Below are 85,097 nucleotides of genomic sequence, written 5' to 3'. Positions count from 1 at the left end.
CCGTGTACGACGGCGAAGACCTCGCCGAAGTCGGCCAGCTCACCGGCCTGGGAGCCGGGGGCGTGATCGCTGCCCATTCCGGCCAGGTCTGGACCGTGGCCTTCGCCGGCTTCGCGCCCGGTTTCGGGTACATGGTGGGGGAGAACCAGCAGCTGGAAGTGCCCCGCCGCGCCTCGCCGCGCACCGCCGTCCCCGCAGGCTCCGTGGCACTGGCCGGGAACTACTCGGCCGTATATCCGCGGCGTTCCCCCGGCGGCTGGCAGCTGATCGGGCGCACCAGCGCCAGGATGTGGGACCTGGAACGGGAGCAGCCCGCCCTGGCCGCGCCCGGCCACCGGGTGCAGTTCCGGCCGGTCCGGGACGCGGTCAYCCTCGGAACCGARTCCGCCGCGGAGCCGGTGGCASAGCCAGCCGCGCAGWCTGSCGCWGAACCTACGGTCCACAGCRCCGGCGCAGCGCCGGAACCGGCTGCCGGSCRGGACGTYGCCTGCGGACTCCGGATCGTTGCGCCGGGCCTGCAGAGCCTGATCCAGGACCTCGGCCGGCACGGCCACTCCGGCCTGGGCGTCTCCGCCGCCGGCGCGCTGGACCGGGCCTCGCTGCGCCGGGCCAACCGCCTCGTCGGCAACACCCCCGGCGCAGCCGCCATCGAAACAGTCGCCGGCGGGCTCACGGTCCGGGCGGTGGGGGACCAGGTCCTCGCGGTCACCGGGGCGCCGTCGGCRCTRAGCATCGAATCCGCGCCGGACRACGCCGGGGACACCTGGCAACGCGCCGCRYTGATGGCCACCCCGTTCGCGCTGCTCGACGGYGAAACGCTCAGCATTGGTGCGCCGCAGAGCGGCTTCCGCAGCTATCTCGCGGTCCGCGGCGGWGTYGATGCAGCCCCGGTGCTGGGCAGCCGCTCCACGGACACCATGTCCGGRATCGGTCCTGCACCCCTGGCCGCRGGACAGGTGCTGGCCGCSGGCGGRGAGGCCGAATCCGGCGTCGTCGGGGCTCCCGAACTGCAGCCGGACTACCCGGGAACCGGGGTGACCGTCCTCGACGTCGTTCCCGGCCCCCGCGCCGACTGGTTCGATCGGGCGGCGCTGGACTCCTTCGCCGCCCAGGAGTGGGAGGTGAAGGCCCAGTCCAACCGCGTYGGCATGCGGCTGGACGGKACACCGCTGCAGCGGACCCGCCARGGCGAACTGGCCAGCGAAGGCACCGTGGCAGGCGCCCTGCAGGTCCCRCCCGAAGGGCTGCCCGTGCTCTTCCTGGCCGACCACCCGATCACCGGCGGCTACCCGGTGATCGGTGTGGTGATCGACTCCCAGTTGGACCTCGCCGCGCAGGTCCCCATCGGCGGCAAGATCCGCTTCCGCTGGGCTGAACACGGCCCCACCGAACACACCGCCACTGAACACACCGTCACCGAAAAAGAAGCGAGTAACTGATGCGCAAGGTCCTGATCGCCAACCGTGGAGAAATCGCGGTCCGCATAGCCCGGGCCTGCGACGACGCGCAGCTGGCGTCCGTCGCCGTCTATGCCGACATCGACGCCGACGCCCTGCACGTTTCCGCCGCGGACGAAGCCTTCAGCCTGGACGGCAACTCTCCCGCCGACACCTACCTGAACATCCCTAAGCTCCTGGCCGCGGCGGCCGCGTCCGGCGCAGACGCCGTCCACCCCGGCTACGGCTTCCTCTCCGAGAACGCCGACTTCGCCCAGGCCGTCATCGACGCCGGACTGACCTGGATCGGACCGGCTCCTGACGCGATCCGGCTGCTCGGCAACAAGATCACGGCCCGCGACGCCGCCGTCCGGGCCGGCGCGCCGCTGGTCGCCGGCAGCGACGGACCCGTGGACACCGCGGCCGAGGCCCGGGCCTTCGCCGAACAGCACGGCCTGCCCATCGCCATCAAGGCCGCTTTTGGCGGCGGCGGCCGCGGCATGAAGGTGGTCCGCGTCCTTGACGAGGTCGAGGAAGCCTTCGACTCCGCCGTGCGCGAGGCAGTTGCCGCGTTCGGCCGGGGCGAGTGCTTTGTGGAGCGTTACCTGGACCGACCGCGCCACGTCGAGGCGCAGGTCCTTGCGGACGCCCACGGCAACGTCGTCGTCGTCGGAACCCGCGACTGCTCCCTGCAGCGGCGGCACCAGAAACTCCTAGAAGAGGCGCCCGCGCCGTTCCTGAGCGAAGAGCAGACCACGCTGATTTACGATGCCGCCAAGGCCGTCTGCCGGGAAGCAGGCTACTCCGGCGCCGGCACGGTGGAATTCCTGGTCGCTGCGGACGGCACCGTCGCCTTCCTCGAAGTGAACACCCGACTCCAGGTGGAGCACCCCATCACCGAGGAAACCACGGGGATCGATCTCGTCCAGGAGCAGTTCAGGATCGCCGCGGGTGAGCCGCTGCGCCACACCGAGGACCCGACGCCGCATGGACACGCCTTCGAGTTCCGGCTCAACGCCGAGGACGTGGGCCGCGGCTTCCTGCCGTCGCCCGGCACCATCGGCGAATTCGCCGGCCCCACCGGCCCGGGCATCCGCCTGGATACCGGGGTCCGCTCCGGCTCTTTCGTGGCGCCGCAGTTCGATTCCCTGCTCGCCAAGCTGATCGTCACAGGCGCGGACCGCCAGCAGGCCCTGCGCCGCGCCCGCCGTGCCCTCGCCGAAATGCGTATCACCGGGGTGGCCACCGTGCTGCCGTTCCACCGGGCCGTGCTCGAATCCCCGGATTTCACCTCCGAGGACGGGCTCGGTATCCACACCCGCTGGATAGAAACCGACTTCGCGGACAAGATCCCGGCCGATCCCGGCTACAGCACCACCGCGCCCGACGGCGAACGCCGCACCATCACCGTTGACGTGGACGGCCGCCGCCTGGCCGTCGGGCTCCCGGCAGACCTCCTGGACGGCTGGGCACTGTCTGGTCGGACGATGTCCGGTGGAGCACTGCCTGCCGGCGTGTCCGTGGACGGAGCCTCCGACGGCGGTGCTGGCGCTGCCGATCCGGGCGAACTGCGCGCCGACATGGCCGGGACCGTGGTGAAGTGGCTCGTCGATCCGGGTGCCGAGGTGTCGGCCGGGGACCCGGTGGTGGTCCTCGAAGCCATGAAGATGGAAACCCAGATCGCCGCGCACCGGGACGGCACTGTCACCGACGTCCGCACGGAAGCCGGCGGAGTGGTTGCGGCCGGTGCCGTGCTGGCCCTGATCGGCTAGCCGTTTTCGGGGATTGAACGGGCCGTTTCCGCTGCGCGGAAACGGCCCGTTGTCGTTCGTGCAGTCACGAAATTTATTGGTCATCCATTGACAGGCGCGCCCCATGACCCTAATTTGAGTTGTACACCTGACCGTACAACTTAAGGAGGTGGGTCATGACGCTGCTTTCCTCTGTAGCAGACAACGCGGCCCGCGTGAGTGTTGATGCTCTGCAGCATCGCAGTTACAGGATTGTCCGCCTAAAACACCCAGGTCGGTGGCTGGCCGGAGCCTTGGTGATAGTCTCACTGGCACTTCTGGCCAAGGCATTTGCAGAAGGCCAAATCCGATGGGACGTGGTGGGTAAATTCCTCACCGCAGACGTGATCCTCCGCGGATTCGCCAACACGCTGCTCATTTCATTCATTGCCATGATTTTGGGTGCTGGGCTGGGAACACTGTTCGCCATCATGCGCTTGTCGAACAACCCCGTAACTCATTTTGTTGCCTGGCTGTATGTCTGGATTTTCCGGGGAACGCCGGTCCTGTTGCAGTTGCTGATCTGGTTCAACATCGCGCTCGTCTTTCCCACCATCACCATTCCGGGTCTGTACGAGGCCAGGACAGTGGATGTGGTCACCCCCTTTGTTGCGGCACTCCTGGGTCTGGGCGTCAATGAAGGTGCCTACATGGCAGAGGTGGTCCGCGGTGGCATCAGCTCGGTTGACCATGGGCAGACCGAGGCCGCCCAAACCATCGGTATGTCCAGGTTCCAGACATTGCGTCGGATCATCCTGCCTCAAACGATGCGGTTGATTATCCCGCCCATGGGAAACTCCGCTATCGGCATGCTCAAGTTCTCCTCCCTGGCCACTGCCATCTCCTTTACAGAAATGCTGAATGCCGCCCAACAGGTTTACTTCGTCAATGGTGCCGTGATTGAGCTGCTGCTGGTTTGTGCCGTCTGGTATCTGCTTGGGACCACGGTCCTCAATATTGTCCAGTTCTACATTGAGCGCCACTACGGCCGCGGTGTCGCCCGTGGGGCAAGCCGGCCACCGTTCCGATTCACTTTTGGCGTATTCCGACTTGCGCCTAAAACAGCCGTTGGGGAGCAGCAATGAGAACAATGGTCAAGGCGATCAATGTCCACAAGAAGTTCAACGGGCAAGAGGTGCTCAAAGGCGTCGATCTGGATGTGCTCGACGGCGAAGTCTTGTGCATCCTCGGCCCCTCCGGTGGCGGCAAGAGCACACTGCTGCGTTGCCTCAACCACTTGGAAACTTTGGATGACGGTGTGGTCTGGATCGATGGCTCCATCATCGGCTATGAGCTGCACGGCGCCGTGCTGCGTGAGCTTCCACCGCGCAAGGTCCGCCAGCAGCAGCGGGAGATTGGCATGGTTTTCCAGAATTTCAACCTCTTTCCCCACATGACCGCACTGCAGAACGTGATCGAGGGCCCCACAACGGTGCGCAGGGAATCTCGGGCCTCGGCGTCGGCCAGGGGAACCGGACTCCTTGCTTCCGTCGGTTTGGGGGACCGCGGCGCGGCCTATCCGGCACAGCTTTCCGGCGGGCAAAAACAGCGGGTCGCCATCGCCCGCGCTTTGGCTATGAATCCCAAGGTCATGCTCTTTGACGAACCAACATCCGCCTTGGACCCGGAGCTGGTCGGCGAAGTCCTGGATGTGATGCGCGAACTCGCGGCATCTGGGACCACGATGGTCGTCGTCACCCACGAAATAGCGTTTGCCCGGGAAGTGGCGGACCGAGTGGCCATCATGATTGACGGCACCATCCGTGAGATCGGGCCACCCGCTGAGGTGCTCTCCAACCCCCAAGATCCGCGCGTACGCAGCTTCCTGAAGCGCGTCCTCAACTAACCCTTCATCGCTCCACCGATCACAAAGGAATCAACAATGACGATGTTTTCTTGGACCACAAAGTCAGCCAAATGCGGCGCCGGACCCGCTGTCCTTGCCTTGGCGGCAATCCTTGCGCTGAGCGCATGTGGCGGGCCGGTCAATGCCACAGCCCCCACCACGGCCGCGCCGGCCAGCCAGGAACTGCGCGCAATGCTTCCAGCAAAGGTCCGTGACACCGGGGTCCTGAACATTGCGATCAGCCTTGCCTATCCTCCGATGGAGTATTCGGATGCCGGTTCCACTGAGCTCAAGGGTGCGGACATTGACTTGGCCAAGGAAATAGCCTCACGGCTCGGATTGAAGCCGAACTTCCAGAATGTCGACTTTTCCCAGCTCATCGTGTCAGCCACCACCGGACGCGCGGACATCATTTTGACCGCATTTTCTGACTTGAAAAAGCGGCAGACAGAGCTTGATTTTGTGGATTATTTCCGAACTGGCAACCAGTTCTTTGCCCCGGTCCAAAACCAGAAGGACATCAAGACCCTGGCGGACCTGTGCGGGCGGACGGTGACGGTATCGACAGGAACAAGTTGGGTTGGATCGGTGGAAGACCTTTCCAAGAGCACCTGCCCGGCGGAAAAGCCCATCAAGATTCTGCAGATTCCTACTCAGGCGGAGGAAATCCTTCAGATGCAGCAGGACCGCGCACAGGCCTCGCTGATCGGCTTCGAAGGGATCCTTGATCTGCAGAAGCAACAGCCGGACAAGTTTTACACCATTGGCGATTTGCTGGAACCGGGAAACTACGGAATTGCCGTAGCCAAGGAATCCACCCAGCTAAGGGACGCCATCAAAGCCGCCATGGACGCCATGAACACTGACGGAACCTATGCCAAGATTCTGGACCAATATGGTTTGAAGCAAGCCGCATTGAAATCCATCACCGTCAACGACGGCAAATAGACACCGAAGCACACCAAGGGAGACAGACTCGCATGACAGCTGATTTTGCGCTCGATCCACAGGATTCGGCACCGCTGTACACGCAGCTCTACCGGGATCTGCGACAGAGAATCCTGGACGGCGAATACGCAGAAGGCGAGGCGATCCCGTCGGAGACGGTGCTGCGGGATTTGCACGGCATCACTCGCAGCACCGTCAGGCACGCGGTATCCCTGCTCGTTTCAGAGGGGCTAGTCCACCAAATACGGGGCAAAGGAACGATTGTCACGTACACACCCATCAACCACAGCATCTGGAACTTCGGCGGCTTCACCGACTTCTCGAGGGCACGGAATCAGAAGCCGGTCACAGTCGTCATTTCCCAAGAAGTAGAGGACGGGACCGCAGGGCTGCAACTGCGCCTGGTCCGGGCCAGAGGTGTTGCGACAGACCAGTCACCGACGTATCTCAACATAGACACATCCGTTCTGAGCCTGGGCCGGTTTCCCGGATTGGACGCGTTCAACTTCGAACGGCTCTCTCTCTATCAGGTCCTGCGCGAGCACTACGGCGTGGCCCCGGTCCGTTCAGAATTCACATTGTCTGTCGCTCTGCCCTCGAACCTGACGCGTCAGGTCTTTGGCGATTTGCCTGGTACGCCGGGGTTCATCTGTGCCAGCGGCGAAGTGTTCAGCAATGACGACGAATTGGTCGAACACACTTCGGTGATCTACTCACCAGCCCTCGAAATGCGTGTCGCCACTTCCTGGAACGGGACTACGCCGGGTTCACCCGCCTCCACTGCGGGCGCTCCAAGACAGCTCGGTTCAGATCCCAACCCGACCTCCCTTACCAGTTAGGAATCATCCCTTGAACAACGGTGACAGCCGGTTTAGCCAAACCTTCAAGACGTCCAAACCCATTCTCGGCATGCTTCACCTTTCCGGAGAGTCCGCGGCCGAAAGACTGGACATCGCTCGGTACGAAACGGATGTCCTCCGCGCCAATGGTGTGGACGGCATCGTCGTCGAAAACTATTTTGGCGATAAGCAGGACGTGCGCAATGTGTTGGAGTGGTTGGAGGGAAGATACCCCGACCTCCTGGTGGGCGTGAATGTCCTGCACGATCACCGTTTGGCTTTCGAACTGGCACGGCAGTTCCGCATCGATTTCATCCAAATGGATTCCGTCGCTGGGCACCTCGAACCGGAGGCAGACGCCGAATTTGCGCTAGAACTCCAGGCCCTTCGCAGCCAGGTGACATCGGTATTGTTCGGCGGGGTCCGCTTCAAGTACCAGCCGGTGAACTCCGGCCGGACAGAGGCAGAAGATTCGATGGTTGGCCTGGAACGGTGCGATGCCTTTGTCATCACCGGAGACGCCACTGGCCAAGAAACGGATTTGGCAAAGGTCCAGCGTTTCCGCTCAATTGTGGGTGATGACTTCCCACTTCTCATCGGCGCCGGCCTGACGACCGCGAACGTGCATGAACAATTGGCGGCGGCCGATGGTGCAATTGTGGGCAGCTTCCTAAAAGACACCCATGTCGACACCGGTCGGGTTCTGGCCGAACACGTAGAGGACCTGATGCGCGAAGTACGCAGTCTCCGCGGTTCTTCATCGGTCTACGAGGAGACGGTGCGATGAAGATTTTGGCAACGGAACTGCTGGCGGAGGATTTTGCACCGTTTGGGCGAGTGCATGTGATGGCATCCGCTCTTCCGGACGAGACCGGCGCTGGCTTGATTGCAGCGGAAGGCAATGGGTGGTCCGATGTGTACACGGCGAAACCGTTGATCAGTACCAATGGGAGTCTGGGCCTGACCCGGGGCGGTGGCACGCCATTTACGACGCATCGGATGGAACGGCACTTGGCCACGGAAGAAGCGCTCTTCACAGCCGGAGCCCCTCTAGTCCTGGCCGTTGCCGAACCAACCGATGCCGGGTATCCCAGCGCGGCAGATGTCCGGGCCTTCGTGATCAGCCCAGGCACCGTCGTTGTGCTGCACAATGGCACCTGGCACGACGCTTGTCATGGCGTTGAGGGGGCGGCCTACTACTACTGGATGGCGGCGACCGGCGGCGACGGCGGGCCTACCTGGACCGACATCAAGCACGGCCCGGTGCACGTTTCCGTCAGCAAGGCAAGGTCGGGATCGCATGACGGGTAGTGCTTCTGGGGAGAGGCCCACGACATTTTTCATTGGCGATGTTGCCATGGACAACTACTACGCTGCGGACCGGTGGCCAGGTCTGGCCGACAAGGCACCCATGAGGGCCACCAGCAGCTATGTGGGAGGAATGATCGCCAACGCAGCGGCCGTTCATGCCGGGCTGGGCGGGCCCACGGAATTTATCTCGTTGCTAAACCAGGGGCCGCTGTCCCGATGCCTGAGCGACGATCTTGGCCGTCACGGCATAGGAACCACGCACATGCTGTACGCGCCAGATGTCCCAGATCCTCTCAACATGATCTTCCTGGTTGGCAACGAACATGTTGTGTTGTACGCGGAGACTGGCGACAGCCCCATGATGCTGTCCGCGGCTGCTGTAGAGGCGCTTCGGTCACCCGGATATCTGTACACCACCCTCTCGCGGGTAAAACGCCTACGAGCCGGGACTGACAGCGGTGAACGGGTGCTGTCGGATCTTCGGCAACACGGACGTAAAGTCGTCTTTGACTTGGACGTCGAGGGATTCGGCATCGCGGACACAGGCTTCCTCCAGGGTGCGGACGTTGTCATTATGAACCAGGTCGGATTCGAGATTTCCTTTGGGGATCCTGACCTCTCTTCTGTCAACGCCTGGATGCACAAACACCGAGTCAACACCGTCATCCGCACCATGGCCGCGGACGGCGTGGAGATCTTTGACGGCACGACGGTGGACCACGTCCATGGCTATGTTGTCCCGGTGGTGGACGTTACCGGAGCCGGGGACACATTCGGTGGCGCGCTCGTCTTTGCCCTGTCCGATTCCATCGACCTGCGGTCATCGGTCGAGTTTGCTGTGGCCGCCGCCTCCCGTGCCGTCACCATTGAGGGGCCCCGCGGCGGAGTGGCCCAACTTGAGGACATCGAGAGGTTCCAAAGGGAGCAAAGAGTCGCGTCCTCATAGAGGTCGTCGCTGTCGCGGCCAAAATGGGAGCGGCCGGGCACGCTGCGGGGCGTGTCCGGCCGTTCTCCAAGCTGCCTAGGACCGTGATTCGGCGAGGGCCGGGGCGGTTTCGGTGCGGTGAGCCGGTGGTTGTGCGCGCCGGTTGAGCCACATTTCCCGTGTTACCCCGGGCGGGCGTTTCTCTCTCCGGCAGCGTGGCGCGGCTAGAACAGCCCTGTTCCAATGTCGTGTCCAATGTCCTTTCCAATCCGGCGGAGCAGCGCGGCGGACAGGACGGGGTCCTTGGACGAGTCCTGATCCGTGTAGTCGGCCAGCGTGTACACCCGGGTGAGGTCCATTTCGGCCCACCGTTCCTGGGGCAGGAGGGAACGGCCGGCGACAGCGATGATGGGACGGGACCCGGACCGGCGTGCGACGGCGGCGGGCAACTTCCCGGCGAGGGTTTGCTCGTCCAGGCTGCCTTCGCCGGTGATGACGATGTCGCAGTGGTCCTTGCGGGCATTGAAGTCCAGCAGGTCCAGGAAGTAGTCGGCGCCGGAGACCTGCTGTGCCCCCAGGAGCAGGCAGGCGAAGCCGAGCCCTCCGGCACTTCCGGCGCCCTCGTGTTCAGCCAGCTGCGCCGCGCCGGCCAATTCCGCTGCCGTCAGCCGGGCGACGAAATGCGCGAGGCCTTTGTCCAGGGCCGCGATTTCCTCGGGGCCGGCGCCCTTTTGGGGACCGAAGACCGCCGGTGCGCCCTGGGCGCCGAGCAGCGGGTTGTGGACGTCGCTGGCGACGACGAGCTCGATTCCGGCCAGTTCCGGCAGGGCGGTCCGGTGGATGCTGTGGATCTGGGCCAGCGCCCCGCCGCTGCCGTAGAGCTGGCGGCCGGCGGCGTCGCGGAAGCTGTAGCCGAGGGCTGTGAGCATTCCCATGCCGCCGTCGGTGCTGGCGCTGCCGCCGAGGGCCAGCACGATCCTGGCCGGCCGCAGGCTGAGGGCGAACAGGACAGCTTCGCCGAAGCCGCGGCTGGAGGCAGCCAGCGGTTCAAGGTTGCCGTCCGGCAGGAGCCCGAGGCCGCACGTGTTGGCCACTTCGACGACGGCGGTGGCGCCGTCGAACGCGATGCTGGCCTGGACGGGCTGGCCGGTGGGTCCAGCGACGGTGTAGTTGCGCCGGGTGAAACCGGAGGCGACGGCGGCATCGACGCTGCCGTCCCCTCCGTCCGCCAGGGGAAGCAGTTCACAGTCGATGGATCCGATTCCGGATCCGGCTGCCGAACGCAGTCCTGCTGCCAGGGCATAGGCCACTTCGCCGGCCGTGAGGCTGCCTTTGAATTTGTCCGGTGCGATCAGGGCCCGCACGCTCTGCGGGGCGGGTGCTGTGGCCATGTCAGTTGCTTTTCGAGTAGACAGGGTGGCGGTCCTCGCTCGATGCCAGATCCTTGTTGGCCGGTTCGTTGGCCGGTTCCGTGGGCTGGGGGCTGATCTCCTTGGGTGTGTGCGGGTCGTGGCCGGTCAGGTCGGCGGCGATGTCCGTGAATTCGTCGAGGGGTGTCGGGTCCTCGCTGGGCAGCGGCTCCACGGCTTCGCCGTTGAAGACGCGGCGGACACGGTCCGCGTCCAGCGTCCGGTCCCACCAGGCAATGAAGAGCGTGGCGACGGCGTTGCCGGTGAAGTTCACCAGGGCCCGGCATTCGGACATGAACTTCTCGATGCCGAAGATGAGCATGATGCCGGCGGCCGGGATGGTGCCGACGGTGGCCAGCGTGGCGGTCAGGGCGATGAAACCGCCGCCGGCGACGCCTGCCGCGCCCTTGGAGGTGAGCAGCATGACCGCAATCAGACCCAGCTGCTGGCCGATGGTCAGGGAGGTGTTGGTGGCCTGCGCGATGTAGACGGCGGCCAGCGAAAGGTAGATGGCGGCGCCGTCGAGGTTGAAGCTGTAGCCGGTGGGCACGACGAGTCCGACTGTTTCCTTCTTGACCCCGGCGTGTTCAAGCTTGCGCATCAGGCCCGGCAGCGCCGGTTCGGCGGTGGAGGTGCCCAGGATCAGCAGGTACTCCTCTTTGAGGTGGCGGATCATCTTGAAGATGTTCAGCTTCAGGAAGGCCATGACGGATCCGAGGACCACGACGACGAACAGGATTGAGGTGGCGTAGAAGAGGGCGATCAGCCCGCCCATGCTGGAGAGGGAGGAGACGCCGTACTTGCCGACAGCGAAGGCCATGGCGCCGAACGCACCCAGCGGAGCGGCCTTCATGATGAAGCCCAGGATCTTGAACATGACCCCGGTGAGGCGCTGGACACCGTCAAGGACGGGCGCGCCGACTTTGCCCATGGCGTTCAGGGCGATACCGAAGATCACGGCAATGAAGATGATCTGCAGGATGTCGCCTTCCACGAAGGGCGCGACGATGCTGGTGGGGATGATGTGGGTCAGGAACTGCCACCACTCCTGGTGGGCGCCGGCGTCGATGAGCTTGGCCGCGGAGTCCGATGTCTTGATCGCGCTGGCGTTGGCGTTGACCCCCTCGCCGAGGCGGAAGATGTTGATGGCGACCAGGCCGAATAGCAGGGCGAAGATGGTGCCGATCTGGAAATACGTCAGTGCCTTCAGGCCGGTCAAGCCGACCTTCTTCAGGTCCGCAACGCTGGCGATGCCCCCGACGATGGTCAGGAACACGATTGGCCCGATCAGCATTCTCATGGCGTTGACGAAGGTGGTGCCGATCGGTTCCAGGGCGATGCCGGCGGAGGGCGCGAGCCAGCCCACGAGAATGCCGAGGACGATGCCGGTCAATACCCAGAAGTACAGCTGGCGGTACCAGCGTGTCTTGGGGGTTTGATTCTTAGCTGCCGCGGCTGCGCCCGCAGTGGTGATTGGTCCCATGATTCCTACCTCATTGTGGAATGTGAATGGCGTGGTGCTTGAAGAATGAAGAGCTGGGTCGGGCGGGCAGCGGCGACGGCGCGCGGCGCCGCCCGCCCCGAAGGTGGTCCGGCTAGACGGCAGCCAGAGTGTGGGTGAGGGCCTGGATGATGGCCTCAGTGACGTCGTCGGTGTTGGCTTCGCCGCCGACGTCGCGCGTCAGGTAGCCAGCGGCCGTGGTCTGCTCGATCGCGGCCTCGACGCGGCGGGCTTCCTCGTGCAGGCCGAAGTGGTCAAGCATCAGGGCGGCGCTGGCGATCGCGCCGATGGGGTTGCTGATGCCCTTGCCGGCGATGTCCGGCGCGGAGCCGTGCACCGGTTCAAACATGGACGGGAAGCGGCGTTCCGGGTTCAGGTTCGCGCTGGCCGCCAGGCCGAGGCTTCCGGCCAAGGCGGAGCCGAGATCCGAGAGGATGTCCGCGTTCAGGTTCGAGGCGACAACGACGGAAAGTTCTTCGGGGTGCAGGATGAACTTGGCGCTCATGGCGTCGACCAGGACGCTTTCGGTGGCGACGTCCGGGTAGTCCAGGGCCACGCGCTGGAACGTTTCGTCCCAGAGGACCATGCCGTACTGCTGGGCGTTGGACTTGGTGACGGAGGAGACCTTCTTCACGGTACGGGTCCGGGCGAGGTCGAAGGCGAAGCGCATGATCCGCTCGCAGCCCTTTTCCGTGAAGAGGGCTGTCTGGAGGGCCACTTCGTTGCCGGGGCCGCGGCCGCTGAGGTTCCGTCCGCCCAGGCCGGCGTACTCGCCTTCGCTGTTTTCGCGGACAACGATCCAATCGAGCTCGGTGTGGTCGGCCTTGCGCAGCGGGGACTGGATGCCGGGGAGGAACTTCACCGGGCGGATGTTGGCCCACTGGTCGAAGTTCTGCGTGATGTTCAGGCGCAGGCCCCAGAGGCTGATGTGGTCCGGGACGTTTTCCCAGCCGACAGCGCCGAAGTAGATGGCGTCAAAGTTCTTCAGGGCCTCCAGGCCCTTCGGGTCCATCATCTGGCCGGTCATTTCGTAGTAGCCGCAACCCCACGGGAACTCGGTCCAGTCGAAGGCGAACCTGCCGCCTGAATTCTGTGCCAGGGCGTCCAGGACGCGGCGTCCGGCGGAGACAACTTCCTTGCCCACACCGTCGGCGGGAATCGAAGCGATGCTGAATTTCTGGGTGGCGCTCATGTGCCTACCTCCTCGTTGAGTGTGTTAGCAGCGTCACGCTGCCTGTCCTCTTCAAGTAGACGATCCGGCACCGTACGCCGTCCAAGACCAAGATTCGATACGGTAAATAGGCTTAGCCTATTGGTCGTTCGGCTGCGGGCCCTGGGCTACTGCCACATGCAGCTCTGCGACGGCCAGGAAGGCTCTGGCGGCAGGGGTCAGGTCTTCCTTGCGGCTCAGGATGGCGACGTCCAGGTGGGACACTGGCTCGATCAGCAGGGTCCGCAACCCTGACTTGTGCGCCAGCGGCGCCCAGGATGACGGCATGACGGCGTGGCCCACGCCCGCCAGGACCAGCGGCAGGATCGAGGTCCGGTGCGCTACCTCCACCACGATTTCCGTGTTGACGCCCCGGGCCAGCGCATCATCGACCAGCCATCGCATCAGGGATCCGCGCTGGCTTGCGATCAGCCGGTGGCCGCCAAGATCCTCGCGCTGAATGGCCGTCCCCGGGCCAAACGTGTCCGCCTGCGGGTTGACGATCAGGATCAGCGGCTGGCGTTCCAGCTCCAGGACCTGGACACCCGGGACCCGGATGGGGTTTGGGGATCCGGCCAGGCCGATTTCGGTGCTGCCGTTGCGGACGGATTCAATGACTTCCTCGGGCGTAAACGCTGCGCTGACGTTAAGCCGGACCGAGGGATGCGTGCGCGTGTACTCGGCGATCATCGACGTCAGCGGTTCGATGCCGGGGGAGGGCATGGTGATAATGTCCAGCCGCCCGCTCCGCACGCCGCGCAGCGCCTGCACCGCGGACTGCGCGGCATCAAGGTCCCGCATCACCAGCCGGGCCGGTCCGACGAGTTCCTTGCCCGCTTCGCTGAGGACCGCGCGGCGGCCGATGCGGTGGAAGAGCGGCACGCCCAGCTCCTTTTCCAGGCCCGCGATGGTCTGGGACAGGGACGGCTGGGCGATCAGCAGGTGTTCCGCGGCGCGGTTGAAGCCGTCGTGGTCGACGACGGCCAGAAAATACTTCAGCTTCCGGGTGTCCACGCCAGCTCCTTCACCGTTCCGGGGGCTTCCCGCCCCCCGGAATATATGCCCCTGGGGCGACACAGCGGGCGGCGGTGAAGCAAAGATAGCCTACGCCTATCAGGCCGCCGTGGCTCGGCGTGACCTGGCCGCCAAGTCTGGCCGGGCTGTTGCCAGCGGGCCTAGAATCGGGCTGGGCGAACGGGCCAAGGCACCGGCCGACTCGCCAGCGGGAGGATCAAGTCCATGTTCCAGCGGTGCCAGTTGAGGGGGCCTGCCATGGACAGCAACGGAAATATTGAAACGGAACAAAAGTACGACGCTGGGACGTCCACGCCCCTTCCGGAGCTGCTGGAAATCCACGGCGTGGACGATGTCGCGGAGCCGGTGACGGATCACCTTGAGGCGGTGTACTTCGACACGCCGTCCCTTGCTCTCGCCGCACGTCGCCTGACCCTGCGGCGCCGCACGGGCGGCACGGACGCCGGGTGGCACCTCAAGCTTCCCGCCGGCACGGACCAGCGGGAGGAAATCCATGCACCGCTGGGCCAGCCGGAGACCGTTCCGGACGAGCTGTCCGATCATCTGCAGGTATTCACCCGCGGGGAAGAGCTGGTGCCGGTGGCCCGGCTGAGTACGCGGCGCACCACCTACCGGCTTTACGGGCCTATCGGTGAGCATCTGGCCGACTTCGCCGACGACGTTGTCCACGCCGAGGCTTTGCAGCCCCCAGGGCCGGCCCTCGACTGGCGTGAATGGGAGCTCGAACTCGTCCACGGAAACCGGGAGTTCCTCGACGCCGCCACCGAAACCCTGACGTCCACGGGAGCGGCCCGCTCCGCCTATCCGTCCAAGCTTGCCCGTACTTTTGGAGCTGCGTGGCCGGCCGGGCTTAGCCCCCGGGCCGAAAAGACCCGGAAGAAGCTCCGGAAGAAAGGCCCGGCGGTCGACGTCGTGACGGCCTATCTGGACGCACGGATCGAAGACTTCATCACCAATGATCCGGGTGTCCGGCAGGGGACGCCGGATTCAGTCCACAAGATGCGGTCCGCGACCCGCCGGGCGCGCTCCGCCCTGGCCACCTATCGCAAACTCTTCAAGCGCTCAGCGGTCCGTGACCTGCAGGCCGAGTTGAAGTGGCTTGGCCGGGTCCTGGGCCCGGCACGCGACGCCGAAGTCATGCTTGAGCGCCTTCGCCGGCACATCCAGGAACTCCCCGAGGACCAGAGGTCCGGCTCGTTGGAGCAGATGATCGAACTGGAGCTGGTCGCCGTCCACGACGAAGGTTACAGAAACGTCCTCGACACCCTCCAGGCCGGCCGCTATTTCCGCCTCCTCGGCTCCCTTGAGGACTTTCGGGACCACCCGCCTGCCCGGCCCCTCGCCTTCCGCCCCGCGCACAACGTGACGGCCAAGCTGGTGAACAAGGCAGCAGAACGGGTGGAGCGTTCCCGGAAGGCCGTCAAACGCTCCAGCGGCAGGGCCGCCCGCGACACGGCCCTGCACGAAGTCCGAAAAGACGCCAAACGCCTGCGCCACGCCGGCGAATCGGTCAGGAAGATCCACGGCAAACGCGCCGCAAAGCTCACAAAATCCGCTGGACGACTCCAGAGGGTACTCGGCGACCACCAGGATAGCGTCATGGCCACGGCCCTGCTGCGCAGAGTCGCGGCCACCCCGGACCGGCCCGCCGATACCGATCTCGGCGTCAAGAGTTTGCTGAAGATGGAAAAACGTCTCGCCCGGAAGACGGAGAAGAAAGCCCGCAGGGCAGGGAAAAAGCTTCGCGGCCTGCGTCTGCGCTCCTGACCCGGGAAACCTGCTGTCCTGCAGCTTCTTCGGCTATTTGGCGCCGAGGAAGATCGGGTTGGTCAGGGCGGCCATCGGGCCCAGCAGCAGGGCGGTTCCCATGGCTGTCCCGTTGCTGGGCGTGCCGTCCGGCATGGGGTGGCGCACCTCAACGCGCACATAGGCGGCGAGTTGTGGCGTGGTCACCCAGGTGCTGGCTCCCTGGCCCGAGTCCGGCAGGGTAATTTGCTGGGTCTGGCCTTCATCGGTGATGAACCGGACTACTCCGTTCGGCACGCCGGAGATCTTCGCCGTGACACTGACACGGGCATCCGCGGCGGCGTCGAGGCGTTCCCCGACGCCGGCGCTCCGGCCGCCTGACGTGGCACTGAAGTCGACGGACACGTCCGCCGATTCGGCGATCCAGTTCCGGCCGCTGCGGATACCGGCCAGCACGGCGTCGCGGGAGAGCGCCGCGGCGTAGACAACGTTGTGCGGGAACCCGATGACCTGGGGTGCGCTGTGGGCGTCGCTGTTGCCCATCGCCGGGAGCCAGCGGCCGCCGGTGCGCGCGGAGCTGGCCAGCATGGAGTCCCACGTGTTGATGGCGTACTCGTCGTCGGCGGTCCACGGGCCGGTCCACACCTCGACGGCGTCGGCATTCTCGTACCCGAACTTCCAGCGGCAGGCCACGTACGGGCAGTATGGGTGGGCCGGGACCACGATCCCGCCGGAATCGTGGATTCGCTTGGCTTCCTGCTCGAAGCCCTTGTCCCGCGCCCGGTAGCGCCAGTCGATCCATTCGCCGGGTTCGAGCCCGAGTGCGAGGTAGTGCCCGTTCCGGGTGGTCACCTCCTCACCCGTGAGGATGAGCAGGTCGTTGCCGGCCAGCGGCCCCCACGCGCCGTGCGACGCCGGGGTGTTGTGGTCCGTGCTGATCATGAAGTCCAGGCGCGCAGCGCGGGCCCCGGCAGCGACGTCCTCGGGCGTGCGCTTGCCGTCGGAATACACGGTGTGGAGGTGGGCGTCGCCGCGGTACCAGCCGGCGCCGCGGCCCGCGACCTGCTGCGGCGGGTACTGCGGGCGGAAGGCCGCGCCGTCGGGCCCGTAGTCCAGGGTGACGGTGACGGTGTAATCCATGCCCTGCCCGGCCACCTGGTACGGGCCGAGCGCGATGTTCCAGGTGCCCTTGCCGACCGGGCCGGGCAGGTAGCCGGGCGTTGCTTCGGCGGCGCTGATGAAGAACTCCGTGCGGAAGCCGCCGGACCAGCCCCGGAAACCCTTGCCCGCGAGGTCGGTGCCCTTCTCGTCGAAGACGCCGATGTCGCACGCGTTGGCCAGGAGCCCGGAGGCGACGGTGGGCTTGCTGTAGCTGTAGGAGACGCTGATCCTGTTGACACCGGCGGGCACCTCAACGGGCAGGTAGACGAAATCCGCGGCGCCCGGCTCGAGGTGTCCGGTGATCGTCTTGGTTTTGCTGGTGCCGGTATCGGCGGCGGCGAAAGTGACAGGAGCCAGGGTCAGCGCCGCTCCGGTCAGCGCAGCAGCCAGAAAGCCGCGTCGGGAAGGGGAAAGCAGGTCATTGTTGCCCTCATGGGCTTTACAAGGTGAACTCACCCGCCCCATGTTCACCATGCGGACTTAACAGCTGGCGTCCGAAGCCAAGACGGGACATGAACACGAACCCTGGACGGGGATCCACGCGATCCCCGCCCAGGAGCGGCAACCGGGGGTGGCGTCCTCGGCGGAAGGGAGAGAGAATCCAGAGAGAAGGCTCAATCTGACCAGAAGGAGTGATCGGCCATGATCACTGCGGTGGCGCAGGCGCGCCCGGTGGTTAGCCGTGACGGGTACTTGCCCATTGAGGATCACGGCGCCGGGCTCGATGTAAGAAACGGCCTGCTGTTCCGCTACTTGCAGGCATAGATGGTGGCGCGATTAAGGGCCGCTGAGGGCAGCCCGGGACGGTGCAGCTCAGCCCCGGGCGCCGGCCATGACCGGCTCGCCGTTGAAGTATTCAAGCTCCCAGCCGTCAACGGCATGGTGGTGGGCCAGGTTGAGTGCGGCGTTGTCGATGCTTTGCAAGGTGTATCCGACGGCGCGGCTGAGGCTCAGCCGGATCAGCGTGGCGTGGGCAACCACCACGACGCGGCGGCCGCGGAAGCCACCCCGGATCCGCAGCGCGTCCAGTTCGGGTCCGGCCTGCAGGCCCTCAGCGGGTCCGAAGCTGCGCTCGGCAAGTTCCGGTACGCGCCGGGCCGGGCCGAGCCGCAGCCCGTCGGCAATCAGGTCGGCGGTTTCTGCGGCACGGCGCAGCGGCGAGGAAACGACCGCATCCCACTGGTAGCCGGACAGGACGGCGACGGCGTCCCGCGCCTGGCGGCGGCCGACGTCGTTGAGCGGAATGTCGGTGGAACCCTGAAGCCGGCGCTGCACGTTCCAGTCCGTCTGGCCATGGCGGACAAGGGCAAAGGTCGTCAGGGTTGTGTTTTCCATGTTGGCTACGATTCCTTCTGCCGGGTGCGGAATTGATGCAACACGATCCACTACCATCGTTGCCCGGCAGCGCTGAGAAATCTCTGAGGCAACGGCCACGGCGGGCAAAGCGGGCGGTCCACCCGGCCGGGGCCGGGGGCCGGCGTTCCGTAGCCCCCGGCCTGCAAGGGCTAAAGGAATCCCAAAGCCTTCGCGGGTACGCTACGAGGCGGGACCGACGCGGGCCATGGGCTGAACCCGGTTCGGGCCGCCGAGGGGAGGAAATAATGGCTGCCACATCCAGGAATCGCGCAGCCGTGGCCATTGCAATGATGGTTGCCGTGTGCCTGGGTCTGATGCTGGCCGGTTGCCAGTCCGGTCCGCGGGAGGCCAAACCATTCAGTGCTTCGGCGACGGCCCAGCCGACACACGCCCAACCCACAAACGCCCAGCCCAGCAGCGCCCAGCCCTCCACCCCTTCGGCGGTGCCGGCGCCCCCGGGGACTGTCCACTTCACCGCCCAGGGCGACATCGGCGTCAGCACCGGGGCCAAAAAAGTGCTGGACGTTATTGCCGGCCTCCAGCCGCAGTTCAATCTTGCCCTCGGGGACTTCGCGTACAAGGCCGGGATCGAGCAGCAGTTCTGCGACATGGTCAAGGGAAAAGTTGGCGAAAATTTCCCCTACCAACTAATCACCGGCAATCATGAGAGCGACGGCAGCGACGGTGACATCGCAAAGTTCGTCGAGTGCCTGCCCAACAGGCTCCCGGGGCTCCAAGGCGAGTACGGGATCCAGTGGTACGTCGATGTCCCCCAGGCGGATCCCCTGGTGCGGTTCATCATGGTATCGCCGGGCATCAACTTCAAGGACGGGCAACCCCTGGACTACTCGCGCGACAGCGAACGCTGGCGCTGGACAACGGACGCCATCGATGGGGCTGCCTCGGCGCAGATCCCGTGGACCGTGGTTGGCATGCACGCACCCTGCCTGAGCGTTGGAAAATACGGATGCCAGCCCGGCCAGGATTTCACGAACATGCTGATGGAGAAGAAGGTGGACCTTGTCCTGGCCGGCCATGACCACGACTACCAGCGCACCCACCAACTGGGCGTCGGCGGCTCGTGCCCGGGCTTGCAACCGGAGAGTTTTTCATCTGCCTGCCTCATGGATACCGACCAAACCATGGTGAAGGGCGCGGGAACCGTTTTCGCCACCGTGGGTACCGGCGGTGTCGGTCTCTACGATGTGAACGACAACGACGCCGAGGCCGGCTATTTCGCCGCATGGTCCGGCAGGAACCGCGATCCTTCCCTCGGGACCCTGGACCTGAGGGCGAGTGCGGACGAACTGTCCGCCCGGTTCGTTCCGGCAGAGGGCGACTCGTTCACGGACTCCTTTGCCATCGGACGCCGCTGACCGTCGCCCGGGAGAGGCCTTTCTCAGGGTTTGCTCAACCCTCTGCCACATACTGCCTGTATCAAGGAGGGGGGTTTCCGTGCGCATTTTGGTCGTCGATGATGAGAAAGGTTTGGCCGAAGCGGTCCGCCGCGGGCTGACGAATGAAGGTTTCGTCGTAGACGTCATGCACGACGGCGTCAGTGGCCTGTGGGCGTCGACAGAAAACTCATACGATGCAATCCTGCTCGATCTGATGCTGCCGCTAAAGAACGGCTACGACGTCCTGAAGGAGCTGCGGGAACACAAGGTCTGGACTCCGGTGCTGATGCTCACTGCCAAGGACGGCGAGTACGACCAGACCGATGCCTTTGATCTTGGGGCTGATGACTACCTGACCAAGCCTTTCAGCTTTCCGGTGCTGGTGGCGCGGATCCGGGCACTCATCCGCCGCGGTGCACCTGAGCGCCCTGTGGTGTTGACGGTGGGCACGCTGACGCTGGACCCCCTCAACCGCAAGGTCCGTCGGGGGGACAAGGCGATCAAGTTGACCCCCCGGGAATACGGGCTCCTGGAGTACCTCATCCGGCGCCACGACCAGATCGTGACGAAGGCGGAGATACTCGACAACGTGTGGGACCCCGCCTTTGAGGGCGGAGATAACGTGGTGGAGGTCTACATCAGCTACCTCAGGCGCAAGATCGACGTCCCCTTCGGCGTCCAGACACTGACCACGGTGTGGGGGATGGGCTACATGCTCAGCACCGACGTGGACCCGCGGGAACACTCCCCCCGAACCGCCGGGACGTAGGCGGGCCGGTCCTCCCGCCGGTCCTCACGCTCTGTCTTCACTCCGTGGCTGCGGGAAACGCCATCTCGAAGCGGCAGTGGCCCAGCGGGCTCTCGGTGGCACGGATGGAGCCGTGGTGGGCCGACATGATCCCGGCCGCAATGGCCAGCCCCAGCCCACTGCCGCCGCCTTCCCGCGACCTGCTCTCGTCGAGCCGGACGAACCGTTCAAAGACCCGTTGCCGGTCCGCCTCCGGTACCGGTCCGCCGTCGTTGTCTACGGTAATGACCGCGCCTGCTCCGCCTTCACCGGGGTTCAGGCTGATCTGGATCCGCGAGACGGCGTGCCGGTCTGCGTTGTCCAGGACGTTTCGAAGAACCTGTCCCACCCGGCGTGCGTCCCCGCTGATCCGGACGGGGGTCAGCTCTGCTGTGATGAGGTGGGTGCTTGTCGAGCGGAGCCTGCGGGTTTCACGGTCCACGACGTCGTCGAGGTCAACGTCCTCCTCGTTGAGCCGGAAGCCCCCGTCGTGGGCCTTGGCGAGGGTCAGGAGATCCTCGACGAGGTAGTGCATGCGGGAGGTCTCTTCGGAGAGGATGTCCGTCAGCTCACGCCAGGACTGCCCCGACGGGTCCGCGGCAGCGACCTCCACCCCGGCGCGAAGGGTTGCCACGGGGCTGCGGAGTTCGTGGCTGGCGTCCGAAAGGAACCTGCGCTGCGCGCTGTCCGAGGCCTGCAACCGTTCCAGCATCTTGTTCATCGTCAGCGCCAGGGACTGAATCTCGTCGTTGGTCTGCGGAACGTCGACTCGTTCGTTCAGGCGTTCCCCGTCGATGCGGGCGACCTGCCCGCGAATTCGTTCCACTTGCTGCAGGGAGCGGCCCACCAGCAGCCAGACCGAACCGCCAACCACCAGCAGCAGCAGCGGGGCGGCGCCGAGCAGATACCAGGAAACTGTGGCCAGCGTCTCCGCCAGGACTTGTACCCGGGACGCCACCACCACGGTGTAGGGTCCGTCGTCCAGACGGACCGCCGTCGTGACGATCATGAAGTCGCCGGGGTCGCGGACGGTCTCCACCCTGGTGACATCCTCCGTCAGGACCTGGTCCGGGGCGGGACGCAGGGCCGTAAGCGGCTTGGCACCCGCAGTGGGCACCTGCGCGGCCACGACGGCCCCGGCCGGGTTCAGGATCTGGACGATCTGCCCTTCGTGCACGGTGGCCGCGATGTATCGGCCCGCTTCCGCGACATCCTCGTCCCGCATGTGGACGACGACTTCCAGGGCCTCCTGCCGGGCGGCCGACTCAGTTGAGGCGACCAGCGACCCCTGGAGCGAGGCTATGAGCGCAATGCCACCGACCAGCAGCGCCAGGGCGACGACCCCGACGGCGGTCGCTGTTGCGCGCTTGCGCACGCCCCACTGTCTCCCGCGGTTCGCGAGAGGACCCGCCTTGGGCTCGATCATGGTTCAAGGATGGGCCAACAGTTGGTCACCGACAACGTGACCGCGTCCCGCTCTCAGTTCCCTTACAGAATCCTGTGAGCTCCACATGGGTCGCTGCCTAGGGTCCGGCGGCTCCGGTGGGCTGGAATGCGTCCAGTGCCGGCAACCCGTGGCCCCACCAGTCAAAGAGCGTGAGGTTGCTGTGCGAGTTCCCGGTGCGGGCGTCGGTGGGGACCCCGGGGAGCCAGCCGGGTTCCCAGATGAGGTAGCCGGTCCCGTGGCCGTTGGGAACTTCGCGCAGTATCCGGTTGAGGGCTTCGAAATAGTGCGCTTGTCCTTGGGGCGTCGGCGGGTAGGCGGCCGCGTCCGGCAGCGCATCGASGGACGTGACGACGCTTTGGATGCCGCCGCCCCCGGAAAGGGTCCACGGGTAGGCCGTTTCGGCGATGAGGATGTCTTTGGCGTATCGGTCGGCGAGGACATGGAGGTTTTGTTGCAGGCTGGCCAGGGAACCGTTCCAGAACGGATAGTAGGTCAACCCGATGAGGTCGAAACTGACTCCCTCCTGCTGCACATGGTCAAAGTAGTAGGTCGATGCGCCCTGGTCTCCGCCGGTGTCGGAGTGCAGCATGATCAGCGGGCCGGGACCGGGCCCTGCTTCCTTCGCCCCGCGAATGCCCGCCTTGACCAGCTCGGCATAGCCCGCCCAGTCTTCGCCGGTTTGCTTGTAGATCTGTCCGGTGGGCCACAGCATCCCGTGGGTGGTCTCGTTGCCGATCTGGACGATGGCGACCGGGGTGGCCTGCCGGGCAAAGGCCGCCAGGACGTCGCGGGTGTAGGTTTCCACGGTGCTGCGCAGCTGCTCAGGGTTCTGGCCCTGCCACGCCGCCGGTGTTTGCTGGGCGGTCCGGTCTGCCCAGGAGTCCGAATAGTGCAGGTCCAGGAGTATCTGAAGGCCGGCTGCGCGGGCGCGCCGGGCGAGAGTCAGGGCGGAGTCCAGGTCGCTGGTTCCCTTGGGGGGATCGACCCAGACGCGGAGCCGGGCGTAGTTGGCGCCGTGCCGGGCGAGAATCGTTTCCAGTGGCGCCGTCTGGCCATTGTCACTGAGGGTCTGGTTGTTTGCTTCCTCCTGGAGGGTGAAGGAGATGTCGGCGCCGCGGATCGCGAGCTCCGGTGACGGGGCGGGGCGGGTGATGGATGCCGTGGCGGCGATGAGTCCCAGGGCAGCCACCGAGGCGGCGACCAGCGCGGGCAGCCTCCACCGCGGCCTGCGGGCCCGTCCTTTCAACCTGTTAAAACAGGGCGTTGCCATCATGGCGGGCATCGAAGAGACCAATCGTCGGGGTGCGGGAAGCGCCGGAACGGGGGGACGGCCACAGTCCAGACCGATTCGGGTTGAACCGGTCTGGACTGGTCGGGATTTCTTGGATCTCCTAGATCAGGAAGGGCCGGATGAAGTGCGGGAACTGTGCGATGGCGACCAGAAGCGGTATCCAGACGGCCGCCGTGATGGCCAGGGGGACAGCGACGGTGGCGCGGATGGCGGCGGCCAGCGGGGCTTTCGCCGCCGCGGCGCTCTCATAGGCGTGGAGCAGGGGGACCGCCAGGGCCACGACGGCGTAGGAGCCGGCGGCCAGCAGGCACAGGAACACGTAGCCGTAGGCCGCCGTCAGTGTTTCACCTGTCAGGGCTGCCGCGCTCATGACAACCGATATTCCGTAATAGGGCGTGAGGAGCCTGAAGTCCAGCCGCTCGTAGCTGCCAAGGGATTTGGGTGTGACCTTGAAATCCACTGCCCGCGGGCGGATCTTTTGCAGGACTGCTGCCAGGACGCCCCTGGCAACGAAGGGCCACCGGGCGAGCGTGTAGAGCCAGTTTTCCCAGCTGAGGACGGGGGCTTCCCGGGGGCGCAGGAGGCCCCATCGCCGGGCCAGGAACGTGATCAATACCAGCCACACCGTGATGAATGACCAGCGGACAAGGAATTCGATGTAGCTGACGTTGACCCAGGGAACGCCGGTCACCGCGGCAATGGCGGGCAGCGTCAGCCCCGCGATGGTGGTCAGGGCAAGCAGCGGGTAGTAGGACAGGGCGAAGATGAACCGCAGCCGGAGCCGCCAGGGAAACCGGTGCAGGTGGCGGGGGAGCGTCTCCAAAAGCAGCACCACCAGGCTGCGGGACCACTGGTATTCCTGTACCGCCTTGGCGGCGAAGGTGTGCGGCCCGTCCCCGTGGGCCTCGGCGTCGTGCGCGAAGGCACCCTGCCAGCCCGCCGAGTTGAGCAGGAAACTGGTGGAGAAGTCCTCGGCGAGTTCCGGGCCGATCCCGCCGATGTCCTGCAGGGCCGCCGTGCGCACCGCATAGTGGGACCCGATGCAGAGCGGGGCGAGGCCCGCGACGTGCCCGGCCTGGAACGGGCCATGAAAGGTCCCTTCCTTGTGTACCCGGCCCCTGGCGGACCAGGAGGTGGCGGCGTTGGTGTCACAGATGCTCGGTGCCGCCACATAGCCGACGCTCGCGTCGGTGAACGGCCGGACCATCTCGGCGAGGTAGTTCCGTGCCGGCACGTGGTCACAGTCCAGCTGCGCCACGACGTCGTACTCCTGGTATCCGGCGGTGTCGTAGAAGTAGGCGAGGTTGCCCTCTTTGCACCGGGTCCGCCGGGGCCACTGCTGCTGGTGGTATTCGGCGATGCCGCGGCGGGTTGAGACTCGGATTCCCAGGCGTGAGCACCAGGCAATGACCTCCGGGGACGGGTCCTCGTCGCAAAGCCAGACGTCGTAGGGGCGTGGAAATTCTTGGTCCAGCATCGCCCGGAGAGTCTTTTTCGCCACTTCCCACGGCTCGGAAGGGGCTTTGGTCACCACGAAGGCGACCCGCACATCGGGGACCGGCAGAGCTGGATCGATCTGCCGCAGCCGGTTCACCGCGATCAGGAAATAGCTGGGCAGGTAGGACAGGTAGAACAACAGCACGGAATTGAGGACCAGGCCCGGCCACCCCACGTTGTGCTCGGGCTCCAGCCACCAGAACCAGAACGCGGCGAACGCGACGCACCAGCCGAGGGTCAGGGCGGCAATCAGCTTCCGCCGTCCCGCCGACAGGACCGGAACGTAGAGTGCCTTGTTATTCGCCAGTCGCGGCGCGCGCGGGCCGGAGAGCAGAGGGCCGTGGGGCGTGGCCGTGACCATGGTGCTGGTGTTCTGCGCTTCCTCGGCGCTGGTGCGCCGCCTGTCCGGATTCGGTGCCGGCTGGACCTGCGCGGCCGCTGTCTTCGCGCTCATGCGCTGCCACCTCCACTCATGACGGCGCTTGCATATCCGGCCGGGTGCTTTTCCTGGAAGTTCCAGGCGTCCCGGCACATTTCGGTGAGGTTCCGGCGCGCTGTCCAACCGAGTTCTGCGTTGGCCAGCGCCGGGGATGCGACGAGTGCGGGCACGTCGCCGGGTCTGCGCCCGACGATGCGGTAGGGGATGGTGGTCCCCGTGACGGTCTCGAATTCCCGGATAAGTTCCAGGACGGAGGTTCCGACGCCGGTGCCCAGGTTGTAGCGGCGGAACCCCGGCAGGGGGCCGGTTTCGAGGGCCAGGCGGTGTCCTTCGACCACGTCCATGACGTGGATGTAGTCCCTGACGGCGGTCCCGTCGACCGTGGCATAGTCCGAACCGAACACTTGGAGTTCGTCGTGGCGGCCGGCGGCGAGCTGGGTCAGGAAGGGCACGATGTTTCCCGGGACGCCTGTCGGGTCCTCGCCGATTTCGCCGCTTTCGTGGGCGCCGGCCGGGTTGAAGTAGCGCAGCGCGGTGACCGAGAATTCCGGCTGGCGGGCGCACAGGTCCGCCAGGATTTTTTCGCACATCCATTTGCTTTGCGCGTACGGGTTGGTGGGGCGGGCGGGCGAATTTTCCGTCAGCGGCAGATCCTCGGCGTCACCGTAAATGGAACAGGACGAGGAGAACACCAGGTGCCTGACATCGGCCTCCTGCATCGCGTTGAGGAGGTTGAGCATCCCGGTGACGTTGTTGGTGTAGTACTCCAGCGGGCGGTTCATGGAGTCACCAACGGCCTTGTGCGCCGCGAAATGAACGACGACGTCGATGCGATGGTTCCGGAAGACCTCGCCCAGGGATGATTTGTCGGTCAGGTCCACGTCGTGGAGGGTGATGTCCCGGCCGGTGATGCGCTCGACTTGCTCGATCGCCGCCGGTGAGCTGTTGATGAAGTTGTCGATCACAACGACGTTGTAGCCGTTGAGGATCAGGTCGAGGCAGCAGTGGCTGCCGATGAAGCCGGCTCCGCCGGTGACGAGGGCTGTGGGTCTGATCATGGGGGCGTCCTCCTTGTCCTGTTGGCCTACCTGGCCGGGCGGCCCATGGCCCGGACGGTCCACCCGGCCGCGCGCCAATGGTCGATGTCGAGGGCGTTCCGGGCGTCGAGGATGTGTGGGGTGGTCACGAGCGTGGACAGGTGCAGCGGGTCCAGGTCCCGGTATTCCTGCCATTCGGTGAGATGGACTGCCAATTGCGCGCCTTCGAAGGCTTTGTGGACCTCGGAGGTGTAGTTGAGCAGGGGGTGGGCGGCGCGGGCGTTTTCGATGGCTTCGGGATCATGGACGCGGACCTGTGCTCCCTGGCTCTGGAGGGCGTTGGCGACGCTGAGCGCCGGCGAGTCCCGGATGTCGTCGCTGTTGGGTTTGAAGGCGGCGCCCAGGATGGCGATCCTCTTGTCTTTGAGCGAGCCGCCGAGCATGCCTCGGGCCAGGTTGACCGCGCTGTGGCGCCGGTTGAGGTTGATGGCGTCGACATTTCTGAGGAATCCCAGGGCCTCGTCGATGCCCAGTTCTTCGGCGCGTGCCAGGAAGGCGCGGATGTCCTTGGGCAGGCAGCCGCCGCCGAAGCCTACGCCCGGGGCCAGGAATCGGTTGCCGATCCGTGCGTCGTGGCCGAGGGCCGTAGCAAGGGGAACAATGTCCGCCCCCACGGCCTCACAGACCTCGGAGATGGCATTGATGAACGAGATCTTGGTTGCCAGGAACGCGTTGGCTGAGACTTTCACCAGTTCGGCCGTGGCCACATCCGTTGCTACGTACGGCGTGCCCTCCTCGAGAATGGTGGCGTAGACCTGCCGCAGGGTCGCCTCGGCGTCGGCGGAGGCCACCCCGACCACGAGCCGGTCCGGGTGGAGTGTGTCGTTGACGGCGAATCCCTCACGGAGGAACTCCGGATTCCACGCCACTTGTGCCTGCTCACCCGCTGGGGAGAGCCGGGCCACCATCTCGGTAAGCCGGGCCGCCGTCCCTACTGGCACGGTGGATTTGCCCACAATGAGGCAGGGCCGGAGCAGATGCGGTGTGCCATGCCCTCGATGACCGCGTCAACGAACTTCATGTCCGCGGAGGTGGAGCCGGGCTTTTGTGGGGTACCGACGCAGATGAAGTGGACGTCGCCGAACGCGGCCGCTTCTTCCAGTGAGGTGGAAAACCGCAAGCGGCCCGCGTCGAGGTTCTCCCGCAGAAGGTCCGGAAAGCCCGGCTCGTAGAACGGGGCCACGCCGTGGGCGAGGCGTTCAATTTTCGCGGCGTCGACGTCCACCCCCAGAACGTCGTGGCCGAAGGCAGCCATGCCGGCGGCATGGACAGCACCCAGATAACCTGTGCCAATGACAGTAATACGCATGCTGATCTCCTAAGGACTGCGGTGCGGCCCGAACGGACCGCGGGCTGGTGGGTAGTCGGGGGGCTAGGCGGGTTCGGCCAAGGCCGGACGCTCCGCCCGCTGTGCGGCCGGGGACATTCCTTCGAACTGGGCTCCGGAAAGTTCCAAGGCTGCGGCCTGCACTTCTCCGGCGTGGGAACGGAAATACCTGATGACCTGCTCCAGGCCCTCCTCGGTGGAGACCAGGGGCTGCCAGCCGAGCACATTTGCGGCGAGGCTGATGTCCGGGCGGCGACGGGTTGGGTCATCCACCGGCCGCCGGTGGAATTCAATGTTCGAGGACGAGCCCGTGATCTCCAGGACCAGTTCGGCCAATTCCTGGACGGTCCGCTCCACCGGGTTCCCCAGATTGATGGGACCCGTTTCGTTGCTGTCGATCATGGCCACAAGGCCCCGAATGAGATCGTCCACGTAGCAGAAACTGCGGGTCTGCTGACCGTCGCCGTAGATCGTCAGGGGATCCCCGTTCAGCGCCTGGGCGATGAAGCTGGAGACGACACGGCCATCCTCTGCGCGCATCCGTGGTCCGAACGTGTTGAAGATGCGCACGATCCCCACGTTCACCCCCCGGCTGCGGGAGTAGGCCATGGAGATGGCTTCGGCGAATCGCTTGGCTTCGTCGTAGACACTGCGGGGGCCGATAGAGCTCACGTTGCCCCAGTACTGCTCGTTCTGCGGGTGGACAGTAGGATCCCCGTAGATCTCGCTGGTGGAGGCAAGGACGAAGCGGGCCGCCTTCCTCTCTGCGAGTTTCAGGGCGTTCTCCGTGCCCCGGCTGCCCACGGCCAGCGTTTCCAGGGGGAGCCGATGATAGTCCGGCGGTGAGGCCGGGCTCGCGAGGTGGGCTACCGCGTCCAGCCGCCCCTGGATGTTGAGGGCTGTGCTTACATCCTGCTGCACAAACGTAAAGTTTGGATCATCAGCGAACTTCGCCAGGTTCTCCCGCCTGCCGGTCGAGAGATCATCGACGCAGACGACGGAATCGCCGCGCTTGATTAGTGTTTCGCACAAATGGGAGCCGAGGAACCCTGCTCCGCCGGTGACTAATACACGCATTTCTACCCCTAATTGGATGTGTGGAAGTTGCCATCGATATCCGGTTGCACAGGTGGCTGATGCACAGCTTTCTGCCGCCCGTCACAATGGCGGTGAGCCGCCAAGGTGCGGGGAGTATCTGCCCTCCGGTGGGATCCAGCAGCTGGGGTGTGCTGGCTGGGACCAACGTACGGGGACGCCAAGAATGGCCAACACAGTAGTGGCTACGTGCTTTTTCCGGGGAGAAATCAGCGGCGAAACACAAATGTCATACAAATACTTGGTTCCGCCATTACCCGGAAATAAATGGCGTGAAAGATGGCTCAAAAGACGAAAATGACGAACGCTGTTTCAGCGGGGAAACGTGCGCGAACGGTGAGAGTTAACGCGGAAATCCGCCCATATTGGCCAGAACTGTTGGTGGCGGCCGTCATGATGGAGAAAATGACCCGGCTGGAAAAGTCAGGACGAGCCGTCCGCCCGGCCAGGAAACTGGCGGCGGCGGGCCGGCGGTCAGTGCCGGTTCGAAACCTCGGAGCCTTCGTTCCCGGTGAGGCCCGAGCGTGCAATGTACGCAGAAACGGCGCTCTTAGGGACGCGGTAGGACCGGCCGAAGCGGACGGCGGGGATTTCGCCGGCCTGCACCAGGCGATACACGGTCGCCTTGGACAGCCGCATGACGAGGGCGACCTCGGCCACGGTCATGAGAGCCGAAGGGGTCTGGGCAGTCATCGTCGCCTCCTGGGGAACAGCGGCACTTGCAGTGGATGGTTCACTGGGCCGGGCGTTGACCGCCGCGCACCCCTATGTGTCACCCTGCGGCTACTTCCCATGCCTAGGCTGTGAAAACACTTTGTGTTCCGGGCGGCCGGCTGGAGCGCCCGCCCGCGGCAACCCGGCCTCCTGGGAACAAAACCGTGACGGTCCGCCGCGAGCGGGCGCATCCGTGTCAGGATCAGGTATGGCCGACCGTTTGATGTTGCTCGACACCGCCTCGCTGTACTTTCGCGCGTTTTATGGCGTGCCGGACACGGTCCGCCGCGCCGACGGCACGCCGGTGAACGCTGTCCGGGGATTGCTTGACATGATCACGCGGCTCACAACGGACTACGGCGCGACGCACCTGGTTGCCTGCTGGGATAACGACTGGCGTCCGCAGTGGCGGGTCGACCTCATCCCGAGCTACAAGTCGCACCGGGTCGAGGAGACAGTGGCCGACGGCCCCGACGTCGAAGTCGTTCCGGACGCGCTGGAGGCGCAAATCCCGATGATCCGCAGGGTACTCGAGCTCGCCGGCGTCGCCGTCGTCGGGGCTGCCGAACACGAGGCCGACGACGTCATCGGCACTTACGCCAGCCACGCCGGACTTCCGGTCGACGTGGTGACGGGCGACCGCGACCTTTTCCAGGTGATCGACGACGCCCGTCAGGTGCGGGTGATCTACACGGCGCGCGGAATGCGGAACCTGGAGGTCATGACCGACGCCGTCGTCGTCGAGAAGTACCGCGTGCTGCCCGCACAGTATGCCGACTACGCGACGCTGCGCGGCGACAGCTCGGACGGGCTGCCGGGCGTCGCCGGCATCGGCGAGAAAACCGCCGCGGCGTTGCTCGGCGAATACGGCACGCTCGACGGGCTGCTCGAGGCTGCCGCGGATTCCGGAAGCGGACTGTCCAGCGGCGTGCGGTCCAAGCTCGCCGCGGCCGCGGAGTACCTGGCGGTTGCGCCCGCGGTGGTGCAGATCGTGAAGAACCTGGAGCTGCCGACGCTTGAAGAGGCGGGAGCGCAACTGCATCCCGTGGCAGGTGGTCCGCGGTCCGACTTGGAGCGTCTCGCCACAGAGTGGAACCTGGGCGGCTCAGTTACCCGGCTGCTCGAGGCGCTGGACCTGCATCACTGACGACGGGAGGTCCCTGGAACGCCAGCAGACAAGGCCGGGCGGGAGCGCGCTCCGCCGGACCGCACTCCCGCCCTCCGGAAGCCTGTATTTCAGTGTTTCTTGAAGGCGTCCTTAACTTTTTCGCCGGCCTGCTTCAGGTCTGCTCGGACTTGGTGGCTCTTGCCTTCGGCCTTCATTTTCTCGTCGCCGGTTGCTTTGCCAGCCGTCTCTTTGCCCTTGCCGTGGAGTTTCTCGGCGGCGTTGTGGATCTTTTCACCCAGGCCCATGATGATCCTCCTTAGTGGGTCGCCCCCGCGACGTGGATGCCATGGAGGCCACAGTTAATTGTAGGGACAGAACCCCCGAAAGTGGGGGCGATAGTCCATCCCCTTCGCGGTGGCCTCAGTCGGCCAGCGGACYMTCTCAGCTGCCGGTGAGCTCCGCATACAGCTTCTGCACCCGGGACTTGATGTCGTCCCGCACCAGATGCATGCGCTCCATGCCCTCGATGCCGCGTTCGGACAGTTCGTCCGTCTCCCAGAACTCGAACCGCTTGCCCTCGCGGGGTTCAATCCTGGCCTCGTTGCCCAGGACAATCACGACGTCGGCCGCGTCCAGAACGTCGTCGGAGACGGGCTTGGGGTGCTCGCCGGTGATGTCGATGCCGAGTTCGGCCAGGGAGTCCACGGCCTGGGGGTTCAGGGATTCACCGGGTTTGGTCCCGGCAGAGTGCACCGTGACCGTCCCGTGGGCGAGCTGATTCATGAGTCCGGCGGCGAGCTGGGATTTTCCGCCGTTCTTGCTGCAGATAAAAAGGACGTTGGGTGTTTTCAAGGTCTCGGTCATAGGTTTGATTCTTCCTTCTTTGGGTCCGTGGCACGACGCACCGCAGTCGACGCCCTCCGGTGCCGAGTAGTGGAGGCAGCGGGTGCGCTAGATGGTGATCCTGCGGTTGATGACTTTTTCGGCGGTGTCGTAGAGGGTTTTGTTGTGGGCGCGGGCGTAGCCGCGGAGCAGCGCGAACGCCTCGTTCATGTCGACATTGGAGGTGTGGGCGATGACGCCCTTCGCCTGCTCGATCAGGATGCGGCTGTTGAGGGCGCGCTTGAGCTGCTCGTTGATCAGGGCGTTTTCTCTGGCCGCGCGTTCCTGCAGGAGGGTAATGGTTGCCACGTCCGCGAAGGCCTGGGCAATTGCGGTGTCCTCGGAACTGAGGGGACCGGCTTCCTGGCCAAAGAGGTTCAAGGCTCCGATGGTCCGGTTGCGCAGGCGCATCGGGACGGCGTGCAGGGAACGGAAGCCCTGGGACAGGGCGGAGGACTGGAACAGGGGCCATCGGGAACCCTGCGCAGCGATGTCGTCGATGGCTATGGCGGCTCCGGTCCGGTAGCAGTCCACGCATGGCCCCGCGCCGGCCTCGAGCTGGAGGACTTCCACGAGTTGGCTTTCCTCGCTGGTCGAGGCCATGACCTGGAGGTCTCCGGCCGGATCGACCAGCACGAGTCCGGCGGCTGCGGCGTCAAGAATACCGACTGATTCTTCCACCAGGGTGTGGAGGAGGTCCAAGACGTCGTAGTCCGCCACAAGGGTGTCCGCTATCTTGACGAAAGCGGCACTCACGCGCACGGCCCGGCCCATCGTCGCCATACTCGGATTTTACTGCACCTGCGCGGCTCAGTCGCCCTGCGGGTGCTTTGAGGCCTACCTTCCTGAGCCCCTCCCGGATAAAATAGTGGTGTTGCCCCGGACCCTGGTAGCGCCATTATTCAAGCGCACTGTCCAGGAGGATCCACCGATGCGAGGCAACCCCATGAACCGGCCCGCGTCCCTTCACCCGTACCATCGGTCCGGACCAATAAGCGACGTTCCGCGCCCCGGACGGTTGCTGTCGTTCGCGGAACAACGGTCCCAAGGCGATGCAGATCTTGAATGGCTTTCGGCGCCGTCACCATCGGCCCAGGCAATGGAAGAGCTGGCAGCCGAGCTGGCCGAGCTCTTGGGGAAGCGGCAACAACCGGCCTTCGGACGGCTGTCATCTTCCGTCCGGCAGCTGAACAGAGCGCAAGATGCCGGCACTTGGCGGGACCAGCTACTGGCAGAGATCGAGGATCTCACCGGGGAATTGAAAGGCAGGGTGGCCCGGTACGCGTCGCTGCGGGCAGTTCACGCCTCCGGAGGCGCCGCGGCCCGGGCCGACGCCGCTGCCGTGGCGTGGATGCACCAAACGCTGGAGGATATCGCAGCGACTGCCCTGGGGCTGGAAATCGCGTCACGGGAACTGTTTCTTCGGGCCGGGGTGGCGGAGGAGCAGAATGTGAACGTCGCCCAGGAACAATCGGCAGGAACCGCAGAATAGTCATCCGACTCCGGGCCGGCAGACCTGTCCGCAGAGGCCGACATGCCACATCCAAGTGCCGACGGCGCTAGTCGGCGAGGATGCGGTAGAGCGCACGGCGGGTTTCGTCGAGTTTTTCCATTGCAGCATTGCGTTGCTCCTCGGTTGCCGAGAATCGGAACTGGTGGATGACTCCCATGAGCTTCCCGACACTCTCGTGGAACGCAGGCCCGGAGCCCTGCGCGTCGGTGTTCCACGCGTTCCCCAGCTCTTCTGCGTGATCGGCCACGTAGGCCTTGCCCGCATCGGTCAGTGTGAACTCGGTGCGCCGGCCCTCGCCGACGGGTGCGATGAGATCCTCATCGACGAGCTGCTGGAGCGTCGGGTACACCGAGCCCGGGCTCGGCCGCCAGGCACCAGAGGTCTTTTCGGCAATTGTCTTGATCAGGCCGTAGCCGTTGGACGGCGCCTCGGCCAGGAGGGAGAGGATCGCCGAGCGGACATCGCCCCTGCTGGCCCGCCGTGAACCGCCGGGACCGAAACCGGGACCAAAGCTTGGCCCGAAACCGGGGCCGAAACCGGGCCCGAACCCGCGGCCTGGTCCGAAACCGCCGTGTCCGTGGGGTCCCCGGCGGCTCCTGCCGCGCCCGAAGCGTCCCGCGGCGGGCCCGTCGTCGTTGAATTTGTCGTCGTGAATGCCCTTCATAGCGGCATCGTCCTTCCAGTTCAAGTGAATCTGACTAGTCGCCGATGTTTCGACGATAGTTAACGATATATCGGTGAGTGTCGCCGGTCAAGAGTCAAAGCAACTGGATTTCGGGCTTCAGGGAGGTGGCCCGCCGCAGACCAGCAGGTCACGGGCCGCGCAGGTCATCGAGCAGCCGCTGCACGTGCTCCGGCCTCTCGATGTTGGCGAAATGGCCGCACTGCGGGATCGTCACCCTTTGGACGTGCGGGACTATTTCGGCCAGCCGGGCAAGGTCGGACGGAGGCGTGAACACGTCGCGGTCGCCGCGCAGGGCCAGGGCCGGGCAGCGAATGCCGCGCCACTGGCCAAAATCGTAGTTCTCCACCGCCCGGGCGGCCGCGGAGAAGCTGGCCGGCCGGGCGTCGTTGCTGAGCCCGCGGATCACCGCCGCCGGGATGGCTCCGGGTTCTGCGAAGAATGGGGACATCAGCGGCCCCATCAGTGGGGTTGTCCCGATTGCGCGGACCAGTGCCGACCCCGCCGGGCCGAGGGCCGCCATGGTGCGCATGGCCAGCAGCATGCCGACAAACGCCGGGAACCTGCCCAGGCTCCGCAGCGGCCCGCGGGCCGCCGCGGACACGGCGAATGTCGTGGCCGAAATGGTGGCCACACTGGCAGTCCGTTCGGGCCACGCCGCGGCGATGTGCAGCGCCAGGAAGCCTCCCATCGAATGGCCCACCAAGTTCCACCGCCGGTAGCCCAGCGCGTTCAGCACACCGGTGATGGCGCGTGCCATCGCCTCGATGCGGAATTGTTCCAGCCGGGCGCCCGCCGTGGATTCACCCCACCCCGGAAGGTCGATCAGCACCCGGTCGTTCGCCGGCGCCCCGGAAAGCAGCGCCCGGAAGCTGGTCCAGGAACCAGCTGCGCCGTGAAGGTAGACGTCCGCTGTGCCGGACGCCTGACCCCGGCCGGGCGTACCCTCCTGGACGCGCACCATGCAGGGACCCAGTTCCGTGGGAACGATCTGCCGCCGCAGCGTGGCTTCGCCCGTGCGGGCCGGTTCCTGCTGAACGCTCATTGTCACTTTCTACTCCTGGTCTGTGAATGCTCGTCTTTGAATGCCGGCCCTGAAACTCGTCCCCTGAAGGTGATTCGGAGCCGCGGGGGAGCCGGACCGGACCTGCGGCTCCGGTCCGGAACCCGGGCCCGGCGCCAGATTGTAACAACCGTTACAATATAGTTTGTGACCCACAGTTCCGAGGTTTCCTGGCTTGTACTGCTCGTGCAAGTGCCGTCGGATCCGTCCCGGCATCGCGTGGCGGTCTGGCGGGAACTGCGCCGACTCGGTGCCGTTCCCGTCGGCCAGGGCGCCTGGACCGCACCCGACGTCCCTGCCTGCCGCGACGGTGCAGAAAAAGCCCGGAAACTCGCCCGCGCGGGCAACGGCGAGCTGATGGTACTGGCCACCGGCTCCGCCGACGCCGCCAAACTGCGTGCACTTTTCGATGCGGCCCGGGCGGAGGAATGGGCCGAGTTCGTCGCCGACTGCGGCAAATTCCGGGAGGAGATTGCCCACGAGATTGCGAAGCGGAAGTTCACGCTTGCCGAGCTCGAGGAGGAAGAGCAAAGTCTGGATCGGCTGCGGCGGTGGTTCCGCGCCATCCGGGGCAGGGACGTCTTCGGCAGCGCGCTGGCATCCGGTGCCGAGGAGAACCTGGCGGGCTGCGTTGTTGCGCTGGAGGACTTTGCCGGACAGGTTTACCAGGAGCTTCATTCATGAGCCCATCTCCGCCGGTGCTCGCCGCCCGGTCCTCCTCCGCCCCGTTGTACGCCGCAGGTTTCGTGACCGCCTTCGGCGCGCACAGTATCGCCGCAGGCATGGGCGCCCAGAGCGGAAACATCGGCCTGACCCTTCTCAACCTGGGCATTCTGCTCGCACTGTATGACGTCTCTGAAGTATTCCTCAAGCCGGTCTTCGGTGCCCTGAGTGACCGCATCGGCGCCAAGCCCGTCATCGTTGGGGGCCTGGTGGCCTTTGCCGTGGTGTCCCTCATCGGCCTGTGGGGAGCGGACCCGCTCATGCTGGGACTGGCCCGGCTTGGGCAGGGCGCCGCGGCCTCCGCTTTCTCACCCGCGTCTTCCGCGATGGTGGCCCGTCGTGCCCAGGGAAGGAATGCCGGCACCTACTTCGGGAGGTACGGCTCCTGGAAGAGTCTCGGATACGTCATAGGACCGTTGCTTGGTGCCGCCCTGATATACGCAGGCGGCTTTCCGTTGCTGTTTGCGGCCCTCTCGGTGCTGGCGGCAGCCGCGGCAATGTGGGTGCTCGTCGCCGTGCCGCATCTGGAACCGCTTCCGCGCCGGCGCTACACCGTTCTGGATCTGGCGCGGCAGATCACCGAGCGGCGGTTCCTGGTCCCCACACTGGTACTGGCCGCCTCGACCGCTGCGCTCGGAGCGGCGGTCGGGTTTCTTCCCGCCCTTGCGACGAGGCACGGCCTGGACGCTTTCGCCGGAACGGCAGCCGTCAGTCTCCTGGCAATTGCCTCCCTGCTCACCCAGCCCCGGATCGGGAGGCTGCGCGACAACGGAGGCATCAGCGACGCGCAGGGCATGAGGTGGGGCCTGCTGGTGACCGCAGGCGGCGTCGCCCTCCTGGCCCTGGCCCCCGGTCCGGTCACTATTTACCTGGCTGCTGCGGCAATCGGGGCAGGCGTCGGCATGGCGACGCCAACCGGCTTTGCCCATCTGGCGGACACCACTCCGCCGGGGCGCATGGGCCGCACCATGGGCTCCGCCGAGCTCGGCCGCGAACTCGGAGACGCTGGCGGGCCGCTGCTGGTGGGCGGCATCGCCACACTCATCGGCCTGCCTGCGGGCCTCGGAGCCCTTGCGGCCCTGGTTGCCGTGGCCAGCATTCCCCGGCTTGGCGGCAACGGGTCCGGGACGCCGCGGGATACGCCGGACAGACACTGATTCCCCGCTGGCCGGGAAGCCCGTGAGGGCCGCCGCTAATCGCGGCTCGGGGGATAGTTCAGTTCGGCCGCGCCCGCCCGGTCGAACGTGGGCACTGTCGTCACGGATCCCACGTTCGGGAGTGCCTGGCGGGTGCCGCGGTCGATTTCATCGTGGATAGTGGCCAGTTCCTCCAAGGCAGCGATGCCCGCCAGTGGGATGGAGACTTCGATGTGAAGCCGKTGGCCGGACCAGCGCAACCGTGAAGTTGCGCCCTCGGGGGCATGGGTGCTGACAACTGCTGCCAGGCGTTCCGTCAGGGCGGGGTCGACGCCGTCCATGAGCCGGCGCCCAATGTCGCGCACGGTTCCCCACAGCAACACGGCAATTGCCGCGGAGATGAGCAGGCCCACCATCGGATCCGCGAGGGGGAAGCCCAGCCAGATGCCGATCACTCCGGCGACCACGGCCAGTGACGTGAAGCCATCGGTGCGGGCGTGAATGCCATCGGCGACGAGCGCGGCCGAGCCGATCCGGCGCCCCACACGGATCCTGTAGATCGCGACGAGTTCATTGCCGGCAAAGCCCACGAGCCCGGCGGCGAGGACCCAGCCCAGATTCTGGACGGGCTGGGGTTCGAAGAAGCGGCGGATGGATTCGACGGCGGCCACGACGGCCGAGAGTGCGATCATCGCCACAATGAACAGCCCTGCGAGGTCCTCGGCTCGCCCGAATCCGTAGGTGAACGTCCGGGTCGCACGGCGGCGTCCGAGCAGGAAGGCGATCCACAGCGGCACGGCAGTGAGGGCATCGGAAAAATTGTGGACTGTGTCCGCCAGCAACGCCACGGAGCCGCTGATCAGGACGATGACCAGCTGGAACAGCGACGTCGCCCCGAGGCCGAGCAGGGACACCTTTACGGCGCGAATGCCTTGGGAGCTTGTTTCCATGGCGGAGTCGATCGAGTCGGCGGAGTCGTGCGAATGCGGCACGAAGAGTTCCTGCAGCCACCCCTTGAGTCCGGTTGCGTGAATGTGTGCGTGCGGACCGTGGTGGTGGTCGTGCCTTTGAAGGTGGTCCGCGTCCGGACCGCTTTCCGTGTGCCCGGGTTCGTGTCCGTGTCCGTGTCCGGGTTCGTGCGGATGCGCGTGCGCGTGGACTTCGTGGCCGGGTTGCATGGGCCGGTTCATGCCCCGGTGTCCCTCTTGGGGCTGTGCGTCGCGGCACCGTGGTGCGGAGCTGTGCCCAGCGTGTGTTCGGCCTGGTGAATGGCGTCGGCTACGAGCTGCCAGGCGTGCCCGTCCTGCAGGCGGTAGTAGACCTTGGTGCCCTCCTGGCGGGTGGAGACCATGCGCGCCAGCCGCATCTTGGCCAGGTGCTGGGACACGGCAGCCGCGGATTTGCCGGCTTTTTCAGCGAGCTCGTTGACCGGCAGTTCACCGTGTCGCAGGGCCAGGATGAGCCGGACCCGGGTGGCGTCGGCCAGCATGGCGAACACCTCCACGGCGAGTTCGACGTACTGGCTGTCCGCGGTGAGGGTGCAAGCCTTACTATCTGCATTCATACGCAGATACTTACATATGGCGCCGCGTCGGACAAGTGGCGGCGGTCGCGCACCCGCGAAGCAGGCCAGAAGCTTCTCCTCCTACCGCCGGTCGGGACGCCCTGGTTTGGATTCGGTCCGGCTGGTGTCGCGGTGGAGGTCATTGTCGAGGCCGTGCGCGGCGGCCAGCTTGCCCAGCAGTGTCGCAAGCTGCGCTGACTGGTCGCCGGTGAGTGGGGCCAGGAGTTCGGCCTCATGCTGCTCGGCAACCTGGCGCAGTGATCCGAGCACCTCCGTGCCCTCGGCCGTCAGCCAGAGCTCGTAATTCCGCCGGTCGGTGTTGCTGCGCACCCGCACCACCAGTCCGCGCCGTTCCAGCGAGTCGATGAGTGCAACCACGCGACTGGGCACGGCTCCCAGGCGATCGGCCAGGGAGCGTTGGCTCAGTCCCGGCGTGCGTCCCAGCAGGCGCAGCACGCCGGCATCGCCGGGTGTCAGCTCGAGCTCGCGGGTGCGTTCGGCAAAGCGTGAGGATGCCAGTGCCCCCAGCTGGGACAGCAGGAATGCGGTGCGCCTTGACCGCGGAGTATCTTGTGGATCCATACCGCAATATTACTCTCTTGACAGAATGATTCAACAAGTGAATGATTCTTGTTGTGACGTGATTATCGGAAAGGCGCGATCATGACTGAGTTATCTCCCCACCGCACATCCACAACAGCCAGGTCGGGTGGGCCGCATCCGGGCATCCTGGCAGCCGTGAGCCTGGGACTCACCGCCGCCGGCCTGCTGTGCAGCGCAGCCCTCACCGGCGGACAGACCTTCGTCTCGCCGTTCTCTCCCGCCTCGCAGGTCGCGGCATTTTTTCACGGGAACCCCGACGCCGTGCGGCTCACCAGCCTGTTCCAGTTCGGTTCAGCGGTTCCGCTGGGTATCTTCGCGGCCACCGTCTACGCCCGGCAGCTACGGCTTGGCGTGCGCGTCCCTGGTCCGGCGATCAGCTTCTTTGGCGGCATTGCGGCCTCGGTTTTCCTCATGCTCTCGGCCTCCGTGGCGTGGGTCCTGAGCCGGCCGGAGATCACCACCGACCTCACGCTGACCCATGCGCTGTCGTTTCTCGCCTTCATCACGGGCGGTGTCGCCTATGTTGTCGGCCTGGGGCTTCTCGTCGCCGGGATCGCCGTCCCTGCCCTGATCCTGCGCTTCGTGCCGCGCTGGCTGGCTTGGACCGGCCTCATTATCGCGGCTTTGTCCGAGCTCAGCTTCCTCTCAATGGTGGTCGAGCCGCTCCAGGTCCTGTTGCCGGTCGGGCGTTTCGGCGGCCTGATCTGGCTCGTCGCGGTCGGATTCCTGTTGCCCCGGAACCGGGCCGCCGCGAACCGACAGGATGCCCGGGCAGGCAGCTGAGGAACTGATCCGCGCCGGCGGCTGCCTGGCTGCCCGCACTCCTGAACGAGCCATCCGTCATCGTGTGGCTTGCGGCCGTCACCCACAGTGCGCGGTGTCCGCTGCTCCTGGCGATTCGTTCGGGACCTGCCACGTCGTGCCCAGCACGGCGGTCAAGGCCATGGCGGCCAGCGCCGGGATGAGTCCGGTGCGGCCGGTGGTCAGTGGGACGTTGGGGCGGTAGATGATCATCAGGGTCCTCCTTGAGCGGGTGTTCCTGTAATCAATCTCCTGCACTGGAATAGTTGTGAACTTAGCAGGACCTTTGCCGTGGCTGTGCGGGGTGTCCCGCTCCAGTGGACCCGGCTGTGGCGTCCGGGCAGTGGCGTCAGCCCATCAGGGGCTCGCGGTCCACTTCCAGTCCACGGCCGAGTCGGTCAGATTGACGCGGCAGAATTTCGTGGAGGTTTTGGCGTCGTCGTGTCCCACCTTGTAGGAGAATTTGATGCCGAGCTCGTAGCCGGCGGTATTGTCCGGGAGCGGGATCTGTTTCATTTCGCCAAGATATTTGATGCTGACCAGCGTGACTTTAGGGGCGGCGCGCAGCTGTCCGGGCGCAGGGGTTGCGCTGGAGGCCTGGGCCTGCAGGTCATTCGTGCACAGGTTCTTGACCCGCTGTTGTACGCCCGCGTCGACAGTTCCGGCGGAGGACGCAGCCGCAGTCGGGTTACCCGCCGCCGTCGCATCCGCGGACGCGACCGCACCCGGCAAAACTGCCGCCGTCTCCGCTGAAGCGGGCCGCGTCTCCGGGGAGCCGCAAGCTCCCAGGGCCAGGCAGGCAAACAGTGCCGCGCAGACCATGGCCTTGCCGGATCGATGCATTATGCCCCCGTTGATCGTCGCTGGATTCCGTCCAGCACCTCGTATTCTCCGGAATGGTCCTTGTAGAAAACTGGACAGCAGCGTCGCAACCGGCAACACCCGGGTGGCCGGCCGCCGGCATGGCTGCCTGAAATGCTCACAGTCCGTTCACAGCGGCGCGACAGACCGTCGACAGACCGGGGTTTGAGGATGGGGATAGGTCAACACAGGCAACCACGACGAGATCAGGATGACCCATGAACGAGCATGAACTTCCCACGCACAGCGAAAACCCCGGAACCCGTGCACGCCTGAAGACCCGGAAACGCGTCGGCGCAGGGCTCTATGTTGCCTGCCTGGTGGCTGCGGGCGGCCTCGGCGGGGGCGTGGCGGCCGGGGCGACGTCGATGTGGAACACGGCAGCGTCGGCATCCGGTACGGCAACGACCCAATACACGCCGGTGATCATCAACAACCCGGACAGCGTCAGCGCGGTGACAGCCGCCGCGCAGAAGGCCTCACCCAGTGTGGTCACCATCGGCGCCAGCTCCGGCACGTCGGGCGGTACCGGATCGGGCATCATCCTGGATGCCGCCGGACATATTCTGACCAACACGCATGTGGTCACCCTGGACGGACAGGCCGCGAACGCGGCCATCGAGGTTCGGACCAGCGACGGCAGCGTCTACCCGGGGACGGTCGTCGGAACAGATCCGCTCTCGGACCTGGCCATCGTCCAGATCACTGCCCCCGGTCTGGTGGCCGCGACCCTTGGCGACTCCGGTAGCGTCAAAGTCGGAGACACCGCGATTGCCATCGGAGCGCCCCTGGGATTGAGCGGAACGGTCACCGACGGCATCGTTTCGGCAGCGAACCGCACCATCGACACCTCGTCCTCGGCCACCTCCGCCTTGCAGAACGGGGCCTCCGCCGCCGCGCAGGGCACCATCAGCATTAACGTCATCCAAACAGATGCGGCCATCAATCCGGGGAACTCCGGCGGCCCACTGGTGAACGCGAACGGAGACGTCATCGGAGTCAACGTGGCCATCGCCTCGGCCGGGTCCACGTCCTCCTCCGCATCCCAGTCAGGGAACATCGGCGTCGGATTCTCCATCCCGATCAACGACGCGAAACGCGTCGCCCAGGAAATCATCGGCACGGGCACGGCCACGCACGGCCAGCTGGGGGTCTCGGTCCGGGATAAGGCCTCGGGAACCGCTTCGGAGTTCACGGCCGGAGCGGAGGCGGCAGCGGTCACCCCCGGCTCCGCCGCGGACAAGGCCGGCCTGAAGGCCGGCGACGTGATCACCGGGCTGGGCGTCCGCAGCGTGAGCGATGCTTCCGAGCTGACGGCGGCGACGCGGGAACAGGCCGCCGGGGCCACGGTAAAGGTCACCTTTGTCCGCGACGGCCAGGAGCAAAGCATGGACGTCACGCTCGGCGCGGCCACAGCCGGCTGACGCGGCTATTCCGCGCCGGACCGCCCGGCGGATCCCGCCACGCCAAAGCGCTGGGAGGATGCGCTTTGCTGGGCAAGCCGGCGCATGGCCAGAAGCACGGGTTCCATCAGAAGGGTCCCGAGCACCACGTGCCGCATCGCGGCCTCCGGCGAATCCGTCGGAACACTTTCGACGTCGGCCTCTGCAATGTCCCGCATTGCCGCGGCGTACCGGTCCAGGAGCACCGCGGGCGCGTCAAACCCCGCGTCTGAGAGCCCCTGCAGGGCCCGCACCAGGGCGGCCTGGGCATCGCGGTCGCACGCCTCCGCGCCCCAGCCCCAGCGGTCCAGGAGCTGCTGCGCGGCGGAGAGGTCGACGTCGTCCGGAGCGGTCCTGGCGACCGCATGGTGCGCGATTCCGAGCAGGTCGTGGCCGGACTCCGGCGGGTTCTCCAGGCCCAGCAACACCTCGCGGGTGGCGCTGACGCTGAGCCCGGCAGTGCCAATGAGGGCCCGGATGAGCTTCAGCCGCCGCACATGGGAGCCGTCGTAGCGTGCCTGCGTCGCGGAAGTCAGCACGCCGTCGTGAAGCAGATTCTCCCGAAGGTAGTACTTGATGGTGGCCACCGGGACGTCCGTGGCCGCGGCCAGCTGTGAGATGCGCAAAGATACTCCTTGACTTAGATAGTAGTACTCGCCAATATTGGGGAGTAGCGGTATCTAGTTAGGAGAAAAGTATGGCACGCATTAATGCTGGACGTTTCACGCACCGCCATTCCGGGGATCTGGTGGTGTTCCTGATCGGCATGCGCATCAACAGCCCCTGGCGACCGGACCTGTGGCTGCCGGCCTTCCTGGCGATGCCGCGGATGCTGAACGAACTCTTCAAGGAGCCGGGCTCAGGCCTCCTGGGTTGTCGATTCGCCCTCGGTGCCGGCGGGCCGGTGATCGTGCAGTACTGGGAGTCGGTGGAGAAGCTGTATGCCTACGCCAGTGCGCCCGAATCCGAGCACCGGCCGGCCTGGACGGCCTTCAACCGCCAGGCACGAAAAGCCCCCAAGGCCGTCGGCATCTGGCATGAGACATTCCAGGTCAGCCGGGCCGAAAGCATGTACGTCTCGATGCCCACCGAAGGTCTCGCCCGGGCCACCGAGCTCGTGCCCGTCGGCCCCGGACGCCATCACGCCAGAGAGCGCCTCGCCAACCCGCACTGACGCCCCGGCTGCCACTTTCCGCGGCCGCGCGTCCGATCAGCTGTGGCCCGCGGCGGGGATCTGGACCGCCCGGCCGCTGACCACTACTCCGCCGGCGGCCGGAATGTCCACGGTGAGCAGGCCCGGCCGGCCCACGTGCCGTCCCTGGCGGATGAGCACCCGCGACGGGGGCACTGCGAGGCCCACGATGCGCAGGTAGGCGCCGACCGCCGCCGCGCCGGCGCCGGTTGCGGGGTCCTCCGTGATGGCACCGACGGGGAACAGGTTCCGGGCTTCGAATTCGCCCCTGGCAATCGGGTACAGGACGGCCACCGTTGCGGCCCAGCCCTGGGCGTCCATGAGCCGGCGAAGGGCCGCCGGATCGAAGCCAAAGGAGTCGAAAAGGTTGCGGTCGGCGAGGACCAGCACCGGATGCCAGTTCCCCGAATACGCGATCCGCGGCGGATAGGCCGGATCGAGGTCGCCCCGACGGACGCCGAGCAATCCCAGGAGCTCCGCCAGGATGTCGCCGTCGAACTCCGCCAGTTGTGGTTCGACGGCGGTGAAGGACGCGGTGAGGTCGGCGCCGTCGCCCGCTGTCTCGATGCGGACGGGGCCCACCGGGGTGTCGAAGGTGAAGGTTCCTGCCCCGTCGCGGGCGCTCAGCGCAATGGCCAGCGCAATCGTGGCGTGACCGCAGAAGGGCACCTCGGCGATGGGCGAGAAGTACCGGACCCGGCTCCGGCGCGGGTCGCCGTCGACGTCCGGCTCCGTCACGAAGGCTGTTTCGGCGTACCCGACGGCGGCCGCCACCGCCAGCATCCCGGCGTCGTCCAGGTGCCGGGCATCCAGGACCAGGCCGGCAGGATTGCCGCCGTCCGGCGTCGTGGAAAAGGCCGCGTAACGGAGGACTTCGGGGGTGTTTTCCATAGGCCGATCCTCCCATGTTCGATCGGGTGGTCCTGCGGCTTTGGGGCCTGGAGTCGGGGACCCTGGCAGGCGGAGTTAATTTCCGGCCGGGTCGTTCTTCTTGCGGAAGGTTCCGGCGATGGAGAGCTTGCTCGAGTACTGGATGGACCCGTAGCGGAAGAGGTGGACAGCCAGTCGGAGGATGAGGAACCCGGTGATGAAGAGTTCGGCGATGATGATGGTTGCCTCTACGGGGCTGAGGGTGCCGAATCCGTTGCGGAGCAGGGCCGTCACCGGGGCCGAGAGCGGGAAATAGGTGAAGATCTGGACGATGGGTGCGCGGGGGTCGGAAATGATCAGGCTGATCGCGTAGAACGGGACGAAGATCAGCCCCATCAGAGGCCCGAAGATGGTGCCGGCGTCTTTTGCTGTGGGCATGATCGCGCCGATCGCCACCAGGACCCCGGTAAAGACGATGAAGCCGCCCAGCAGCAGAAGCGCACCGACGAGCATTGTTCCTGGCTCGAAGCTCAGGTTCGAGAGGTCGAGGTCGGGGATGGCGAGTTTGTCGCGGAAGAAGGCGTAGCCGACGGCGATGGGGGTGAGGAAGACCAGGATCTGGACGAGGCCGACCATGAACAGGGCGATGACCTTGCCGATGATCAGCGTGGTCGGATTCAAGGTGGTGAGGATCATTTCGGTGACCCGGTTCTCCTTCTCCTCCAGGGTGCTGTTGAGCATCTGGTTGGAGAGCAGAATGATGGAAACGTAGAAGATCAGCAGGAACATCAGCGGCGGCACGGCGGAGCCGAAGCCCCCACTCGGCTGGCCGTCCTTGAACGTCTGGGATTCTGTCTTCACGTCGCCGCTGGCCGCGGCGGTCAGCTGCGGGGAGCCGACTTCAGCCTGGGCTGAGGCGGTGAGGAGATGCTTGGCGACGGCGTCGTACTTGCCGTTTTCGAAGACCCCCTGGTCTGTCCCGTAGACCTTCACCGGCTGCGTGGCCGGCTCGGCGGGGTAGGCGAAGTACGCATCCGTCCTGCCCGTTTTCACGTCCTGCAGGGCCTGCTGCGGGTCGGCCGCTTTCCGCCCGCCCATGGCCGTCGCGATGCCATCCGAGATCAGCCCGGAGTCATCGGTGTAGGTGAAGGACATGGCCGCGGTCTTCTGGGCGTCCTCGCTGGCCGCGGAGGAGGAGTTGCTGAGGTAGACCAGGCCGAACACGATCGCCATCAGCACGGGAATCGCCAGGGTGGCGATCCAGAAGCGGCGTTTTTTGACGGTGCGGGTGAATTCGAACCCGACCACCGTGCCGAGGTTGTGCCGGGCGAACGGGCGGCCCGCCGGTGCCGGCGGCGGGGGCGATACCGGCGCGGGAGCGGTGGGCTGTGTTGAGGTGTGCTGGGTCATGGGGTTCAGGCCTCCGCCATGTCGTGGGACTCGCCGTAGACCTTGATGAAGACCTCGTCCAGGGATGTCCTCGCGGTGGTGAAGGACCGGACGGCAACGCCGTTGCCGACGAGCTCGCGCAATACTGCCGCCTCGTCAGCGCCCGGGCGGGGGGAGAGTTCGGCAGCGCCGCCGGCGTCGATGACGACGTCATACAGGGCCGAGGGCGGCAGTACCCCGGCGTAGGAGAGCCGGTAGACGGTTCCGCCGAACTGTTCCTGGACTTCCGCGACGGTGCCGTAGGCGCGGGCGGTCCCGTCTTTGAGCAGGATCACCCGGTCGCAGAGCCGTTCGACTTCTTCCATCTGGTGGGTGACCATGATGACGGTCGCGCCGGCGAGTTTTTGTTCCTCGATGATGTCCATCAGCAGGCGCCGGTTGACCGGGTCGAAGCCCTTGGTCGGCTCGTCCAGGATCAGCAGTTCGGGGTCGTTCATGATGGTCACGCCGAGCTGGATTTTTTGCTGCTGGCCGCCGGAGAGCTTGTCCAGCCGTGTGGTGGCCTTCTCGGCGAGGCCGACCCGTTCGAGGTAGTCCCGGGACCAGGTTTTTGCGTGGGTTTTATCCAGGCCTTTGAGGCGGCCGAAGTAGACCATCACGTCCAGGACGGACTCTTTCTTGTACAGGCCGCGTTCCTCAGGCAGATATCCCAGCCGGGCCCCGTCCTGGGGGGTGAAGGGTTTGCCGCCGATGTGCAGGGTCCCGGCGGTGGGCTGGTAGATGCCCAGCAGCGCCCGGAGGGTGGTGGTTTTCCCGGATCCGTTGCTGCCCAGGAATCCGAATGTTTCCCCGGCCCGGACATCGAAGGAGAGGTCTTTGATGACCGTCGTGTCCCCGAAGTCCATCCGGAAGTCTTTGATGTGTACCAGCGGCTCGGCGGCCAGGTCCCCCAGATTCATGGCACCACTGTATCCGGCCCGCCGCCGGGAGGGCGGCAACCGGCTGACAGTGCTGAAGCGGCGATCCCGGGTCCAGGGGGAGTTCATGGTCTCCCGAAGTCAGCGCATCCGTTTCCTTGTAATTGAGAATGATTCTCATGTAGAATTGCGGCCATCGGATGGACTCACACAATCGTGCTTCCAGGCCCCCTTCCGCCGATTCCACCCACACCAAACACCACCAAGGAGCCACCCATGAAAGTCAGGAACTCGCTGCGGGCACTCAAGAAAATCCCGGGAGCCCAGATCGTCCGCCGCCGTGGGCGCACCTTCGTCATCAACAAGAAAAACCCGCGGATGAAGGCCCGCCAGGGCTGATTGCCGGCGCGGCATTGCCGACGGCGGGATGCCGCCCCGAGATCTGGACGTCACCGGCCCCCGGTGGCGTCCAGATTCACGTCGAGGCGGTTCAAGGTTTACTGCGGGTGCGCGGGGATACTCTGTGGTCGGCCACCGGTGCCGGGTGTTCGGCCGGAAGGTGTCGCCCGGCATCATTGGTTCCACCTTGGGGCAGGGACGTCGTCGAGGGCAGGGGGTGGTTGGCGTGGACGCCGGCTTCGTAAGTGCATTCATGCGGTCTGCTGCCGCTGCGGCGCTCGTGGCCGCCCTCGGGACGGTTCTCGCGCCCGCTTCACCGGCAGCGGCCCACGACGTGCTCGAAGCCACCGAGCCGGCCGCCGGAGCCACCGTCGCATCGGTTCCGCCAACCATCCGACTGACGTTCCTGCACACCCCGATCGCCTTGGGCTCGCAGATCCTGATCCGGGACGAGGCGGGCACGAACCAATCTGACGGCCCGGTCGCCGTCGTCGACAATCACGTCACCCAGCCCGTCAAGGCCGGCGCACCGGCCGGCCACTACACGGTGGCGTGGCGGATCGTGTCAGCGGACTCCCATCCGATCGAGGGGACCTTTTCCTTCACCGCCGGTGCGGGACAGCCGGCTGCCTTGTCCGTCCAGGCAAAGCCGGCGCCCGCGCAGCCGCCCGGGGGAACGGGGGCGCCGCTGTGGGGACTGGCCGCCGGCGGTGCCGTGCTGGCCGCGGGACTTGCCGGGACAGCGCTCCACGTCCACCGCCGGCTGTCCGTGAACGACGCCGACGGTCCAGAGTCATGAATGCCCTGCGCGGGTGCCCCGACGCCGGCCGGCCCGTAGAATTTGTAGCGCATCCCCGTCTGCCCCTGGATTCCGGAAAGGACCGCTCCCGATGACGCGTGCTCCGTTCCGGTTGTTCCGTACCGGGTTGATCGGTTCTGTGATTGTGGCGCTGGCGGCCGGCGGGCACCTGGCCGGCGGGGGCCAGCTTCCGGGGCCGGGGATCCTGGCGGCGGTGTGTGCGGTGGCGCTGGTGCCGGTGGCGGTGCTGACCCGGTTCCGGTTGTCCTTCCCCGTTTTGGCCGGGCTGCTCGGCGTGGGGCAGCTGTGGTTGCACTGGTCCTTCGACGCCCTCTCCGCTGCAGTGCCCGTGAGGATTCCGGCGGGAATGTCCGGCCATGCCCATGCGGTCTCGGGCCTGGCCCCCGGACTGGCGGGCCAGGCGATGGCTCCCGGTTCCCTTGACGCGTCCTTTGATACGTCCTTTGATGCGGCCATGGCCGGCCCCGGTGCGGGGATGGACGCGGCGATGGTGGCCGCGCACGCGGTCGCGACCCTTCTGACTTCACTGCTGCTGGCCCGCGGCGAGCGGGCTCTGTCCGCGCTGGCGTCCTGGCTGCGCCCCCTGGTGGACCTGCCGGCGCCCGTCACGATCGTGCCGGCCCGGGTCCCGGGTCCCTGCACGGTGCATCTGATTCTTCCCCTGGACAGGGCGGGCCGGCGCCTGCCGACCCGGCGCGGACCGCCCGCACCGGTGCCCGCCGCCTGAGACCGCCCTTTCCTTTCACACACGGACCGGGGAGCGCGGGCGGCCACCGCTGCTTACCGCCGGGCCGGCATCCGTGCCGGCCGGCCCCTATGACCCGTTATTTTTTGTGAAAGGCCCTCTTGCCATGAAATCCTCCCTCCGCCGTACCCTCACGGGCGCCGCTGCCGCCACATTGACCGCCGGGCTGCTCGCCGCCGGCGCCGCGGCCGCGTCCGCGCACGTCCATGTCGACTCCGATGACCCGGCCGCCGGCGGCTACAGTCACCTGACCTTCAACGTTCCGAACGAATCCGCGACGGCCAAGACCAGCAAACTCGAAGTCACCCTGCCCACCGAGACCCCGCTGACCTCGGTCTCGGTGAAACCGGTCGAGGGCTGGACCGCGGTGATCACCACCGCCGAGCTGCCCACACCGGTCACCGTCGCCGGGGCGACCGTCACCAAGGCCCCCCGAACGGTGGTCTGGACCGCCGACGCCGCCCACCAGATTGGCCCGAACGAATACCAGGCCTTCTCCCTCTCCGTGGGCGTCCTGCCCGAGGCCGGCACCACCGTGACCCTGCCCGCCACCCAGACCTACACCGACGGCACCGTCGTGGCCTGGGACCAAAAAGCCCTCGAGGGCCAGCCCGAACCCGAACACCCCGCACCCTCCTTCGTCACCACCGCCGCAGACACCGAACCCGCCCACGGCGCAGCCCCGGCCACGGCGTCCCCCGCGGCCGTGGCGGAACCGGCAGCGTCCCCGGCCCCGGCCGCCGCTCCGGCCACGGCGGCGAGCACCACCGATAACAGCGGCTCCATCGCTGGCTGGATCGGACTCGCCGCAGGCCTGGCCGGACTCGCCGCCGGCGTCACCGCACTGGCCCGCACCCGCACCGCCAAGGGCAAAACAACCGCCAAGTAACAAGGCAAGCAACACACCGGCCTGGCAGCCACCGATAGCCAGGCAACAGACGTCCCGGACAGGCTGCGCTTGTCCGGGACGTCTGCCTAGGAGCACAGGACGCCACCCTTGGAGGACAGGACTTTCCTTGGAGGGCAGGGGTTGCTGGGCGGCCTAGCGTCTGTTCCGGGGCGCAGCCGGCGGCATCTCCGCGCCCGCGCGGTGCAGCAGGGCCAACGCCCTCGAAACAGACGTGTCCGTCTTAGCAACGAGGAGCGCGGTCAGCAGGGCGGCGGCGACGTGGGTGTCCAGCATCAGTTCCTGCCCGTGCCCGTGCCCCGGCACGCCCGAAAGCACGGCAGTCAACTGCCCCGGCTGCCACGCTGCCGTTGCGTGATGCCCGGGCGGTAACGTCCCGGAAAACGTCCCGGTGAACTGGTCGAACGCCAGGTGCAACACCTGCTGGACCAGGCCGCAGAGGACCACAAGCAACCAGCCGGGGAGCCTCGCCCGGGCGGCCAATGAAGCGCACATGCTCAACAGCGCCATCAGGGCTACCAGAACCGGGACCGGAGGGGCGCCGCCACCGGAGAGAAGGTGGGCGGCCAGACCCAGCCCGACCGACACCGGACCCACTTCCCAGGCCGCGAAGCCGCGCCCGCGGATGAGTCTCAGCTCTTCCACGCCGGCACCTCGCCGCGGCCCTGGATGGATTCCTCCATGTCACCCACAAGAATCGCCAACCCCTCAGGTGGAAAGGGAGAACGTGCGCCTTTCCCCTCCATCGTGCCGCGGATTCGCGCCCAAAGAAACAGCTGCCACAAGCCAACCCCCAGGCAACCGGTATGCCAAGGACGGGGTACCCGGCCGGATCCCGGCTCGCTAGGCTGTCTCCATGGACGGGAGCGAGAGATGACCCAACGAACCTACCCGCAGGGCGTCCCGTGTTGGATCGACACCGAGCAGCCCGACCTCGAGGCGGCCGCCGAGTTCTACGCCGGAATCTTCGGCTGGACGTTCGGAGACGCGATGCCGGCGGGAGCGCCGGGCCGTTACTTGATTGCAAAACTCGACGGGCAGGACGTCGCCGGGATGGCCAGCACCCAGGCGGGCCCGGCGGCATGGAGCACCTACGTATCCGTCGATGACGCTGATGCCGCGGTCCAGCGGATGGTTGACGCCGGCGCAACGCTGCGATCGGCGCCCGCGGATGCGGGAGAAGGCGGACGCAGCGCGGCGCTGGCCGATCCGGAGGGAGCCGAGTTCCGCATCTGGCAGGCCAGGCGACGCTTGGGGGCACAAGTGGCCAATCAGCCTGGCGCCTGGAATTTCAGCGACCTTCACACGCCGAACCCCAGCGCAGCCATTGCGTTCTACGAGGACGCGTTCGGCTGGCAGGTCGACGACCTCGGCTTTGCGATGATGATCCGCAGGCCCGGTTATGGTGATCACCTTGAGGCGACAGTCGATCCGGGCATCAGGGCGAGGCAGTCAGGGGTAGCCGCCCCACCTGGCTTCGAGGATGCGATCGCCTGGATCGCGACCACCGCCCCCGACAAACTGCCGCGCTGGAACGTCTCGTTCACGGTTGCCGACCGGGACCGGACGGCGGCTGATGCGCAGCGGCTCGGCGCCCAAGTCCTAAGTCAAGGCGACACCGCGTGGACGCGCACGGCACTGATCCGGGATCCCCAGGGAGCGGAGTTTACGGCGAGCCAGTTCACGCCGCCGTCGGGGTGAACGGTCCTTGGAAGGACGGCTGCGTCATGTCGTGGAGTGCTCACGCACCCGGGCGAGCCATTCGACCACCAGGCCGTGCGTGAGGGTGGGTTGCTCGTGCAGCAGGGCGTGGCCGGCACGATCGAGCACAGCAAAGGTGGCGCGGGGGTACTGCTCGATCAACTCCCACGGACCTGTGAACCCGGCCGTGGCATCCTGTCGCCCCGCCAGAATCAACACGGGATGAGGATACGTCTTCGCAGACTCCGGGCGGTCCCGCAATTCCCACTGCGAAAAGATTCGCATCAGGCCCGGCTCGTCAACCAGTGACGCTGCCGGGGCCACAAACTCCTGGAACCGGCCTAGCGTTTCAGGTGTCTGCACAACGAAGTAGCTGCGGTAGGAAGCCTCGGGCTCCGGGCCCAGCCCGACAGCCAGACCGGCCGACGAAACAAGGACCTCATGCTCAGGCACGCGCCGGGTATGCGCGCCAACCGGGCAGATTAGTGCCAGCCCAACAACCTGCTCAGGTCTAAGATTGGCAACCGCACGGGCAAGGTACCCGCCGTACGAATGGCCCAAGACGAGCATCGGTTCATCCCCGATGGTCGCGTCGATCAGGCCGAGCAGAAGGTCCAGGACGTCATCATTGCTCGCGATCGTCCCGGGCGCCGGGGTGCGGCCCATCCCCGGCAGGTCCGGATAGAGGCGCCTGAAGCCGGAAACGTTGGCGAAGATCGGTTCAAGGGCGCCCGCGATCTCGCGATGATCCACACCGGCGCCGTGCAGAGCGAGAACCGGTATGCCGCTGCCGTAATCGGCGTAATGCACAGGCACTCCGCTGACCGTGGCCTCCATCCAGACAGTGTAGATCGCAACCGGGCGACGAGGCTTTGACGCACTAGGCTTCAGTTTGTGACTTCGAGTTCTGTCCCCGGCCGCGCTGCCGCTGGACGTCGGCGCGTGGAACTGGCCGCCGTGGCGGGCATGGTGTGCCCAGTCCTTTTTGTCACCGTTTTCACCGTCTACGGGTGGCTGTGCCCGGGTTACTCCCCGACGAGCATGTTCGTCAGCGAGCTGTCCCTTGGCCCCTACGGCTGGGTCCAGATGCTCAACTTCGTGCTGACCGGCGCCTTGATGGTTGTCTTCGGTCGCGGGCTCGCGGTGCACTGCACTACCGGGGCGGCTTCCCGGGCCGGGCCGGTGCTTGTGCAGTGCATGGGGGTCAGCCTGATGGTGTCCGGACTGTTCGCCACCGATCCGTCGGCGATGTTCGACCAGGCCAGTGCGCATGGTGTGGTGCATGGAATTTTCGGGGCGATCTTCTTCACGCTCGCGCCCGTAAGTTGCTTCGTTTTCTACCGGCGCTTCCGCAGCGACCGGCCCTGGCGCTCACTGGCCGCGTGGACCCTGGCCGCCGGCATCATCCTGACCCTCGGAATTGGCGTGCTCAAGTTCAGCCAGCAGCCCGGGGGCGTGCTGTTCGACTGGAAGGGCCTGGTGCAACGGGTCATCCTTATCGCTTTCATGGCCTGGATTTTCGCGGTCGCCTCCCGGCTGCGCACCCAGTAGCGTGATGGGATGGCCGACGACGAGCAGGAACTGACAGGTGGCAATGCGTCGGAAAGTGTTGTGCGCATTGGCGGCACCGTCCGAAAGCCGTGGTTGGAAAACTCCTCCGCCGTGCAGGGCTATCTAGGTGCCCTCCGGTCCGCCGGGGTGGATGTTCCACAGCCCCTGGGCCGGGATGAAGGCGGCCGATGCGTGGTCGAATACGTTGAAGGCGCACTGGCGATGGACCGGCTGCCGCTCGGGCAGGCGGATTTGCTGCGGGTCGGCCGGATGATTCGGCAAATCCACGATGCCAGCGAATCAGTGGTGATCCCGAATCCGGGCGACGCAAAGATGCTGCTGCCGGCAGAGAATCCGAACCTGATGTGCCATAACGACCTCGCCCCGTGGAACCTCATCATGGGAGAGCGCTGGGTATTCATCGATTGGGATGGTGCCGGCCCCAGTACGCGACTGTGGGACCTGGCGTACGCCGCGCAGTCGTTCGGCCTGCTGTTTGAAGGGCAGTCGGTGGACGACGCGGCCTTGAGATTGCGTGCCGTGGTTGACGGTTACGAAGCTGACGACGCACTGTGCAAGGCGCTGCCGGCCGCCATGGCGAGACGGACCGAAGCGATGTTCAGTCTCCTGAAGGACTCGAACGAGACCGGGTTCCAGCCATGGGCCGACACGTATGCCAACGGACACGGCGATCACTGGCGTGCCGCGGCTCAATACGTCGTACGGAATCAAGCGGCCTGGGAACAAGCCCTCGCGCAGGAATGAGGATCGGGAAGGCCGCGGCCCTCGCCGCGTCGGCGCCCGTCTGATTGTGGCGCTGCCTGAAGCGACGCCGCAACGGTCAGGCCAGGTTTTCCTTGAGCAGGGCGCGGTGTTCGATGGCGGCTTCCCGGTGGAGTGCGCGGCCGGCGTCGGTGAGTTCCAGGAAGAGTGAGCGGCGATCATCTGCGCAGGAGTGGCGGGAAATGAGTCCGGCCTTGTCGAGCCGGTCCACCACCTTGGACATAGCGCTTTGGGTCATGGGCGTCCGCTCGCCAAGCTGCTTCATCCGGCACGCGGCATCCGCGCTTTCGGCCACGAGATCCAGGATTTCAAACTCCGTCAGGCCGATGCTGAACCGCGCTTCCAGGGCACGGTCGATCGCACCGGCGGTTCGGAAGTAGGTGCTCTGGATGTTGCGCCACTGCTCAACCAGCTGTCGGTCCTGCGCTGTTGCCATGCTGCGATTCTAGTTGATGACGCATTAAAAGTCCACGTCATAATATTCCTTGTCATTCAATGACGCGTCATATAAGTTGGTGTCATGACCTCAACTTCCACCCTCGAAAGATCCGCCGGCGAACGGCTTGACCCGGTCCGCTGGACCCGTGCGCAGTGGATGCTTCTCATGGTCCTGTGCACCGTGCTGGCGCTCGACGCGCTGGACGTTTCCATGGTCGGCGTGGCCCTGCCCTCGATCGGCACCGAACTCCACCTGGGAACCGAATCCCTCCAGTGGATCGTCTCCGCCTATGTGCTCGGTTACGGAAGCCTGCTCCTGCTGGGCGGCCGAATGGCGGACCTCCTCGGCCGGCGGCGCATTTTCCTGATTGCACTGAGCGTCTTCGCCGCCGCGTCCCTGCTCGGCGGCCTGGTGGATGACCCGGCCCTGCTGATCGCCACCCGGTTCGTCAAGGGGCTGGCCGCCGCGTTCACAGCTCCCGCCGGCTTCTCCATCATCACCACCAACTTCGCCGAAGGGCGCGAACGAAACCGCGCCGTCTCCATCTTCACCACCTTCGGCGCAAGCGGCTTCTCACTCGGCCTGGTCGTCGGAGGCCTCATGACGGCCATGAGCTGGCGCTGGACCTTCCTGGTCTCCGTGCCGGTGGCAGTCGCCGTCGTGCTTCTGGGCCTCAAGTACATCCCCCGGGACGGCGCCGCAGGCAAAGAACAGGACAGCGGGCACGACGTATGGGGTGCCGTGACACTCGCGGCAGGCATGCTGGGGCTCGTCTACACGCTCGTTTCGGCACCCGGAAACGGCTGGGGATCTGTGGCAACTATCGCCGGATTCGTGGCCTCTGCAGTGGTGCTGGCAGCCTTCGCGGTAATCGAGAACCGAGTCAGGCACCCCTTGATCAGGTTCAGCATCCTCAGGGAAGGCTGGGTGGCGCGGGCGAACCTCAGCGCCGTCGGGCTTTTCGGCTCATACCTGAGCTTCCAGTTCATCCTCACGCTCTACCTGCAGTCCGTGCTGGGATGGAGCCCCCTTGGCATGGCCCTCGCGCTGCTTCCCACGGGCCTGCTGGTGGCTTCGAGCGCGCCTTTCGCGGACCGGCTCATCGACAAGTTTGGCGCCCCGCGGCTGATCCTGACCGGATTGGCCTCGCTGGCGCTCGGCTACGTGCTGTTCCTGCGGGTGGGCACCTCGCCGAACTACGTGACGGACATTCTGCCCTCCGTTCTGCTGCTGGGCGTCGGCTTTGCCCTGGCCTTCCCGTCCATCAACGTCCAGGCCACCGCGGGCATCCGGAACTCTGAACAGGGCCTGGCGGCCGGCCTGATCCAGACCAGCACCCAGGTGGGGGCAGCCCTGGTTCTCGCCGTCACCACAGCCATGGTCAGCGGTCACGGCGGTGCGTCCGACGGCGGCGCCAATGCGGCGGCCATGCTGGAACAGTACCGGCCCGGCCTGATCCTGAGCGCAGCCGTGGCGGTTGCGGCCCTGATCGTCGCCGCGATGCCCACCCGCAGCCGGAAGCGGGCGGAAGCAGAGCTCCACGCCGCCTGAGACTGAGCACGGGTGACTACGGATCCCGAGGCGGGAGCCTTCGGCGCTCCAGCCGGTCGGGGTGAGGGCGTGCCTACATGGCCGACGAGCCGGGGTAGAGAATCGAAAACAGGCCCGTCCGGGGCGGGTGATGGCGGCGGACCGCGAGCCAGGCGTCCAGTTCTGCGGCGGGGACCGGCCTGGACATGAAGAAGCCTTGCGCCACGTCGCAGCCGTAGTCGCTGAGGGCACGGAAGGCGTCCTCGTTCTCCACGCCTTCGGCCGTCATGTCCAGCCCCAGGCTGTGGGCCAGATCGATCGTCGAAACCACCAGGGCCGTGGCGCGGGAGTCATCGGTCATGGACAGGATGAAGGACTTGTCGAGTTTGAGCTCGTCGATGGGCAGTTCGCGCAGGTAGGACAGCGAGCTGTATCCCTTGCCGAAATCGTCGACGGCGATCCGGACACCCATGCCGCGCAGCGCCGTCAGCACCTCGCAGGCCCGGTCGCGGTCACCCACCAGGACGTCCTCGGTGATCTCCAGTACGAGAACGGAGGGTGAGAGTCCGCGTTCCGCAGCCATGGCGCCGACTTGGTCCGGCAGGCCGGAATCGATGATTGAGGGCGCGGACGGCGGGCACCCAGACTGTAAGCAGGTCAAGGAATCCGTCCACCAGCGGGCYGAAATCCCCACTGGAGCGGAAGGCAAGACCGGCCGAATAGGCCGCGGCCACTGTAAAGAGCCCAAAGCTCAACAACCGGGAGAGACGCCCGGCAATCCCGGGGGCTCCCGGGATGGAAGGCCGGCCAGCGGGCTCTTCGGTAACCATGGATCCCCATCTCGTTCCTGCCCTGCCGCCGCTGTTCGAGGACAGGAACCGATGGAGTACAACTGGAGACCATCGATTGCACTGTCCACTATGCATTAGTGAAGGCGCAGGTCGCAGTCACAAGGTAACGACGCGTGGAGCCGTCAGCCTGCTGGCCGGGCGCAGGAACTGGCAATGCCGCTGACACAGGACATGGCGGCGCCGCCGGCGCAGCCGACGGCGTCCGCTCTACGAACCGGGGGTAGACGCTAGGAGGTGCTTGCCCCCGCCTCGGCTTTGACGTCCCGGCCGAGCCAGACGCCCAGGCCGATCATGGCGGCACCGAGCAAAAGATGGAGCCAGTTGTCGGCAGAGTTAAACGGGACAAAATTGGCGCTGGTGTTCATGCCGATTATCAGGCCGTAGATCCAGAGCACGAGGTACACGATGCCGCCACCGAGCAGGAAAACCCGGGCCAACCGATCTGTGCGGGCCATCAGAATTCCTGCCACGCCGAACAGCATATGGACGATGTTGTGGAGCACGGACACCTGGAACACGCCAAGCAGCAATGCCCCTGACTCGGGTCCTGCGAAGCCCATTGCCACGTAATTTGTAGTGATGCCCGGAATGAACCCGAGAATTCCAACCAGAAGGAAAACCCCGCCAATTGCCAGGGTGGTGTTGTGAAGCGTCAGCCCCATCGCGTGGTGCTGGGCTGGGTGTGAAGCGGTAGTCATGGCCTTCCCTTTCACGCAGAAAACCGGCTCTTCGGGTGGAAAACCGGCCACTCGGCGGGAGTCGCAGGAACCCTGCCGACGCCCACATTTTACTCCTGATGCTTGTCAGTGAGCAGGGAAACCTGTGCCCTAACTGCCCTGTCCGCGGCAGCCGGCGGGCGAGAATTCACGTGGTTTGGGGGTGTCTGATAGACACTGCCACCGGCGTCTTTGCCTGCGTAGCGTGATGGGTGTGGACGGAAAAGTCGAAATTCGAGAGTTCCTGATCTCGCGGCGCGCGAAGATCAGCCCTGAGCAGGCCGGGATACCCACTTACCGGGAGCTGCGCCGTGTGCCGGGCCTGCGCCGTGAGGAAGTGGCGCAGCTCGCCGGGGTGAGCACGGACTACTACACCCGGCTTGAACGCGGCAGCTTGCGCGGCGTCTCAGACTCGGTGCTCGAGGCTGTCTCCTCTGCCCTTCAGCTGGACGAGGCCGAGCGGGCGCACCTGATTGATCTGGCGAGGACGGCCAAAATGCCGTCGCGTCGGGTGCCGGGGCGGCCGCCGCAGCAGCGGGTCCGTCCCGGGGTGCTGCGTCTGTTGGACGGCATGACCGCAGTGGTCGCGCTCGTGCAGAACGGCCGTTCGGACGTGCTGGCAGCCAACCTGCTGGGCCGCGCGCTGTACGCGCCCGTGTTCAGCTTCGCCACACAGCCTGGGCTCGATACGCCGGGGCGGCTGCCGAACCAGGCGCGCTACCTTTTCCTCGATCCGGGCGCGGCAGACCTCTACCCGGATTGGCGGGCGATCGCGGCCACCACGGTGGCGATGCTTCGTTCCGAAGCCGGACGGAACCCGCACGACAGGGCGCTGAACGAGCTGGTCGGGGAGCTGACCACCCGCAGCGGCCTGTTCTCCGCGCTGTGGGCCGGGCATGACGTACGCATCCACACCGCAGGGACCAAACGCTTCCACCACCCCGTCGCGGGCGACCTGTCCCTGCAGTACGAGACGCTCTACCTTCCCGGTGACGAGGGACAGACCCTGTTCACCTTCACCGCGGAGCCCGGCTCTGCGTCCGAAAACGCGCTGGCGTTCCTCGCCAGCTGGGCGGCATCGCCTCCCGAAACCACGACCGCCGGCGGCCCTGCCGGCGGATCCACAGTCCCGGGGATGCGCCCCCACGCGCGACCGGGAACACGTAACCCAGGAAAGACAGAACCAACACATGACTGAACAGCACGAATCTGAACGGCACGACTCGGAACAGCACGACGCCGACCAGCACGACTCCATGCAAGGGAAGAAGGTCTGGTTCATCACCGGCGCCGGCCGCGGCATGGGGACTGACATTGCGAAGGCGGCCCTGGCCGCCGGCCACGCGGTGGTCGCCACCGGCCGCAACCCGGAGAAGGTCGCCCAGGCCGTGGGCGAGAACGAGAACCTGCTCGCTGTGCAACTCGACGTCACCGACCCTTCGGCGGCGGAAGCGGCCGTGCAGGCCGCCGTCGACCGGTTCGGCCGGATTGACGTCCTCGTCAACAACGCCGGCAATTTCTACGCCGGGTTCTTCGAGGAAATCACTCCGGAGGACTTCCGGTCACAGATCGAAACCACCATGTTCGGGCCCATGAACGTCACCCGCGCCGCCCTGCCGGTCCTGCGGGCCCAGCGCTCGGGGCTGGTGGTCACGATCTCCTCGACCGCCGGCATCGCAGGAGGGGAGTTCCTGTCCGCCTATGCCGCGTCGAAGTTCGGCGTMGAGGGCTGGGCGGAGTCCGTGGCCCCCGAAGTCGCCCCGTTCGGGATCCGCACCATGATCGTGGAGCCGGGGTTCTTCCGCACCGAACTGCTCACACCGGAATCCACGCGCTACGCCGAATCCACAATCGAGGACTACGCCGAGCGCACGGAACAGACCGTCGCGGCCTGGCAAAGCATGGACGGACAGCAGGGCGGGGACCCGGCCAAGCTCGCCGACGCCCTGATCCACCTGGCCGAACTGGACGAGCCGCCGCTGCGCTTTGCCGCCGGCTCCGACGCCGTCGGAGTCTTCGAGACCCGGGCCAAGGAACTCCGGGACCAGGCAAACGCCCATCGCGAACTCTCCAGCAACCTCGCCCACGACGACGCCTGACGTAACGCAAACGGACGACGGCGGGAGGTCCCGCCGTCGTCCATCAAACCCCACCACCAAGTCAGCAACCACTAAGTCCGCCACCACTAACTCCGCCATCACAGCTCAGCCGGACGCCGAGGACTTACCCCGGCCCATACCGGCCCATCGTTTTGAGGAAAAAACACTCATGACACCACCACTGAACGGGACCGTCGCCCTCGTTACCGGGGCGAGCAGCGGCATCGGCGCGGCCACTGCCCGCCAGCTTGCCGGCCTCGGCGCCTCTGTGGCGCTCGTGGCCCGCCGCCGCGCCCGCCTGGAAACCCTCGCCGCCGAGATCGCAACGGTTGGCGGCACCGCACTGGTCATCGAGGCCGACATCACCGACCGTGCCCAGGCGCAGTCCGCCGTCGAGCAGACTGTTGAACGCTTCGGACAACTGGACATCCTGGTCAACAACGCCGGGCTGATGCTGCTTGGCCCGGTGGTTGACGCTGACCCCAAAGAGTGGGACCGAATGATCGCCATCAACGTCCAGGGCCTGCTCCACACCACGCACGCCGCCCTGCCGCACCTGCTCAAGGCCGCCGGGGACAGCCCGCGCCGAGTCGCCGATATCGTAAACATCAGCTCGATTGCCGGCCGCGTGGCCTGGAACGGCTACGGTGTTTACAACCTCACCAAGTTCGGCGTCAACGGATTCACCGAAGCCCTCCGTCAGGAAGTCACCCAGCGGCACGTGCGCGTCGGCGTCCTGGAACCCGGCGGCGTCGACACCGAGCTCGGTTCCCACAACACCCCCGATATCCGGGGCGAAATGATCGACCCCTTCTATGAACAGACCGAAGTGCTCGCGCCCGGGGACATCGCCGACGGCGTCGCCTATATGGTCACCAGGCCACGCCACGCCTCTGTCGCCGAGCTGTGGATCATGCCCACCGACCAGGCCTGACGGCCGCGAACCGCCCCTGTCCTAAGCCCGCCGCCGTACCGGCCGAACCCACCCGGACACGAATGATGAGGACGCCCCCTTGACGCCAGATCCTTCCATCGCCGAGACACCGGCTGCCGCATCGACGCAGTCCGCAGCGGTACAGACCGCATCGCCGCCGACCGTATCGACGCAGTCCGCATCGCCGCAGTCGCCGAAGTTCCCGCGGGGAGCCCTCCTGATCCTCGCCGCGGCGGGCTTCACCGCCGTCACCACCGAGCTCCTGCCGTCCGGTTTGCTCCCGCAGATCAGCCGCGACCTGGGCGTGGAGGAATCAGCCGTGGGCTCCCTGACGGCCGCCTACGCCGCCGTCATCGTGTTCACCGCGCTTCCCCTGTCCAGGCTGCTTGGCGGCCGGGTTCCCCGCAAAACCCTGCTGATCGCTACCGTGCTCACGTTCGCCGTCAGCAACGTGTTGCTGGCCTGCAGCCCGGTCCTGGGCCTGGCCATTGCCGCGCGGCTTCTCGGCGGCGTGGCCCACGGGATGCTGTGGTCAAGCATGGCCCCGTATGTGGCGCGGATCGTTCCGGCGCACTCGGTCGGCAAGGCAATGGCCATCGTCTTCAGCGGCAACAGCATCGCCCTGGCCGTCGGTGCCCCGATCGGCACGGCAATGGGCACAGTGCTGACCTGGCGTGACTCCTTCCTTGTCCTGGCAGGGGTCGGGGCTATCCTCGCGTTGCTTGCCGTGTGGTTGCTTCCGGCCGCTCCGGAGAGCGGCGGCAATGTCACGCCCTCGCTGCGCGGAGCCCTCAAGTTGCCGGGCGTGGTTGCCGTGGCCACCGCCTGGCCGCTGCTGCTCCTGGGACACTTCACGCTGTTCACCTACATCGCCCCGTTCCTCCAAAGCGTTGGCCTGCCGGGTGCCTTCACGGGAATTTCCCTGTCCGTGGTGGGGGTCGCCAGCCTGGTGGGCATCTGGATCGCGGGTCTGACGGCGGATTCCCGTCCGCGGCGCTCCCTGCTGTGCGCGGTTGCCCTGCTCGTCGGCGCATTCGGCCTGTTGCCCGTGCTGGGCGGCACCTGGGCGGGCGAACTCGCGCTGGTGACGCTGTGGGGAGCCGCATTCGGGGCCATCGGCATCTACAACCAGGCAGCGATCCTCCGGGCCGGTGGGGACCACAAAGACGCGGCCAATGGCCTGACGGTGGTGACGATTCAGCTGGGCATCGCCGTCGGCGCCGGGTACGGCGCCCTGGCCCTGACCACCGCCGGTGCCCAGTTCGTGCCGCTGGCCGCGGCGGTCCCGACGGCGGCGGCCCTCGTGATCATCCTGGCCAGCCGGCGCGGCGGCTACCCCGCCGGTCCCCGCGAGCTGAGGGCCGCGGACCGGCCTTCATAAACCCGGTGAATCGGCGCCGGACCGGGACAGGCCAGCGCGCCGGCACATGGGGTCTGGACTAGGGCCCTAGCACTTGACTTCAGCGCGGACGTCGCGGATCGCGGCCTCGACGTTGGAGGCTTCGTCCCGGAGGGAATCGGCTGCCTGGGTCAAGGTGGCGTTGTCAGGTACGGCCGCGACGGCAGCATGGAACTTGGCCTCGGCGGCCTTGACGGCATCGGCCCGTTGTTGCGCGAGGTTCGCGGTCTCCTTTTCGAGATCCTCGTAGGTCTTCGCGACTTGCTCTTGGGCCGCGCGGACCTGATCGACCGTGGCGTCAGGCTTCAGCGTGTTCTTGAAATTTGCCAGGGCCGCGGCATGGGCATCCACGGCGGCGCAGAGCTGCGAGACACTCGCGGGCGGGCTCGACACGGCCGAAGTGGGGCTGGACGTGCCAGCCGGCGGGTTTGCGGGGCTGCAGCCCGTGAGCAGTGCGACGGCGGCGCCAAGCGCGATTGTTCCGACGAGGATTGCATGCGGTCTGGACATTGGAAGTTCCTCTCCAGCTGGGCTGGCCCCCGAGCATCCGAGCACCGGAGAGCATTTCCATCCTGTGCCCTGGCGCGGTCGCGGGGCCTCATCCGCCGGGGGTGAAATGACAGGGTGAATTGAGGTCTGAAATGGGTGGACGCGCCACACCGGGCGGCAGGGGCCAAAGGTCTCTTTTGGGACCGGGCGAACGCGGGTATTAATAGGTTTGCCACGGCGGACGGGTCCTCCGCGACTGGTGTTGGAGCCGGGGCGGGCGGTCCAGGGCGGTTCGTTGGAACTTCCCTGGGCCGCTGCGGAACTGCGGGGGTTGAGCCAGGCTCCGCGGGCGCCGCAGCGTTACCGGAAAGATGAGTGCTGCCGCGGTTTCCGCCCGGACGTATGCTGTTTTCATCGGTTCAGCAGTGAGCTGCGTGCTTTGATCTCGAGCGTGGAACATGACCCAAGGAACTGCAGGAGAGGGCCGGCCGGATCGGCATGCCTCCTTCTGGGAGCTGCACTTCAACGACCCGGATATCGGTGCCTTCCTCAGCGCCGCCGTGGGTGAGTTCGTCCACGACATCGGCGGTCCCGCCCGCGGGGTCAGCTGGGCCATCACGCTGCTCGGGTCCGGGGAGGCCCTCACCCTTGCGGCCGGCAGCGCACCGGCGCGGGCCGCGGACGAGGCGCAGCGCTCCTTCGACGACGGCCCGGCCCGCACGGCTGTCCGCGGCGGTGAATTTGTCTCCGTGGGCGACACTTCCCTCGAGCGCCGATGGCCCGGGTACGCCAGCGCCGCCGCGGCTTTCGGTGTCCGGTCGGTCCTGTCTGTGCCGCTGGTCCCCGAAACGGTCTTCCAGGCTTCCGTGAATCTGTATGCGCCGTGGCCGCATCTGTTCACCAGCGCAGACATCACGGCAGCGGCTCGACTGGCCCGGCACGTGTCCCGCGCACTGCTTCTGGTCCAGCAGTTGGCCCTGAGGTCCGGAAGCGGTGCCGATCTCTCCTCGGCCCAACTCTCCCGGGCGCTGGCCGGCCTGGCGATGCGGACGCTCGTGCGGGAGTACGGATTTACTGAAGAGGGAGCCCTCGACTATCTCCGAAGCGTCGCGGGCGGCGCCACTGGGGAAGCGTCCGGAGGCTCCCGCGGGACAGTCGGCGCTACGCGGGAAGCGGTTGGCCTGACGCGGGAAACCGGCCGCGTCACGCGGGAACCCGGCGGCGGCACGGTCCATGTGCTCGTTCCGGATTCAGTCCAAGGCCCGAGGGAGCCCCCGCCCGGCCCCTATGCCCCGGCGCCACACGCCGGGGACGCACCTCCTGCCCGTCGACGGCGGCGGAGAACGGAAACCCCGGCCTAGGCGGCGCTGGCGTCGTCTGTCCGGTGGGCGTGGTCCGGGCGTAAGGTCTTCAGGGCGCCGGCCCACGCAACCACTTGGTCAAACAGGATCTGCAGTTTCTGCTCCGCGGAATCAGTCGGGACGAAGGCGCGGTAGTGCACGAATTCCGTGGCCAAAGGCAGGGCGACCTGCGCCCGGACGTCTGCCATCTGCAGTTCTGCGGCAACTCCGCGGAAGTGCTCGACGGCGCGGATCCCGCCGCTGCTTCCATAGCTGACAAACCCGGCGGCCTTGTTGTTCCACTCCTTGTAGAGGTAGTCCAGGGCGTTCTTCAGCGCCCCGGGGATCGAGTGGTTGTACTCGCCGGTGACGAAGATGTAGCCATCGAATCCGTCGACAGCCTCGGACCAGGCCTTGGTGTGCCCGAGGCTGTACCGGCCCAGGGATGGCGGCAGCGGCTCGTCAAGCAGCGGCAGGTCGAAATCGGCGACGTCGAGGACGTCAAAGGTGGCATCGCCGCGCTCTGACGCCCGTGACTTGACCCAGTCGGCGACCGGCTTTCCGAGGCGTCCGGGGCGGGTGCTCCCGAGCACGATTGCGATGCGGATCATGGCGGACTCCCTTCCGGATTGTGTATCTGCCCACAATCAGAACAACAATCCGGACGCCCCGAAACTTCCGCGCCCGCCGCCAGCGGCCCCGAATCTGTGGGCCCCGCCTGGACCGGCCGTCAGCGGCCCAGTTGGTCCGCCACGTAGCGAAGCTGCTTCACCCAGTGATGTTCCTGTCCGCCCTCATGGTTGTTGAAACGGTAGACCTCCATGGCTTTCGCCGGGACAGCCTCCGGGACAGCCTGCGGGGCTGCCGCGCCGGCTCCCGTGCCATAGGCGTTGAAGGAGGCGAAGACGGTGGAGGGCGGGCAGACATCGTCCATCTGCGCCACCGAGAACAGCGCCGGCGCCGTGGCACGCCGGCCCAGGTGCACGCCGTCGAAGTAGTTCAGCACGGCAAGGGCGGGCTCGTAGCGGTCGCGGTGGCGGGACAGGAAGCCGGCGATTTCCGGGTAAGGGCCGCGCGGGGTGATGTCGATGGCACGGGCGAAGTCCTGCAGGAACGGCACGTCCGCCAGGGTGCACAAGATGCCGTCCAGGCGCGCGGCCGCCAGTCCGGCGGCCGCGATGGCCAGGCCGCCGCCCTGGCTCACGCCCGACAGGATCACCTTGGTGGCATCCACCTCGGGATGAGCCTGCGCGGCCTCGATGGCCCGGAAGGCGTCAACGAAGACGCGGCGGTAGTAGTAGTCCTCCCGGGCCGAAATCCCGCGCGTCATCAGCCCGGCGTAGGCCACGTCGCCGGCCGACGGGTGCGGATCCGCGGTTTCTCCGAGGCTGCCGCCGTAGCCCTGGCCGCGGGTGTCCATGATGAAGTGCGCGTACCCCGCCTGCGCCCACCTCGTGTCCTGCTGGACCAGGCCGCGGCCGCCGGAATAGCCGGCGAACTGCACCACCACGGGCAAAGGGTGGCCGGTGGCCCGGTTCGCCGGCAGGTGCAGCCAGCCCTTGATCCGGGCTCCGCCGAATCCCGCGAACGAGACATCGAAACTGTCAATGACGCTGAGGTGGTTCTCCACCGGTGCGTAGACAGCGTCCAGCGGGACGTCCCGGGCTTCGGCAAGGGTCCGGTCCCAGAACTCGTCGAAGTCTTCGGGTTCGACGGCGGCCGAGGTGTACGTGCGCAGCTGATCCAGCGTCAGGTCAAAGAGGGGCATGAGGTCTCCGGGGGAGTGAGGCGGGCTGTCAGTAGGTGATCCTACGTCCGATATTCGAATCAGCCGAGCACCACCAGGAAAATTCTTGCCGACGCGCAACAAGAAACCCAGACATTGGACATCCCATCTCCTGTACGCTTGAATCAGGAGTGGCCATGTCCGGCTGCGGCCAGAAGGAGAGAGTCATGAGCATAGAATCCCGCGTTGTGTCGCCGGCCCGTTTCAGCGCTCAAATCAGGTCCCATGTGCTGCAAACGCGCATCATGGACCTCATCCTGGAACAGGGTCTGGACGTCGGTGACGCCATGCCCACCGAGACTGAACTTTCTGCCGTGCTCGGCGTCGGGCGCAACACCGTGCGGGAGTCCTTGAAGGTCCTCCAGGCGCTCGGCGTGATCGAGATCCGCCACGGCTTCGGCATGTTTGTCGCCCCCAACAACTTCAGCGCGCTGACCGACGGACTGGCCTTCCGGGGGCGGCTGTCCCTCCGGCACCGGGGTGAGGAAGCGATGGAGCTCATTGACGTGCGGCAGGCGCTGGAATCCGGCCTGATTGGATCCGCCATCGACCTCATGACCGAGGAGCACCTCAGTGATCTCCGCAGCACCCTGGAACAGATGGAAACAGCCGGGGACGCCGGGCAGGCCTTTGCCGAACTGGACGCGGAATTCCACCGTGGACTCTATGCACCGCTGAATAACGAGCTGCTGATCGATCTCATGGACGTCTTCTGGAAGGTCTACCGGCAGATCCACCAGGCCCTTGGGACGGGTCCGGTGGACCTGCCGGAACTGGCCCGTGTCCACCGGGAAATTTATGAGGCCGTTGCGGACAAGGACAAGACGCTGGCCTCCGAACGCCTGCAGCGCCACTTCGACGGCATCCGCCAAAAACTCAAGGACGTCGCCGCCCGCTAGGCAGGCCGCCGCGGGCGAGCCGCCACGCACCACGCCAGACCCACAGAAAGCGCCTCCCGTGATGGAAATTTTCGTAGTACCCAACGCTGAAGGAACCGGGGCCGTCGCCGCCGGAATCCTGGCCGCCGTCGTCCGCAGCAGGCCCGACGCCGTCCTGGGCCTGGCCACCGGCGGCTCGCCGCTGCCGGTGTATGAGGCCCTCGCCGGCCACCGGCTGGACATGTCCGGTATCCGCGGATTCGCCCTGGATGAGTATGTGGGGCTGCCGGCCGGCCATCCGCAGAGCTACGCGGAGGTAGTGCGGAGGGAAGTGACGGAACGGCTGCACCTTGATCCGGCCAAGGTCTTCATTCCCGACGGCGGCTCGGGAAATCCCGAAGCGGCGGCGCGGGACTACGACCAGGCGATTGCCCGGGCGGGCGGGATCGACGTGCAGATCCTCGGGATCGGGCACAACGGGCACCTGGCCTTCAACGAACCCGGCTCATCGCTTGATTCCCGTACCCGGGTGGAGGTGCTCACAGAGCGTACCCGCCAGGCGAACTCCCGCTATTTCGCCAGCCCCGAAGAGGTCCCCGAGCGGTGCATCACCCAGGGCCTGGGAACCATCCTCGAAGCGCGGCAACTGCTGCTGGTGGTCAACGGGGCGGACAAGGCCGAGATCCTCCGCGAAGCGCTTGCCGGTCCCGTTTCGCCGGCGTGCCCCGCCTCGGTACTGCAGCTGCACGGGCACGTGACGGTGGTCGCGGACGAGGCTGCTGCCGCCCGGCTCGCGGACCTCCCGGCAGGATCCATCCACGGGTCCGGAGCAGTCAAAGTGCGTGCCGGAGCAGCCGCCGGCTGAATCCCTGACCGGCCCTGACCGGCCCCAGCCGGTGCTCGTGCGCGGCTCAGGCGGGGGCGGCCAGGACCTGCCCGCCGCGCAGGACGGTCACCAGCTCGAAGCCCGGCCCGACCGCGACGATGTCGGCGCGCATTCCCGCCCGGAGGCCGCCGACCTCGGATTCCAGGCCCAGGATGCGGGCAGGGACCAGGGTCGCGGCCAGGACGGCGTCGGCGGGACTCACGCCGGCCGCGATCGTGGTGCGGACAACGTCCAGCAGGGTTGCCGTGCCCCCGGCGAGGGCGCCGTTGCTCCTCAGGGTGGCTACGCCGTCGAGCACCACCACCTCCGAGGGGCCGAGTTCGTAATCGCCGTCGGGCAGCCCGGTGGCCGCCATGGAGTCCGTCACCAGCGCGATGCCCCCGGCCCCGACCAGGTCAAAGACCATCCGGACCGTCTCCGGATCGAGGTGGACGCCGTCGCCGATCAGCTCGACCGCCACGGTGCCCGCGGCCGCCAGCCGCAGGCATGCGGCGACCGGCCCGGGACTGCGGTGGTGCAGGGGCGGCATGCCGTTGAGCAGATGGGTGACCGTGGGCAGGGCATGCGGCCCGAAGCCCCTGCCCGCTCCGGCGCTGCCGATCAGCTCCGCGGCCTCCGCCAGCGAGTCAGCCGTCAGCCGGGCGTCGGCATCGGTATGACCCAGCGAGGGGGTGACCCCGTGGTCGGTGAGCGCACGGAGCAATTCACTGGCGCCCGGCAGTTCGGGGGCGTAGGTCATGGTTCGCAGTGCGCCGCCGGCGGCCGCGAGCATCTGCCGGAGCAGCTCAGGATCGGGGTCCCGCAGCCAGAGGGGGTTCTGTGCGCCGCAACGGGCGTGGGAGAGGAAGGGCCCCTCGGAATGGATGCCGGCGATCAGCCCCTCGGCCGCCAGGGCCTTCAGGACGCCAAGGGAGCGCAGCAGCTCCTCGGCGGAGGCCGTGACCAGGCTGGCGAGCAGGCTGGTGGTCCCGCTGCGGTGCAGGAAGTCCACCGCGTCCCGGCAAGCCCGGTCATCGCCCGTCGGGAACCCGCCGCCCGCGGCGCCATGGCAGTGCAGGTCAACGAGCCCGGGAAGCAGCGAACTCCCGGCCGGCAGCGGGAGCTCCTCCGCCTCCGGGAACTGCGCGGCGTCAAAGCCGCTGCCGGGTCCCGCGTAGGCGATCCGGCCGCCCTTCACCGCCACCACAGAGTCGGCGGTGACAGCGCCGTCCGTGACGAGGGTGCCGCGCAGGACGTAGGCGGGGGCTTCGCGGGATTCCGGCATCGGGACAGTCCTCAGGAGTGCAGCGCGGCGGCGAACCAGCCGCTGATGGTGGCCGGGTGAGTGATGGCGGTGCCGACGACGACGGCGAACGCGCCGGCGTCGAGCGCCTGGCGGGCCTGGACAGGGGTGTGGATGCGGCCCTCGGCGATGAGCGGCTTGCCGAGACCGGCAGCGGCGATCTGTTCCAGCAGGTCAAGGTCGGGGCCGGGGGTCTTGGCGCGTTCACCGGTGTAGCCGGCCAGCGTGGTGCCGATCAGGTCCGCGCCGGCCTCGACGGCGGCTGCGGCGTCCTCAAGGGATCCACAGTCGGCCATGACCAGGGCATGGGAGCCGGCATGGATGCYGGCCACGGTCGCGGCCAGGCCCAGGCCGTCCGGGCGTTGGCGCCGGGTGCCGTCAATGGCCACCACATGCGCCCCGGCGTTGGCCACCGCCAGGGCGTGACGCAGCGTCGGGGTGATGAACACGCCGTCGTGGCCGTCCTTCCAGAGCCCGATCACCGGGACCTCGACGGCGGCGCGGGTGTGCTGGATATCGGCCAGCCCCTGGACCCGGACGGCCCCTGCGCCCCCGATGACGGCCGAAGCTGCGAACTGCGCGGTGGTGCGGGGATCGCGCATCGGCTCGCCGGGGTAGGCCTGGCAGGAAACGATGAGCTGGGAGCGGAGGGATTCGAGGCCCTCGGGAGTCAGGAGCATGGTGCCTGTTTCTGTGGTTCTCGGTGGTTCTCGGTGGTTCGGTATTCGCGGACAGAAGCGGTCAGTTGAAGACTAGCCTTGCGGCCCCGACGATGGCTGCGGAGTTCGCCAGCGAGGCCCGCAGGACCGGCACACGGACCAGCGGGTCCAGCAGTTCCCGGCGCAGGGCGGCCTTCATCGGATTCCACCAGAGTTCTCCGGCGTCGGCCAGGCCCCCGGACACCACCACGACCTCGGGGTCCAGGACGTTGACCAGGCCCCCGGCCGCCTGCCCGGCGGCCTCGGCGGCGGTGCGGACGGCGCGGTTGGCCGCGGGATCGCCGTCGCGGGCCAGCGCGAATACTGCGCGGGTGTCCGGTACTGCGGGGGACCCGCCCAGGCGGAGGAAAGCCGCGTGGATGCCCGGGCCGGAGGCCGCTGCCTCCACATGGCCCGAGCCCCCGCAGGAACAGGGCAGCGCCCCGCTGTCGGCGTACGCGTAGGGGGAGGCGGTGTGGCCGACGTGGCCGCCCACGTACCGGTGGCCGAGGACCGGCCGGCCGGCCAGCACGAAGCTTCCGCCCACACCGGTGCCGAAGGCAACCAGCAAGGAGCTCGCCGTCCCGGAAGCTGCCCCGCGCCAGGACTCGCCGAGCGCATGGGCGTGGACGTCGTTCACGGCGCTGACCGCGCCGGGCGGAAGGCCCAGCCGACGGGACAGGCCTTCGGTCAGCGCGGTCCCGGCCCAGCCGTGGATGGCGTCMGTYGCGGACACCACGACGCCCCGGCCGGCGTCGATCACGCCGGCCGAGCCGACGCCGATGCCGGCGACGGCGAGGCCCTSCGCSTGCGCCCGGACCTGGAGCCCGGCGACCAGGGCTGCGGTGGCGTCCAGGACAGCCTCGCCGCCGGCGCGGCTGGCGGTCGGGACGGTTTCCGAAAACAGCAGTTCGCCGTCCTCCGAGACCACCCCGGCCGCCGTCTTGGTGCCGCCAAGATCGACCCCAATAGCGTGGGCCATGTTCCTCCTCCGTCGGGTATCTGCGGGCGTGGTGGCCGGAGCCTAGATCAGGCCGTTGCGTTCGAGGATGACCTTGATGGCCGTGGTCTCGTCCTCATTCAGGGAMGGCATGGGCGCRCTCATGGTGTTGGATTCGATSACGCCCATGAGCTGGAGGGCGGTCTTGAAGGCCCCGAGCCCCGCSGCGCCGCCCGAGACCCGGCCGTTGGGGGTGTAGACGATCTCGAAGAGGTCGGCGAGGCGGTCCTGCTCCGCGGCGGCCTTGGCCCAGTCGCCGGCGGCCGCGRCGTCCATGAGGTTCCGGTAGCCGCGGGGGTCCACGTTGCCCAGGCCCGGGACGACGCCCTGTGCMCCRCCGAGSAGGGCGCCGTCGACCACGACCTCRTGKCCGGTGAAGATGTCGAARTTGGGGATGTCGCGGGCAGCCAKCAGCAGCTGGCGGAAGCCGACGTCGTCRCCSGAGGAGTCCTTGACKCCGGCGATCACGCCRTCCCGGCCGAGCCKGACCAGCAGGTCCGTGGGCAGCTTGAAGTGGGTGCGGACCGGGACGTCGTAGGCGAAGATCGGCGTGCTGACGGCGTSGTGGATGGCGCGGAAGTGTGTTTCCGTCTCCTCGGCGTTGCCGATCGCGTAGTACATCGACGTCACGACRATCGCGTCGGCGCCGAGGTCGATCACCTTCCGGGCTTCTTCGATGACGCGGTTGGTGGTCTGTTCGTTGGCGCCGACGATCAGCGGWACGCTCGCTGCGCCRGCAGCAGCATTCTCGGCGGCGATGGTGCTGACGACGAGTTCGCGCTCGGCGTTGCTSAGGTAGGGGACTTCGCCGGAGGAGCCCAGGACGAAGAGSCCGGACACGCCGCCGTCGAGGAGGTGGCGCGTGAGGTTCTTCAGCGAATCGGTGTCGAYGCTGCCGTCRGCGTGGCGGGGGGTGACGACCGGGGGAATGACGCCCTGGAATTGGGTAGGCACAGGTAACTCCAATGATGGTTTCTTGAATGCGGAAAAGTGTGGGAATCAGGGGTGCAGCAGGCTGGGAGCGGCGCCGAGCAGTTTCTTCGTGTAGTCGTTGGACGGGTTGTCGAAGACCTGTCCKGCGGGTCCTTCCTCGACGATTTCGCCGAAGTACATGACGCAGATCCGGTCCGAGACRTARCGGACKGTCTGGATATCGTGCGAGATRAAGACCATGCCCAGGTTCAGCTGGGTCTTCAGGTCCGCGAGCAGGKTCAGCACCTGTGCCCGCACSGAGACGTCCAGCGCAGASGTGGGCTCGTCCGCCACAATGATGTCMGGGTCCAATGCGAGGGCCCGGGCGATGGCGACACGCTGGCGCTGGCCGCCGGAGACCTGSGAGGGCGTGACCTCGGCGGCGGAGTACGGCAGCCCGACGAGGGCSAGCAGGTCCTTGACCTTCGCSGCCCGGGTGGCCGCSGTGCCGATCCCRTGGATCTGGAGCGGATCGGTGAGGATGTCCTGGATGGTCATGCGGGGGTTCAGCGCGGTGGACGGGTCCTGGAAGACCACCGAGACGGCGCGGCCGAATTCCTTGCGCAGGGCGGCATTGCGCCTGCCGGCGGGCTTGCCGTGGAACAGGACCTCSCCCGASGTGGGGGYCTGCAGGCCCACCAGMACMGAGGCCAGSGTGGACTTGCCGCAGCCGGATTCGCCCACGATCCCCACGGTCTCSCCGCGGCTGATGGTGAAGTCSACSCCGTTGACSGCYTTGACGAACGTGGGGCGGAACAGCYCGCCGGTACGGGCCCGGTGGTGGACCTTGACGTTCTTCAGTTCAATCACGGGTTTGCCGGTWGATGTGCTCACTTGGCGTCCTCCTTGAGGTGGCTGGCCCAGTAGTGGTCGCTGTCCGGGTCAAAGGGGGTCAGGACGAGTCGCTGCTCCGGGTCGGCGTCGGGCCGCAGCGAGCGGGCGGCGAACCTGTCGCCGGCGGCGAAATCCCGGGGCGAGGGCACGGTGCCGGGGATCTGGTGCAGCCGGTCGGCGTCGRCCTCGATGGAGAGGACGGCGCCGAGCAGGCCGCGGGTGTATTCGTGCTGGCGGTTCTGCAGCAGCGCGGACGCCTGGGCGGATTCGACCACCTGCCCGGCGTACATCACGGTGATGCGGTGCGCGAGCGAGGCCACCAGGGCCAGRTCGTGGCTGACGAAMACCATGGCGAAGCCCAGCTGTTCRCGCAGTTCGTTGAGCAGTTCCACCACCTGGTGCTGCACGGTCACATCCAGCGCGGTGGTGGGCTCGTCSGCGACCACGATCCGGGGCGAGCGGGAGAGCGCCATGGCGATCAGGACGCGCTGGCGCTGGCCGCCGGAGAGCTCATGCGGGTAGCTGGCCAGCGTGCGGACGGGATCCAGCTTGACCATTTCCAGGAGCTCSGCGGGGGTCTTGCGGCCGCCGCGGCGGGTGAGCTGCTGCAGCTGGTCCTTGATCTTCATGGAGGGGTTGAGCGAGCTCAGCGCGTCCTGGTACACCATGGCGATCTGCTGGCCGCGRAGCCCCTCGTAGGCCTTGGCGCTGCTGTTGCCGGTGGAGGSGTCCAGCAGTTCCTTGCCGTCGAACGTGATGGAGCCGGAGATCACGGCGGTCTTGGGSAGCAGGCCCATGATGGCCAGCGACGTGATGGACTTGCCGCAGCCGGATTCGCCYACCAGGCCCATCGTTTCGCCTTCGCGGACGCTGAAGGAGACGTTGTCCACGATCGCGGTGTCGCCAAAGCGGCCGGGGAAGCGGATGGACAGGTTCTTGACCTCGAGGACCGTGCGGGCGGTGTCCGGRACCTGSGGGAGGCGGTCCGTGCGGCCGGCCTCGACGGCGGTCAGCAGGTTCAGCCCCTCCTCCAGCAGGGCATGGTGGCCGGCGTTCTTGTCCTGGGGGTAGCCGGCCGGGGGGTAGCCGGCCGGGGGGTAGCCGGCCGKGGGGWAKCCGGCCTGCGGGAATCCGGCTTCCGGGACSGCATCGCCAGCGGCGGCGCGGACGCCGTCGAGTTCGTGCAGCTCCACCACGGAGCCCTGGGCCACGGACGTGCCGATCTCGGCGTCGACGGCGGCGATGGGGGAGGAGAAGCCGTCKTCGTCCTTCACTACCGGGGCCTTGCGGAGTTTSGGGTTGACCATGGCATCGGTGAGTCCCTCGGCCAGGATGTTSAGGGCGAGCACYGTGAGCAGGATGGTCAGGCCCGCGAAGGTGGTGGCCCACCAGCCGCCGGAGAGGACSAGGTTGCGGCCGTAGGAGATCACGTTGCCCCACGACGGCGCGGGGTCCTGGACGCCGGCSCCCAGGAAGGARAGCGAGGCCTCCAGGATGATCGCGTCCGCGACCATCACCGTGGCGAACACCAGRACCGGAGCSGCAGTGTTGCGGACGATGTGCTTGAGCAGGATGTAGGAGCGGCCGGCGCCGATCACCCGGGCGGCCCGGACATAGTCCTCGCCGTACTGGGAGAGCACGTTGGCGCGCACCACCCGGGCCAGCTGGGGCGTGTAGATCACCGCGATGGCCACGATGATGGTGGGCACGGTATTGCCGAAGACGGCCAGCAGCACAGCGGCCAGCGCGATGCCCGGGAAGGCCATGAGGATGTCCATGAGGCGCATGATGACCTCGTTGACGCCCTTGCCGGAGGTCGCGGCGAGGGCGCCAAGCACGGCGCCGGCGATCACGGCCAGCGCCACCGCGCCCAGGCCGATCATCAGGGAGGACTGGGCGCCGTAGAGCAGGCGCGAGAAGATGTCGCGKCCCAGCCGGTCGGTGCCGAACAGGTTCTCACCGCCCGGAGGGGTCGCCGGAATGAAGGACTCCAGCGGGTCRTGCGGGGCRATCACGGGCGCAAAGACGGCGGCAAGGGTGATGACCGCAAGGAAKACGAGGGCGAGCCGGGAGCTCCAGGGGAGGGCYTTGAACCGGATCCCCGGGGCGCTGAGGCGTTCAGCGAGTTTGCTGCGCATGGGTCAGACCGTCCTGATTCGGGGGTTGATGAGCAGGTACAGAAGGTCGACGGCGATGTTCACGAGCACAAAGGTCACGGAGATGGTCAGGACCACGCCCTGCACGAGGTTGACGTCGAGGTTGGTGATGCCGTTGAGGATCAGCTGGCCCATGCCCGGCAGGGCAAAGATCATCTCGATCACGACGGCGCCGCCCAGCAGGTAGCCGATCCGCAGTCCCAGCACGGTCACCGGGGTGACCAGGGCGTTGCGGAGSACGTTGCGGGACACGACCTCGCGGTAGGGGACGCCATTGCCGATCGCGGTRCGGACGTAGTCCCGGTCCAGTTCCTCGACCATCGAGGTGCGGACCACCCGGATCAGSGAGGCCGARACCGGGATGCCGAGGGCCAGGGCCGGGAGCGTCATCGAGTTYAGCCAGCCGCCGAAGCCCGATTCCGGCGTCGCGATGCCGCCGGARGGGAAGAKCGGGTTGGCGCCGAGGGCGAACCACTGGATGAGCAGGATGCCGAGCCAGAACGAGGGCGTCGCYACCGCGGCGATCGAGAAGACCCGGACCAGCTGGTCSGGCCACTTGTCCCGGTAGAGGGCCCCGGCAATGCCGAACGGGAGCGAGACCGCGACGGCGATCAGCACGCCCAGSAACGTGAGCTGGAGGGTCAGCGGGAAGGCCGCGGCGATCATGTCGGCYACGGACTTCGCCGGCGGGGTGGTGACTCCGAGGTCAAACTGGAGCAGCTTGCCCAGGAACCGGAAATACTGCAGGACCACCGGATCGTTGAGCCCGTTGCTCTGGCGGTACTGTTCCTTGGCTTCCTCGCTGGCTCCGTCGCCGAGGGCGCTGCTCGCCTGGTCACCGGGGGCGGCCTGCAGGACGAGGAACACCAGCAGGGTAATGCCCAGGATCATCAGGGGCAGCGCCGCCAGCCTGCGGCCSAGCAGGCGCAATATTGTRACCAATGTTGTCTCCGGAATTCGTGGAAGGTTGTCCCGGCCTCAGCCGGCACGGGTGGCAGTGCAGGCTGGTCCGGGCGGGAGGGGGACCCGCCCGGACCAGCGGTTGGCAACACTTAGATTGGCATGCCTCAGGCRGTGCGGCCGACGCCCACGAGGCCGATGCCGGTGGTGGGCAGCGGCTTGAAGCCGCTGAGCTTCTTGGCATCCCACGCGCTGGGCAGCTGSCGGTGGAAGATCGGGTACAGCGGGAGCTCCTCGGATACCAGATCCACAATKTCGCCGGTCAGTTTCTYGGCCTCTGCCGGGGCGGACTGGCCGGCCTTGGCCATGAGGTCCACCAGTGTGGCSCGTTCCGGTGTGGCGGCCCAGTAGGCGCGGCCCTTCATCCACGTGTCGCCGGCGTAGAACCAGCTCAGCAGCAGGTCGGCGTCGTTGCCGAAGACGGACGGGTCKCCCGGGGCGGCGACCACGGAGAAGTCGGCCTTGCCSACGCGGTCSGTGTACAGCGCGCCGGACTGCAGGTTCTTCAGGGTGACCTTGACGCCGGGGATCTTGTTCCAGGATTCCAGCATCARCGGGGCCACATCCTTGACCCAGGCGGTGTCTGTGGTCAGGAGTTCGAATTCCAGGTTCGTGACGCCGGCCTGCTTCAGCAGKTCCTGGGCCTTGGTGGGGTCGTAGCCGTARACGTTCTTGGCCTTGACGTAGTCCGGRTGYCCCTCCTGGAAGTAGGAGCTGGAGGCCTTGGCGTTGCCGAACAGCGCCTTCTTGATGATGGAGTCCTTGTCCAGGCCGTAGTGCAGGGCCTGGCGGACCAGCTTGTTGTCGAACGGGGCCTTGGCGCAGTTGAACATCAGGAACAGCATGCCGAAGGACTGGACGGATTCCACGGYGGCCTTGGACTTCAGCCCCTCGATGTCCAGGTAGGGGACGTCCTCGATGGCCTGCACGCGGCCGGACTGCATCGCMGTGACGCGGGCGGCGGCGTCGGAGAGCAGCAGCCAGGTCATGCCCTTGGCCAGGGCGGGCATCGGTCCGTTGTAGTCGGCGTTSGCCTCGAACACGATCTTGTCGTCCTTGACGGCGGAGATCAGCTTGTACGGGCCGGTGCCGACGGGCTTGGCGTCGAAGGCCTTCAGCTGGTCCGAGCCGAGCGGGAAGTTGGCGAGGGCCTTGGGCACGATCTTGACCACGGAGATGCGCGAGGGGAAGGCGGGGAAGGCGTACTTCAGCGAGAACTCGACGGTCTTGGCGTCGACGGCCTTGACGTCCTTGATGAACGGGATGAACTGCGAGAACAGCGACTTGTTGGCCGGGTCCAGGACGCGGGTGAAGGAGAAGACGACGTCCTCGGCGGTGACCGGGGAGCCGTTGTGGAACTTGGCGGCGTCCCGCAGCGTCACCCGGTAGGTGGTGGCGTTGACCATCTTGGGGTCGGCCGCGGCGAGGGCGTTGTACGGTTCGCGGGTGGCGGGGTGCAGCTCCACGAGGCCCTCGTAGACGTGCAGGTTGGCGGCCAGCGGGGTCGCCCCGGAGCTGGAAAGCGGRTCGAAGCCTGTGGACAGGGCGTAGGAGATGCCCGCTTCGATGATGAGGTCCTTGTTGATCGGYGCGGTGTTGGCGGCCGCTCCCGCGGTGGTGCTGGCGGGCCCGCCGCACGCGGCAAGGGACGTGGTGAAAGCCGCGGCAACGCCCAGCGCGCCTGACAGCTTGAGGAAGCTCCGGCGGCTGGCGTCGTTCACCAGCGGCAAGTTCTTTAGTGTCTTGCTCATTATTTGCCTCACCATTCGAGTCTATTTATCGGATGTAGGACGTCCGATGCTTAGAAGAACTGTAAGGGCCATCACACSGGCCCGTCAAGCGGGGCGGMGGAGCCGCGTYASGGCASCCCGGGAGGCGAGTCCGGCAGCCGCCCGGGGGCCGGGTCCGGGCGGYATYGGAGCCGGGTCCGGGCGGCGTYCCTCGGCGAACGGGGGAGGCSGCCGCCGGAKTCCCCCACCTTTGCCGGGCCACGGCGGCGTGTCCGCCCAGAACGACGGCGAGTCCCGGCGAAGTGGCGGCAAAGGTGGGGAAACTCCGCGCAGCCACTAAGCCGGTCATTAAGACGGCGAGGCGAGGACCTCCCGGCTGATCGGCTGGGCTTAACGGCCCACATCGGCACGGGAGATCCTCGCCTCGGCCCCACCAAGGGGTTCCGGCTAGCGCAGGACGACTGTCCTGTTGCCCTGGAGGATGACGCGTCCCTCGCAGTGCCAGCGGACGGCGTTGGAGAGCGCCTTGCATTCGGTGTCGCGTCCGGCGGCCACGAGGTCCTCGGGCCCGAAGGTGTGGTCTACTTCCACCACCTGCTGGGCGATGATCGGCCCCTCRTCCAGYTCGGCGTTGACGTAGTGGGCGGTGGCGCCGACCGTCTTCACGCCCCGGGCATGCGCCTGGTGGTAGGGCTTCGCGCCCTTGAAGCTGGGCAGGAAGGAGTGATGGATGTTGATGGCGCGGCCATCCAGCTGGCGGGTGAGGTTGTCGCTGAGGACCTGCATGTAGCGGGCCAGGACCACCAGTTCAACGTCCATCCGGTCGATCAGTTCCAGGAGYCGCTGCTCGGCCGCKGGCTTGGTGTCCGGGGTGATGGGCACATGGAAGAAGGGAATTCCGTGCCATTCGACGGTCCGSCGGTGRTCGGGATGGTTCGAGACGACSCCGACGATCTCGATGGGCAGTTCACCGGTGCGGGCCCGGTACAGCAGRTCGTTSAGGCAGTGCTCGAAYTTCGAGACCATGATCAGGACCCGCCGTTTGCTGCYGTGCCGTCGCAGGTCCCAGCGCATGCCGAATTTATCGGCGACCGGAACGAAGGCYTCCCGGAGCGTGTCSAGGGTTGTTTGGTCCCCGRCCGAGGCGAAGTGGAGCCGCATGAAGAAGTGGCCGTCCAGCTGCGAGTCGAACTGTTTGCTTTCCAGGATGTCGCAGCCCTGGTCCAGCAGGAATCCGGACACGGCGTGGACGATCCCGCGCGTTTCCGGGCAGTCCAGGGTCAGGATGTGCTCCACGGTTTCGGTGCTCTGGTTCTCGGCCATGGTCAGCACTCCACGACATTCACGGCGAGGCCTCCGCGGGAGGTTTCCTTGTACTTGGTYTTCATGTCTGCTCCTGTTTCACGCATGGTCTTGATGGCCTTGTCCAGCGAGACTTTGTGGCTGCCGTCCCCGTGCAGGCACAGGCGGGCGGMGTTGATGGCTTTGACGCTGGCAATGGCGTTGCGTTCGATGCAGGGGATCTGCACCAGTCCGCCGACGGGGTCGCAGGTCAGGCCAAGGTTGTGTTCGATCCCGACTTCGGCGGCGTTTTCCACCTGTTCCGGGGTGCCGCCCAGCACTTCGCAGAGCCCCGCCGCAGCCATGGAGCACGCCGAYCCGACTTCACCCTGGCAGCCGACCTCTGCTCCGGAGATGGAGGCATTGATCTTGAACAGGATCCCGACGGCGGCYGCGGCCAGCAGGAAGCGCACCACGCCGTCGTCGTCGGCTCCCGGGACGAACTTGACGTAATAGTGCAGCACGGCCGGGACGATTCCGGCGGCGCCGTTGGTGGGGGCCGTGACGATCCGTCCGCCGGCGGCATTCTCCTCGTTGACGGCCAGGGCGAACAGGTTSACCCATTCCATGGCCAGCAGCGGGTCCGCGGGCGCCTGGACCAGGGTGGAGGYCCCGCCACCGCTTCCCGCTCCGCCGCCACCGCCTCCGGCGGCCGTGGCCGTMAGCGTCCGGAACAGGGAAGGGGCGCGGCGTTTGACGTTCAGCCCGCCGGGAAGGATGCCSTCGGCGGCGCAGCCGTTCTCCACGCACTGGCGCATGACCGCCCACAGGTCCAGGAGTTTTTCCCGGAGTTCGGTCTCGCTGCGCCAGACGAGTTCGTTGGCGAGCATGACGTCGGAGATGGACATATTCTCGCGGGCGCATATATTCARGAGCTCGTCGGCTGTGGTGAAGGGGTAGGGGAGCACGGTGTCGTCTGCCACCACCTGGTCAGCGCCCTGGGCRTTGCCGTCGACGACGAAGCCGCCGCCGAYCGAGTAGTAGCTGCGTTCCTTYAGCACCGCCCCGGTGTGGTCCAGCGCCCKGAACGTCATGCCGTTGGGGTGGGCCGGCAGSGACTTGCGGCGGTGCAGGACCACGTCCTCGTCCCAGTTGAAGTCCACCCGGTGGTGGCCGGCAAGCCGCAGTTCGGCRTCCAGGGCCGCTGCCGCCACCTGGTCATCGGCGGTGCCGGTGTCCACGGTCTCGGGGTCCTGGCCCTGCAGGCCCAGGACCACGGCCTTGTCCGAACCATGCCCCCGCCCGGTCGCCCCGAGCGAGCCGAACAGTTCGGCCTGGATCCGCGCCGTTGAGCTCAGCTGCCCGTCACTTTTCAGCCYGTCGGCGAAGCGTTTTGCTGCCCGCATCGGGCCGACCGTGTGGGAGGAGGACGGCCCGATGCCAACAGAAAACAGATCCAGGACGCTGAGCGCCATCAGGGGACCTCGGGAGTCGCAAATTCGCGCATGGCGTCCAGGAGCCAGCGGCCGAGGAACTCCGCGAAGGATGCCCGGGGGAAGATCCGGTAGGTCTCCTCTGCGGTCTTCCACAGGATCGCCGGGATGCCGCCGATTTCCGTGGACAGGGCCGTTCCGGTCTGGAAGACGCGGGGGTGCAGGTCCAGGGCGCAGCCCTTTTCCAGCACTGCCCGGGCCCGGGGGCCGGAGAGTTCGAGCGTGGTGCGGTTGGCGGAGAGGTCCACCACCTGGCCCTCGGCGTCWCCGAGTGCGTCGGTGAGCGCCCCGGGGAGCTCGCCGCCAAGGCTTTCATGGGATTCCGCCGKTGCCACCAGCAGGAATTCTTCCGGGCCCAGCCACAGCACCGCGGTGCCGCCGCTGCTGCGGACCTGCCCGGAAGCGGCGGGAAGGCCGCCCGTGCGGGTGCCCAGCCGCTCCCCGGCAGCGCCGGCAGGGTCGACCCGRATCCCGGCCATGGTCAGGAACGGCACCTCGCGCAGTTCCACCGTGCCCGCAACGGAGCCGGCTTCAAAAGCGGTCCGCAGGAGCGCGGCCGGGCTTTTCCGGAGGCTCTGGATCTTCTTGGAATTTTCGAGTGCTGCTGTGTCAGCCATCTTTACGGGCCCCTTCGGAGTCAAAAAGTACGGTTTCTGCGACGACCACGTCCACCAGCTGGTCWCCGGCGGCGGCCACCAGGGTTTCGCCGATGCGGTTGCGCCCGTTCTTGATCAGGGCCAGCGCAAACGACCTGCCCAGCGCGGCGCTGTGGTAGCTCGAGGTCACGAACCCCTGCATGGGCACGGGGCCGTAGGCGGGGTTGACGGTGATGCCCTGCTCCACCAGCTGGGTGCCTTCCGGGAGCCGGATGCTGCCGTCCACGGGGAGGACGCTGAYCAGRTGCTTGCGGTCAGCGCGGSCGGCGTCCTTGCGGGCGTAGGAGCGTTTGCCGATGAAGTCCTTGRCCTTGGACACCACCCATTCCATCCCGGCATCCTGCGGGGTGACGGTCCCGTCGGTGTCCTGGCCGACGATCGGGTASCCCTTYTCCGCMCGCAGYACGTGCATGGTYTCGGTGCCGTACGGGGTGATGTTGAACTCCGCGCCGGCCGCTGCCACGGCTTCCCAGGTTGCCAGCCCGTACCAGGACGGGACATTGATTTCGTAGGCCAGTTCACCGGAGAACGAGATCCGGCAGAYCCGGGCCTGCACGCCGGAGGCCAGGGTGGTCTCGCGGAACGTCATGAACGGGAAGGCCTCGGCGTCGAGRCCGCCGTCCGCTGCCAGTTCCGGAGCCACTTTGGCGAKCACGGCSCGGGATTTGGGYCCGACGACGGCGATCGTGGACCACTGCTCCGTGACGGAGGTGCAGTGCACGTCCAGYTCCGGCCATTCGGTCTGCAGCCATTCCTCCAGCCAGTCCAGGACCTTGGCCGCRCCGCCGGTGGTGGTGGTCATGAAGAACCGGTCCTCGTCCAGGCGCAACGTGACGCCGTCGTCGAAGATCATCCCGTCMGGGGTGCACATGACGCCGTAGCGKGCCGAGCCSGGKGCCAGYTTCTTGAACGCGTTGGTGTAGATCCGGTTCAGGAACTCGCCMGCGTCCTTGCCCCGGATCTCGATCTTGCCCAGGGTRGTGGCGTCCATGAAGCCCACGGACTCGCGGACGGCGGCRCATTCGCGCAGGACCGCGGTATCCATGTCCTCGCCGKSCTGCGGGTAGTACCAGGGCCGCTTCCACTGGCCGACATCCTCGAACAGTGCACCCTKGGCKACATGCCACGAGTGGATCGAGGTCAGGCGGGCGGGGTCGAACAGCTCGCCGCGCTGGCGCCCGGCCAGTGCCGCGAACGCCACGGGGGTGAAGGGCGCGCGGTAGGTGGTGGTCCCGATCTCGCCGATGCCGCGGGACGCCTCGCCGGCCGTGCGGAGTGCGGCGGCGATGACGCCGATCGCGTTCACYCCGGAGGTCTTGCCCTGGTCGTTCGCGGTGCTGATCGAGGTGTASCGCTTGACGTGTTCCACCGAGCGCATGCCGGCGCCCGTGGAGCGCAGGACRTCGGCCACGGWCTGGTCGCGCTGGAAGTCSACGAAGTGGTGGTGCCACTCCTCCGGGCTGCCCTGCTGTCCGGGTACCAGCCAGAGCTGGCGGGTAGGGGCGGCCGCCACCGGTTCGCCGATGACTGAAGGTGCGACGGCGGGCTCGAAGCCGGCGGCGAGGACCGCCGCGGCCCCGGCGGAGATGCCTTCGGCCACGCAGTCGTCCAGGTCGAAACTGCCGCGCCCGGATCCGGCCACCTGCTGGTTTGGAACCACGCTGTTAGGGACGAAGGCGGCGAGGTCCTCGTCCCAGCGCAGCTTGCCCTGCCGCTGGGAGTGCAGGTGCATCACCGGTGACCAGCCGCCGGAGACGGCAAGCAGGTCGCAGGCGATCTCTTCGACGCCGGAGGTGAGTTCGCCGKCGTCGTTGATGCTCCGGACGGTGACGCCAAGGAGCCGGCCGTCGCCGGACTCGGCGGCGGTATCGGCAACGGCGCTGCCGATCAGGACACGGGTTCCGGCCTCGGCCGCGGCGGAGGCCGTTTCGCTCAGCTGGGCGCGGGCGTCGACGACGGCTTCGACCTTGATGCCGGCGGCGCGGAGGTCCGCGGCCAGGGCGTAGGCGCTGTCGTTCGTGGTGCTGATGACCACCCGGGATCCGGCGGCGACGGCGTAGCGGTTCAGGAAGGTGCGGACCGCGGAGGCGAGCATGATGCCGGGCCGGTCGTTGTTTTCGAAGACCAGCGGGCGTTCGTGAGCGCCGGGGGCCAGGATGACCTGGGCGGCGCGGATGTGCCAGATCCGCTGGCGGGACACCCCGGGCGCGGCCGGGGTGAGGAGGTGGTCCGTCCGGTTCTGGGCCGCGATGACGTAGTTGGAGTCGTAGGAGCCGAAGGCGGTGGTGCGGTTMAGCACCGTGCACTCGGCCGCGGAGATCAGTTCGGCTTCAACGTTGGCCACCCAGTCCAGGGCGGGCTGYCCTTCGATGCTCTCGGCAAGGGCTGCATGGGTGGAGCCGGACAGCAGCGAGCCGCCGAGCTCAGGCTGGTCGTCAATGAGGATGACCCGGGCGCCGGCRCGGACRGCCTGSCGTGCGGCGGCCAGGCCGGCGGGSCCGCCGCCGACCACGAGGACATCGGTGTGGACGTACTTCTTGTCGTACTCGGCGTGGTCCTCGGCCGGGTCCAGCTTTCCGAGCCCGTTGAGGTATTCGGCGCTGAGGCCGTCCACGAGGGACACGGTGGTGGCGGGGAGCATGGATTCGGCCACGTGGCCCGGGAACCGGGCGGCGACCTTGACCAGGGCGTTGGATTCCTCGACGCCGGCGGACATGATGCCGCGGGCCCGGTCCTCGTAGAGGGAGTTGCCCGCCGYYAGCCGGCCGTTSGCSAGCAGCGCSGAGGCGAGGGTGTCGCCGGGGTGGCCCGTGTACTCCCGGCCATCCAGGGTGAAGCGCCAGGTGACGCTGCGGTCGATGCGTCCGCCGGTGCTAAGGCGCGCGGACTGCGGCTGAGCGCTCATTTGATTGCTCCTTCCGGGGAGACGGGGCTGGTGACGGTGGGGGCTGTSGTCCCCGTGGCTGGGCGCATTTGGCCCATCGGGTAGACCGCGTGGATGTCGTAGGTGTTCGTGTCGCGGAGCATGTTGAACCATTGCCGGCAGCCCGTGCTGTGCAGCCAGCGCTCRGCGAAGGCGCCCTTGGTGTTGTCGCGGTAGAACAGGTAYTCGGCCCATTCGCGGTCCGTGAGCTCTGCCGGATTTTCGGGGTAGGCCACGTGGGCCTGGCCGCCGTAGTGGAATTCGGTCTCGTCGCGGGGACCGCAGTTGGGGCAGGGAATCAGGAGCATGTCCGCACCTCTTTCTAGTGGGCAGGTTGTCTAGTGGGCAACGGCAGCGGCGCCGTGTTCATCGATCAGGGCGCCGGTTTCGAAGCGCTCGAGGGCGAAGGGCTGGTTGAGTTTGTGCGGTGTTCCGGTGGCGATGGTGTGCGCGAACGTCAGCCCGGCCGCCGGTGTGCCCTTGAATCCGCCGGTTCCCCAGCCGCAGTTGACGAACATGTTCTCCACCGGGGTGGTGCCCACGATCGGGGAGGCATCCAGKGTGGTGTCCACGATCCCGCCCCAGGTCCGGAGCACGTGTGCCCTGGCGAAGATTGGGAAGAGTTCGACGGCGGCGGCCATCTGCTGCTCGATCACGTGGAAGGATCCACGCTGGCCGTAGCCGTTGTAGGAGTCCACGCCGGCGCCCATGACCAGTTCGCCCTTGTGCGCCTGGGAGACATAGACGTGGACGTGGTTGGACATGACCACGGTGGGGTGGACGGGCTCGTGGAGCTCGGACACCAGCGCCTGGAGCGGGTGGGACTGGATGGGGAGCCGGAAGCCGGCCATTTCCGCCAGCACCGAGCTGTGTCCGGCGGCGCAGAGSCCGACCTTTTCGGTGTGGATGGTGCCGCGGCTGGTCTTGACGCCCACCACCTTGTTGCCGTCCTTRAGGAAGCCGGTGACTTCGCAGTTCTGGATGATGTCCACGCCGAGCTCATCGCACTTGCGGGCGAATGCCCAGGCGACGTGGTCGTGCTTGGCGATGCCGGCGCGCGGCTGGTAGGTGGCACCCATGACCGGGTAGCGGATGTTGTCGTTGATGTTCAGGATGGGGCAGAGTTCCTTGACCTGCTGCGGGTCCAGCCATTCGGCGTCGACGCCGTTGAGYTTGTTGGCSCCGACGCGGCGGACGCTTTCGCGCACGTCGCCCAGGGTGTGGGCCAGGTTCATGACCCCGCGCTGGCTGAACAGGAAGTCGTATTCGAGTTCTTCCGGCAGGATCTCCCACAGCTTCAGGGCGTGCTCGTAGATCGCCGCGCTCTCGTCCCAGAGGTAGTTGGAGCGGATGATGGTGGTGTTCCGGGCCATGTTGCCGCCGGCKAGCCAGCCCTTTTCCAGGATGGCGATGTTGGTCATTCCGTGRTTCTTGGCCAGGTAATACGCCGTCGCGAGTCCGTGTCCGCCGCCGCCGACRATCACGGCGTCGTAGGAGGACTTGGGCTCGGGATTGCGCCAGAGGAAGTCCGGGTGTTCCGGCAGGTGTTCGGTGGTCATTGTGCTGCTCCAATCAGTTCTGCCTCAAGCCCGGTTGCCGCTGTGCTGGCGCCAAGGTGCGGGTAAAGGGGGAATTGTGCCGCCAGGGCGCTGACCCGGCCGCGCAGTTCGGCGGCCGTTTCGCTGCTGAGTTCGTTCCCGGGCGCCTGTGCGGTGAGGGCGGAGGCGATGATGTCTGCCACCTCCGTGAACTCCGCGGCACCGAAGCCGCGCGTGGCCAGGGCCGGGGTGCCGATCCGCAGGCCGGAGGAGACCATGGGCGGGCGCGGATCGAACGGTACGGCGTTGCGGTTGACGGTGATGCCGATCCGGTGGAGCCGGTCTTCGGCCTGCTGGCCGTCCAGTTCCGAGTTCCGCAGGTCCACCAGGACCAGGTGCACGTCGGTGCCGCCGTTGACCACGGAGATCCCTGCCGCCGCCACGTCGTCCTTCAGGAGCCGGGACGCGAGGATCTTTGCGCCTTCGAGGGTGCGTTCCTGGCGTGCCTTGAATTCGGGGGAGGCAGCGATCTTGAACGCCACGGCCTTGGCCGCGACCACGTGTTCCAGCGGGCCGCCCTGCTGGCCGGGGAATACGGCGCTGTTGATCTTGCGCGCGTATTCCTCCCTGGCCAGGATCACGCCGCCGCGCGGGCCGCCGAGGGTCTTGTGCGTGGTGGTGGTGACGACGTCGGCGTAGGGGACGGGGTTCGGGTGCAGCCCGGCGGCCACGAGACCGGCGAAGTGGGCCATGTCCACCATCAGGTAGGCGCCCACGAGGTCGGCGATGCGCCGGAACTCCGCGAAGTCCAGCTGCCGGGAGTAGGCGGACCAGCCGGCCACGATCATCTTGGGCCGGTGTTCGAGGGCCAGGGCCTCCACCTCGGCCATGTCCACCAGGTGGTTGTGTTCGCTCACGTGGTACGGGACCACCACCAGGTGGTTGTGTTCGCTCACGTGGTACGGGACCAC

84 protein-coding genes and 1 pseudogene are annotated in these 85,097 nt (G+C 66.8%); 35 read left to right on the top strand and 50 right to left on the bottom strand.

Annotated elements, in window-relative coordinates:
* The 9 genes from AC1DEY_RS13935 to AC1DEY_RS13895 all read left to right on the top strand — a co-directional run.
* Positions 1–1,439, top strand: a 1,439-nt coding sequence (locus tag AC1DEY_RS13935) for a 5-oxoprolinase subunit B/C family protein (protein WP_476868443.1), incomplete at its 5' end; no start/stop codon positions are given.
* Complete coding sequence (locus AC1DEY_RS13930) at positions 1,439–3,208, top strand: acetyl/propionyl/methylcrotonyl-CoA carboxylase subunit alpha (protein ID WP_476868442.1); 1,770 nt, start codon at positions 1,439–1,441, stop codon at positions 3,206–3,208. The genes AC1DEY_RS13935 and AC1DEY_RS13930, both read left to right, overlap by 1 nt.
* 155 nt (positions 3,209–3,363) lie before the next feature.
* Positions 3,364–4,311 carry an amino acid ABC transporter permease gene (locus AC1DEY_RS13925; RefSeq protein WP_476868441.1) on the top strand — a complete coding sequence of 316 codons (948 nt, stop codon included), beginning with the start codon at positions 3,364–3,366 and terminating at the stop codon, positions 4,309–4,311.
* Positions 4,308–5,072, top strand: a complete 765-nt coding sequence (locus tag AC1DEY_RS13920; RefSeq protein ID WP_476868440.1) for an amino acid ABC transporter ATP-binding protein — start codon at positions 4,308–4,310, stop codon at positions 5,070–5,072. The genes AC1DEY_RS13925 and AC1DEY_RS13920 overlap by 4 nt, the downstream gene beginning before the upstream one ends.
* Before the next feature lie 36 nt (positions 5,073–5,108).
* Positions 5,109–6,020 (top strand): ABC transporter substrate-binding protein, encoded by a 912-nt coding sequence (locus tag AC1DEY_RS13915; RefSeq protein ID WP_476868439.1) that lies wholly within the window; start codon positions 5,109–5,111, stop codon positions 6,018–6,020.
* Positions 6,021–6,052: 32 nt separating this feature from the next.
* Positions 6,053–6,859: a GntR family transcriptional regulator gene (locus AC1DEY_RS13910; protein WP_476868438.1), complete on the top strand. Its 807-nt coding sequence runs from the start codon at positions 6,053–6,055 to the stop codon at positions 6,857–6,859.
* A 10-nt stretch (positions 6,860–6,869) separates the two neighbouring features.
* Positions 6,870–7,646 carry a BtpA/SgcQ family protein gene (locus AC1DEY_RS13905; protein ID WP_476868437.1) on the top strand — a complete coding sequence of 259 codons (777 nt, stop codon included), beginning with the start codon at positions 6,870–6,872 and terminating at the stop codon, positions 7,644–7,646.
* A complete protein-coding gene (locus tag AC1DEY_RS13900; protein ID WP_476868436.1) occupies positions 7,643–8,170 on the top strand; it encodes an ureidoglycolate lyase in 528 nt (175 codons plus the stop codon). Before AC1DEY_RS13905 ends, AC1DEY_RS13900 begins: the two co-directional genes overlap by 4 nt.
* Positions 8,160–9,116 carry a carbohydrate kinase family protein gene (locus tag AC1DEY_RS13895; RefSeq protein WP_476868435.1) on the top strand — a complete coding sequence of 319 codons (957 nt, stop codon included), beginning with the start codon at positions 8,160–8,162 and terminating at the stop codon, positions 9,114–9,116. Before AC1DEY_RS13900 ends, AC1DEY_RS13895 begins: the two co-directional genes overlap by 11 nt.
* Positions 9,117–9,319: 203 nt before the next feature.
* On the opposite strand, the gene AC1DEY_RS13890 is transcribed toward AC1DEY_RS13895, so the two are convergent.
* The 4 genes from AC1DEY_RS13890 to AC1DEY_RS13875 all read right to left on the bottom strand — a co-directional run bounded on the left by AC1DEY_RS13890 (position 9,320) and on the right by AC1DEY_RS13875 (position 14,229).
* A complete protein-coding gene (locus tag AC1DEY_RS13890; RefSeq protein ID WP_476868434.1) occupies positions 9,320–10,486 on the bottom strand; it encodes a glycerate kinase in 1,167 nt (388 codons plus the stop codon).
* Between the two features lies 1 nt (position 10,487).
* Entirely contained in the window at positions 10,488–11,987 is a 1,500-nt protein-coding gene (dctA, locus tag AC1DEY_RS13885) for a C4-dicarboxylate transporter DctA (RefSeq protein WP_476868433.1), read from the bottom strand.
* Between the two features lie 112 nt (positions 11,988–12,099).
* Positions 12,100–13,197: a tartrate dehydrogenase gene (locus AC1DEY_RS13880; RefSeq protein WP_476868432.1), complete on the bottom strand. Its 1,098-nt coding sequence runs from the start codon at positions 13,195–13,197 to the stop codon at positions 12,100–12,102.
* Positions 13,198–13,314: 117 nt separating this feature from the next.
* On the bottom strand, positions 13,315–14,229 hold the full coding sequence (locus AC1DEY_RS13875; protein WP_441411489.1) for a LysR family transcriptional regulator: 915 nt from the start codon (positions 14,227–14,229) through the stop codon (positions 13,315–13,317).
* 258 nt (positions 14,230–14,487) lie between these two features.
* On the opposite strand from AC1DEY_RS13875, the gene AC1DEY_RS13870 reads away from it, so the two are divergent.
* Positions 14,488–16,017: a CYTH and CHAD domain-containing protein gene (locus tag AC1DEY_RS13870; RefSeq protein WP_476868431.1), complete on the top strand. Its 1,530-nt coding sequence runs from the start codon at positions 14,488–14,490 to the stop codon at positions 16,015–16,017.
* Between the two features lie 33 nt (positions 16,018–16,050).
* On the opposite strand, the gene AC1DEY_RS13865 is transcribed toward AC1DEY_RS13870, so the two are convergent.
* Complete coding sequence (locus AC1DEY_RS13865; RefSeq protein ID WP_476868430.1) at positions 16,051–17,613, bottom strand: CehA/McbA family metallohydrolase; 1,563 nt, start codon at positions 17,611–17,613, stop codon at positions 16,051–16,053.
* A 186-nt stretch (positions 17,614–17,799) separates the two neighbouring features.
* Between AC1DEY_RS13865 and AC1DEY_RS13860 the strand changes: the two genes are divergently transcribed.
* Positions 17,800–17,922, top strand: a complete 123-nt coding sequence (locus AC1DEY_RS13860; RefSeq protein ID WP_476868429.1) for a hypothetical protein — start codon at positions 17,800–17,802, stop codon at positions 17,920–17,922.
* 48 nt (positions 17,923–17,970) lie between these two features.
* Here the strand turns inward: AC1DEY_RS13860 and AC1DEY_RS13855 are convergent, their stop codons facing one another.
* On the bottom strand, positions 17,971–18,492 hold the full coding sequence (locus tag AC1DEY_RS13855; protein ID WP_476868428.1) for a histidine phosphatase family protein: 522 nt from the start codon (positions 18,490–18,492) through the stop codon (positions 17,971–17,973).
* Positions 18,493–18,788: 296 nt separating this feature from the next.
* Here AC1DEY_RS13855 and AC1DEY_RS13850 point away from each other — a divergent pair, with 296 nt between their 5' ends.
* Both AC1DEY_RS13850 and AC1DEY_RS13845 read left to right on the top strand, forming a co-directional pair.
* Positions 18,789–19,889, top strand: a complete 1,101-nt coding sequence (locus AC1DEY_RS13850; RefSeq protein ID WP_476868427.1) for a metallophosphoesterase — start codon at positions 18,789–18,791, stop codon at positions 19,887–19,889.
* A 79-nt stretch (positions 19,890–19,968) separates the two neighbouring features.
* Entirely contained in the window at positions 19,969–20,679 is a 711-nt protein-coding gene (locus AC1DEY_RS13845; RefSeq protein WP_441409107.1) for a response regulator transcription factor, read from the top strand.
* A gap of 37 nt (positions 20,680–20,716) precedes the next feature.
* On the opposite strand, the gene AC1DEY_RS13840 is transcribed toward AC1DEY_RS13845, so the two are convergent.
* The 7 genes and pseudogenes from AC1DEY_RS13840 to AC1DEY_RS13810 form a co-directional block, all read right to left on the bottom strand.
* The gene (locus AC1DEY_RS13840) at positions 20,717–22,072 is read right to left on the bottom strand and encodes a sensor histidine kinase (RefSeq protein ID WP_476868426.1); all 1,356 of its coding nucleotides are present in this window, start codon (positions 22,070–22,072) and stop codon (positions 20,717–20,719) included.
* 148 nt (positions 22,073–22,220) lie between these two features.
* Positions 22,221–23,390, bottom strand: a complete 1,170-nt coding sequence (locus AC1DEY_RS13835) for a glycoside hydrolase family 53 protein (RefSeq protein WP_476868425.1) — start codon at positions 23,388–23,390, stop codon at positions 22,221–22,223.
* 145 nt (positions 23,391–23,535) lie between these two features.
* Entirely contained in the window at positions 23,536–25,386 is a 1,851-nt protein-coding gene (locus AC1DEY_RS13830) for a glycosyltransferase family 2 protein (protein WP_476868424.1), read from the bottom strand.
* Complete coding sequence (galE, locus tag AC1DEY_RS13825) at positions 25,383–26,429, bottom strand: UDP-glucose 4-epimerase GalE (RefSeq protein WP_476868423.1); 1,047 nt, start codon at positions 26,427–26,429, stop codon at positions 25,383–25,385. Before galE ends, AC1DEY_RS13830 begins: the two co-directional genes overlap by 4 nt.
* Positions 26,430–26,455: 26 nt before the next feature.
* Positions 26,456–27,777, bottom strand: a pseudogene (locus AC1DEY_RS13820) (UDP-glucose dehydrogenase family protein).
* A 63-nt stretch (positions 27,778–27,840) separates the two neighbouring features.
* On the bottom strand, positions 27,841–28,872 hold the full coding sequence (locus tag AC1DEY_RS13815; protein WP_476868422.1) for a UDP-glucuronic acid decarboxylase family protein: 1,032 nt from the start codon (positions 28,870–28,872) through the stop codon (positions 27,841–27,843).
* Between the two features lie 492 nt (positions 28,873–29,364).
* Positions 29,365–29,583: a helix-turn-helix domain-containing protein gene (locus tag AC1DEY_RS13810; RefSeq protein ID WP_476868421.1), complete on the bottom strand. Its 219-nt coding sequence runs from the start codon at positions 29,581–29,583 to the stop codon at positions 29,365–29,367.
* Positions 29,584–29,812: 229 nt separating this feature from the next.
* On the opposite strand from AC1DEY_RS13810, the gene AC1DEY_RS13805 reads away from it, so the two are divergent.
* Positions 29,813–30,751: a 5'-3' exonuclease gene (locus AC1DEY_RS13805; protein ID WP_476868420.1), complete on the top strand. Its 939-nt coding sequence runs from the start codon at positions 29,813–29,815 to the stop codon at positions 30,749–30,751.
* A gap of 89 nt (positions 30,752–30,840) precedes the next feature.
* Here AC1DEY_RS13805 and AC1DEY_RS13800 read toward each other — a convergent pair whose 3' ends face one another.
* The 3 genes from AC1DEY_RS13800 to AC1DEY_RS13790 all read right to left on the bottom strand — a co-directional run bounded on the left by AC1DEY_RS13800 (position 30,841) and on the right by AC1DEY_RS13790 (position 32,377).
* On the bottom strand, positions 30,841–31,017 hold the full coding sequence (locus tag AC1DEY_RS13800) for a CsbD family protein (protein ID WP_441409098.1): 177 nt from the start codon (positions 31,015–31,017) through the stop codon (positions 30,841–30,843).
* 136 nt (positions 31,018–31,153) lie between these two features.
* Positions 31,154–31,576, bottom strand: a complete 423-nt coding sequence (locus tag AC1DEY_RS13795; RefSeq protein WP_476868419.1) for an arsenate-mycothiol transferase ArsC — start codon at positions 31,574–31,576, stop codon at positions 31,154–31,156.
* 87 nt (positions 31,577–31,663) lie between these two features.
* Entirely contained in the window at positions 31,664–32,377 is a 714-nt protein-coding gene (locus AC1DEY_RS13790) for a GAF and ANTAR domain-containing protein (protein WP_476868418.1), read from the bottom strand.
* A 316-nt stretch (positions 32,378–32,693) separates the two neighbouring features.
* Between AC1DEY_RS13790 and AC1DEY_RS13785 the strand changes: the two genes are divergently transcribed.
* Positions 32,694–33,086 carry a hypothetical protein gene (locus tag AC1DEY_RS13785; RefSeq protein ID WP_476868417.1) on the top strand — a complete coding sequence of 131 codons (393 nt, stop codon included), beginning with the start codon at positions 32,694–32,696 and terminating at the stop codon, positions 33,084–33,086.
* Between the two features lie 67 nt (positions 33,087–33,153).
* On the opposite strand, the gene AC1DEY_RS13780 is transcribed toward AC1DEY_RS13785, so the two are convergent.
* Positions 33,154–33,771: a PadR family transcriptional regulator gene (locus AC1DEY_RS13780; protein ID WP_476868416.1), complete on the bottom strand. Its 618-nt coding sequence runs from the start codon at positions 33,769–33,771 to the stop codon at positions 33,154–33,156.
* Positions 33,772–33,919: 148 nt separating this feature from the next.
* Complete coding sequence (locus AC1DEY_RS13775) at positions 33,920–34,834, bottom strand: alpha/beta fold hydrolase (RefSeq protein ID WP_476868415.1); 915 nt, start codon at positions 34,832–34,834, stop codon at positions 33,920–33,922.
* A 165-nt stretch (positions 34,835–34,999) separates the two neighbouring features.
* Between AC1DEY_RS13775 and AC1DEY_RS13770 the strand changes: the two genes are divergently transcribed.
* Positions 35,000–35,536 carry a Chromate resistance protein ChrB gene (locus AC1DEY_RS13770; protein WP_476868414.1) on the top strand — a complete coding sequence of 179 codons (537 nt, stop codon included), beginning with the start codon at positions 35,000–35,002 and terminating at the stop codon, positions 35,534–35,536.
* The gene (locus AC1DEY_RS13765) at positions 35,533–36,732 is read left to right on the top strand and encodes an MFS transporter (protein ID WP_476868413.1); all 1,200 of its coding nucleotides are present in this window, start codon (positions 35,533–35,535) and stop codon (positions 36,730–36,732) included. Before AC1DEY_RS13770 ends, AC1DEY_RS13765 begins: the two co-directional genes overlap by 4 nt.
* Before the next feature lie 35 nt (positions 36,733–36,767).
* Here the strand turns inward: AC1DEY_RS13765 and AC1DEY_RS13760 are convergent, their stop codons facing one another.
* The 3 genes from AC1DEY_RS13760 to AC1DEY_RS13750 all read right to left on the bottom strand — a co-directional run bounded on the left by AC1DEY_RS13760 (position 36,768) and on the right by AC1DEY_RS13750 (position 38,857).
* Positions 36,768–37,901, bottom strand: coding sequence for a cation diffusion facilitator family transporter (locus tag AC1DEY_RS13760; protein ID WP_476868412.1), 1,134 nt, complete (start codon positions 37,899–37,901; stop codon positions 36,768–36,770).
* Positions 37,898–38,275: an ArsR/SmtB family transcription factor gene (locus AC1DEY_RS13755; RefSeq protein ID WP_476868411.1), complete on the bottom strand. Its 378-nt coding sequence runs from the start codon at positions 38,273–38,275 to the stop codon at positions 37,898–37,900. The genes AC1DEY_RS13760 and AC1DEY_RS13755 overlap by 4 nt, the downstream gene beginning before the upstream one ends.
* Positions 38,276–38,356: 81 nt before the next feature.
* Complete coding sequence (locus AC1DEY_RS13750) at positions 38,357–38,857, bottom strand: MarR family winged helix-turn-helix transcriptional regulator (RefSeq protein WP_476868410.1); 501 nt, start codon at positions 38,855–38,857, stop codon at positions 38,357–38,359.
* Positions 38,858–39,013: 156 nt separating this feature from the next.
* On the opposite strand from AC1DEY_RS13750, the gene AC1DEY_RS13745 reads away from it, so the two are divergent.
* A complete protein-coding gene (locus tag AC1DEY_RS13745; protein ID WP_476868409.1) occupies positions 39,014–39,661 on the top strand; it encodes a hypothetical protein in 648 nt (215 codons plus the stop codon).
* Between the two features lie 78 nt (positions 39,662–39,739).
* Here the strand turns inward: AC1DEY_RS13745 and AC1DEY_RS13740 are convergent, their stop codons facing one another.
* Both AC1DEY_RS13740 and AC1DEY_RS13735 read right to left on the bottom strand, forming a co-directional pair.
* Positions 39,740–39,892, bottom strand: a complete 153-nt coding sequence (locus AC1DEY_RS13740) for a hypothetical protein (RefSeq protein WP_476868408.1) — start codon at positions 39,890–39,892, stop codon at positions 39,740–39,742.
* Positions 39,893–40,036: 144 nt separating this feature from the next.
* Complete coding sequence (locus AC1DEY_RS13735; protein ID WP_476868407.1) at positions 40,037–40,522, bottom strand: hypothetical protein; 486 nt, start codon at positions 40,520–40,522, stop codon at positions 40,037–40,039.
* A gap of 236 nt (positions 40,523–40,758) precedes the next feature.
* Between AC1DEY_RS13735 and AC1DEY_RS13730 the strand changes: the two genes are divergently transcribed.
* Positions 40,759–41,964, top strand: coding sequence for a S1C family serine protease (locus AC1DEY_RS13730; RefSeq protein ID WP_476868406.1), 1,206 nt, complete (start codon positions 40,759–40,761; stop codon positions 41,962–41,964).
* Between the two features lie 5 nt (positions 41,965–41,969).
* Here the strand turns inward: AC1DEY_RS13730 and AC1DEY_RS13725 are convergent, their stop codons facing one another.
* Positions 41,970–42,608 (bottom strand): MerR family transcriptional regulator, encoded by a 639-nt coding sequence (locus AC1DEY_RS13725; protein ID WP_476868405.1) that lies wholly within the window; start codon positions 42,606–42,608, stop codon positions 41,970–41,972.
* A 71-nt stretch (positions 42,609–42,679) separates the two neighbouring features.
* Between AC1DEY_RS13725 and AC1DEY_RS13720 the strand changes: the two genes are divergently transcribed.
* A complete protein-coding gene (locus tag AC1DEY_RS13720; protein WP_476868404.1) occupies positions 42,680–43,156 on the top strand; it encodes a DUF4188 domain-containing protein in 477 nt (158 codons plus the stop codon).
* Between the two features lie 36 nt (positions 43,157–43,192).
* Here the strand turns inward: AC1DEY_RS13720 and AC1DEY_RS13715 are convergent, their stop codons facing one another.
* From AC1DEY_RS13715 to AC1DEY_RS13705, 3 genes are all read right to left on the bottom strand, one after another.
* Positions 43,193–44,065 carry a PhzF family phenazine biosynthesis protein gene (locus AC1DEY_RS13715; RefSeq protein WP_476868403.1) on the bottom strand — a complete coding sequence of 291 codons (873 nt, stop codon included), beginning with the start codon at positions 44,063–44,065 and terminating at the stop codon, positions 43,193–43,195.
* Positions 44,066–44,140: 75 nt separating this feature from the next.
* A complete protein-coding gene (locus tag AC1DEY_RS13710; RefSeq protein ID WP_476868402.1) occupies positions 44,141–45,454 on the bottom strand; it encodes an ABC transporter permease in 1,314 nt (437 codons plus the stop codon).
* Between the two features lie 5 nt (positions 45,455–45,459).
* Positions 45,460–46,392 carry an ABC transporter ATP-binding protein gene (locus AC1DEY_RS13705; RefSeq protein WP_476868401.1) on the bottom strand — a complete coding sequence of 311 codons (933 nt, stop codon included), beginning with the start codon at positions 46,390–46,392 and terminating at the stop codon, positions 45,460–45,462.
* A gap of 234 nt (positions 46,393–46,626) precedes the next feature.
* On the opposite strand from AC1DEY_RS13705, the gene ykgO reads away from it, so the two are divergent.
* The 4 genes from ykgO to AC1DEY_RS13685 all read left to right on the top strand — a co-directional run bounded on the left by ykgO (position 46,627) and on the right by AC1DEY_RS13685 (position 49,203).
* Entirely contained in the window at positions 46,627–46,749 is a 123-nt protein-coding gene (gene ykgO / locus AC1DEY_RS13700) for a type B 50S ribosomal protein L36 (protein ID WP_011693081.1), read from the top strand.
* A gap of 253 nt (positions 46,750–47,002) precedes the next feature.
* Positions 47,003–47,548 (top strand): copper resistance CopC family protein, encoded by a 546-nt coding sequence (locus AC1DEY_RS13695; RefSeq protein WP_476868400.1) that lies wholly within the window; start codon positions 47,003–47,005, stop codon positions 47,546–47,548.
* A gap of 91 nt (positions 47,549–47,639) precedes the next feature.
* The gene (locus AC1DEY_RS13690; RefSeq protein WP_476868399.1) at positions 47,640–48,296 is read left to right on the top strand and encodes a hypothetical protein; all 657 of its coding nucleotides are present in this window, start codon (positions 47,640–47,642) and stop codon (positions 48,294–48,296) included.
* Positions 48,297–48,420: 124 nt separating this feature from the next.
* Complete coding sequence (locus AC1DEY_RS13685) at positions 48,421–49,203, top strand: YcnI family copper-binding membrane protein (protein WP_476868398.1); 783 nt, start codon at positions 48,421–48,423, stop codon at positions 49,201–49,203.
* A 153-nt stretch (positions 49,204–49,356) separates the two neighbouring features.
* On the opposite strand, the gene AC1DEY_RS13680 is transcribed toward AC1DEY_RS13685, so the two are convergent.
* A complete protein-coding gene (locus AC1DEY_RS13680; RefSeq protein ID WP_476868397.1) occupies positions 49,357–49,866 on the bottom strand; it encodes a hypothetical protein in 510 nt (169 codons plus the stop codon).
* 228 nt (positions 49,867–50,094) lie between these two features.
* On the opposite strand from AC1DEY_RS13680, the gene AC1DEY_RS13675 reads away from it, so the two are divergent.
* Positions 50,095–50,922: a VOC family protein gene (locus tag AC1DEY_RS13675; RefSeq protein WP_476868396.1), complete on the top strand. Its 828-nt coding sequence runs from the start codon at positions 50,095–50,097 to the stop codon at positions 50,920–50,922.
* A 24-nt stretch (positions 50,923–50,946) separates the two neighbouring features.
* On the opposite strand, the gene AC1DEY_RS13670 is transcribed toward AC1DEY_RS13675, so the two are convergent.
* Positions 50,947–51,759 carry an alpha/beta fold hydrolase gene (locus tag AC1DEY_RS13670; RefSeq protein ID WP_476868395.1) on the bottom strand — a complete coding sequence of 271 codons (813 nt, stop codon included), beginning with the start codon at positions 51,757–51,759 and terminating at the stop codon, positions 50,947–50,949.
* A gap of 57 nt (positions 51,760–51,816) precedes the next feature.
* Here AC1DEY_RS13670 and AC1DEY_RS13665 point away from each other — a divergent pair, with 57 nt between their 5' ends.
* Entirely contained in the window at positions 51,817–52,473 is a 657-nt protein-coding gene (locus tag AC1DEY_RS13665; RefSeq protein WP_476868394.1) for a DUF998 domain-containing protein, read from the top strand.
* Between the two features lie 9 nt (positions 52,474–52,482).
* On the top strand, positions 52,483–53,238 hold the full coding sequence (locus AC1DEY_RS13660) for a phosphotransferase (protein ID WP_476868393.1): 756 nt from the start codon (positions 52,483–52,485) through the stop codon (positions 53,236–53,238).
* Positions 53,239–53,314: 76 nt separating this feature from the next.
* On the opposite strand, the gene AC1DEY_RS13655 is transcribed toward AC1DEY_RS13660, so the two are convergent.
* On the bottom strand, positions 53,315–53,692 hold the full coding sequence (locus AC1DEY_RS13655; protein WP_441408346.1) for a MarR family winged helix-turn-helix transcriptional regulator: 378 nt from the start codon (positions 53,690–53,692) through the stop codon (positions 53,315–53,317).
* Between the two features lie 84 nt (positions 53,693–53,776).
* Between AC1DEY_RS13655 and AC1DEY_RS13650 the strand changes: the two genes are divergently transcribed.
* Positions 53,777–55,246 (top strand): MFS transporter, encoded by a 1,470-nt coding sequence (locus AC1DEY_RS13650; RefSeq protein ID WP_476868392.1) that lies wholly within the window; start codon positions 53,777–53,779, stop codon positions 55,244–55,246.
* A 73-nt stretch (positions 55,247–55,319) separates the two neighbouring features.
* Here AC1DEY_RS13650 and AC1DEY_RS13645 read toward each other — a convergent pair whose 3' ends face one another.
* Both AC1DEY_RS13645 and AC1DEY_RS13640 read right to left on the bottom strand, forming a co-directional pair.
* A complete protein-coding gene (locus AC1DEY_RS13645; protein ID WP_476868391.1) occupies positions 55,320–55,919 on the bottom strand; it encodes an EAL domain-containing protein in 600 nt (199 codons plus the stop codon).
* Between the two features lie 384 nt (positions 55,920–56,303).
* On the bottom strand, positions 56,304–56,774 hold the full coding sequence (locus AC1DEY_RS13640; protein WP_441408343.1) for a DUF4383 domain-containing protein: 471 nt from the start codon (positions 56,772–56,774) through the stop codon (positions 56,304–56,306).
* A 232-nt stretch (positions 56,775–57,006) separates the two neighbouring features.
* Here AC1DEY_RS13640 and AC1DEY_RS13635 point away from each other — a divergent pair, with 232 nt between their 5' ends.
* The 4 genes from AC1DEY_RS13635 to AC1DEY_RS13620 all read left to right on the top strand — a co-directional run bounded on the left by AC1DEY_RS13635 (position 57,007) and on the right by AC1DEY_RS13620 (position 61,206).
* Complete coding sequence (locus AC1DEY_RS13635) at positions 57,007–57,990, top strand: helix-turn-helix transcriptional regulator (protein ID WP_476868390.1); 984 nt, start codon at positions 57,007–57,009, stop codon at positions 57,988–57,990.
* On the top strand, positions 57,983–58,891 hold the full coding sequence (locus AC1DEY_RS13630) for an SDR family oxidoreductase (RefSeq protein WP_476868389.1): 909 nt from the start codon (positions 57,983–57,985) through the stop codon (positions 58,889–58,891). Before AC1DEY_RS13635 ends, AC1DEY_RS13630 begins: the two co-directional genes overlap by 8 nt.
* Before the next feature lie 169 nt (positions 58,892–59,060).
* Positions 59,061–59,825 (top strand): SDR family NAD(P)-dependent oxidoreductase, encoded by a 765-nt coding sequence (locus tag AC1DEY_RS13625; protein WP_476868388.1) that lies wholly within the window; start codon positions 59,061–59,063, stop codon positions 59,823–59,825.
* Between the two features lie 217 nt (positions 59,826–60,042).
* Positions 60,043–61,206: an MFS transporter gene (locus AC1DEY_RS13620; RefSeq protein ID WP_476868445.1), complete on the top strand. Its 1,164-nt coding sequence runs from the start codon at positions 60,043–60,045 to the stop codon at positions 61,204–61,206.
* Between the two features lie 66 nt (positions 61,207–61,272).
* Here the strand turns inward: AC1DEY_RS13620 and AC1DEY_RS13615 are convergent, their stop codons facing one another.
* Positions 61,273–61,734 (bottom strand): hypothetical protein, encoded by a 462-nt coding sequence (locus AC1DEY_RS13615; RefSeq protein ID WP_476868387.1) that lies wholly within the window; start codon positions 61,732–61,734, stop codon positions 61,273–61,275.
* A 437-nt stretch (positions 61,735–62,171) separates the two neighbouring features.
* Here AC1DEY_RS13615 and AC1DEY_RS13610 point away from each other — a divergent pair, with 437 nt between their 5' ends.
* Complete coding sequence (locus AC1DEY_RS13610; protein ID WP_476868386.1) at positions 62,172–63,074, top strand: GAF domain-containing protein; 903 nt, start codon at positions 62,172–62,174, stop codon at positions 63,072–63,074.
* Here AC1DEY_RS13610 and AC1DEY_RS13605 read toward each other — a convergent pair.
* The gene (locus AC1DEY_RS13605) at positions 63,071–63,664 is read right to left on the bottom strand and encodes an NADPH-dependent FMN reductase (protein ID WP_476868385.1); all 594 of its coding nucleotides are present in this window, start codon (positions 63,662–63,664) and stop codon (positions 63,071–63,073) included. The two genes, AC1DEY_RS13610 and AC1DEY_RS13605, sit on opposite strands and share 4 nt — an antisense overlap.
* Positions 63,665–63,783: 119 nt before the next feature.
* A complete protein-coding gene (locus AC1DEY_RS13600) occupies positions 63,784–64,821 on the bottom strand; it encodes an acetylxylan esterase (protein ID WP_476868384.1) in 1,038 nt (345 codons plus the stop codon).
* Positions 64,822–65,006: 185 nt separating this feature from the next.
* On the opposite strand from AC1DEY_RS13600, the gene AC1DEY_RS13595 reads away from it, so the two are divergent.
* Positions 65,007–65,738: a FadR/GntR family transcriptional regulator gene (locus tag AC1DEY_RS13595; RefSeq protein ID WP_441408335.1), complete on the top strand. Its 732-nt coding sequence runs from the start codon at positions 65,007–65,009 to the stop codon at positions 65,736–65,738.
* Between the two features lie 61 nt (positions 65,739–65,799).
* Complete coding sequence (locus AC1DEY_RS13590) at positions 65,800–66,582, top strand: glucosamine-6-phosphate deaminase (RefSeq protein WP_476868444.1); 783 nt, start codon at positions 65,800–65,802, stop codon at positions 66,580–66,582.
* A 46-nt stretch (positions 66,583–66,628) separates the two neighbouring features.
* Here AC1DEY_RS13590 and AC1DEY_RS13585 read toward each other — a convergent pair whose 3' ends face one another.
* From AC1DEY_RS13585 to AC1DEY_RS13515, 15 genes are all read right to left on the bottom strand, one after another.
* Positions 66,629–67,867, bottom strand: a complete 1,239-nt coding sequence (locus AC1DEY_RS13585; protein WP_476868383.1) for an N-acetylglucosamine-6-phosphate deacetylase — start codon at positions 67,865–67,867, stop codon at positions 66,629–66,631.
* A gap of 11 nt (positions 67,868–67,878) precedes the next feature.
* Positions 67,879–68,565: an N-acetylmannosamine-6-phosphate 2-epimerase gene (locus AC1DEY_RS13580; protein WP_476868382.1), complete on the bottom strand. Its 687-nt coding sequence runs from the start codon at positions 68,563–68,565 to the stop codon at positions 67,879–67,881.
* Positions 68,566–68,626: 61 nt separating this feature from the next.
* Positions 68,627–69,565, bottom strand: a complete 939-nt coding sequence (locus AC1DEY_RS13575; RefSeq protein ID WP_476868381.1) for an ROK family protein — start codon at positions 69,563–69,565, stop codon at positions 68,627–68,629.
* 42 nt (positions 69,566–69,607) lie between these two features.
* Complete coding sequence (locus AC1DEY_RS13570) at positions 69,608–70,537, bottom strand: dihydrodipicolinate synthase family protein (RefSeq protein WP_476868380.1); 930 nt, start codon at positions 70,535–70,537, stop codon at positions 69,608–69,610.
* Positions 70,538–70,582: 45 nt separating this feature from the next.
* Positions 70,583–71,389 (bottom strand): ATP-binding cassette domain-containing protein, encoded by an 807-nt coding sequence (locus tag AC1DEY_RS13565; protein WP_476868379.1) that lies wholly within the window; start codon positions 71,387–71,389, stop codon positions 70,583–70,585.
* Positions 71,386–73,527, bottom strand: a complete 2,142-nt coding sequence (locus AC1DEY_RS13560; RefSeq protein ID WP_476868378.1) for a dipeptide/oligopeptide/nickel ABC transporter permease/ATP-binding protein — start codon at positions 73,525–73,527, stop codon at positions 71,386–71,388. Before AC1DEY_RS13560 ends, AC1DEY_RS13565 begins: the two co-directional genes overlap by 4 nt.
* A 3-nt stretch (positions 73,528–73,530) precedes the next feature.
* Positions 73,531–74,487, bottom strand: coding sequence for an ABC transporter permease (locus AC1DEY_RS13555; RefSeq protein ID WP_476868377.1), 957 nt, complete (start codon positions 74,485–74,487; stop codon positions 73,531–73,533).
* Between the two features lie 125 nt (positions 74,488–74,612).
* Complete coding sequence (locus AC1DEY_RS13550) at positions 74,613–76,256, bottom strand: ABC transporter substrate-binding protein (RefSeq protein ID WP_476868376.1); 1,644 nt, start codon at positions 76,254–76,256, stop codon at positions 74,613–74,615.
* Between the two features lie 426 nt (positions 76,257–76,682).
* A complete protein-coding gene (gene purU, locus AC1DEY_RS13545; RefSeq protein ID WP_476868375.1) occupies positions 76,683–77,558 on the bottom strand; it encodes a formyltetrahydrofolate deformylase in 876 nt (291 codons plus the stop codon).
* A 2-nt stretch (positions 77,559–77,560) separates the two neighbouring features.
* Positions 77,561–78,991, bottom strand: coding sequence for an L-serine ammonia-lyase (locus tag AC1DEY_RS13540; protein ID WP_476868374.1), 1,431 nt, complete (start codon positions 78,989–78,991; stop codon positions 77,561–77,563).
* Positions 78,991–79,626, bottom strand: coding sequence for a sarcosine oxidase subunit gamma (locus AC1DEY_RS13535; RefSeq protein WP_476868373.1), 636 nt, complete (start codon positions 79,624–79,626; stop codon positions 78,991–78,993). Before AC1DEY_RS13535 ends, AC1DEY_RS13540 begins: the two co-directional genes overlap by 1 nt.
* Positions 79,619–82,570 carry a 2Fe-2S iron-sulfur cluster-binding protein gene (locus AC1DEY_RS13530; RefSeq protein ID WP_476868372.1) on the bottom strand — a complete coding sequence of 984 codons (2,952 nt, stop codon included), beginning with the start codon at positions 82,568–82,570 and terminating at the stop codon, positions 79,619–79,621. Before AC1DEY_RS13530 ends, AC1DEY_RS13535 begins: the two co-directional genes overlap by 8 nt.
* A complete protein-coding gene (locus tag AC1DEY_RS13525; RefSeq protein ID WP_441408321.1) occupies positions 82,567–82,896 on the bottom strand; it encodes a sarcosine oxidase subunit delta in 330 nt (109 codons plus the stop codon). The genes AC1DEY_RS13530 and AC1DEY_RS13525 overlap by 4 nt, the downstream gene beginning before the upstream one ends.
* A gap of 30 nt (positions 82,897–82,926) precedes the next feature.
* A complete protein-coding gene (locus tag AC1DEY_RS13520; protein ID WP_476868371.1) occupies positions 82,927–84,147 on the bottom strand; it encodes a sarcosine oxidase subunit beta family protein in 1,221 nt (406 codons plus the stop codon).
* A partial coding sequence (locus AC1DEY_RS13515) for a serine hydroxymethyltransferase (RefSeq protein WP_476868370.1) occupies positions 84,144–85,097 on the bottom strand: 954 nt, incomplete at its 5' end. The genes AC1DEY_RS13515 and AC1DEY_RS13520, both read right to left, overlap by 4 nt.

It is taken from the genome of Arthrobacter sp. 05T47 (genome assembly GCF_056395825.1).
Note: the sequence above shows the minus strand (reverse complement) of the source record. Positions and strands in the feature narration are given on the sequence as shown.

Excerpts from the sequence above, each read along its gene's own strand:
- AC1DEY_RS13930 (WP_476868442.1), top strand. The coding sequence starts at position 1,439 with ATGCGCAAGGTCCTGATCGCCAACCGTGGAGAAATCGCGGTCCGCATA.
- AC1DEY_RS13925 (WP_476868441.1), top strand. The coding sequence starts at position 3,364 with ATGACGCTGCTTTCCTCTGTAGCAGACAACGCGGCCCGCGTGAGTGTT.
- AC1DEY_RS13920 (WP_476868440.1), top strand. The coding sequence starts at position 4,308 with ATGAGAACAATGGTCAAGGCGATCAATGTCCACAAGAAGTTCAACGGG.
- AC1DEY_RS13915 (WP_476868439.1), top strand. The coding sequence starts at position 5,109 with ATGACGATGTTTTCTTGGACCACAAAGTCAGCCAAATGCGGCGCCGGA.
- AC1DEY_RS13910 (WP_476868438.1), top strand. The coding sequence starts at position 6,053 with ATGACAGCTGATTTTGCGCTCGATCCACAGGATTCGGCACCGCTGTAC.
- AC1DEY_RS13900 (WP_476868436.1), top strand. The coding sequence starts at position 7,643 with ATGAAGATTTTGGCAACGGAACTGCTGGCGGAGGATTTTGCACCGTTT.
- AC1DEY_RS13895 (WP_476868435.1), top strand. The coding sequence starts at position 8,160 with ATGACGGGTAGTGCTTCTGGGGAGAGGCCCACGACATTTTTCATTGGC.
- AC1DEY_RS13890 (WP_476868434.1), bottom strand. The coding sequence starts at position 10,486 with ATGGCCACAGCACCCGCCCCGCAGAGCGTGCGGGCCCTGATCGCACCG.
- dctA (WP_476868433.1), bottom strand. The coding sequence starts at position 11,987 with ATGGGACCAATCACCACTGCGGGCGCAGCCGCGGCAGCTAAGAATCAA.
- AC1DEY_RS13880 (WP_476868432.1), bottom strand. The coding sequence starts at position 13,197 with ATGAGCGCCACCCAGAAATTCAGCATCGCTTCGATTCCCGCCGACGGT.
- AC1DEY_RS13870 (WP_476868431.1), top strand. The coding sequence starts at position 14,488 with ATGGACAGCAACGGAAATATTGAAACGGAACAAAAGTACGACGCTGGG.
- AC1DEY_RS13860 (WP_476868429.1), top strand. The coding sequence starts at position 17,800 with ATGATCACTGCGGTGGCGCAGGCGCGCCCGGTGGTTAGCCGTGACGGG.
- AC1DEY_RS13855 (WP_476868428.1), bottom strand. The coding sequence starts at position 18,492 with ATGGAAAACACAACCCTGACGACCTTTGCCCTTGTCCGCCATGGCCAG.
- AC1DEY_RS13830 (WP_476868424.1), bottom strand. The coding sequence starts at position 25,386 with ATGAGCGCGAAGACAGCGGCCGCGCAGGTCCAGCCGGCACCGAATCCG.
- galE (WP_476868423.1), bottom strand. The coding sequence starts at position 26,429 with ATGATCAGACCCACAGCCCTCGTCACCGGCGGAGCCGGCTTCATCGGC.
- AC1DEY_RS13815 (WP_476868422.1), bottom strand. The coding sequence starts at position 28,872 with ATGCGTGTATTAGTCACCGGCGGAGCAGGGTTCCTCGGCTCCCATTTG.
- AC1DEY_RS13810 (WP_476868421.1), bottom strand. The coding sequence starts at position 29,583 with ATGACTGCCCAGACCCCTTCGGCTCTCATGACCGTGGCCGAGGTCGCC.
- AC1DEY_RS13805 (WP_476868420.1), top strand. The coding sequence starts at position 29,813 with ATGGCCGACCGTTTGATGTTGCTCGACACCGCCTCGCTGTACTTTCGC.
- AC1DEY_RS13800 (WP_441409098.1), bottom strand. The coding sequence starts at position 31,017 with ATGGGCCTGGGTGAAAAGATCCACAACGCCGCCGAGAAACTCCACGGC.
- AC1DEY_RS13795 (WP_476868419.1), bottom strand. The coding sequence starts at position 31,576 with ATGACCGAGACCTTGAAAACACCCAACGTCCTTTTTATCTGCAGCAAG.
- AC1DEY_RS13790 (WP_476868418.1), bottom strand. The coding sequence starts at position 32,377 with ATGGCGACGATGGGCCGGGCCGTGCGCGTGAGTGCCGCTTTCGTCAAG.
- AC1DEY_RS13785 (WP_476868417.1), top strand. The coding sequence starts at position 32,694 with ATGGAAGAGCTGGCAGCCGAGCTGGCCGAGCTCTTGGGGAAGCGGCAA.
- AC1DEY_RS13780 (WP_476868416.1), bottom strand. The coding sequence starts at position 33,771 with ATGAAGGGCATTCACGACGACAAATTCAACGACGACGGGCCCGCCGCG.
- AC1DEY_RS13775 (WP_476868415.1), bottom strand. The coding sequence starts at position 34,834 with ATGAGCGTTCAGCAGGAACCGGCCCGCACGGGCGAAGCCACGCTGCGG.
- AC1DEY_RS13765 (WP_476868413.1), top strand. The coding sequence starts at position 35,533 with ATGAGCCCATCTCCGCCGGTGCTCGCCGCCCGGTCCTCCTCCGCCCCG.
- AC1DEY_RS13755 (WP_476868411.1), bottom strand. The coding sequence starts at position 38,275 with ATGAATGCAGATAGTAAGGCTTGCACCCTCACCGCGGACAGCCAGTAC.
- AC1DEY_RS13750 (WP_476868410.1), bottom strand. The coding sequence starts at position 38,857 with ATGGATCCACAAGATACTCCGCGGTCAAGGCGCACCGCATTCCTGCTG.
- AC1DEY_RS13740 (WP_476868408.1), bottom strand. The coding sequence starts at position 39,892 with ATGATCATCTACCGCCCCAACGTCCCACTGACCACCGGCCGCACCGGA.
- AC1DEY_RS13735 (WP_476868407.1), bottom strand. The coding sequence starts at position 40,522 with ATGCATCGATCCGGCAAGGCCATGGTCTGCGCGGCACTGTTTGCCTGC.
- AC1DEY_RS13730 (WP_476868406.1), top strand. The coding sequence starts at position 40,759 with ATGAACGAGCATGAACTTCCCACGCACAGCGAAAACCCCGGAACCCGT.
- AC1DEY_RS13720 (WP_476868404.1), top strand. The coding sequence starts at position 42,680 with ATGGCACGCATTAATGCTGGACGTTTCACGCACCGCCATTCCGGGGAT.
- AC1DEY_RS13715 (WP_476868403.1), bottom strand. The coding sequence starts at position 44,065 with ATGGAAAACACCCCCGAAGTCCTCCGTTACGCGGCCTTTTCCACGACG.
- AC1DEY_RS13710 (WP_476868402.1), bottom strand. The coding sequence starts at position 45,454 with ATGACCCAGCACACCTCAACACAGCCCACCGCTCCCGCGCCGGTATCG.
- AC1DEY_RS13705 (WP_476868401.1), bottom strand. The coding sequence starts at position 46,392 with ATGAATCTGGGGGACCTGGCCGCCGAGCCGCTGGTACACATCAAAGAC.
- ykgO (WP_011693081.1), top strand. The coding sequence starts at position 46,627 with ATGAAAGTCAGGAACTCGCTGCGGGCACTCAAGAAAATCCCGGGAGCC.
- AC1DEY_RS13695 (WP_476868400.1), top strand. The coding sequence starts at position 47,003 with ATGCGGTCTGCTGCCGCTGCGGCGCTCGTGGCCGCCCTCGGGACGGTT.
- AC1DEY_RS13690 (WP_476868399.1), top strand. The coding sequence starts at position 47,640 with ATGACGCGTGCTCCGTTCCGGTTGTTCCGTACCGGGTTGATCGGTTCT.
- AC1DEY_RS13685 (WP_476868398.1), top strand. The coding sequence starts at position 48,421 with ATGAAATCCTCCCTCCGCCGTACCCTCACGGGCGCCGCTGCCGCCACA.
- AC1DEY_RS13675 (WP_476868396.1), top strand. The coding sequence starts at position 50,095 with ATGACCCAACGAACCTACCCGCAGGGCGTCCCGTGTTGGATCGACACC.
- AC1DEY_RS13670 (WP_476868395.1), bottom strand. The coding sequence starts at position 51,759 with ATGGAGGCCACGGTCAGCGGAGTGCCTGTGCATTACGCCGATTACGGC.
- AC1DEY_RS13660 (WP_476868393.1), top strand. The coding sequence starts at position 52,483 with ATGGCCGACGACGAGCAGGAACTGACAGGTGGCAATGCGTCGGAAAGT.
- AC1DEY_RS13655 (WP_441408346.1), bottom strand. The coding sequence starts at position 53,692 with ATGGCAACAGCGCAGGACCGACAGCTGGTTGAGCAGTGGCGCAACATC.
- AC1DEY_RS13650 (WP_476868392.1), top strand. The coding sequence starts at position 53,777 with ATGACCTCAACTTCCACCCTCGAAAGATCCGCCGGCGAACGGCTTGAC.
- AC1DEY_RS13640 (WP_441408343.1), bottom strand. The coding sequence starts at position 56,774 with ATGACTACCGCTTCACACCCAGCCCAGCACCACGCGATGGGGCTGACG.
- AC1DEY_RS13625 (WP_476868388.1), top strand. The coding sequence starts at position 59,061 with ATGACACCACCACTGAACGGGACCGTCGCCCTCGTTACCGGGGCGAGC.
- AC1DEY_RS13615 (WP_476868387.1), bottom strand. The coding sequence starts at position 61,734 with ATGTCCAGACCGCATGCAATCCTCGTCGGAACAATCGCGCTTGGCGCC.
- AC1DEY_RS13610 (WP_476868386.1), top strand. The coding sequence starts at position 62,172 with ATGACCCAAGGAACTGCAGGAGAGGGCCGGCCGGATCGGCATGCCTCC.
- AC1DEY_RS13605 (WP_476868385.1), bottom strand. The coding sequence starts at position 63,664 with ATGATCCGCATCGCAATCGTGCTCGGGAGCACCCGCCCCGGACGCCTC.
- AC1DEY_RS13600 (WP_476868384.1), bottom strand. The coding sequence starts at position 64,821 with ATGCCCCTCTTTGACCTGACGCTGGATCAGCTGCGCACGTACACCTCG.
- AC1DEY_RS13595 (WP_441408335.1), top strand. The coding sequence starts at position 65,007 with ATGAGCATAGAATCCCGCGTTGTGTCGCCGGCCCGTTTCAGCGCTCAA.
- AC1DEY_RS13590 (WP_476868444.1), top strand. The coding sequence starts at position 65,800 with ATGGAAATTTTCGTAGTACCCAACGCTGAAGGAACCGGGGCCGTCGCC.
- AC1DEY_RS13585 (WP_476868383.1), bottom strand. The coding sequence starts at position 67,867 with ATGCCGGAATCCCGCGAAGCCCCCGCCTACGTCCTGCGCGGCACCCTC.